The 115,343-nt window shown below is 68.9% G+C and carries 94 protein-coding genes and 1 tRNA gene (2 of these 95 cut by a window edge); 47 read left to right on the forward strand and 48 right to left on the reverse strand.

Annotation, left to right across the window (positions count from 1 at the left end):
* A protein-coding gene (locus MYL53_RS09700) for a metallophosphoesterase family protein (RefSeq protein WP_247853588.1) crosses the window boundary here: on the forward strand, positions 1-275 show its final stretch. 1,696 nt of this gene lie to the left of the window's left edge; only the last 275 of its 1,971 coding nucleotides appear in the window; its start codon lies beyond the left edge, outside the window; its stop codon occupies positions 273-275.
* Here the strand turns inward: MYL53_RS09700 and MYL53_RS09705 are convergent.
* The 3 genes from MYL53_RS09705 to MYL53_RS09715 all read right to left on the reverse strand — a co-directional run bounded on the left by MYL53_RS09705 (position 272) and on the right by MYL53_RS09715 (position 2,688).
* Complete coding sequence (locus MYL53_RS09705) at positions 272-1,645, reverse strand: PepSY-associated TM helix domain-containing protein (RefSeq protein ID WP_247853589.1); 1,374 nt, start codon at positions 1,643-1,645, stop codon at positions 272-274. The two genes, MYL53_RS09700 and MYL53_RS09705, sit on opposite strands and share 4 nt — an antisense overlap.
* Positions 1,646-1,740: 95 nt before the next feature.
* On the reverse strand, positions 1,741-2,151 hold the full coding sequence (locus MYL53_RS09710) for a DUF2946 domain-containing protein (protein ID WP_247853590.1): 411 nt from the start codon (positions 2,149-2,151) through the stop codon (positions 1,741-1,743).
* A gap of 96 nt (positions 2,152-2,247) precedes the next feature.
* On the reverse strand, positions 2,248-2,688 hold the full coding sequence (locus MYL53_RS09715; RefSeq protein WP_247853591.1) for a YtoQ family protein: 441 nt from the start codon (positions 2,686-2,688) through the stop codon (positions 2,248-2,250).
* Between the two features lie 183 nt (positions 2,689-2,871).
* Between MYL53_RS09715 and MYL53_RS09720 the strand changes: the two genes are divergently transcribed.
* The 11 genes from MYL53_RS09720 (at position 2,872) to MYL53_RS09770 (ending at position 11,596) form a co-directional block, all read left to right on the forward strand.
* On the forward strand, positions 2,872-3,444 hold the full coding sequence (locus MYL53_RS09720) for a gamma-glutamylcyclotransferase (protein ID WP_247853592.1): 573 nt from the start codon (positions 2,872-2,874) through the stop codon (positions 3,442-3,444).
* Between the two features lie 139 nt (positions 3,445-3,583).
* The gene (locus MYL53_RS09725) at positions 3,584-5,323 is read left to right on the forward strand and encodes an isocitrate/isopropylmalate family dehydrogenase (RefSeq protein ID WP_247853593.1); all 1,740 of its coding nucleotides are present in this window, start codon (positions 3,584-3,586) and stop codon (positions 5,321-5,323) included.
* A 46-nt stretch (positions 5,324-5,369) separates the two neighbouring features.
* Positions 5,370-5,696 (forward strand): YnfA family protein, encoded by a 327-nt coding sequence (locus MYL53_RS09730; protein WP_247853594.1) that lies wholly within the window; start codon positions 5,370-5,372, stop codon positions 5,694-5,696.
* Between the two features lie 286 nt (positions 5,697-5,982).
* A complete protein-coding gene (locus MYL53_RS09735) occupies positions 5,983-6,204 on the forward strand; it encodes a hypothetical protein (protein ID WP_247853595.1) in 222 nt (73 codons plus the stop codon).
* Positions 6,205-6,506: 302 nt separating this feature from the next.
* On the forward strand, positions 6,507-7,733 hold the full coding sequence (gene sstT, locus MYL53_RS09740; protein ID WP_247853596.1) for a serine/threonine transporter SstT: 1,227 nt from the start codon (positions 6,507-6,509) through the stop codon (positions 7,731-7,733).
* Positions 7,734-8,018: 285 nt separating this feature from the next.
* Positions 8,019-8,546 carry a helix-turn-helix domain-containing protein gene (locus tag MYL53_RS09745; RefSeq protein WP_046079093.1) on the forward strand — a complete coding sequence of 176 codons (528 nt, stop codon included), beginning with the start codon at positions 8,019-8,021 and terminating at the stop codon, positions 8,544-8,546.
* A complete protein-coding gene (locus MYL53_RS09750; RefSeq protein WP_247853597.1) occupies positions 8,543-9,265 on the forward strand; it encodes an AzlC family ABC transporter permease in 723 nt (240 codons plus the stop codon). Before MYL53_RS09745 ends, MYL53_RS09750 begins: the two co-directional genes overlap by 4 nt.
* Positions 9,262-9,606 (forward strand): AzlD domain-containing protein, encoded by a 345-nt coding sequence (locus MYL53_RS09755; RefSeq protein WP_247853598.1) that lies wholly within the window; start codon positions 9,262-9,264, stop codon positions 9,604-9,606. The genes MYL53_RS09750 and MYL53_RS09755 overlap by 4 nt, the downstream gene beginning before the upstream one ends.
* Before the next feature lie 156 nt (positions 9,607-9,762).
* Positions 9,763-10,305, forward strand: coding sequence for a sigma-70 family RNA polymerase sigma factor (locus MYL53_RS09760; RefSeq protein ID WP_247853599.1), 543 nt, complete (start codon positions 9,763-9,765; stop codon positions 10,303-10,305).
* Positions 10,302-11,054 carry an anti-sigma factor gene (locus MYL53_RS09765; protein WP_247853600.1) on the forward strand — a complete coding sequence of 251 codons (753 nt, stop codon included), beginning with the start codon at positions 10,302-10,304 and terminating at the stop codon, positions 11,052-11,054. Before MYL53_RS09760 ends, MYL53_RS09765 begins: the two co-directional genes overlap by 4 nt.
* A 110-nt stretch (positions 11,055-11,164) precedes the next feature.
* Positions 11,165-11,596, forward strand: coding sequence for a DUF7282 domain-containing protein (locus MYL53_RS09770; RefSeq protein WP_247853601.1), 432 nt, complete (start codon positions 11,165-11,167; stop codon positions 11,594-11,596).
* Between the two features lie 84 nt (positions 11,597-11,680).
* Here MYL53_RS09770 and MYL53_RS09775 read toward each other — a convergent pair whose 3' ends face one another.
* The 4 genes from MYL53_RS09775 to MYL53_RS09790 form a co-directional block, all read right to left on the reverse strand.
* Positions 11,681-12,991 carry a carbohydrate porin gene (locus MYL53_RS09775; RefSeq protein WP_247853602.1) on the reverse strand — a complete coding sequence of 437 codons (1,311 nt, stop codon included), beginning with the start codon at positions 12,989-12,991 and terminating at the stop codon, positions 11,681-11,683.
* Between the two features lie 142 nt (positions 12,992-13,133).
* A complete protein-coding gene (locus tag MYL53_RS09780) occupies positions 13,134-15,800 on the reverse strand; it encodes a bifunctional acetate--CoA ligase family protein/GNAT family N-acetyltransferase (RefSeq protein ID WP_247853603.1) in 2,667 nt (888 codons plus the stop codon).
* A 207-nt stretch (positions 15,801-16,007) separates the two neighbouring features.
* A tRNA-Ile gene (locus MYL53_RS09785) sits at positions 16,008-16,084 on the reverse strand.
* 77 nt (positions 16,085-16,161) lie between these two features.
* On the reverse strand, positions 16,162-17,199 hold the full coding sequence (locus MYL53_RS09790; protein ID WP_247853604.1) for a hypothetical protein: 1,038 nt from the start codon (positions 17,197-17,199) through the stop codon (positions 16,162-16,164).
* A gap of 355 nt (positions 17,200-17,554) precedes the next feature.
* Between MYL53_RS09790 and MYL53_RS09795 the strand changes: the two genes are divergently transcribed.
* The 13 genes from MYL53_RS09795 (at position 17,555) to MYL53_RS09860 (ending at position 34,374) form a co-directional block, all read left to right on the forward strand.
* A complete protein-coding gene (locus MYL53_RS09795; protein ID WP_247853605.1) occupies positions 17,555-19,114 on the forward strand; it encodes a pyridoxal phosphate-dependent decarboxylase family protein in 1,560 nt (519 codons plus the stop codon).
* A gap of 18 nt (positions 19,115-19,132) precedes the next feature.
* A complete protein-coding gene (locus tag MYL53_RS09800) occupies positions 19,133-20,461 on the forward strand; it encodes a lysine N(6)-hydroxylase/L-ornithine N(5)-oxygenase family protein (protein ID WP_247853606.1) in 1,329 nt (442 codons plus the stop codon).
* On the forward strand, positions 20,458-21,630 hold the full coding sequence (locus tag MYL53_RS09805) for an MFS transporter (RefSeq protein ID WP_247853607.1): 1,173 nt from the start codon (positions 20,458-20,460) through the stop codon (positions 21,628-21,630). Before MYL53_RS09800 ends, MYL53_RS09805 begins: the two co-directional genes overlap by 4 nt.
* A gap of 3 nt (positions 21,631-21,633) precedes the next feature.
* On the forward strand, positions 21,634-24,108 hold the full coding sequence (locus tag MYL53_RS09815; RefSeq protein WP_282103473.1) for a GNAT family N-acetyltransferase: 2,475 nt from the start codon (positions 21,634-21,636) through the stop codon (positions 24,106-24,108).
* Positions 24,109-24,257: 149 nt separating this feature from the next.
* The gene (locus tag MYL53_RS09820) at positions 24,258-24,809 is read left to right on the forward strand and encodes an RNA polymerase sigma factor (RefSeq protein WP_247853608.1); all 552 of its coding nucleotides are present in this window, start codon (positions 24,258-24,260) and stop codon (positions 24,807-24,809) included.
* 81 nt (positions 24,810-24,890) lie between these two features.
* Positions 24,891-25,658, forward strand: a complete 768-nt coding sequence (gene fhuF / locus MYL53_RS09825; protein ID WP_247853609.1) for a siderophore-iron reductase FhuF — start codon at positions 24,891-24,893, stop codon at positions 25,656-25,658.
* Positions 25,655-26,608, forward strand: coding sequence for a helix-turn-helix transcriptional regulator (locus tag MYL53_RS09830; RefSeq protein WP_247853610.1), 954 nt, complete (start codon positions 25,655-25,657; stop codon positions 26,606-26,608). The genes fhuF and MYL53_RS09830 overlap by 4 nt, the downstream gene beginning before the upstream one ends.
* Before the next feature lie 106 nt (positions 26,609-26,714).
* The gene (locus MYL53_RS09835) at positions 26,715-28,814 is read left to right on the forward strand and encodes a TonB-dependent siderophore receptor (RefSeq protein ID WP_247853611.1); all 2,100 of its coding nucleotides are present in this window, start codon (positions 26,715-26,717) and stop codon (positions 28,812-28,814) included.
* A gap of 197 nt (positions 28,815-29,011) precedes the next feature.
* Entirely contained in the window at positions 29,012-29,779 is a 768-nt protein-coding gene (locus tag MYL53_RS09840; RefSeq protein ID WP_247853612.1) for an ATP-binding cassette domain-containing protein, read from the forward strand.
* 45 nt (positions 29,780-29,824) lie between these two features.
* Positions 29,825-30,727 carry an iron-siderophore ABC transporter substrate-binding protein gene (locus tag MYL53_RS09845; RefSeq protein WP_247853613.1) on the forward strand — a complete coding sequence of 301 codons (903 nt, stop codon included), beginning with the start codon at positions 29,825-29,827 and terminating at the stop codon, positions 30,725-30,727.
* Positions 30,717-32,720, forward strand: coding sequence for a Fe(3+)-hydroxamate ABC transporter permease FhuB (fhuB, locus tag MYL53_RS09850; protein ID WP_247853614.1), 2,004 nt, complete (start codon positions 30,717-30,719; stop codon positions 32,718-32,720). Before MYL53_RS09845 ends, fhuB begins: the two co-directional genes overlap by 11 nt.
* A complete protein-coding gene (locus MYL53_RS09855) occupies positions 32,717-33,415 on the forward strand; it encodes a DUF1007 family protein (RefSeq protein WP_247853615.1) in 699 nt (232 codons plus the stop codon). The genes fhuB and MYL53_RS09855 overlap by 4 nt, the downstream gene beginning before the upstream one ends.
* Positions 33,400-34,374 (forward strand): nickel/cobalt transporter, encoded by a 975-nt coding sequence (locus tag MYL53_RS09860; RefSeq protein ID WP_247853616.1) that lies wholly within the window; start codon positions 33,400-33,402, stop codon positions 34,372-34,374. Before MYL53_RS09855 ends, MYL53_RS09860 begins: the two co-directional genes overlap by 16 nt.
* Before the next feature lie 84 nt (positions 34,375-34,458).
* Here the strand turns inward: MYL53_RS09860 and MYL53_RS09865 are convergent, their stop codons facing one another.
* Positions 34,459-36,558, reverse strand: a complete 2,100-nt coding sequence (locus MYL53_RS09865; protein ID WP_247853617.1) for a TonB-dependent siderophore receptor — start codon at positions 36,556-36,558, stop codon at positions 34,459-34,461.
* Between the two features lie 127 nt (positions 36,559-36,685).
* Positions 36,686-38,356 carry a multidrug ABC transporter permease/ATP-binding protein gene (locus MYL53_RS09870; protein ID WP_247853618.1) on the reverse strand — a complete coding sequence of 557 codons (1,671 nt, stop codon included), beginning with the start codon at positions 38,354-38,356 and terminating at the stop codon, positions 36,686-36,688.
* A gap of 261 nt (positions 38,357-38,617) precedes the next feature.
* Here MYL53_RS09870 and MYL53_RS09875 point away from each other — a divergent pair, with 261 nt between their 5' ends.
* A complete protein-coding gene (locus MYL53_RS09875) occupies positions 38,618-39,166 on the forward strand; it encodes a PRC-barrel domain-containing protein (protein WP_247853619.1) in 549 nt (182 codons plus the stop codon).
* A 62-nt stretch (positions 39,167-39,228) separates the two neighbouring features.
* On the opposite strand, the gene MYL53_RS09880 is transcribed toward MYL53_RS09875, so the two are convergent.
* The 5 genes from MYL53_RS09880 to MYL53_RS09900 all read right to left on the reverse strand — a co-directional run bounded on the left by MYL53_RS09880 (position 39,229) and on the right by MYL53_RS09900 (position 45,213).
* The gene (locus MYL53_RS09880; protein WP_247853620.1) at positions 39,229-40,017 is read right to left on the reverse strand and encodes an ABC transporter ATP-binding protein; all 789 of its coding nucleotides are present in this window, start codon (positions 40,015-40,017) and stop codon (positions 39,229-39,231) included.
* Complete coding sequence (locus MYL53_RS09885; RefSeq protein ID WP_425591750.1) at positions 40,014-41,105, reverse strand: FecCD family ABC transporter permease; 1,092 nt, start codon at positions 41,103-41,105, stop codon at positions 40,014-40,016. Before MYL53_RS09885 ends, MYL53_RS09880 begins: the two co-directional genes overlap by 4 nt.
* Before the next feature lie 31 nt (positions 41,106-41,136).
* A complete protein-coding gene (locus tag MYL53_RS09890) occupies positions 41,137-42,105 on the reverse strand; it encodes a FecCD family ABC transporter permease (RefSeq protein ID WP_247854007.1) in 969 nt (322 codons plus the stop codon).
* Between the two features lie 59 nt (positions 42,106-42,164).
* Positions 42,165-43,103, reverse strand: a complete 939-nt coding sequence (locus MYL53_RS09895; RefSeq protein WP_247853622.1) for an ABC transporter substrate-binding protein — start codon at positions 43,101-43,103, stop codon at positions 42,165-42,167.
* Positions 43,104-43,257: 154 nt separating this feature from the next.
* Complete coding sequence (locus MYL53_RS09900; protein WP_247853623.1) at positions 43,258-45,213, reverse strand: ligand-gated channel protein; 1,956 nt, start codon at positions 45,211-45,213, stop codon at positions 43,258-43,260.
* Between the two features lie 270 nt (positions 45,214-45,483).
* Here MYL53_RS09900 and MYL53_RS09905 point away from each other — a divergent pair, with 270 nt between their 5' ends.
* The 16 genes from MYL53_RS09905 to MYL53_RS09980 all read left to right on the forward strand — a co-directional run bounded on the left by MYL53_RS09905 (position 45,484) and on the right by MYL53_RS09980 (position 66,855).
* The gene (locus MYL53_RS09905) at positions 45,484-46,410 is read left to right on the forward strand and encodes a LysR family transcriptional regulator (RefSeq protein WP_247853624.1); all 927 of its coding nucleotides are present in this window, start codon (positions 45,484-45,486) and stop codon (positions 46,408-46,410) included.
* 94 nt (positions 46,411-46,504) lie between these two features.
* On the forward strand, positions 46,505-46,720 hold the full coding sequence (locus MYL53_RS09910; protein ID WP_247853625.1) for a DUF1656 domain-containing protein: 216 nt from the start codon (positions 46,505-46,507) through the stop codon (positions 46,718-46,720).
* A 2-nt stretch (positions 46,721-46,722) separates the two neighbouring features.
* Positions 46,723-47,595 (forward strand): efflux RND transporter periplasmic adaptor subunit, encoded by an 873-nt coding sequence (locus MYL53_RS09915; RefSeq protein ID WP_247853626.1) that lies wholly within the window; start codon positions 46,723-46,725, stop codon positions 47,593-47,595.
* A 6-nt stretch (positions 47,596-47,601) separates the two neighbouring features.
* Positions 47,602-49,659 (forward strand): FUSC family protein, encoded by a 2,058-nt coding sequence (locus MYL53_RS09920; RefSeq protein WP_247853627.1) that lies wholly within the window; start codon positions 47,602-47,604, stop codon positions 49,657-49,659.
* A 71-nt stretch (positions 49,660-49,730) separates the two neighbouring features.
* Positions 49,731-50,606, forward strand: a complete 876-nt coding sequence (locus tag MYL53_RS09925) for an AEC family transporter (RefSeq protein ID WP_247853628.1) — start codon at positions 49,731-49,733, stop codon at positions 50,604-50,606.
* A gap of 351 nt (positions 50,607-50,957) precedes the next feature.
* On the forward strand, positions 50,958-52,160 hold the full coding sequence (locus tag MYL53_RS09930) for a quaternary amine ABC transporter ATP-binding protein (protein WP_247853629.1): 1,203 nt from the start codon (positions 50,958-50,960) through the stop codon (positions 52,158-52,160).
* Between the two features lie 5 nt (positions 52,161-52,165).
* Positions 52,166-52,999 (forward strand): ABC transporter permease, encoded by an 834-nt coding sequence (locus MYL53_RS09935; protein WP_345740373.1) that lies wholly within the window; start codon positions 52,166-52,168, stop codon positions 52,997-52,999.
* Between the two features lie 84 nt (positions 53,000-53,083).
* Complete coding sequence (locus MYL53_RS09940) at positions 53,084-53,944, forward strand: glycine betaine ABC transporter substrate-binding protein (RefSeq protein WP_247853631.1); 861 nt, start codon at positions 53,084-53,086, stop codon at positions 53,942-53,944.
* Between the two features lie 329 nt (positions 53,945-54,273).
* Entirely contained in the window at positions 54,274-54,696 is a 423-nt protein-coding gene (locus tag MYL53_RS09945) for a universal stress protein (RefSeq protein ID WP_247853632.1), read from the forward strand.
* Between the two features lie 42 nt (positions 54,697-54,738).
* On the forward strand, positions 54,739-56,397 hold the full coding sequence (locus MYL53_RS09950) for a BCCT family transporter (RefSeq protein WP_247853633.1): 1,659 nt from the start codon (positions 54,739-54,741) through the stop codon (positions 56,395-56,397).
* Positions 56,398-56,909: 512 nt separating this feature from the next.
* A complete protein-coding gene (locus MYL53_RS09955) occupies positions 56,910-58,256 on the forward strand; it encodes a UDP-glucose dehydrogenase family protein (RefSeq protein WP_247853634.1) in 1,347 nt (448 codons plus the stop codon).
* A gap of 9 nt (positions 58,257-58,265) precedes the next feature.
* Entirely contained in the window at positions 58,266-60,188 is a 1,923-nt protein-coding gene (locus MYL53_RS09960; protein ID WP_247853635.1) for a glycosyltransferase, read from the forward strand.
* A 46-nt stretch (positions 60,189-60,234) separates the two neighbouring features.
* Positions 60,235-61,812 carry a PilZ domain-containing protein gene (locus MYL53_RS09965; RefSeq protein WP_247853636.1) on the forward strand — a complete coding sequence of 526 codons (1,578 nt, stop codon included), beginning with the start codon at positions 60,235-60,237 and terminating at the stop codon, positions 61,810-61,812.
* 65 nt (positions 61,813-61,877) lie between these two features.
* Positions 61,878-62,762 carry a polysaccharide lyase gene (locus tag MYL53_RS09970; RefSeq protein ID WP_247853637.1) on the forward strand — a complete coding sequence of 295 codons (885 nt, stop codon included), beginning with the start codon at positions 61,878-61,880 and terminating at the stop codon, positions 62,760-62,762.
* A gap of 14 nt (positions 62,763-62,776) precedes the next feature.
* A complete protein-coding gene (locus tag MYL53_RS09975; protein WP_247853638.1) occupies positions 62,777-64,039 on the forward strand; it encodes an alginate lyase family protein in 1,263 nt (420 codons plus the stop codon).
* 47 nt (positions 64,040-64,086) lie between these two features.
* Positions 64,087-66,855, forward strand: a complete 2,769-nt coding sequence (locus tag MYL53_RS09980) for a tetratricopeptide repeat protein (RefSeq protein ID WP_247853639.1) — start codon at positions 64,087-64,089, stop codon at positions 66,853-66,855.
* A gap of 137 nt (positions 66,856-66,992) precedes the next feature.
* Here MYL53_RS09980 and MYL53_RS09985 read toward each other — a convergent pair whose 3' ends face one another.
* The 11 genes from MYL53_RS09985 to MYL53_RS10035 all read right to left on the reverse strand — a co-directional run bounded on the left by MYL53_RS09985 (position 66,993) and on the right by MYL53_RS10035 (position 80,415).
* Entirely contained in the window at positions 66,993-68,288 is a 1,296-nt protein-coding gene (locus MYL53_RS09985) for an adenylosuccinate synthase (RefSeq protein WP_247853640.1), read from the reverse strand.
* Positions 68,289-68,353: 65 nt separating this feature from the next.
* Entirely contained in the window at positions 68,354-69,550 is a 1,197-nt protein-coding gene (locus MYL53_RS09990) for an ATP phosphoribosyltransferase regulatory subunit (protein ID WP_247853641.1), read from the reverse strand.
* Between the two features lie 211 nt (positions 69,551-69,761).
* Positions 69,762-70,646 carry a protease modulator HflC gene (hflC, locus tag MYL53_RS09995; RefSeq protein ID WP_247853642.1) on the reverse strand — a complete coding sequence of 295 codons (885 nt, stop codon included), beginning with the start codon at positions 70,644-70,646 and terminating at the stop codon, positions 69,762-69,764.
* A 2-nt stretch (positions 70,647-70,648) separates the two neighbouring features.
* Positions 70,649-71,878, reverse strand: coding sequence for an FtsH protease activity modulator HflK (gene hflK, locus MYL53_RS10000; protein ID WP_247853643.1), 1,230 nt, complete (start codon positions 71,876-71,878; stop codon positions 70,649-70,651).
* Positions 71,879-72,002: 124 nt separating this feature from the next.
* A complete protein-coding gene (gene hflX, locus MYL53_RS10005; protein WP_247853644.1) occupies positions 72,003-73,319 on the reverse strand; it encodes a ribosome rescue GTPase HflX in 1,317 nt (438 codons plus the stop codon).
* 8 nt (positions 73,320-73,327) lie between these two features.
* Entirely contained in the window at positions 73,328-73,573 is a 246-nt protein-coding gene (hfq, locus tag MYL53_RS10010; RefSeq protein ID WP_016855436.1) for an RNA chaperone Hfq, read from the reverse strand.
* 115 nt (positions 73,574-73,688) lie between these two features.
* On the reverse strand, positions 73,689-74,627 hold the full coding sequence (gene miaA, locus MYL53_RS10015; protein WP_247854009.1) for a tRNA (adenosine(37)-N6)-dimethylallyltransferase MiaA: 939 nt from the start codon (positions 74,625-74,627) through the stop codon (positions 73,689-73,691).
* 170 nt (positions 74,628-74,797) lie between these two features.
* Positions 74,798-76,807, reverse strand: coding sequence for a DNA mismatch repair endonuclease MutL (mutL, locus tag MYL53_RS10020; RefSeq protein WP_247853645.1), 2,010 nt, complete (start codon positions 76,805-76,807; stop codon positions 74,798-74,800).
* 136 nt (positions 76,808-76,943) lie between these two features.
* Positions 76,944-78,395 (reverse strand): N-acetylmuramoyl-L-alanine amidase, encoded by a 1,452-nt coding sequence (locus tag MYL53_RS10025; RefSeq protein ID WP_247853646.1) that lies wholly within the window; start codon positions 78,393-78,395, stop codon positions 76,944-76,946.
* Complete coding sequence (tsaE, locus tag MYL53_RS10030; protein ID WP_247854011.1) at positions 78,392-78,907, reverse strand: tRNA (adenosine(37)-N6)-threonylcarbamoyltransferase complex ATPase subunit type 1 TsaE; 516 nt, start codon at positions 78,905-78,907, stop codon at positions 78,392-78,394. The genes MYL53_RS10025 and tsaE overlap by 4 nt, the downstream gene beginning before the upstream one ends.
* Before the next feature lie 2 nt (positions 78,908-78,909).
* Positions 78,910-80,415, reverse strand: coding sequence for an NAD(P)H-hydrate dehydratase (locus MYL53_RS10035; protein WP_247853647.1), 1,506 nt, complete (start codon positions 80,413-80,415; stop codon positions 78,910-78,912).
* Between the two features lie 115 nt (positions 80,416-80,530).
* On the opposite strand from MYL53_RS10035, the gene queG reads away from it, so the two are divergent.
* Positions 80,531-81,673, forward strand: a complete 1,143-nt coding sequence (gene queG, locus MYL53_RS10040) for a tRNA epoxyqueuosine(34) reductase QueG (RefSeq protein WP_247853648.1) — start codon at positions 80,531-80,533, stop codon at positions 81,671-81,673.
* Positions 81,674-81,776: 103 nt separating this feature from the next.
* Here the strand turns inward: queG and orn are convergent, their stop codons facing one another.
* Entirely contained in the window at positions 81,777-82,370 is a 594-nt protein-coding gene (gene orn / locus MYL53_RS10045; RefSeq protein ID WP_247853649.1) for an oligoribonuclease, read from the reverse strand.
* Between the two features lie 84 nt (positions 82,371-82,454).
* Between orn and rsgA the strand changes: the two genes are divergently transcribed.
* From rsgA to asd, 4 genes are read left to right on the forward strand one after another with little or no spacing between them, the layout of a single operon-like run.
* Positions 82,455-83,489, forward strand: coding sequence for a small ribosomal subunit biogenesis GTPase RsgA (gene rsgA / locus MYL53_RS10050; protein ID WP_247853650.1), 1,035 nt, complete (start codon positions 82,455-82,457; stop codon positions 83,487-83,489).
* 58 nt (positions 83,490-83,547) lie between these two features.
* A complete protein-coding gene (locus MYL53_RS10055) occupies positions 83,548-84,378 on the forward strand; it encodes a sulfurtransferase (RefSeq protein WP_247853651.1) in 831 nt (276 codons plus the stop codon).
* 34 nt (positions 84,379-84,412) lie between these two features.
* A complete protein-coding gene (locus MYL53_RS17265; protein WP_282103474.1) occupies positions 84,413-84,544 on the forward strand; it encodes a hypothetical protein in 132 nt (43 codons plus the stop codon).
* Between the two features lie 16 nt (positions 84,545-84,560).
* Complete coding sequence (gene asd, locus MYL53_RS10060) at positions 84,561-85,397, forward strand: archaetidylserine decarboxylase (protein ID WP_247853652.1); 837 nt, start codon at positions 84,561-84,563, stop codon at positions 85,395-85,397.
* Positions 85,398-85,511: 114 nt separating this feature from the next.
* Here asd and MYL53_RS10065 read toward each other — a convergent pair whose 3' ends face one another.
* The 22 genes from MYL53_RS10065 to MYL53_RS10170 form a co-directional block, all read right to left on the reverse strand.
* Entirely contained in the window at positions 85,512-85,901 is a 390-nt protein-coding gene (locus MYL53_RS10065) for a hypothetical protein (RefSeq protein WP_247853653.1), read from the reverse strand.
* A gap of 96 nt (positions 85,902-85,997) precedes the next feature.
* On the reverse strand, positions 85,998-86,732 hold the full coding sequence (locus MYL53_RS10070) for a hypothetical protein (RefSeq protein WP_247853654.1): 735 nt from the start codon (positions 86,730-86,732) through the stop codon (positions 85,998-86,000).
* Between the two features lie 404 nt (positions 86,733-87,136).
* Positions 87,137-90,610, reverse strand: coding sequence for a toxin VasX (locus tag MYL53_RS10075; RefSeq protein WP_247853655.1), 3,474 nt, complete (start codon positions 90,608-90,610; stop codon positions 87,137-87,139).
* A gap of 12 nt (positions 90,611-90,622) precedes the next feature.
* The gene (locus tag MYL53_RS10080; RefSeq protein ID WP_247853656.1) at positions 90,623-91,540 is read right to left on the reverse strand and encodes a DUF4123 domain-containing protein; all 918 of its coding nucleotides are present in this window, start codon (positions 91,538-91,540) and stop codon (positions 90,623-90,625) included.
* A gap of 15 nt (positions 91,541-91,555) precedes the next feature.
* The gene (locus MYL53_RS10085) at positions 91,556-93,592 is read right to left on the reverse strand and encodes a type VI secretion system Vgr family protein (protein WP_247853657.1); all 2,037 of its coding nucleotides are present in this window, start codon (positions 93,590-93,592) and stop codon (positions 91,556-91,558) included.
* 1 nt (position 93,593) lies between these two features.
* Positions 93,594-93,881 carry a type VI secretion system PAAR protein gene (locus MYL53_RS10090; protein WP_046079160.1) on the reverse strand — a complete coding sequence of 96 codons (288 nt, stop codon included), beginning with the start codon at positions 93,879-93,881 and terminating at the stop codon, positions 93,594-93,596.
* Between the two features lie 28 nt (positions 93,882-93,909).
* Positions 93,910-94,536 (reverse strand): GNAT family N-acetyltransferase, encoded by a 627-nt coding sequence (locus MYL53_RS10095; RefSeq protein WP_247853658.1) that lies wholly within the window; start codon positions 94,534-94,536, stop codon positions 93,910-93,912.
* Positions 94,520-98,173, reverse strand: coding sequence for a type VI secretion system membrane subunit TssM (gene tssM / locus MYL53_RS10100; protein WP_247853659.1), 3,654 nt, complete (start codon positions 98,171-98,173; stop codon positions 94,520-94,522). Before tssM ends, MYL53_RS10095 begins: the two co-directional genes overlap by 17 nt.
* A gap of 46 nt (positions 98,174-98,219) precedes the next feature.
* Positions 98,220-99,659: a type VI secretion system protein TssA gene (gene tssA / locus MYL53_RS10105; RefSeq protein ID WP_247853660.1), complete on the reverse strand. Its 1,440-nt coding sequence runs from the start codon at positions 99,657-99,659 to the stop codon at positions 98,220-98,222.
* 13 nt (positions 99,660-99,672) lie between these two features.
* Complete coding sequence (gene vasI / locus MYL53_RS10110) at positions 99,673-100,365, reverse strand: type VI secretion system-associated protein VasI (protein ID WP_247853661.1); 693 nt, start codon at positions 100,363-100,365, stop codon at positions 99,673-99,675.
* Entirely contained in the window at positions 100,362-101,906 is a 1,545-nt protein-coding gene (locus tag MYL53_RS10115) for a sigma-54 interaction domain-containing protein (protein WP_282103505.1), read from the reverse strand. The genes vasI and MYL53_RS10115 overlap by 4 nt, the downstream gene beginning before the upstream one ends.
* A gap of 58 nt (positions 101,907-101,964) precedes the next feature.
* Positions 101,965-104,625, reverse strand: coding sequence for a type VI secretion system ATPase TssH (gene tssH / locus MYL53_RS10120; protein WP_247853663.1), 2,661 nt, complete (start codon positions 104,623-104,625; stop codon positions 101,965-101,967).
* Between the two features lie 50 nt (positions 104,626-104,675).
* Positions 104,676-105,488, reverse strand: coding sequence for a type IVB secretion system protein IcmH/DotU (icmH, locus tag MYL53_RS10125; RefSeq protein WP_247853664.1), 813 nt, complete (start codon positions 105,486-105,488; stop codon positions 104,676-104,678).
* Positions 105,489-105,491: 3 nt separating this feature from the next.
* Positions 105,492-106,826 carry a type VI secretion system baseplate subunit TssK gene (gene tssK, locus MYL53_RS10130; protein WP_247853665.1) on the reverse strand — a complete coding sequence of 445 codons (1,335 nt, stop codon included), beginning with the start codon at positions 106,824-106,826 and terminating at the stop codon, positions 105,492-105,494.
* A complete protein-coding gene (gene tssJ, locus MYL53_RS10135) occupies positions 106,826-107,380 on the reverse strand; it encodes a type VI secretion system lipoprotein TssJ (RefSeq protein WP_247853666.1) in 555 nt (184 codons plus the stop codon). Before tssJ ends, tssK begins: the two co-directional genes overlap by 1 nt.
* On the reverse strand, positions 107,377-108,699 hold the full coding sequence (gene tagH, locus MYL53_RS10140) for a type VI secretion system-associated FHA domain protein TagH (RefSeq protein WP_247853667.1): 1,323 nt from the start codon (positions 108,697-108,699) through the stop codon (positions 107,377-107,379). The genes tssJ and tagH overlap by 4 nt, the downstream gene beginning before the upstream one ends.
* A 4-nt stretch (positions 108,700-108,703) precedes the next feature.
* Complete coding sequence (gene tssG / locus MYL53_RS10145; protein ID WP_247853668.1) at positions 108,704-109,723, reverse strand: type VI secretion system baseplate subunit TssG; 1,020 nt, start codon at positions 109,721-109,723, stop codon at positions 108,704-108,706.
* Positions 109,687-111,450, reverse strand: a complete 1,764-nt coding sequence (tssF, locus tag MYL53_RS10150; RefSeq protein WP_247853669.1) for a type VI secretion system baseplate subunit TssF — start codon at positions 111,448-111,450, stop codon at positions 109,687-109,689. Before tssF ends, tssG begins: the two co-directional genes overlap by 37 nt.
* A gap of 7 nt (positions 111,451-111,457) precedes the next feature.
* On the reverse strand, positions 111,458-111,892 hold the full coding sequence (gene tssE / locus MYL53_RS10155) for a type VI secretion system baseplate subunit TssE (RefSeq protein ID WP_035594083.1): 435 nt from the start codon (positions 111,890-111,892) through the stop codon (positions 111,458-111,460).
* A gap of 4 nt (positions 111,893-111,896) precedes the next feature.
* A complete protein-coding gene (gene tssC, locus MYL53_RS10160) occupies positions 111,897-113,381 on the reverse strand; it encodes a type VI secretion system contractile sheath large subunit (RefSeq protein WP_035594081.1) in 1,485 nt (494 codons plus the stop codon).
* Positions 113,382-113,409: 28 nt separating this feature from the next.
* Positions 113,410-113,928, reverse strand: a complete 519-nt coding sequence (gene tssB, locus MYL53_RS10165) for a type VI secretion system contractile sheath small subunit (RefSeq protein WP_247853670.1) — start codon at positions 113,926-113,928, stop codon at positions 113,410-113,412.
* A 1,127-nt stretch (positions 113,929-115,055) separates the two neighbouring features.
* Positions 115,056-115,343: the end of a tetratricopeptide repeat protein gene (locus MYL53_RS10170; RefSeq protein WP_247853672.1), read on the reverse strand. It continues 573 nt past the right edge of the window; 288 of the gene's 861 nt are visible here — the last part of the coding sequence; its start codon lies off the right edge, out of view; the stop codon is at positions 115,056-115,058.

Here is a 115,343-nt window from a genome sequence, read left to right on the forward strand (position 1 = left end):
ACACCCTGCTGGACGCCTTCGACCGCGCCAACCGCTGGCTGTACGCGCCACGCTCGCCACTCAACTGGCTGACCCAGCGCCGGCCGATGCGCATCCGCCCCCGAGACCCCGACCGCGCCAAGGCCGGGGAGCGGCTGTGGAACGGCGCCGGCATCGGCCTGGTGGAGCTCGACGACCGGGGACGGCCCAGCGACATCCGCCAGCTCGACGCCCGAGGCTTCGACGTGGTCTTCCCGCCCCCACCGGCCGAGAAGGACTCGCCAGAGAAGGACTAGACCGAGACCGCGCGCCGTGCTGCCCCACGGCGCCGCACCAAGGCATCCACCGCGGCCATCACGATCATCGAGGCGCCGACCAGCGGGAAGATCGCCCCGCCGATGGCCAGCAGCGCCAGCACGCCGCGCAGCCGGCGCGGGTCGGCCGGAACCGGCGGCACGCCGAGCTTCCCGGCCGGGCGGCGTTTCCACCACATCACCGCCGCCGACACGCACAGCAGCACTATGCCGGCGCAGGCCAGGGCCAGGATCAGCTTGTTGGCCAGGCCGTACTGCTGGCCCATGTGCACGTTGATGCCCCACTCCAGACCGCGTCCCAGCGGGCCGTAGTCGGCGTAGGTCATGTCGAGCAGCGCCTCGCCGCGGTACTGATCGAGGTGCACGACGCGCTGCTGGCTCAGGTCATCCGGGTAGGCGGAGCCGGTGTAAACGCCCGTGGGCCCGGCCGGCAGGTTGACCGCATAGCCCGGCGCCAGTCCCTTCTCATCGAAGATCGCCACCGCCCGGTCGAGGCCGATCGGCGCGGCCCCGCCGGTGTCGGCCGAGGCCTCGGAGGTCGGCAGCCGGGCCTGCTCCAACGACCAGGTCGTGGTCTCGCGCTCGGCCAGGCGCTCGTCGGACATCGGCACGTTGACCCGCACGCCGTCCGGATAGCCGAAGTTTTGGCCGTTGGCCAGCTCGTTCACCTTGCTGCCCCACAGCGTCGACCAGGGCATGCCGGTCACGGCCAGAAACAGGATGAAGCCGCCGACGAAGAGCCCGGTCACCGCGTGCAGGTCGCGCCAGAACACTCGCTTGCCCGGCTTGCCGCGCACCGACACCACGCCGCCGCGCCGGCCCCGCGGCCACCACAGGTAGGCGCCGGTCAGCACCAGCAGGATGGTCCAGCCGCCGACGATCTCGATGATCAGGCTGGCGCCGGTGCCGAACAGGCTGAGGCTGTGCAGGTGGCGCACCCACCACATCACGGTGCCTCGGTAGGGCATCTGCCCGGTCACTTCGCCGTCATAGGGATCGACGAACACCGCCGTCCGACTGCCGCCCGGCTGCGTCACGTCGACCTCGGCGGCCCGGGTCGCGTCGGCCGGCGGCACGTAGCGGAACGCCTCGCCGTCGACCGCGGCCAGCGCCGCGTCACGCTGCGCGGACGGGGCGACCGTGTCGGCCTGGCGGGCCTCGACCGTCATCAGGTCGGCGTGCCACCAGCGATCGATGTCGTCATGGAAGAGATAGAGGGCGCCGGTCAGCGCCAGTGAGATCAGAAACGGAAGGACGATCAGACCGGCATAGAAGTGCCAACGCCAGACGGCGCGGTAGATATCCTGCGCCCTATGGCGGAGGGGGGAGCTGCTTATGGAGGAATGGCTCATGGAAATCTCGCTCGGGGAATCATGACGACGCATGCCCTCGCCGCGCGTCCTGTCGACGTCGGCGAGCGAAGGCCATGCGATTCACATCGGGGGGATCACGAGCGATATCGGGGTGGCGCCCGGGTCGGCGCCTGGGGGAAGACCGCGGGCCCGCCGTGGGCCGCGCGGGTCGCCACCACCGGGGCGGTGATGGCATGGGACGGCACCGGGGCGACGCTCGGCAGCAGCGCCGAGAGCACCGGCATCTGCTGGAACAGCGTGCAGTAGCCGCAGGCCACCTGCCAGTGCAGGACCGCTGCGGCAGCGCCGTCGATGGAGGCCGGGGCCTCGGCCATCGACATCGCCGGCCCGAGGCGATGGCCGGCCAGATGCGCGCCACCGTGGTGGGCGTGTCCCGCCGCGCTCAGCTGACCGATCAGCGGCCCGGCCACCACCAGCCACATCGCCAGCAGCGCGAGGCGCGCGGGCGATCGAAAGCGACATGGCGTGGCGAGCTGGCGAATCATGGCGGTGAGGCGATCATGGGCGGACGCCGCAGCATAGCGCAGCCGCCCGCGATACGGCAGCGGGCGGCACGCGACGGCTTGTCGCGGCGGACGGCATCAGCCCTGCAGCACGTAGCGCAGGATCTCCACCACCTCGGCCGGCGTGGTCGCCCAGGCCATGGCGGCGGCATCCACTTCCTTGAGCGGATGCACGATCTCCTCGCCGTGCAGGGTCACGTAGGGCTTGCCCAGCGCCGCGCAGTAGCCGGCGTCGAAGGCCGCGTTCCACTGCTTGTACTTGTCGCCGAAGCGCACCACCACCATGTCGCTCTGCTCGATCAGGGTCTTGGTGCGAATGGCGTTGACCTTGGACGACTTGTGATCGCGCCAGTAGCCCTCGCTCGCCGGGCCCAGATGATCGCCGGCCGCATCGCTGGCGTCGTGGTCGGTGACCGGTGCGGTAAAGGCCACGTCCAGGCCGGCGGCCTCGGCGCCGCGCTGGATTTCCTGGCGCCAGTCGGTGTGGATCTCGCCGGACAGATAGACGGTGAAGCTCATGATGTCGGTTCTCCTCATGGGCCGGCTCGCGCCGGTCTTGTCGGTAGGATCGTCAATCCTACGTCATCACGCTTTGTGCACAAGGCTACGATGAAATGAATACACGACCATGGCTTCGACAAGCCGTGCCTCACCACGCATCATGGGGCGCCCACGACGGCAACGAAGGACGCGACAGGCCCCATGGCGCTCGACACCACCGCGCTCAACCGGCGCATGACCCACTTCGACGACCACGATGATCTGTGGCTGTTCGGCTACGGCTCGCTGATCTGGAAGGCCGACTTCCCCTTCCTCGAACGCCGACCGGCACGCATCCATGGCTGGGTGCGGCGCTTCTGGCAGGGCTCCCACGACCATCGCGGCACGCCCGAGTCCCCGGGCCGCGTCGCGACCCTGATCGCCGAGGAAGGCGCCACCTGCCTGGGCATGGCCTACCGCATCACGCCGGAGACCCTGCGCCCGCTCGACGTGCGCGAGAAGAACGGCTATCTGCGCGAGCTCACGCCGCTGCACTTCGAGGACGGCACCACGGCCATGGGCCTGACCTACCTGGCCACCGCCGACAACGCGGCCTTCCTGGGCGAGGCCCCGCTCGACGACATGGCACGCCAGATCGCCGGGGCCGAGGGCCCGAGCGGTCCCAATCGCGACTACCTGCTGCACCTGGAGACGGCGCTGGCGGAACTGGGTGTGACCGAGGCCCACGTCAGCGAACTGGCGCGACGGGTGCGGGCGATCGCCACACCGGCCTGAGCGACGCCGCCACCGTCCCGAGGGCCGGGCTTTGCGTGTACAATGACACCCTGATCGCATGGCAGCCGACGTCCTTCCGGCCACGACGCCAAGGGACGCGAGGCTGGTGGATTCCACGAGCACGAATACGGGAAGAGTGATGAGCGACAAGATCCAGGTGGCGGCCCCGCTGGTCATACTGCACGGCGATGAAATGGCCCAGGTGGCCTTCGAGAAGATCATCGAGACCTTCGTGACCCGGCCGCTGGCCATCGAGCTGGTCGAGATCGATCTGACCGCCGAGAACCGGCTGGTCACCAACGGCCAGGCCGTGCTCGACGCCATCGACGCGCTCAACCGCCACAAGGTCGGGATCAAGAACGCCGGCATGACGGTCAACCGCGAACAGCGCGATGCCCTGCTGGCCCAGCACCCCGAGCTCGACGCCGCCGCGCTCCACCCGCTGGCCACCAAGTCGCCCAACGGCGCCATCCGCAAGGGCATCGGCGGCAACATCACCCGCGAGGACATCGAGTTCCGCAACCTCCAGGTCGAGCGCCCGGCCTGGATCGGCCGCGACATCGAGGTCGAGACCATGGAGCACGGCGGCACCAAGGACAGCTACAACGCGCTGTCCTCGGCCACCGGCGTGGTCAAGCTGCTGTTCGTCGGCCAGAGCGGCGACCCGGTCGAACTGCACCGCCGCGAGGTCAGCAAGGGCGATCCCTGGCTGCTGGCCACCAACGACCTGGACGACGTCAAGGCCTGGGCCCACCGCTTCTTCCAGCGCGCCCTCGACGAGAAGCGCGATATCTACCTGGGCCTCAAGGACACCGTGATCGCCGGCTACGACGGCGTGATGCGCGCCGCCATCGAGGACATCTACCGCGAACACTATCAGGCCGAGGCCGAGGCGCTGGGGCTGGCCTATCACTACGAGCTGATCGACGCTCAGGCCGCGCGACTGGTCGCCAACCCGCCGGAGCGGGCGCTGTGGGGCGTGCCGGACAACAACACCGGGCGCAAGCTCTACAAGCTGGTCGAGCAGCTCAAGCGCCATGGCATTCCCGAGCGCAAGGCCCAGGTGTCGATCTCGCGGATGAGCGCCGGCGGCGGCGATCAGTACGGCAGCTTCAACGCTCCCGCCGCCGAGGACGGCATCCTCAAGGTGGTGGTCGACGGCGAGGAAAAGCACGCCCGCCACGTCAAGCAGGGCGACCCCATCCTGCTGATGTCCAACGATCGCGCCGCGATCAAGGACTGGGTGCTGCAGGTGTTCCGCGACGCCTCGCGCAAGGACAAGGAGGTCTACTTCGGCCTCAAGCGCGAGTACATGGACTACGACGAGGTGTTCAGCGACGTCATCACCGAGGCGCGGCGCGAGCTGGCCAAGGCCGACACCCCGCCGCCGTCGTTCATGATCATGCGGCCCTCCAGCCAGCTGATCAAGATGATCACCGACCCGCCCCGCAACGCCCTCTACCCGGCGCAGAACCTGGACGGCGACATCTTCTCCGATATCTCCGCCGCGCTCGGCGGCAGCCTGGCCACCGCCAGCTCGATCATCGAGAGCAAGAACGGCACCATGCTGTTCGAGGCGCCCCACGGCACCGCCCACGACCTCTACCTCAAGTACCTGGAGAGCGACGGCAAGGAGGCCTACTTCAACTCCTCGGCGCTGATCTACGCCGTGGGCAACGCCCTGGAGACCCTGGCCGAGCGCGAGGGCAACGCGCGGCTGGCCGACTACGCCACTCGCCTCAAGGCGGCGCTGATCGACACCATCGGCGACGGCATCGTCACCGGCGATCTCAAGGGCAAGACCACCGACCCGGCGAACGAGACCGTGGTCGACATGCACGGCTTCCTCGACGCCGTGGAAGCGCGCCTGAGCGTGTGACCGCCCTTCCCCGCATCATGCTGGCCTCCCCCGTTTCGGCGGCGTCATGCTGACGCTGCCGATCTACCTCGCCGCCGCCCTGGCCGAGATCGCCGGCTGCTTCAGCGTCTGGGCCTGGTGGCGGCAGGGCGCCTCGGCGCTGTGGCTGCTGCCGGGGCTGGCCAGCCTGGCGCTGTTCGCCTGGCTGCTCAGCCTCTCCTCGGCCGACGTCGCCGGCCGCGCCTATGCCGCCTACGGCGGCGTCTATATCGTCGCCTCGCTGGCCTGGCTGTGGGCGGTGGAGCATCGCCTGCCCGACCGCTGGGATCTGCTCGGCGCCGCGCTGTGCCTGGCCGGCGCCGGGATCATCCTGCTGGCCCCGCGGGGCGGCTGAGCCTCCCTGTCGCCCCGCGGGGCGACAGCCACTCGACGTTTGTCGTAGAATCCTCCGGTTTTGCCGGTTTCCGGCTCGAAAGCCCAAGACGGGCGTTTTCTTGACGCCCATCACGGCATACAGCATGCGTTATTGCCTACGATGTCTGAGGTGATGGCCTACGGTCGGCGACGGCCCTCACCTGCTGTCATCGCTCGGCTCGCTGCGTATCGTGCGTGGCGGACATCAGCATGACCGCGGGATAGCGCCGCATGACCCATCGACCTCCACTACGACAGGCACGCTCATGGATGCATCGCCACCCGGCTCGATCCTCTACTCTCCCGGCCCTCACGACACCGACATCCTGCTGTGCGAGTGCGGCAACCTGGAAGTGATTCGCGGCGACGCCACCTGGCAGCGCTTCCAGCCGGATTTCGAGCGGGACGCCTGCCACTGCCTCGACTGCGATACCACCTTGCCCCTGAGCCGAAACGACGATCCCCGCCTGCATTTCCGCCATCCCTGAGTGACGCGGCCGGCGCTCTCGACGGGCCGCTCATCTGGCATGACACCCGGCATTCCACTGGCAACTCGCCCCTTGAACCTTGTTTCTTGCTGCCTTCAACCGAAACGAAGGTCGTAACCCCCATCCTTTTGCCCCGATGGTAGAATGCGCGCGCCTGCCCGGGACGACCCCCGGGCAAGGCATCGACAGGCCCTCGCCCCCTGTTTCTCTTCCACGCGCCAGCCCGCAGCGCCAGCACGTGGAGAGACGGCGGCCTCGGCGCCCGACACGTTCATGCACCCGTGATTCCACAAGAGACACAAATGATCGCTACCCTCAACACTCTGGGCCGTCCGCTGCTGCGGCTGGGGCTGATCCCCCAGATCGCGCTGGGCATCGTCGCCGGCGTCCTGCTCGCCACCCTCGCCCCCGATGCCGCCCAGTCGGTCGCCCTGCTCGGCCAGGTCTTCGTCTCCGCACTGAAGGCGGTGGCGCCGGTGCTGGTCTTCGTGCTGGTGGCGGCGGCGATCGCCAACCACCGCCAGGGCCAGCCGACCCATATCCGCTCGGTGCTGGTGCTCTACCTCGCCGGCACCCTGGTGGCGGCGCTGGTCGCCGTAGTGGCGAGCTTCGCCTTCCCCACCACGCTGGCACTGGACGCCCCTGCGGCCAGCGGCACGCCGCCCGGCAGCGTCAGCGAGATCCTGCGCAACCTGCTGCTCAACGCCGTGGCCAACCCGGTCGAGGCGCTGATGGAGGCCAACTTCATCGCCATCCTGGCCTGGGCCGTGGGCCTCGGGCTGCTACTGCGCCGCGCCGCGGACACCACCCGCACCGCGCTCAAGGACCTCTCCGACGCCGTCTCCGGCATCGTGCAGCTGGTGATCCGCTTCGCTCCGCTGGGCATCTTCGGCCTGGTCGCCAACACCCTGGCCGAGTCCGGCTTCGACGCCCTGCTCGACTACGGCCGCCTGCTGCTGGTGATCGTCGGCTGCATGGCATTCGTGGCGCTGGTCACCAATCCGCTGATCGTGTTCCTGAAGACGCGCCGCAACCCCTATCCGCTGGTGTTCACCTGCCTGCGCGGCAGCGCCATCACCGCCTTCTTCACCCGTAGCTCGGCGGCCAACATCCCGGTCAACATGGAGCTGTGCAAGCGTCTGAAGCTGCACGCCGACACCTACTCGATCTCGATCCCGCTGGGTGCGACGATCAACATGTGTGGCGCCGCCATCACCATCACCGTGACCACCCTGGCCGCTGCCCATACCCTGGGCATCCAGGTAGACTTCGTCACCGCGCTGCTGCTGTGCATCGTCTCGGCGCTGGCCGCCTGCGGCGTGTCCGGCGTGGCCGGCGGCTCGCTGCTGCTGATCCCGATGGCCGCCAGCCTGTTTGGCATCTCCGCCGACGTGGCCATGCAGGTGGTGGCGATCGGCTTCGTGATCAGTGTGGTGCAGGACTCCACCGAGACCGCGCTGAACTCCTCCACCGACGTGCTGTTCACCGCCGCGGCCTGCCGCGCCGACGGCGAGAACGACGTGGCCTGAACCTCGCCTGCCCGGCCGCTGCGGCGGCCGGGTACTCTTTTACTCTTTATCCTCTTCCCCCTTCTCTTTCCTCTCCTCCACTCCACGCTGCCTCTCCTGACTTCGCCTCCTGCCCCTTTTCCTTGACCGCACGCTTACGGCGTTCCCGGGCGCTTCGTTTCCTGCCACGGCTCCACGTACCGCTCTCGCTGGCCGGACAGTCGCTATTGACAGTCGCTCGTTCCTTTTATAGAACGTTCTTTATATCGAACGATTAGTGGACGCCACCTCACGCAGGGAGACACCATGGACCACCTCGCCCTCGGCACCCTGGGCCAGCATCTTCAGCGTCTGCGCCAGGAGCGCGGGCTGTCGCTGTCGCAGCTGGCCGCCGCCGCCGGCATCGCCAAGTCGAACCTGTCGCGCCTCGAGCAGGGCAACGGGAATCCCACGCTGGATACCATCTGGCGGCTGGCGGTGCAGCTGAACGTGCCCTTCGGCACCCTGGTGGCGCCGATCACCGTGCCCCTCGGCGAGGACGGCGTGCAGGTGCGGCTGATCGATCAGGGCCAGGGGAGCCGCCAGGTCGATGCCTACTGGATGCGCTGCGCGCCCCATACCGATCGCCATGCCGAGGGACACACCCCGGGCGCCACGGAATCGCTCACCGTGCTCAGCGGCGAGCTCGATGCCGGCCCCGAGGACGACCTGCGCACGCTGCACGCCGGCGACACCCTCGCCTTCAGCGCCGACCGCCCCCACCGCTATCGCACCGGCGAGCAGTGGGCGACGCTGATCCTGACCATCGTCTACGCCGAGAGGAAGACGTCATGATCGACCAGACGACCTCGGTGTCCTCTCGCCCCTGGCTGTCCGGCGTGCACGAGGCCTTTCCGCTGCTCGGCGGCTACGTGCCGGTGGCGATCTCGTTCGGATTGATCGCCGTTCAGGCCGGCTTCACGCCCTGGGAGGCGACGCTCATCTCGACGCTGGTCTATGCCGGCGCCTCGCAGTTCCTGTTCGTCGGCATGATCGCCGGCGGCGCGCCGCTGTGGCTGGCGGTGGTCATGACGCTACTGATCAACGTGCGCCATGCGGTCTACGGTCCCAATCTCGCGGCCTGGATGAACGCCAGCCGCTGGTGGCCCTGGCTGATGCACGGCCTGACCGACCAGATCTTCGCCCTGGCCCATCACCGCTTCCCGCAGCTGCCCGAAGCGCAGCGCCTGGGCTGGTTCGCCGGCGCCGCGCTGCTGGCCTGGGCCAGCTGGATCCTCGGCACCGTGCTCGGCGCCCTGGCCGGCGACTGGCTGATGGCGCGCTGGCCGCTGCTGGGCGAGATCCTGCCCTTCGCCCTGCCGGCGCTGTTTCTGGTGCTGGTGGCGCCGCGCTTCACCTCGAAGCGCTGGAGCCTGGCGCTGGCCATCAGCATCGGCGTGGCGATGCTCTGCACCCTGACCGACTACACCAACATCGGCATTCCCATCGCCGCCGGCTGCGGAGCACTGTGCTTCACCCTGATCCGCTTCACGCCGCACAAGGAGCCCTCATGAGTAGCGCCATGTGGATCGCCGTGCTGGCCTCGGCCATCGGCACCCTGCTGATTCGCCTGCTGCCGCTGCTGTGGATGCGGCGACGCCTGAAACGCCTCGACGGCGAGGACGGCGTCGAGGCCATGCCCCAGTGGCTCGCCCTGCTCGGCCCGATGATGATCGCCGCCGTGCTCGGCGTGTCGCTGGTGCCCCACCGGCTCGATGCCGTCGGCTGGCTGGCCTCGGCGATCGGCGTACTGGCGACCCTGGCCGTGTGGTATCGGCTGCGCTCGCTGGGCTGGCCGGTAGTGGCCGGCGTCGCCGCCTTCGGCGCGGTGATCCTTATCGCGGGCATGCGCTGACACCCGGCCCGGACGCGTGCAGCACCGAGAGCTCAGATTCGGGGCCGCAGCGTGGAAAGGCCGCGTCTTGACCGCCATGACGACGAGGCGGCAGTCTGCGCTGGCATGATGCCGCTCTCATCGGCCTCGACCATCGACATCAACAGGGAAGGTGGTATGTCCAGTGATCGCCTGCAGGAACTGCTCCAGCGCGTGACCCGACGCGACCGGCTGGCCTTCGCCGAGCTCTATGACGCCACCGCGGCGAAACTCTACGGCACCGTGCTGCGTATCCTGAGAGAGCGCAGCCGGGCCGACGACGTGGTGCAGGAGGTCTACGTGACCATCTGGCAGAAGGCCGAACAGTTCGACGCCGGCCGGGCTTCGGCGATCGCCTGGATGGCGAGCATCGCCCGGCACGCCGCCATCGACGAGCTACGCCGACGGCCCCGGGCGCCCCATGAGTCGGACGACGCCCTGGATCAGACGCCTTCCGACGCGCCCGGCGCCCGGGAGCACGCGGAGCGCGACGAGAACGCCCGCCGTCTGCATGCCTGCCTGGCCGAGCTGGAGGGCAGCCGTCGTGACATGGTGCGCCTGGCCTACCTGGACGGCTGGTCCCGGGCCGACCTGGCCGCCCACTTCGAGCAGCCGGTGAACACCGTCAAGACCTGGCTTCATCGAGCCCTCAAGCAACTCAAGGGGTGTCTGGCGTCATGACAGACCGCGACGACATCGACATGCTGGCCGCCGAGTACGTGCTCGGCACCCTGGACGCCGACGAGCGCGCCGAGGTCATGCAACGCCGCCAGGCCGACTCCGAACTGGACGCCCGCATCCTCGAGTGGGAGGCGCGCCTCGCCCCGCTCGGCGACGAGGTGGAAGCCATTGCACCGGGGCCGGACCTGCTGGCGAGGATCGAGCGGCGCATCGAGGCGATGGAAGTCACCTCGGGCACCGGCGAGCATGAAGGCAAGGTCTCCCAGCTCGATGCCCTGCGCCGCCGGCTGCGCTTCTGGCGCTGGAGCACCGGGCTCGCCTCCGCTGCGGCGGTCGCGCTGGCCGCGGTGCTGATCGCACCCGTCGGTCAGACGCCGAGCGAGGCTCCCTTCGTGGCCGTGTTCTCCCAGGACGACCAGCAGCCCGCCTTCATGCTCTCCGTGGATCTCGACAGCCGCCGCCTCAACGTGCGTCCGGTCACGGCCGAGCCGCTGCCGGACCGCGCCTATCAGCTGTGGATCAAGGACGCCTCGCTGGGGCCGAAGCCGCGCTCGGTGGGCGTTCTCAACGACGACCTGAGCCTGCCGACCGACGCCCTGAGCGACTTCGATCCCGAGCTGCTCAAGCGCGCCACCTTCGGCATCAGCATCGAGCCGCCGGGCGGTTCACCCACCGGCCAGCCCACCGGGCCCGCCATTCACGGCTACCTCTATCCCACCGATCGGGACGCCTCGGGGCAGAGGCTGTAATTTTTTCGCACCGAGGTGAAACCGCCATCGCGCCTCTCCCGTAGCTGTGAGCACGCCCATCCCAAACCCTTTGCTTCGATGGGGCGTGCTCAGCACTCAAGGAGAGAATGATGATGACCAAGTTCATGGCAAGCGCATTCGTATCCACCGCCCTGCTCGCCGGCGCTTCCCTGGCCCAGGCGGACATGCACGGCGACATGCACCCGCAGGTCTGGGCCGATGACCAGTCCGTCGCGAGCGGCTCCGTCACCGCGGAGAAGGTCACGGCGGGCAGCAACGGCTGGCTGGTGGTGCACCGCACCGACGACAGCATGAAGCCCGGCCCGGTCGTCGGCCATGCCCCGCTCAAGGAAGGCGAGAACATGGACGTCACCGCGCTGCTCACCGAAGACGTCAGCGCCGGCGACATGCTGATGCTGATGGTCCACGGCGAGGCAGGCGGCATGGAGCCCGGCGTGTTCGAGTACACCCTCGGCGCCTCGGAAGACGGCCCGATCAAGATGGACGGCAAGCTGGTGACGGCCACCATCACCGCGCAGTAAGCCGCCCGACAGAGCGCCAGAATAGCGAAGGGGCCCCGAGGGGCCCCTTTTTCATGCTTCGTTCTACGCGTTGCGCGCGCCGGCTCAGAAGCTGGCGGAAAGCGTGGTGCCCAGCACCCAGGCGTCGTCGACCGAATCCACCGCCGACGGGTTGGCCACGTACTGCAGGTTGGGGCGCACCGACAGGTAGTTCGTCAGGTTGACGCTGTAGTAGATCTCGGCATCGACTTCGTGGCCCTGGCGCGGCAGCGGCGAAAGCGCGCCGGCGGGCGTGGCGTTGTAGGCGCCGATGTAGTCGTCGACGTCGTCGTTGACGCGCAGATAGGCCAGGCCGATGCCGGCGTCGTCCTGCGGGCGAGCATCGAACGGGCCCTGGTAGGTGGCGCCGACCGACAGGTAGCGATCGATGCGCGCGGTGTCGCCGTGGTTGGCGTTGCCCATGCTGAACAGCGTCAGGCCGCGCTGCGGATCGCCGTCGCGCGCGGTCACCTGCTGCTGCACCACGTAGTAGAGGCCGGTGTTGGTGTCGCTGGTACGGCCGTCGAGATGATCGCCGTAGGCCCGGTTGTCCGCGTCGTGGGTGTAGAAGCCCAGCTTGTAGCTGCCCGGCAAACCGTTCAGGGTCGGCGTATAGCCGAGCTCCACCGGGAACAGCGTGCCCTCGGAATCGCTGGTGCGCAGGTCGAAGCCGTTGTCGTTGTCCAGGTTGCTGTCGTTGATGTCGAACACGCCGATCTGGGCGTACCAGTCGGGGGCGAAGTCGGCGCGGGCCACCGCGGCCCACTGCGCGATCGGCCAGTTGTAGATGTCGTTGCCCCAGTTGCCCGGCTGGGCGCCGCCGAAGGCCAGGTTCTGGAAGTGGCTGTCGATGCCGGCGAAGTCGTCGCCGAAGGGAATCCGCCCGAGCTTGAGCGTCAGGGCGTCGTCGAGCAGGCGCTGGCGATACCAGAACTGAGTCAGGCGGGTGACCGGGCCGCGGCCCTGCACTTCCTGCACCGAGGAGCCGCCGACCACGGCATCGGGATCGCTCAGCTGCTCGTTGACGCTGTGGCCGTTGCGGTTGGTGACGGTGATCTGCACGTCGGCGCCGGGCACGTCGAACAGCCGCTCCAGATCGACGTTGGCGCCCACGGCGAACTGGTCGGCGTACTTGAGGGTATGGCTGTCGCTGTAGCCGCCATCGAGGATCGACGCAGCCTCGCCGGTGTAGTCGAAGCTCAAGGCGACGCCCGCGTCCTCCAGCGCCGTGCGGTGGCCGTTCCAGTCGCCGAACATGTAGGGCGACGTCGGCGAGAAGGCCGGCGCGGCGTTGGCTGCCCCGGCGATCATGAAGCTGCCGATGATGGCGAGCGGGGCTCCGCCGGTCTTGATTCCCTTGAAGGCTTGCGATGGCATGGCGCGCCGATTCCTCTTTTACTTAGCGTGTTATCAATTTCAATGCAATGATATCGCTCGACGGCCGCGGAGGAAAGCCTTTCCTCCGCGCACAGCAAAAGAATCGACCAGAAATCATGCCCTTGGTGACAGAAACGCCCGTTCAAAGTCGCAGCGAGACGGTGACGGTCTCCGCGTCGCCGTCGCGGGCATCGGCGGTGAAGCCCAGCTCCTCGGCCATCTTCCGCATGGCGTGATTGACGCGCAGGATATCGGCGAATAGCTCGCGCACGCCCATCTCGCGGGCGTAGTCGATCAGCCGCTGCATCATCCGGTAGCCGAGCCCGGTGCCCTTCATGTCGCTGCGCACCATGATCGCGAACTCGGCGCGCTCCTTGTCCGGGTCGGCCGACAGCCGCACGACCCCGGCGATCGCCGCCTCCCCTTCCGGGATCGCCACGAAGGCCATCTCACGGTCGTAGTCGATCTGCGTCAGCCGGGCGGCGAAGGCGTGATCGAACTGACGGATGGCGGCGAAGAAGCGAAGCCGCACGTCGTCGGCCGAGGAATGGCGCAGCATCTCGACCAGCGCGGCCTCGTCCTCGGGTCGGATCGGCCGCAGGCAGTAGCGCGTGCCGCTTCGGGTCTCGATGAACTCCTCGAGCTGCTGCGGATAAGGCCGGATCGCTATCGGCGGACGCGCCTCGCCGGCCGGGCGGATCACGATCCGTGCGTCCAGCGCCATCACCCCGTCGGCGTCGGCCAGCAGCGGGTTGATGTCGAGCTCGGCCACGCTGTCCAGATCGCTGACCAGCTGGGAGAGCTTCACCAGCGCCAGCGTCAGCGCCTCGAGGTCCACCGCCGGGCGGTCGCGATAGCCGTGCAGCAGCCGCGAGACCCGGGTCGACTCGATCATGTCGCGGGCCAGCAGTGGGTTGAGCGGCGGCAGGCCGATCACCCGGTCGCCGATCACCTCCACCGCCGTGCCGCCCTGGCCGAACATCAGGATCGGTCCGAACACCGGGTCCTCGGCGATGCCGAGGATCAGCTCGTGGGCGCCGGGGCGGCGGATCATCGGCTGCACGTTGAAGCCGTCCAGCCGCGCCTCCGGGGCCTTTTGGCGGATCGCGGCCAGCATGTCCTCGGCGGCCCGGGTCACCGCCTCCGGCGAGGCCAGGTTCAACTGCACGCCGCCGACGTCGGACTTGTGCGAGATGTCCCGCGAAACGATCTTCAGCGCCACCGGCAGGCCCAGCGCCTTGGCCGCCTCGCCGGCCTCCGCTGGTGTGGCCACCCGGCGCGCGGGCACGGTGGGAATGTCGTAGGCGGCGAGCACCTCCGCCGCCTCGGGCTCGGTCAGCACCCGTCGGCCCTCGGCGCGCACGGTCTCGATGACCGCCTCGGCGCGGGCCCGGTCGGGGCTCACGCGCCTGGTGACCGCCGGCGGCGTGGCCATCAGCGCCTGCTGGCTGCGCCAGTACTGATGCAGGTGCCAGAAGGCACGAATGGCCTGCTCCGGCGTCTCGTAGGTGGGTATCTGGTGCTCGGCGAACAGGCGCCGCGCCGCCGTCGGCGTGGCGTCGCCCAACCAGCAGGTCAGGGTCGGCGGATGGCGCGGGCCGAGCGACTCGACCACCGCGCGGGCCGCGTCCAGGCGGTCGGCCACTGCCGTCGGGCAGTTGATCACCAGCAGCGCGTTGGCGTCGCCTCCGTCGTGCAGCGCCTCGAGGGCCTGGGCGTAGCGCGCCCCCGGCGCGTCGCCGAGGATGTCGAGCGGATTGCCCCGCGACCAGGCCTGGGGCAGCACGGCGTCCAGCCGCGTCAGGGTCGGCTCGGAGAGCTCGGCCAACTGGCCGTGCAGACCCTCCAGCGCGTCCGCCGCCAGCACGCCGATGCCGCCGCCGTTGGTGAGAATGACCAGCCGGTCGCCCTTGATGCGGATGCCGGTGGCCAGGGTTCCCGCGGCCTGGAACAGCTCGTCCAGGGAGTCGACCCGCAGCATGCCCGCACGGCGGAAGGCCGCGTCGTAGACCGCATCGGAGCCGGCCAGCGCGCCGGTGTGCGACAGCGCCGCCTTGGCGCCGGCGGCGCTGCGCCCGGCCTTGACCACCACCACCGGCTTGTTGCGCGAGGCGGTGCGCGCCGCCGAGAGGAACTTGCGCACGTCGGTGATCGCCTCGACGTAGAGCAGGATGGCCCGCGTCTTGGGGTCGAGGGCCAGGTAGTCGAGCATGTCGCCGAAATCGACGTCGCTCATCGCCCCCAGCGAGACCACGTGGGAGAAGCCGATGTTACGGGTCTTGGCCCAGTCGAGAATCGCGGTGGCCACCGCGCCGGACTGGGTGATGAAGGCCAGCTCCCCCGGCGGCGGCGTGAGATGGGCGAAGCTGGCGTTGATGCCGCGGTGCGGCGCCAGGATGCCCAGGCAGTTGGGCCCGACGATGCGCATCAGATAGGGCCGGGCGGCCTCCAGCACCGCCTGCTCCAGCGCCTGGCCCTCGGCGTGGCCGCCCTCGCCGAAGCCCGCCGTGATCACCACCGCCGCGCGGCAGCCGCGCTCGCCCAATTCATGCACCAGGCCCGGCACGCTCTGCGGCGGCGTGGCGATGATCGCCAGGTCCGGCGCCAGCGGCAGTTCGGCGACGCTGTGGTAGTTGAGGCTCGAGCGAATCGCCCGCTCGTGCGGGTTCACAGTCAGGATCGGCCCCTCGAACCCCGACGAATACAGGTTCTCGGCCAGCACCGCGCCCACCGACCCCGGCCGGTTGCTGGCCCCGATCAGGGCGATGGAAGACGGGTGGAACAGCGCATCCAGGTTGCGAATCGACATCGATATCTCCGCTCGGTCGGCGATGGGCCCGGGCGCCGAGTGCACGCCACGGAATGCGCCCGCCGGGCGGCGGGCCATCCCCGAGTATAGGAAGCGCCGACGGCGGCGAGATGACGAAGGTCAAGCGGAGGGTGTAGCGGAGAGACGCCGCAGTAACAACGAGAAGCTTCTAAAGCGCCGGAGTCATGAACCCGAGGACTTCGAGGATGGTGGGCCCAGCTGGACTCGAACCAGCGACCAAGGGATTATGAGTCCCCTGCTCTAACCAACTGAGCTATAGGCCCTTATCAGCGGCTGCGTATGATAGCGAAAGCCGCCGGCCGAGGCCAGCGGCTGCCGGGTCGAATCTGGCGTCGGCGCGTCACACCAGGCCGAGCACGGTGTAGGGCGCTTCGCAGGCATGGCGTTCGTCTCGCTCGTCGACGCTACCGAGCGCGAGGTTGCGGTCGTTGTCGTAGGCGACGAACAGCCGCTCGCGATCGAGCACGGCCAGGCCCTCGGCCTTGTGCTCGAACTCCAGCGGTTCGCCCTCGGGCGTGGTCACCAGCCTCGGCGTCACGCCGTCGCGGAACTCCTCCAGGCTCAGCTCCCACAGATAGCCACCGATGCGCTCCTCGCCGCCCTCTTCGACCTCGAAGCTGGTCAGCAGGTAGAGCCGGGCGTGATAGGGATCGTACTCCAGGCTCGAGAGCCCGCACGCGAAGCGCACGCCGTCCTGCTCGTGGGGCACGAAACGGAAGTGCTCGCGCAGGGCGTCGACGAACTCGATGTTGCCGCTTTCGGTGATCTGGTAGTGAGCACCCACCACGCGGCTGACGTACTCGAAGTCGTCGTGGGCGTTGCCCTGCTCGCGCACGCCGAACAGCAGCAGGCCATCGCCACGCTCGCCGGGCACCGTGGCCAGCCCCTCGAGCTTGTAGTAGGGAAAGCCGATGGCGAGATTGAGCTTGCGGCGCAGCTCCAGCGAGCCCTCCACCCCGTCGCGCGGATCGGGGTCCACCACCTGCACCGCCTCGGGGTGGCCGAGCGGCCAGATCAGCAGGTGGTTGTAGTCGTTCAGCCCGTGGCCCCGTTCCTCGATGCGGTCGAAGCCGGTCACCGCCAGCACGTGGCGGCCGTCGGTGGTCAGCGCGAAGTCCTCGTACTTCACCGCCTGCTGCAGCCGCGCGGCGGTGAGATATTCCAGCCGCGTGTCGTCGGGGCCCTCGGGCGTCAGCGGCAGGGCGAACACCGCGGAGCGCTCGTCGCCGGGCACCGGCTTGTCGCTGGCCATCAACAGCCGCTCGCCGTCGTACAGCACGGCGGAGATCTCGGTGTTGACGAGCTCGCCGGCCTCGTCGCGCAGGCCGGCGGGGAAGCAGTGGATCGTGCCTTGCTGAAGAATCCGGGCGTGGGCCATGGGTCGATCTCCGTCGGAAAATGTCGAGCCCGCTCAGACTAGTACGCCCGGCGGGCCGCACGCGATACGACACCGCCCACGCCGGGCCGTCTCCTTCTTCGCTGCGCATTTGCCTGCCCTCTCGCTCCTCTCTCCTCGCCCCTCTCTCCTCGCCCCTTTCTCCTCTCTCCTTTCTCTTCACCTTATACAAAAAATTCTCATTCGCGGTTCAGTTCTGCGCCTCGCCTGCGTCATCACTCCTGCACATGCCAATAATGATAAAGATTTTTATTCGCAAGGGAGCATCGTCTCGTGCTCGCGAGGCATCAGGCGCCGGGCCATGTGGGCCCGGCCAGGCAGACAGAACGAGGTGCCCATGACATCACGGATAGAAGCGCCCGGGCCGCGGCTCGGTACCGAGCCCGCCCCGCTGGCATCCCATCAGCTGTTCAACGCCCATCACGCCGAGGCCTACTGGCAGCAAGCGACCCGCTGCATCGACCTGGTGCGGCGCAAGGTCGCCGAGGTCGAGCGGCCCTTCACCGGCGCCCGGCCCGAGGAGCTGCGCGGCCGCTTCGAGGCCATCGACCTCGACGCGCCGCTCGGCGAGCTGCGACCGGCCCTGGAGGAGCTGGAGCACGTCTATCTGGACGACGCCGTTTATTTCCATCATCCGCGCTACGTGGCCCACCTGAACTGCCCCGTGGTGCTGCCGGGCGTGCTCGCCGAGGCGATCCTGGCGCCGATCAATTCCTCGCTGGACACCTGGGACCAGAGCGCCGGCGGCACCTTCATCGAGCAATCGCTGATCGACTGGACGGCGGAGCGCATCGGCCTCGGCGAGGACGCCGACGGCGTGTTCACCAGCGGCGGCACCCAGTCGAACCTGATGGCGCTGATGATCGCCCGCGACCATCATGGTGCCCGCCAGGACCGCCCCGGCGGAAACAAGCAGCAGGGCCTGCCGGCGGACCATCGGCGGCTGCGCATCCTCGGCTCCGAGCTCAGCCACTTCAGCCTGCAGAAGTCGGCGGCGATCCTCGGGCTCGGCTACCAGGCGGTGATGCCGGTGGCCACCGACGCGGACTACCGCATGGACCCGCAGGCGCTCAAGGCACGCCTCGAGGAGTGCATCGCCCTCGAGCTGATCCCGATCGCGGTGGTGGCCACCGCCGGCACCACCGACTTCGGCAGCATCGACCCGCTCGAGGAGATCGCCGCGCTGTGCCGCGAGCACGGCATCTGGCTGCACGTCGACGCCGCCTACGGCGGGGGGCTGCTGTGCTCGCGCCGCGAGCGCCACCGCCTGGCCGGCATCGAGCACGCCGACTCGGTCACCGTCGACTACCACAAGACCTTCTTCCAGCCGGTGAGCTGCAGCGCCTTCCTGGTGCGCCGCGGCAGCGACCTGCGCCACGTCACCCATCACGCCGACTACCTGAATCCCGAGAGCCAGGCGCTGGCCGGCACCCCGGACCAGGTCAACAAGAGCCTGCAGACCACCAAGCGCTTCGACGCCCTGAAGCTGTGGATGACGCTGCGCATCATGGGCGCCGACGCCCTGGGCGAGATGCTCGAGCGGGTCATGGACCTGGCCGGCGAGGCCCACGCGCGGCTGTCCGCCCGGCCGGACATCGAGGTGCTGCTCGAGCCGCCGCTCAGCACCCTGATCTTCCGCTACCGGCCCGTGGACCTCGACCTGGACGACGCGTCGCTGGACGCCCTCAACGCCCACGCGCGCGCCGCCCTCTCGCGCCACGGCGAGGGGGTGGTCGCCGCCACCCGGGTGAATGGCCATCGCTACCTGAAGTTCACCCTGCTCAACCCGGAGACCCGCGTCGACGACCTCACCGCCATCGTCGAGCGCATCGTCGCCCACGGCCGCGCCTGGTGCGACGGCGCCGCCTCCTCCCCGGCGCACGCCGTCGCCTCCTGACACTCGCGAGATTTCCCCATGACCCAGCACGTTCACGACTTCATCGCCATCGGCCTCGGGCCCTTCAACCTGGGGCTGGCCTGCCTGACCGACCCCGTCGAGGAGCTCGACGGGCTGTTCCTCGAACGCCGCGACGGCTTCGACTGGCACCCCGGCATGCTGCTGGAGGACGCCACCCTGCAGACGCCCTTCCTCGCCGACCTAGTGACCATGGCCGACCCCACCAGCCGCTTCAGCGTGCTCAACTACCTGAAGCAGCAGGGCCGGCTCTACCACTTCTACATCCGCGAGAGCTTCTTCCTGCTGCGCAACGAGTACAACCGCTACTGCCAGTGGGCGGTGGCACAGCTCGACAGCGTGCGCTTTTCCACCGAGGTGGAGCGGGTCGAGTTCGATGACGCCAGCGGCCTCTACCGCGTGAGCTGCCGCGACACCAAGAGCGGTGAGGCCCGCGAGTATCTGGCCCGCCACCTGGTGCTCGGCACCGGCACCGCGCCCTGGCTGCCCGAGGGCTGCCGCGACGTCGAACCGCGTCCGCTGCACTCCAGCGAGTACCTCGCGCACAAGGCCGAACTGCAGCGCCAGCCGGCGATCACCGTGGTCGGCAGCGGCCAGAGCGCGGCCGAGATCTACCGCGACCTGCTCGCCGACATCGACCGCTTCGGCTACCGGCTCGACTGGATCACCCGCTCGCCGCGCTTCTTCCCGCTGGAGTACACCAAGCTGACCCTGGAGATGACCTCGCCGGACTACATCGACTACTTCCACGCCCTGCCGGAGGCGACGCGCAACGCCCTGACGCAGGAGCAGAAGGGCCTCTACAAGGGCATCAACGAGGACCTGATCAACGACATCTACGACCTGCGCTATGCCAAGGAGCTGGTCGGCGAGGTGCGCTCGGAGCTGTTCACCAACGCCCGTCTCGAGACCTGCCGTTTCGATGCCGAGCGCGGCGAGTACGACCTGACCCTGTGGCACACCGAGCAGCAGCGCCACTATCGCCATCGCACGACGGCGCTGGTCATGGCCACCGGCTATCGCTACCACATGCCGGACTTCCTGGCGCCGATCGCCTCGCGCATCGCCTTCGACGAGGCCGGGCGCTTCGCGGTGGGTCGCTTCTACGACATCGACGGCGGCAAGGGCCAGCTGTTCGTGCAGAACGCCGAGCTGCACACCCACAGCCTGGCGGCGCCGGATCTCGGCATGGGCGCCTACCGCAACGCCTGCCTGATCCGGGCCATGACCGGGAAGGAGATCTACCCGGTGGAGCGACGCATCGCCTACCAGCGCTTCGGCGCGCCCGACGAGGCGGTGTTCGAACCCGAACGCGCGGAGCCCGCATGACCCCGACGCCCTGGCTGGTGGCGGTGACCGCGGTGGCGGTGATCAGCGATGCCATGCTGCTGCCCTTCTACCCGCAGTTCTTCGCCGCGCGCTTCGGCGTGACGGACCCGTCCCACGTCGGCGCCTACCTGGCGATGAGCTGCCTGGTGGTGCTGGTGGCGCTGCCCGGCTGGGCGCGCCTAGCGCGCCGGGTCGGCACGCTGCGGCTGCTGCTGGTCACCCAGCTGGTGGCAGGGCTGCTCAGCCTCTCCTGCGCCGTGGTGACCTCGCTGCCGTGGTTCTGGGGCCTGTCGCTGGCGATGCTGGTGGCCAAGGCCAGCTACCTGCTGGTCTACCCCTACCTGATGCACTTCGAGCCCCAGGATCGCCACGCGACCCTGATCGGCACCCTCTCGGTGGTGGTGCACGCCGGCGGCATCCTCGGCGCCGTGGTCGGCGGCCTGGTGCTGGAGCACTGGGCCGCGGCCCAGGTGTTCCGCGTGATGGCGGTGGGCGACGCCCTGCAGGTCGCAGTCTGCGCCTGGCTGATCCGCCGCGGCCGCGCGCCGCATGCGGCCCCCGCCACCGAGCGGGCGCCGGCCTCCAGCGGCGCCATCCTGCGCCTGGGCCTGGTGATGCTGCTGTTCTACTTCAGCGCCACCCTGGCACGGCCGTTCTTCGCCCGCTACTGGGAGCTGGCCTCCGGACTCTCCGGCGAGGTGCTGGCGGGCGCGGTGTTCGCCATCCCCGGCGCCGTGGCGGTGGTCCTGCTGGCGCTCGACCTGCTCGCGCGCCGCTCCGCCGGACAGGCCATCCTGCTGCCGCTGGCCGTCGGCCTCGCCGGCCTGCTGCTGCAGGCCAGCGGCGAGGTCGCCGCCATCCTGGCCGGCCGGGTGCTGTTCGGCTGGGCGCTGTTCCGCATCACCGTACGCCTGGAGCTGCGCCTGTTCCGGCTCAGCACGCCCGACCGCTACGCCAGCGACTTCAGCAAGGTCCACGTCTTCCAGGGCCTCGGCGTGCTCGTGGCCTCCTGGGGCGCCGGCCGCCTGGTCGAGGCCTTCGGGCTGACCGCTCCCTTCCTCGTCGCCGCGACCGGCCTGGTGCTGTGCGCCCTGGCCTACCGGCGGCTGCTGGCCGGCGCCGAGTCGCGCCCGGCCGTCGCATCCGATTCCGTTTCTGCAAGGACCTGATCCATGACCCTGTTCCAACCGACGCCGACCACCCAGCCCCTCTACTCGCGCCATGCCCAGGGGCTCGGTACCTTCTCGCTGCGCCCGCTGCACCTGCCCGAGGACCTGGCGCTGATCCACGAGTGGGTCACCGCCCCGCGCGCCCACTTCTGGGGCATGCAGGGCCACACGCCGGAGCGCGTGCAGGCCTTCTATCGCGAGCTTCAGGAGAGCGAGCACGCCCAGGGCTACCTGGGGCTGCTCGACGGCAAGCCGGCCTTCCTGGTCGAGTGCTACGACCCGCGCCACGACCCCATCGGCCGGCACTACGACGTCGCCGAGGGCGACCGCGGGATGCACTTCCTGGTAGCCCCGGCCGAGACGCCGCTGCCCGGCTTCAGCACCCAGGTGATCACCGCCATCCTGGCCTTTATGTTCGACGATGTGGGCACCCAAAGGGTGGTCGTGGAACCGGACGTCAATAATCGCCAGATCCATCCGCTCAACCGCCGGGTCGGCTTCGTCTACGACCGCGAGGTCGAGCTCGAGGACAAGACCGCCCACCTGGCCTTCTGCGACCGCCAGGGCTTCGCCGCGGCGGTGAGCCGGCAGAGCCCGCGCCTGGCTCCGGCCCTCGCCGCCGATCCGGCCCGCGCCGCCGGCCACCTGCGCCCCGAGCTCTGGGCCCGCGCCAACCGCTGGCTGATCCGCAAGGCGATCGCCGAGTTCACCCATGAGAAGCTGCTGGCGCCCGAGGCGCTGTCCGTCGACGCGGGCGGCCATGGCGACTACCGCCTGACCGCCCCGGACGAGGGCGGCATCGAGTACCGCTTCCGCGCCCGTCGCCGGGCGCTGGATCACTGGGCGATCGCGCTAGACTCGCTGGAGAAGCGCGTCGACGGCGCCCCCGCCGAGCTCGACGCCCAGCAGTTCATCCTCGAGTTCCGCGGCCCGCTCGGCATCGGCGAGGCGATGCTGCCGCTCTACCTGGAGGAGGTGGCGAGCACCCTGTTCGGCGGCGCCTACAAGCTCGACGGCACCCGCCCGGACGCCGCGGGCCTGGTCGACGCCGACTTCCAGACCCTGGAGGCCGCCATGACCGAGGGCCATCCGGTGTTCGTGGCCAACAACGGCCGCATGGGCTTCGACGCCGTGGACTATCACGCCTACGCGCCGGAGGCCGCCGCGCCGATCACCCTGGTGTGGCTCGCCGTGCACCGCGAGGACGCCCACTACAGCGCCATCGAGGGGCTCGACTACGAGGCCCTGCTGATCGAGGAGCTCGGCGAGGCGACGCTGGCCGACTTCCACCGCCGTCTAGAGGCCCGCGGGCTCGACCCCGCCGACTACCTGCTGATGCCGGCGCATCCGTGGCAGTGGTTCCACAAGCTGGCCATCACCTTCGCCGGCGAGGTGGCACGAAACCGCATCGTCTGCCTGGGCTACGGCAGTGACCAGTATCGCGCCCAGCAGTCGATCCGCACCTGGTTCAACGTCAGCCAGCCGAGCCGACGCTACGTGAAGACCGCGCTGTCGATCCTCAACATGGGCTTCATGCGCGGCCTGTCGCCGAGCTACATGCGCGCCACGCCGGCGATCAACGACTGGATCAAGGCCCTGGTCGACGGCGACCCGGAACTGCGCGCCCAGGGCTTCACGGTGCTGCGCGAGGAGGCCGCCATCGGCTTTCGCCGCGACGCCGTCGAGCCGGCCTTCGACACCTACAGCGCCTACAAGAAGATGCTCGCCTGCCTGTGGCGCGAGAGCCCGGTGCACTATCAGCAGGACGGCCAGCGGCTGATGACCATGGCCGCGCTGCTCCACGTCGACGGCGACGAGCGGGCGCTGCTGCCGAGGCTGATCGCGCGCTCGGGCCTCGCCACCGAGGACTGGCTGTCGCGCTACCTGCGGGCCTACTTCCGCCCGCTGCTGCACTGCTTCTTCGCCTATGACCTGGTGTTCATGCCCCACGGCGAGAACCTGATCCTGCAGCTCGAGGACGGCGTGCCGACCCGCGCGATCATGAAGGACATCGCCGAGGAGATCGGCATCATGAACGTCGACGCCGAGCTGCCCGAGGCCATCGCCCGCATCGCCGTGGAGGTGCCGGAGCCGCTCAAGGTGCTGTCGATCTTCACCGACGTCTTCGACTGCTTCCTGCGCTTCATGTCGGCGATCCTCGTCGAACAGGGCGACATCGGCGAAGCCGGCTTCTGGCAGCAGGTCGCGAACTGCGTGATCGACTACCAGCGGGATCATCCCGAGTTCGCCGACAAGTTCGCCCGTCACGACCTGTTCGCTCCGGAGTTCACCCGCTCCTGCCTGAACCGGCTTCAGCTCAACGACCACCAGCAGATGATCGACCTGGCCGATCCGGCCAAGAACCTGCAGTTCGCCGGCACCCTCGACAACCCGATCGCCGCCTACCGCCCCGCCGACTCGGCGCGCGAGGAAGATCATGAGCCAGCTCGTGAGGAGGTCGAGGCCACGTCGAGCTGATGCAACGTCTCGCTAGACGGCATGCTCGACTCGACGTCAGCGAGCGCACGCTTCGCCCAGGAATATCGTTCCTGGGCGATCTAATTTGGTAATGAGAATTATTATTAAATATAATCGTCGTTCCGGCACACTTTCGGAGCGCTTCACGAATGGACTCCCCGACCCTCGATACCCTGTTCCGCGCCCACGCCCGGGACATCACCGCCTTCCTCAGGCACCAGCTGCCCCGCCCCGACCTGGCCGAGGACCTGTGCCAGGAGGTCTTCCTGCGCCTCGGCCGACAGCGGACCGATCAAACGCACTCCGGCCGAGACGCTTCCGGCACGCTGCTGGAACAGCCCCGCGCCTACCTGTTCCGCATCGCCCGCAATCTGCTGATCGACCATCACCGCCGCGGCCAGTCCCGACCCGGCGACCGGCCGCTGGAGGACGACGACGTTCCCTGCCTGGCCTGCCCCTACGCCGCCAGCTACTCGGACCCCGAGGCCGCCACCGAGCGCCGGCTGTGCCGCCGCGGCCTCGAGCAAGCCATGGCGGGCCTGCCTCCGCGCCTGCGCCAGGCGCTGGTCTGGCACCGCCTGGAAGGCCTTTCCCAGGCCGAGATCGGCCGCCGGCTGGGCGTCTCGGAGCGCATGGCGGGGCGCTACGTGGCCCAGGCGATCGGCCGCTGTCGCGAGCAGCTGATCGGCACGGCGTCCTGATGACGACCACGCAGACGACACCTTTGATAACGATTCCCATTTGATTTACGATGCACCGACGCTTCTTCCGGTGAATGCGCCATGACCCTCGCGCTGTCGCAGTTCTATCTCGGTCCCCTCGATTTCCTGACGCCGCCTCGCGTCGAGGCCACCCCCGGCGCGGACACCCTCCCCGCACATCGCCTTCTCGACCCAGCCAGGCTGGATGCGCTGTTCACGCGTTTCGGCGCCCAGTACGGCCACGGCGACCGCCGGGCCGTGGCCTCGCTGTGGTCCAAGTGGCACTTCTCTGCCCTGGCGGCTCACGGCCTGGCGGCCAACCTGCTGCTCGAGCGCGACCTGCCGCTGGCGCTGGACGATCTGCATCTGATCCAGACGGACGAAGGCCAGACCGCCGGCTTCAGCCTGCGCCACGCCGGTCGGCCGCTCGCCGAGCTCGACGGCCTCGGCCGCTTCGCTACCCTGATCGACACCCATCTGACGCCGCTGATCGAGGCCCTGGCCGCGGCTTCCGGCGCCTCGCCCAAGGTGTTCTGGAGCAACGCCGGCAACTATGTCGAGCACTTCACCAACGCCCTCGCCGACCATCCCATGGCCTCGGCGAACACGGTCGAGCCCGCCCGGGCGCTGATGGCCAGCCGTCACCTGCCCGACGGGCGCCGCAACCCGCTCCATCAGCCGGTGCGCTACGTGGAGCCCGCCACTCCCGAGGCCCCGAGCCGCATCCGCCGCCTGTGCTGCATCCGCTACCTGCTCGACGATCTCGGCTACTGCGCCAACTGCCCGCTGGAGTGCCGGCAGAAGGCCAAGATCGAGCGTGCCTCGGCACAGGAACGCCAGGCGTCATGAGCGCCGCGTCCGGCGTGCGCCAGCATACCGCCCGCGATTTGCAGGCCTACGGACGACGCTACGGCATCGACTATTGGGTGCCGGATCTCGGCGCCCGCGACGAGGACCCTGTGGTACGCGGCAAGGTCCACGAGCTGTCGCTGGGCCAGGGCATGGAGCTGGTGGCCTCCGATGTGGAGGTGCTGCACCGCTACGATTCCCGCTCCCGCGCGGCCTCGCCGCTGTCGATCGTGGTCATGCTGGAGGGCCGCGCCGACGTCAGCCTCGAGGACCGCACCCTGACGCTGACGCCCGGCATGGCACTGAGCCTGCGCCTCGACGGGCACCACGGCCTGCAGGCGACCCAGCCCGCCGGCCAGCGCCTGCGCGCCCTGACCCTGGGGCTCGGCGAGGATCGGCTGGCCGAGCTGGGCACGACGCTGCCGAGCGCGAGCGGCTCGCGGATGCATGCCTGGCGACCGCCGAGCGCGCTGCTGCAGGGGCTCGAACAGGCACTGGCCACGCCGCTTCCCGCGCCAGCCCAGACGCTGCTGCTCGAGGGTCTGGGGCTTCAGCTGCTGGCCCACGGCCTGCCCCAGGCGACGCACGACGCGGCGAGCTCCGATGCCACTCCCCCAACACGCCTGCCCCCACGGGAGCGCCAGCGCCTCGAGCGGGTGCGCGCCGCCCTGGAAGACGATCCCGCGGCCGAGCATCGCCTGGAATCGCTGGCCAAGCTCGCCGCCATGAGCCCCGCCAGCCTGCGCCGCAAGTTCCGCGCGGCCTTCGGCACAAGCGTCTTCGACTACCTGCGCGACTGCCGGCTGCGCCTGGCCCACGACTACCTGAGCCGCGGCTCCAGCGTGCAGCAGGCCGCCCACTTCTGCGGCTATCGCCATGCCAGCAACTTCGCCACCGCCTTCCGCCGCCGCTACGGCATCTCGCCGAGTTCCCTGACGATGGCCTCCTGATCACCGCGCATAGACGAGAGAGCGTTGCGCATACCTCGCCACGGCCTTCAAAAAGCAATAATTCTCATTACTTAACAACACCTCTTCTCGTCACAGGAACTCTTGCATGCCGACCCCACGCCCCCTGGCGCTGGCCATCGCCCTCGCCGCCGCCGGTATCACCGTTGCCGCCCAGGCCCAGGAACACGATCAGGACGCCGAAAGCCTCTCCATCGTGACCGTCACCGCCCAGGCGGCGACCAAGACCGAGACCCCCTTCAACGAGACGCCGCAGGCCACCTCGCGGGTCGAACGGGAGGAATGGGAAGAACGCGGCGCCGAGTCGGTACAGCGAGCCCTGAACTACACGCCGGGGGTCTATTCCAACCAGGTCGGCGCCTCCAACCGCTACGACTACATCGTGCTGCGCGGCTTCTCCGACGGCAGCCTGAGCAACACCTTCCTCGACGGCCTCAAGCTGATGGGGGACGCCAACTCCTACAGCTCGCTGGTCATCGATCCGTACTTCCTCGAGAGCATCGAGGTGGTCAAGGGGCCGGCCTCGGTGCTCTACGGCCGCGCCTCCCCCGGCGGCCTGGTATCGCTGACCAGCAAGCGCCCCGAGTTCGAGCGCTCGGGCCAGATCCAGCTCGGCGTCGGCAACAACGCTCAGCGCAGTGCCGCCTTCGACCTCACCGGCCCGCTGGACGACGAGCGCCGGGTCGCCTATCGCGTGACCGGCCTGGCCGAGAGCGCCGACACCCAGTTCGACCATGTGGAAGAAGAGCGCTATGCCATCGCACCCCAGCTGACCTGGGACATCACCGACGACACCAGCCTGACCCTGCATGCCTATCTGCAGAAGGATCCGGAGGGCGGCTACCATTCCGGCGTGCCCTATGAGGGCGCCGTCGACAGCCGCAACGGCCGCCACATCGACAACACCTTCTTCGATGGCGAGGAAGACTTCGACAAGTTCGAGCGCACCCAGCGGCTGTTCGGCTACGACCTGGAACACCGCTTCAACGACGACTGGACGGGGCGCCAGAAGCTGCTCTACCTCAATACCGACGTGACCATGAACCAGGTCTACGGCTACGGCTGGGCCAGCGACACCGAACTCAACCGCTACTACGCCGGTGGCGAGGAGTCCATGGAAGCCTGGACCCTCGACAACCAGCTCGAGGCGCGGCTGAGCAGCGGGCCCGTGGACCATACCCTGCTGGTCGGCGCCGACTATCAGCATCGCGAGACCGACGTGACGTGGACCTCGGGCGCCTTCCCCAGCCTCGACGCCTTCCACCCCGAGTACGGCGCCGAGCCGGTCGGCGACATCGCGACCGTCAGCGACGAACGCCACGAGCTGAGCCAGACCGGCTTCTACCTGCAGGACCAGATGGCCTACGATCGCTGGCGCCTGACCCTGGGCGGGCGCTACGACAGCGTCTCGATCACCAACGAGCAGAAGCTGGCCGGCAACGACGATACCCTCGACGAGACCTACTTCAGCGGCCGCGCCGGCCTGCTCTACCTGTTCGACAACGGCGTGGCGCCCTACATCAGCTACAACACCGCCTTCACGCCGACCAGCTTCGTCGATGCCAATGGTGACGTGCTCGAACCGATGGAAGGCGAACAGCTCGAGGCCGGCCTGAAGTACCAGCCCAACGGGACGCAGGACCAGTACAGCGTGTCGCTGTTCCACATCGAGCAGGACAACGTCGCCACCAAGGAGCAGCCCACCGACCCTTACCGCTCCATCGGCGAGATCGAATCCCAGGGCGTCGAGCTCGAGGCCCGCACCCAGCTGACCGACAGCTTCCGCCTCCAGGCCAGCTACAGCTACACCGACATCACCTACGCCAAGAGCGACGACGACAGCGAGGAAGGCAGTCACGCCATCTACGCGCCGCGCCACATCGCTTCCGTGTGGGGCTCCTACGCGGTCCAGGACGGCACCCTCGAGGGCCTCGGTGCCGGCCTCGGCGTGCGCTACCACGCCGACATCCAGGCCGACCGGGCCAACACCGAGCAGGTGCCGGACTACACCCTGGTCGACGCCGCCCTCAGCTACGACCTCGGCCAGCTCGGCCTGGACGGCGTCAACGCCCGCCTCAACGTCAACAACCTGCTGGACAAGGACTACGTGGCTTCCTGCAACTCCCTGCAGTACTGCTACTTCGGCGCCGAGCGCAGCGTGAAGGCGACCGTCAGCTACGACTTCTGACCGCGTCGACACGACAGCCAGCATGACCACCGGCGGCCCTCGGGCCGCCGGTGTCGTCTGCACCGCACGTCGTTGCCGCACCTTGCCCAGCGGCATAAACATTGATAACCATTCTTATTGCGAGTACTCTCACGCGGGTGTGCGGCGCCGCTCCTCCATTCGACGGCACCGTGCCGAGACGACCCACGGAGCCCACCATGTTCGACGTCCAGGCCGCGACCTTCGAGGTCAACGGCAAACGCCTGTTGTACCCCACCGACCTGCGCTTCGAGGAAGGCCGGGTTCATGGCCTGATCGGTCACAACGGCTCCGGCAAGTCGACGCTGCTCAAGCTGCTGGCCCAGCAGCAACCCGCCAGCCAGGGCGTCATCCGCTTCGACGATCGCCCCCTCGGCGACTGGGGCCACCGCGAGTTCGCCCGCCAGGTGGCCTACCTGCCCCAGCACCTGCCCAGCGCCGAGACCCTGACCTGCCGCGAGCTGATCGCCTTCGGCCGCTATCCGTGGCGCGGCCTGCTGGGCCGCCATACCCGCGAGGACCGCGAGCAGGTCGAACGCGCCATCGCCCTGACCCATACCGAGGCCTTCGCCGACCGCCTGGTGGATACCCTCTCCGGCGGCGAGCGCCAGCGCGTTTGGCTGGCCATGCTGCTGGCCCAGGGCAGTCGTTTCCTGCTGCTCGACGAGCCGCTGGCGGCGCTGGACATCGCCCATCAGGTCGAGGTGCTGGCCCTGACCCGCCGGCTCTCCCAGGAGCTGGGCCTCGGCGTGATCATCGTGCTGCACGACATCAACATGGCCTCGCGCTACTGCGACCGCCTGGTGGCACTGCACGGCGGGCGAGTGCTGGCCCAGGGCACGCCGGCAGAGATGATGACCGACGACACCCTGGAAGCGATCTATGGCATCCCCATGCACGTGATGCGTCATCCCGTCGGCGAGCATCGGGTCGCCATCGCCCACTGATTCCGTCGCCTACGCGTCGCCCGCCACTCGATCATGGAGTTCCGCTTGCCCCCCCAGCGTTGCCTTCGTCGTCGGGCCAGCCATTGGCTCGCCGGCCCGCTCGTCTTGCTGCTGCTCGCCGCCCTGCCGGCGCTGGCCGACTCACCGCCCCTGAAGACGCCACGCCTGGCGACCCTCGACTGGACCCTGGCCGAGACCCTGACCGCCCTCGGCACACCGCCCGCAGCCGTCGGCCAGACCGACGCCTACCGCGCCTGGGTGGGCGAACCCACGCTGCCGGATTCGGTGGTCGACCTCGGCCTGCGCACCCAGCCCAACCTGGAGCTGCTGGCCGACCTCGCCCCGGATCGCATCCTGGTCACACCGATGTTCGCCAACCTCGCCCCGCGGCTCGAGGCGATCGCCCCGGTGGACGATCTGACGCTCTATACCCCTGGCCGCGACACCTGGGCCGAGATGCGCGAGCTGACGCGCCGCGTCGCCGACATCGTCGACCGGCCCGAGGCCGCCACGCGGCTGATCGAGGACACCGAGTCGCGTCTCGACGACCTGAAGGCGCGTCTCGGCGCCGACGCGCCGCCGCTGCTGATCGTGCAGTTCATGGACGCCCGCCATGTGCGGGTATTCGGCGACAACGGTCTCTACCAGGCGGTGATCGACCGCCTGGGGCTACAGAACGCCTGGAGCGGCAGGACCAACGCCTGGGGCTTCTCGCTGGTCGGCCTCGAGGCCCTGGCCGACCTCGACGCCCGGCTGGTGGTGGTCGAGCCCTATCCGGCCGGCGTGCGCGAGGCGCTGGCCGACAGCGGCCTGTGGCAGCGGCTGGTCGAGCGCAGCCGAGGCGAGCCGCTGATCCTGCCCCCGGTGTGGAGCTTCGGCGCCCTGCCCTCCGCACGGCGCTTCGCCGAGCAGCTGGTGACCGCTCTGGAGAACGACGATGTCCGCTGATGCGCTTGGCACCGCCCTCCCGACACGCCGGCTGACGCCGGGCCGCGTCTGCCTGCTGCTGAGCCTTTTGACCGCGAGCCTGGCCCTCGCCCATCTTCATGACGGCCTGGGCCTCGCGGCCGGGCTGTCGTCGCTGGTGGCGATTCCGGATGCCTCCGCCGACGCCCTGGTGCTGCACTTCGCCTGGTGGCCGCGGCTGGCCATGGCGCTGATGGCCGGCGGCGGCCTGGCGCTGGCCGGGGTGCTGATGCAGCAGGTGCTGCGCAATCCGCTGGCGGCGCCGACCACCCTGGGCGTGGCCAGCGGCGCCAACCTGGCGCTGATGGCCGCCAGCCTGCTGGCCCCGGGGCTGCTCGCCCTGGGCCGCGAATGGGTGGCGCTGACCGGCGGCGGCCTGGCCATGGGGCTGGTGTTCGCCCTGGCCTGGCGGCGAGGCCTGTCGCCGGTGGTGGTGGTGCTCGGCGGGCTGGTGGTCAACCTCTACTTCGGCGCCCTGTCGATGGTGCTGCTGCTGTTCCACCAGGAGGCGCTCAAGGGTCTGCTGATCTGGGGCGCCGGCTCGCTGGCCCAGAACGGCTGGAGCGATGCCGCCTTCCTGGCGCCGCGCCTGGCGCTGGGCGCCCTCGGCGCCGTCTGGCTGCTGCGCCCGCTGGCGGTGCTGGAGCTGGACGAGGCCGGCGCCCGCAGCCTCGGCGTGTCGCTCAAGTGGCTGCGCCTGGGCGGGCTGGGCCTGGCGGTGTTCCTCACCGGCTGCGTGGTCAGCACGGTCGGCATCGTCGGCTTCATCGGCCTCGCCGCACCCAACATCGTGCGCCTGGCCGGCGCCCGGCGGCTGGGCACGCGGCTGCTGTGGTCGACGCTGCTCGGCGCCCTGCTGCTGGCCACCACCGACCAGCTGCTGCAGCGCTACGCCGGCACCCTGCCGACGCTGATTCCCACCGGCGCCACCACCGCCGCCCTGGGCGCGCCGCTGCTGCTGTGGCTGATTCCTCGCCTGCGCCTCAACGGCTCGGCGCCGCCGAGCCACGCCGGCACCCCCGCCCCGCGTCATCCCGCCCCGCGGCGACGGATCGCCGGGCTGGCCCTCGCCCTGGTGGCGATGACCGTGTTGGCCGCGCTGGCCGGCCAGGGTGCCGACGGCTGGCAGTGGGCCTCGCCCCTCGACACCAACCTGCTCGAGTGGCGCTGGCCGCGGCTGCTCGCCGCCGCCGGCTGCGGGCTGATGCTCGCCATCGCCGGCACCCTGATCCAGCGCCTCACCGCCAACCCCATGGCCAGCCCCGAGATCCTAGGCATCAGCGGCGGCAGCGCCATCGCCCTGATGGGGGCGATCTTCCTGCTGCCGTCGCCGGGCAACCTGACGCTGGTCGGCGCCGGCGTGCTGGGCGCCCTGGCCTCGCTGGCGGTGCTGGTGGCGGTCAACCGCAGGAGCGGCTTCCAGCCCGAGCGACTGCTGCTCACCGGGGTCGCGATCACGGCGCTGTTCGAGGCGATCAAGGCGGTGGTGCTGGCCGGCGGCGATCCACGCGGCCAGCAGATCATCGCCTGGCTCTCCGGCTCCACCTACTACGTCGATGCCACCAGCGCCGCGATCGTGGCCGGCGCGGCGGCGCTGCTGGCGCTCGTCGTCGCGCCGCTCGCCCGCTGGCTGGACATCCTGCCGCTGGGCGGCGCCACCGCCGCCGCGCTCGGCATCGACCTGCGTCGGGCGCGGCTCGCCCTGCTGCTGCTGGTCGCCTTGCTGACCGCCACGGCCACGCTGGTGGTCGGGCCGCTGTCCTTCGTCGGCCTGCTGGCGCCGCACATGGCGCGGCTGATGGGCTTCACCCGCGCCCGGGCGCACCTCGCCGGGGCCGCCCTGACTGGCGCGCTGCTGATGGTGCTGGCCGACTGGCTGGGCCGCCAGGTACTGTTCCCGCAGGAGATTCCCGCCGGCCTGGTCGCTTCGCTGCTGGGCGGCGCTTACTTCATGTGGGGGCTGAGACGACTTTGAACGATCGACACGGCAAGACCGGGCGGCCGCGACACGCCGGGTACCGACGGCTGGCGACGGGGGTCGCCTGCGCCCTGAGCCTGTTTCCGCTGGTGGGCGAGGCGCATCCCCACGGCTGGGTGGACGTCTCGGTACGGGTGATGCTGGATGACCAAGGCCGCGCCGAGGCGCTGCAGCAGCGCTGGCGCCTGGATCCCTTCTACAGCCAGCTGCTGCTGGAAGAGCTGCGCGCCGAAGCCGGCGAGGCGTCGATGGAGGCGGCCCTAGACCGGCTCGGCACGGATATCCAGCACAGCCTCGCGCCGCAGCACTATTTCACCCACGTCACCCACGACGACGACCCCGTGGCGCTGGGCGAGGTCGAGGCCGTCGCTGCCCTGATCCGTGACGATCGCGTCGAGGTCATGTTCCGGCTGCCGCTGGCCGCGCCTCTGGCCCTGGACCGGGCCCCGATGCACTATCGCCTCTACGACCCGAGCTACTATCTCGAGGTGCTGCACGAGACGGACGGCGACACGCCCAGGCCGGACGCGCTGACGATCGCCGATGCCGACTGCACCACCCGCATCATTGCCGCCGATCCCGATCCGGCGAAGGTCGCCGAGGCGGCCAGCCTGGATCGCGGCGAGCAGGCCGAGGACGGGCTGGGCCGCTTCTTCGCCGAAACCGGAGAAGTGCAATGTCTGCGCTCCTGAGTGCCGCCCGTCGGCACTGGCCCTGGTGGGTCGCCCTCGGCGCACTGCTGGCGGTGCTGTTCACGGTGGCTGGCAGCGGCGTCGCCCAGGGCCTCGGCCTGCAGCTCATTACCTGGCAGCGCGATTTTCACCGCGCTCTGACCGAGGCGATCGCCCATCTCGGCGCCAGCCCGAGCCCGGGCGTCTGGGCCGGCCTGATCGGCCTCAGCTTCGGCTACGGGATCTTTCATGCCGCCGGGCCCGGCCATGGCAAGGCGGTGCTCGCCACCTACCTGCTGAGCCAGGGCGGCGCCTTGCGCCGCGCCCTGTGGCTGTCGTGCCTGGCATCGCTGCTGCAGGCCCTGGTCGCCATCGGCCTGGTGACGGTGCTGGTCCATGGCCTGGGCTGGCTGACGCGCCAGGCCATGGGTTCGGTCTACTGGCTGGAGCAGGCCAGCTTCCTGCTGGTGGCCGGCCTCGGGCTCTGGCTGTGCTGGCGCGCGGCGACACGCCGGCGTCCTCACTCACCGGCAACCTCCCACGACCATGACCATCATCACGATTGCGACTGCGCCCATCACCTGGCGCCGGGTCAGGCCGAGGACTGGCGCAGCGCCCTGGCGGTGGTCGCCTCGATCGGCATGCGCCCCTGCAGCGGCAGCCTGCTGGTGGTCGGCGCCGCTTCGCTGCTGGGGCACTACTGGAGCGGCGTGCTGGCGGTGCTGGCCATGGCCGTGGGCACCGCCCTGACGGTCTCGGCGCTGGCCCTGGCCAGCGTCATGGCGCGGGGCTGGGCCGAGCGTCGACTCCGCCACTCGGTGCGCGGGCCGGGGCTCGAACGCGGCCTGCAGGCGGCCGGCATGGTCGGTGGCCTGCTGATCCTGCTGCTGGGCCTCTCGCTGTTCATCGCGGGCGCCCAGACGCCCGCCGAGATCCCGCTGCTCGACGCCGCCCCTTCACCCAATCCCTTCGGCGGTTAATTAAGCCTCCGTCCTTCGATACAAACGCACCGCGCCCGGCCAACTGGCCGGGCGCGGTGCGTTTGGCGTAGTGAAAGGCGAGACTCAGAAGCGGTAGCTGAGGCTGCCGATCACGCTGCGCGATTCACCGTAGTAGCACCAGGAGTCGCAGCCGCTGATATATTCCTTATCCGTCAGGTTGGTGACGTTGAGCTGGGCCTGCCAATCGGCATTGATGTCATAGCTCGCCATCGCGTCATAGACGGTATAGGACGACACCTCATCGTTACTGTCGGCCGCAGCGTTGACGCTTTCGCCGACGAAGCGGGCTCCGGCGCCGAACTCCAGACCGTGCAAGGCCCCCTCGAAGCCATAGTCGAGCCACAGAGAGGCCTGATGACGCGGTGTCAGACCGGCACGGAACTCACCGCGGTCGGGATCCTCGACGGTGGTATCCAGATAGGTATAGGCCGCCGTGAGTTGCAGCTGATCGGTCAGATAGCCCACGCCTTCGAGCTCGAAGCCCTGTGAATGACGTTCGCCCCCCTGCGACTGGACGAACTGGGCGTCCGTGTACAGCGTATGGGTTTCCTTGAGGTCGAAGACGGAAGCGGTCATGTAACCGTCCAGCCAGTCGGGCGCGTACTTGACCCCGGCCTCCCACTGCTCGCCCTCACTGGGCTCATAGGCTTGGCCATCAGGGCCACGCCCACCGTTCGGGGTGAAGGATTCGCTATAGCTGAGGTAGGGCGAGATGCCGTAGTCGCCCAGATACATCACGCCGCCGCTGAACGACAGCTGATGATCGGTCTGGTCATACTGATTCGCGTTAGGGTCATTGCTATAGCTTTCTACGGTGGCGGTGTCGTGGCGCACGCCCCCGAGCAGGATCCAGCGGTCGTTCAGCCGCAGCTGATCCTGCACATAGACGCCGATCTGCTCCTTCTTGTCCTCGGCATCGTAACGCAGCGAGCCGGCAGCATAGTCGCCGTACTCGGGATCGAAGACATCGAACACGGAGAAGTCACCGGTGCCATCGCCAGTGCGATAATCGACGTCCAGGTTCTGATAATCGACGCCGAACAGCAGCGTGTTCTCGGTGCTGTCGGTAAACCATTTGCCAATCAGACGATTGTCCGCGGTAAAGGCGTCGTAGTGGCCATCGCGATAGGTCAGATAGCGCCCCACCGTGCGGTGATCGTCATTGAGCGTGGTGTAAGGCGACAGCGTACGCAGCATCAGATCCATGCGGCTATAGCGCAGGTTCTGCTGGAACTGCCAGGTATCGTCGATATCATGCTCGAGCTCGTAGCCGACGGACACCTGCTCACGTTCCTGGCGCTCGTAGTCCGGCTCGCCGAGGTTGGTGTCGCGGTCGATACGCCCGAACTCGGTGCTCTCCAGCGAGCCCTCGACCGGCCGGAAGCCCTTGCTCGGGGTGCCGTGATCCTTCATGTAGCTGGCCAGGAAGGTCACGGTGGTGTCATCGGAGAGATCCACCGCCAGGCTCGGCGCCAGATACACCCGCTCGTTGTCGGTGTGGTCCAGCTCGCCGTCGCCCTCGCGGAACAGGCCGATCATGCGATAGCGCATGTTGTCGGTGCCGGCGACCGGCCCGGAGCTGTCGATGCCGATCTGACGATGGCCCTTGTTACCCATCTGCAGCTCGAGCTCGCCCTGTGGCTCGTAGGTGGGACGCTTGCTGATGGCATTGACCACGCCGCCGGGAGGCGCCTCGCCGTAGAGGATCGAGGCCGGCCCCTTGAGCAGGTCGACGCGCTCCAGGCCATAGGGCTCGGTCACCCACCAGAAGTAGCCGCTCTCGCGGAACAGGCGCAGGCCGTCCTGGTAGGTCGAGTTCTCGCCGCTGAAGCCGCGGATGTTGAACCAGTCGACGCCGTTGTCGCTGCCATAGGGCGTGGCCTGCACGCCGCTGCGATAGCGGAAGGTCTCGTCGAAGCTGTTGACCGCGCGCTTGTCCAGCTCGTCGCGGCCGACCTCGGACACGGCCCGTGGGGTCTCGATGGTCGGCGTCGCGACCTTCAGCGCGGTGGCGCTGACGACGACGGTGTCGGTGTCGATATCGGTGGTGTCGTCCTGGGCCAGCGCCAGGGAAGCGGCGCCGATCAGCGAGAGACCCAGGCCGTAGCGGACGGCGGCAGCCAGGGGAGACAGCCGCCACGAGCGGCGGGATACGCCTGTCATGTTGTGTGCCTTACGATTCGGGGACAAGGGAGCCAAGGCGGAACGCCACGTTCGCGTTGACCGAAACAAATAGTAATGGCTTTTATTTGCATAAACAAATGTTAACCATCCCTTTTCCCCGATCGTGCTAGCTCCCCGCCTCGTCGAGGCGTGCCACCGCATCCCGGCTGACCCGCTGGCGCTGCTCGCCGGTGAGTTCGCTCAGCCGGCCGCCGTGCATCTCCAGCAGCCGGTCCGCGCGGTCGAAGTAGTGATCGTCGTGGCTGATGGCGAACACCGTCTTGCCCATCGCCTGCAGCCGCGGCAGCAGATCGCGATAGAAGACGCGGCGGAACTGCGGGTCCTGGTCGGCGGCCCACTCGTCGAGCAGCAGCAGGTCACGCTCCTCGGCCACCGCCATCAGCAGCGCCAGCCGCTTGCGCTGCCCCTGGGAGAGTTCGGGATTGGTCACGCTCTGGCCGTCGAAGGCCAGCTTGTCGCGCATCGCCAACTCCTCCAGCCAGGCCTCGACCAATGCCGGGTCGGCCTGGGCGCCCTCGGGGCCGACCAGATCCGTGAACTGGTGAAAATCGGTGAATACCGCGGAGAAACGCTGACGATAGGCCGACCAGCCGGCCTCCTTCAGCGGCTCGCCGTCCAGCAGCAGCTCGCCCTGCTGGGGCCGATAGAGGCCGGTGAGCAGCTTGGCCAGGGTCGACTTGCCGCTGCCGTTGCCGCCGATCAGGAACACCATCTCGCCGCGCCGCAGCGTCAGGTCCAGCGGGCCGACCCGGAAGCCCTCGCCGCCGTCCGCGCCGGTGTAGGCGAAGCTCACGTCGCGAAGGGCGAGGGTCTGCCAGTCGCCCGGCTCGGCCTCGGCCACCGCGAAGTCGCGCTGCGGCTCGGCCAGCTCCAGCGCGGCGATCTTGTCGAAGGCGACCTGGGCGCTGATCAGCGTCGGCAGCGCCCCCACCGCCTGGATCAGCGGCGTGCGCAGGAACAGCAGCGTCAGCGAGTAGGTCGCCGCCACCGAGGTGCTGGCCCAGCCCAGGCCGTTGGCGAGGAAGAACACCACCCCGATGGCGCCGAGCATCATGATGTTCGACCAGTTGACCGCGCTCAGGTGGTAGGTGTCGGCGCGGATGATCTGGCCGCGGTATTCGCGCGCGTCGGTCTCGTAGCGCTCCTCGAACAGGCGCCGCGCCCGCCCACGGTTGAGCGCCAGCTCCTTGCGGCCGTGGATGATCGCCTCGTAGTCGCGGTAGAGCCGGTCCTCGCTCTCGCGCACCCGCGCCAGGTGCCGGTAGACCCGCCCCACCAGCCAGGAGCCGCCGGCGATGGTGACCGCCAGCCACACCGCCGTCACCGCCAGCAGCCCCGGCGACAGCCAACCCAGATAGAGCGCCGAGCCGAGCGTCAGGATTACGCCCTGCACCAGCTCCGGCAGGCGCACGAAGGCGATAGTGACATTGCGGATGTCACTCGACAGGCTGGCCAGCAACTCGGCGCTGCCGAGCCGTTCGATGCGTTCGATATCGGTATCGAGGATCTGCTTGACCAGCCGCCCGCGCAGGCCGTAGACGAAGTGGTGACCCAGGGTCGTCAGCGCCAGCTGCGAGCCCAGGGTCACCACCAGCAGCGCGGCGACCACGCCGAGAAAGGCCGGCAGCACGCCGGTCGGGTCGCCGACCGTGTCGATCAGCCGCCGGTTGATGAAGGCGATGGCGCCGATGCCGAGCCCGGCGCTGGCCAGGCTGAGCAGCATCACGCCGAGGAAGGGCCAGCGATAGTGACGAAAGACGACGCGCAGCAGTTCCACGGAGAATCCTTGGGGTGTTGGGCAATGGAAAGAGGAGAACACGAGGCGATGGAAAGATGACGAGCCCCCCGGATCGGCGACCGCGAGGCGGGCAAACCTTACTGCCTACGCCGCCATAATGCACCCGCCGGGACCCCGACCGGCCATGGCCGGCGATAACACTTCGTCACGCGATGACTTGAAACTCACTGATCTGCCACGACACTAAGGGGTGTCGTCATGCATGACGGCGCGATGGACACCGACTCAAGGAGAGATGCCATGACCCGCGATTCCCTGCGTCTGCCGAGCCTCACCGCCGCCCTGCTGGCCGCCGGCCTGGCCGTCAGCGCCACCGCCCAGGCGGCGCCCCAGGGCCTGTATTCCGCCGATGAACTGCTCGACGCCGACGTCTATGCCAAGGCCAACCCCGATCAATCGATCGGCGAGGTGGAAGACGTGCTGCTCGACGACGACATGCGCCTGAGGGCGCTGGTGATCGACACCGGCAGCCTGCTCGACCTGGGCGGCAAGCAGTACGTGGTCGAGGCCGGCCAGTTCAAGGTCGAGACCCGCCACGGCGAGCGCATCGAGGATATCGAATATCGCGTCACCCTGAGCCTCGACGCCACCAGCCTGCGCGACCAGCCCGAATACACCGACGGCTGGTGGAACCAGGCCCGCGAGAGCATGCGCAACGCCTGGAGCGAGACCCAGGAGGGCGCTGCCAGCGCCTGGGAGACCACCCAGGAAGGCGCGTCCAAGGCGCTGGATCGCATCGGCCAGGCCCTGCAGAGCGCCGGCGAGAGCGCCCAGAAGGCCGCCGAATAACCCAGCTCGACCACTGACTGCCACTCCTTCACGCGCCCCGGCCCTGCCGGGGCGCGCTGCGTTCAGGCGCGGCGCAGGTCGGTCAGGATCGGCGTGCCGGTGGCCGGATCGGGTACCAGGGTGCAGCGCACGCCGTAGAGCTCGTGCACCAGCGCCTCGGTGACCACCTCGGCGGGCGCGCCCTGGGCAACGATGCGCCCATCGCGCATGGCCACCAGGTGATCGGCATAGCGGCAGGCGCTGGCCAGATCGTGCAGCACCAGCGCCAAGGTGCGACCGTCGGCGGCCAGGCGCTTGACCAGCTCGAAGACCTCCAGCTGGTGGCCCATGTCCAGCGCCGAGGTCGGCTCGTCGAGCAGCAGCAGCGGCGTCTGCTGGGCGATGGTCATGGCGATCCAGGCGCGCTGGCGCTGGCCGCCGGAGAGCGCCTCCAGCGGCCGGTCGGCCAGCGCCTCCAGCCCCGCCGCGGCCACCGCCTCCTCCACCGCGCGCTGATCGTCGCCGGACCACTGGCGCAGCCAGCCCTGGTGGGGCTGGCGGCCGAAGCGGATCAGGTCGCCCACGGTCAGCCCCTCCGGCGCCGTGGCCTCCTGGGGCAGCAGCGCCAGGCGCCGGGCCAGCTCCCGGGCCGGCAGGCGCTGGATGTCCTGGCCGTCGAGCAGCACCGCGCCCGAATCCGGCGCATGCAGCCGCGCCAGCCCGGCCAGCAGGGTCGACTTGCCGCAGCCGTTGGGGCCGACGATGGCGGTCACCCGGCCCGGCGGCAGCTCGACGGCCAGGTCCTCGATGATCGCGGTGCGGCCGTGGCTCAGGCTCAGTGCCTCGGCCTGCAGGCGTTGCGGGGCGTTCATGACACTCTCCTATTGGCGGGACGCATCAGAATCCACAGCAGCCAGGGGCCGCCGACCACGGCGGTGACGATGCCCACCGGCAGTTCAATGGGGGCCAGCAGCAGCCGGCCGGCCAGGTCGGCCAGCACCATCACCAGGGCGCCGGCCAAGGCCGAGGCGGTCAGCGGCACGCCCCGCGACGAGGACAGCGAGCGGGCGATCTCCGGGCCGATCAGCCCGACCATGCCCACCGGCCCGGCCACCGCCACCGCCAGCGCGGTGAGCAGCACCGAGAGCCCGAGCGTCTGGGCGCGCCGCCGGCGCAGCCCGACACCGAGCCCGCGGGCCACGGCGTCGCTGAAGCGCATCAGCGACAGCGAGCGGGCCAGCGCCATGGCCAGCGGCCAGCCGAGTGCCAGGCCCACCGCCAGCACCGCAACGGCGTCGCCCGGGCGCGCATTCAGGGTGCCCACCGTCCAGGGATAGGCCTGGTTGGCGGTATCGATGTCCACCCGGGCGAGCAGCAGCTGGGTGACGGCGCCGAACACCGCGCCGACGCCGATGCCGGCAACGATGAAGCGATAGCCGCGGGTATCGCCGCCGCTGGCCACGCCGAAGGTGATGGCCGCCGCGGTGGCCGCGCCGACCAGCGCCAAGGCCGGCGGGGCCAGCGACACGCCGAGCCCCACTATGGATGCCACGGCGAAGGCGGTGGCGCCGTTGTCGATGCCGATGATGCCGGGGGTGGCCAGGCGGTTGCGGGCCAGGGTCTGCATCAGGCAGCCGGCCAGCGCCAGCGCCGCGCCGGTCAGCCAGGCCGCCAGCAGCCGCGGGAAGCGCAGCTCCTGCACCAAGAAGCCGGACAGCGGGTCGCCCTCGCCCTGCAGCGCCGCCCAGGCGTCGGCGGGCGACAGCACCTGCTGGCCCAGGCACAGGTAGGCCAGCGAGGCGGCCGCCAGCAGTCCCAGCAGCAATAGACTGACGATCAGCGCGCGGCGCTCGATCAGCAGATGGCGCTCACCGCGGGCCAGGCGCCAGTAGCCCGGCGGCGGCGCGACGCGCTCGGCGGCGCCCGCATCGAGGCCCCGGGCGGCGGCGCGGGAAGGCATCAGCAGGGTATCGGACATGACGGTCTCCGGCTCACAGGGTCGGCAATCGACGAGCGCGCACCACGGCGACCAGCACCGGGGCACCGACCAGGGCGGTGAGCACGCCCAGCGGCAGCTCCGACGGCGCCACCACCAGCCGCGAGACCACGTCGGCGGCGAGCACCATCAGCGGGCCCAGCGGCAGGCACAGCCACAGGGTACGGCGAATATCGGGGCCGGCCAGGGCGCGCGCCGCGAAGGGCACCACCAGGCCGACGAAGGCGATCGGCCCGGCGATGGCGGTGGCGGCGCCGACCAGCAGCGCCACCGCGATCACCACCAGGGCGCGCACCCGGCCGGGGCGATGGCCGAGGCCCGAGGCGACCCGTTCGCCCAGCGCCAACGCCGCCAGGGGCCGAGCGATCAGCGCGGTGACGGCCAGCGCCAGCCCCAGGCTCGGCAGCACGGCGACGAGATCGTCGAGGCGACGCCCGGCCAGGCTGCCCACCACCCAGAAACGGATCTCGTCGGCGGTGCGCTGATCGAACAGCAGCAGCAGCGACGTCAGCGAGGCCAGCAGCGCCGAGAAGGCGGCCCCGGCCAGCACCAGACGCACCGGGTCATCGCCCAGGCGGCGCAGGCGCACCACGCTCATCACCGCGAGGCAGCCGACCAGGGCGCCGACCTGGGCCACGGCGACGCGCAGGGTCGCGGCACTGGCGCCCAGCCACAGCGCCACGGCCACGGCGAAGGCGGCCCCAGCGCTGACGCCGAGCAGCCCGGGCTCGGCCAGCGGGTTGCGCGACACCGCCTGCAGCAGCGCGCCGGCCACGCCTAGGGAGAGCCCCACGGCGACGCCGATCAGGGTGCGCGGCAGGCGCAGGGTCTCGACCACGAACCGCGCCTCGCTATCGCCGTGCCCGGCGAGTACCGCCAGGGCGCGGGCCGGGCCGACGTCACCGGCGCCCCACAGCAGGCTGGCCAAGGCCGCCAGCGCCAGCAGGCCGAACAGCATCAGCATGGCACGGGAAAGCCCCGCCGCTGGGCGGGGCTCGATCTTGACGGAGGCAGCCTTCGACATCAGGGCACGAGCGCCGCTTCGATGTCGTCGAGGATGGCCTCGGCGGCCAGCGGACCGTTGGCGCTGGTCCACAGCTGGCCGTCCACCGGCACCACCTGGCCGTTCTCGACCACCGGCAGGCGAGCGAAGGCCGGGGAATCCTTGGCCGCGGCCAGGGCGTCGTCGCCCTCCTCGTTGAGGGTGGCCAGGAACAGCCAGTCGCCCTGCAGCTTTGACAGGTTCTCCAGGCTCAGCGGATCGCTGTGCACGCCGCGGCCGTTGACCAGATCGTCGGAGGCCACGTCCAGACCGACGGCCTCGAGCAGGCCGCTGGAGAACAGCTGGTCGGACATCACCAGCGGGCCCTGGGGCATCCAGCGCACCAGGTTGGCCGTGGCGCCGACGTCGCCCGCCTGCACGCGCTCGGCCAGCTCGGCGGCGCGGCCCTCGACATCGTCGATGGCCGAGTCGATCTCGTCCTCGCGGCCCAGTGCCTCGCCGAACTGGCGCGCCTCGACCTTCCAAGCGTCGGGGGTGATGCCCGGGCTCGTCGGCACCACGGTGGGCGCGATGCGCGACAGCAGCCGGTACTGCTCATCGGACAGCCGCGGGCCGGCCAGGATCAGGTCCGGGCGCTCGCCGACCACCGCCTCCATGTTGATCTCGCGCACCACGCCGACGATCGCCGGACGCTGATCGCCGAGGTGCGGCTCGATGTAGCGGGCCACGTCGCCGCCGCCGCGGGTGGTGACCGCGCCCACCGGCATCACGCCGGCCGCCAGGGCGGCGTCCAGGGCGCCCTCGTAGAGCGTGACCACGCGCTCGGGGGCATCCGGCACCTCGATTTCGCCGTGGGCGGTATCCAGGGTGCGGGCCTGGGCCGGGGTGACCGCGGCGGCGAGTGCCGCCAGCAGGCTGGCGCCGATCAGGGTCTTGGTCTTGGGCAGGGAAACGGGCATGAAGGCTCCTCGGCTCGCCGGGCGACGGTGCGCCCGGCCATGCATTTGGCTATGAATGATAATGAATCGCAATAGAGGTCTCAGCCCTGCGCCTGGCAACGTCGCGTTCGATGCTTCGCAACGCCGCCGGCGTAACGGACGCGCGGCCGACGCCTCAGAACTCGACGCTGACGCCCAGCCACAGGCGGCGGCCGTCCTCGACGTAGCCGTACTCGTCCTCGGTGATGTCCTCGTCGAACAGGTTGTAGAGGCCGGCGTTGAGCGTGGTCTGCGGCGTCAGCCGATAGCCGAGGCCGGTATCCACGAAGGTGTAGGACGGCGCGACGATGGCATCATCTGACGGGCCGGTGGTGGGCTGGCTCTCCTCGCCGCGATAGGTCAGGCGGGTCCACTGGCTCAGGCGCTCGGTGGCCTGCCAGTCTAACGAGGCGGTGACCTGATGCTTGGGCAGCTGCGTCAGCGGCTCGCCCTTGTACTCACCGCTCTTCTGCTCCGAGTCGGTGTAGGTGTAGCTCGCGCTCAGGTCCAGATCGTCGGCCAGCGGCGTGGACAGGGAGAACTCGACGCCCTGGGTGACCGCCTCGTCGACGTTGACGCGGTAGGTCGGGGCGGCGCCGAACTGGTTGGCGCCCTCGGTGCACACGGACGCAGGGCAGTCGATCCGGGTGATCTTGTCGTCGAAGTCGGTGTGGAAGACGGTCAGGCCGGCCATCAGGCCGCTGTCGCCGGCATAGTGCAGGCCCAGCTCACGGCTGACCGAGGTCTCCGCCTCCAGGTCCGGGTTGCCGTAGACGTTGCCGCCGCGGCTGACCTGAACCCAGCCGGGGCTGGTGTAGCGCAGGTCGGGGGCGCGGAAGCCGGAGGAGACGCCGCCCTTCAGGGTCCAGCGCTCGTCCAGATGCCAGACGCCGTAGAGGCGCGGCGACCAGTGGCTGCCGTAGTCCTCGTCCTCGTTGAAGCGCACGCCGCCGGTCAGCGAGACATCCTCGGCGAGCAGCCATTCGTCCTCGGCGTACAGCGCCCAGCGGTAGCGCGTCAGCTCGCTCAGGTCGGAGGTCTCGGACTGGTTGCCGCCGTCCCGCAGGCGCTGATCCTCGTACTGGCCGCCCAGGGTCAGGATATGGGCGCCCAGCGGCAGCACCGCCTTGGTGTCGGCCACGGTGCTCTGATAGTTGTTGTCGCGGGAGGGATTGTCGATCTCCTCGTGCTGCACGTAGCTGGAGGTGCTGCCGACGCCGAAATGGCCGTCATGGCTCAACGCGAAGTGGCGGCGGTCATACGTCTGCTCGGAGCGCTCGTTGGGCTGCCCGCGGGAAATCAGGGCCGCGGACTCGCCGGGGTTGGTGATCCGGCGCTGTTCGCTGTAGCCCGCCTCCAGGCCGATCTCGTTGATGTCGTCGGGGGTCCAGGTCAGCTTCGCGGTACCGCTGGCCAGGCGCTGGTCGGCGTAGCCGCCGAGGATGGCGTCCTCGTCGCGTCGGTCGTACTGGCCGTAGACCTGCAGGCCGAGCCGGTCGCCGATCAGCGGGCCGGCCACGTGAAAACGGCTGTTATGCTCGTCGCCGGAGGCGGAGTCTTCCTGCAGCGTCATGCCGGTCGAGACCTCACCGCCCCATGTCTGCGGCACCTTGCGGGTGATCACGTTGATCACGCCGCCCAGGGCATCGGAGCCGTACAGCGACGACATCGGGCCGCGGATCACCTCGATGCGCTCGATGGCCGACAGCGGCGGCAGCCAGCCCTGCTCGATGCCCGGGCCATCGCTGTTGGGGCGGGTCTCGCGCGAGCCCTGGCGGCGGCCGTCGACCAGGATCAGGGTGTACTTGGCGCCCATGCCCCGGATGCTGATGTCCTGGGACGAGCCGCCGCCGGTGACGGTCACGCCCGGCACGTTGCGCAGCGCATCGGTGATATCGCGATAGGCGCGGCCTTCCAGGTCCTCGCGGGTGATCACGCTGATCGACGCCGGGGCATCCTGAACCTGCTGTTCGTAGCCGGTGGCGGTGACCACGACATCGTCGAGCTCGGTCGTTTCCTGGCCCATGGCGGAAGAGGCCGCCAGGCCGGCGACCAGCGAGGCGAGGACGGTGCGGGAAGAGGGGAACGACATCTGTTGCAACTCCTGAAGATCCCGCCGGCCTCGTTGGGCCGGCTTTATATTGAATAAGAATTTTTATCATTAAGATTCTTCCACACTCTCCCGCTCAGATCACCGCACGTCGCGTTGCGCGATCCGCAACGCCGCCCTTCCCCCTTCCATCACGGCTCTCTCCATCACGACGCTCCCGCCCAGCCTCAAAAAATCCAAATATCAACGATAATGATTTTCAACCACACAGTTGCTAGGATGGCCGCTCCGTCCGCACCCACGCTTCATGCCATGCACAATGCCGATGAACTGCTCGCCTTCGCCGACGTCATGGAAAGCGGCAGCCTGACCCTCAGCGCCCGTCGCCTGGGCGTGGCGAAGTCGACCCTCAGCCGCCGCCTCCAGCAGCTCGAGACCCGGCTCGGCCAGCCGCTGATGCGGCGCCAGTCGAACCGCCTGGAGCCCACCGAGGCGGGCCGCGTCTACCATGACTACTGCCTGCGGCTGATTGCCCTGGCCGACAAGGGCCGCCAGGCCCTGGACGAGCTGCGCGAGGAGATCAGCGGCGAGCTGACGCTGGAGGTCCACGAGGCACTGGCACGCAGCTGGGTGGGGCCCGCCCTCGACGAATTCATGGCGCGCCATCCCGGGCTCACGCTGAACCTGGCCACTCGCGAGCGGCTGCCACATGGCGCCGCCGGTACCTCGGTGGTGGTGTGGTACGGCGAGGTCGGCGAGACCGCCCTGCGCCATGAGCCGGTGGCCCGGCTGTCCCGCGGGCTCTACGCCCATCCCGACTACCTGGCCCGCCACGGCACGCCGCAACATCCGCGCGACCTCGACGACCATGCCTGGATCGACCTGCTCGGCGAGGCCACGCGCGGCCTGGTGCTGCGCCATGCGCGGCAGGGGGAATACGACGTCTGCCCGCCCGGCTCGCGGCTGCGCGTCGACCGCCTGCTGCTGCACGCCGACGCCATCGCCCGCGGCCAAGGCCTGGGCATCCTGCCGGAGTGGATGGCCGAACGCCGCCGCTCGGCCCATCCCGACCAGCTGGTGCGCTGCCTGCCCGAGTGGCAGGCCCCGGCGATGCCGGTGTCGCTGCTCTATCCCCACGGGCATCGGCCGCGCAAGGTCTCGGCGCTGCTCGAGTTCCTGCGCCAGAGCCGCCCCAGCGGCTGGCCGACCTCGCTCGATGCCTGCCCGGCCGACGCCTGAGCCGCTCGCCACTCTGGCGGCGAGCGCCCGTCATCGTGCCTCCAACGGCCGCGATTGCTAGAATGGAGACCTTAACGACGCTCAAGGAGCGAGCATGGGACTTCGCGAAATCGCCGTCGGCGGCCTCTACCTCTCTCCCCTGCTGCTGTATGCCCTGCTCGGCTTCGGCGCCACGCTGCTGATCCGCGCGGCGCTCTATCGGCTGCTGGGCGCGAACCGGCTGTGGTTCGAGGCCTGGTTCGACACCTCGCTGTTCGTGATCTGCACCGCCGTCATCGCCTACCTCTCTTCCGCCACCGGGAACGTCTGAACATGCGCACCCTGCTACGCAGCCTCGTCACCCTGGTCGTCGTCGCCCTGGCCATCGCCGCCGGCCTGTGGCTGTGGCACTACTACCTCTATACCCCCTGGACCCGCGACGGCCGCGTCCGCGCCGAAGTGATCACCGTCGCCCCCGACGTCTCCGGCCGCGTGGTGTCGCTGCCGGTCGGCGACAACCAGCACGTGGACGCCGGCGAGACGCTGTTCCAGATCGATCAGGCGCGCTACCGCACGGCGGTGGAAAAGGCCCAGGCGGTGGTCGCCCAGCGCCAGGCCGAGCTCAAGCAGAGCCAGGACGAGGCCTCGCGGCGCAGCCGCCTGAGCCGGCAGGCGATCAGCGCCGAGGGCCAGGAGACGGCCCGCATCAACCGCCAGGTGGCCAGCGCCACCCTCGACCAGGCCAAGAGCGAGCTCGCCAGCGCGCAACTCGACCTGGAACGCACCACGGTCAAGGCGCCGGCGGCGGGCCATGTGCTCAACCTGCAGTTCACCGAAGGCAACTACGTCAGCGCCGGCGAGGACGCGATGGCGCTGATCAAGGACGGCTCCTACTTCGTCACCGGCTACTTCGAGGAAACCAAGACGCCGCACTTCTCGGTCGGCGACCCGGCCAAGGTGATCCTGATGAGCGGCGACACCGAGCTCGAGGGCCACGTCGAGAGCATCGGTCGCGCCATCGCCGACGACAACACCACGCCCAACAGCCAGCTGCTGCCCCAGGTGCAGCCGACCTTCAGCTGGGTGCGTCTGGCCCAGCGCATCCCGGTGCGCATCGCCCTGGACGACATCCCCGAGGGCACGATTCTGAGCGCCGGGATGACCGCGTCGGTTTATGTAGAGCCGAACGCCGAACCGGCGGAGTAACGGCGCATGTCGCCCTGGCTACAGGCTTATCTGACCCCCAGCGCCGAGTCGGTGAAGTTCGCCGTGAAGGCGACACTGGCGATGCTGCTGGCGCTCTACGCGGCGCTGTGGTGCGACCTGGATCGGCCCTACTGGGCGTTGATCTCGGCGGCTTTCCTGCAGGTCCGCCCGATGAGCGGCATGGTGATCGAGAAGGGGCTCAGCCAGATCAGCGGCACCCTCGTCGGCTGCGGCGCCGGCATCACCATCATGGCCCTGTTCGCCCAGGCACCGATTCCGGCGCTGGCCACCCTGACGGTGTGGATCATGACCTGCACCTATGGCAGCTCGCTGCTGCGCAACAACGCCTCCTACGGCTGCATCATGGGGGCCGTCACGGCCATGCTGATCGTGGTGATCGGCGCCAGCCGGCCCGACGGCATCTTCGCCATCGCCGTGGCGCGGCTCTCCGAGCTATCGCTGGGCGCGGTGTGCGCCACCCTGGTCAGCGCGCTGCTGTGGCCGATCAAGGTCGGCGATCATCTTGGCCGGCAGGCCGACGAGGTGGTCAACCAGGCCTTTCAGCATGCCGCCCTGCGACTGACCGATTCGAACGATCTGAACGCGCTCCAGGACACCCTGACCCAGAGCCTGGAGCCGCTCACCCAGCTCGAGACCGACAGCCAGGCCGCCCGCTACGAGGGCCCTGAGGGGCCGGGGCGGATTCGCGCCAGCCACGTGCTGACCCGCCGCAGCCTGCGACTGATGGCGACCCTGCACGCCCTGCAGCAGATCCTGCATCACTACGGCGAGCGCATCTCCCCGGCGATCCATCGGCTGGCCCGCGAGCTCGCCGAAGGCTTCCGCGAGTCGGCGGAGGTCAGTGGCGTCGCCCCCGCCCAGCGCCGCCTGCATGCCCTGCGTCACCGGGTGAAGGACTGCCCCGACGAGAACTGGACGCCCCTCGAGCAGCGCTGCCTGCTGGGCATGCGCGAGGCGCTGGGCCACGCCGTGGTGATGCTCGATGCGCGAGATGCCATCACCCATCCGGGGCGCGTCAAGCTGCGCGCGGTGGCGCTGGCCTGGCATCGCGACCATCTGGTCGCTGCCTTCAACGCCCTGCGAGCGGGGCTGATCTTCTCGCTGCTCGCCAGCTTCTGGATGGCCACCGCCTGGAACAACGGCCAGGTGGCGATGCTGCTCGGCACCCTGTTCTCGGCCTTCTTCGCCAGCCGCGACAATCCGGTGGTGATCTGCATGATGTTCGCCAAGGGCATGCTGGCGGCGATCCCCAGCGCCTTCCTGTTCGGCCACGTGCTGCTGGCCCAGGCCAGCGGTTTCCCGATGCTGGCGGCCACCTTCCTGCCGCCGCTGTTCCTCGGCCTGCTGGGCGCGGCCACGCCCCGCCTGATGGGCTACTGCCTGGCCTTCACCATCGGCAACATCCTGCTGACCATGCCCGGCAACGGCATGGACTTCTCGTTCGACAGCTTCATCAACCGCGCCATCGCGGTGATGATCGGATTGTCCGCGGTGGTCACCGGCTTCCGCCTGCTGCCCGGCTTCGGCTCAAGGCTGCGCAAACGCCGGCTGGTGGGCGCCATCGTCGGCGATCTGCGCCGGCTGACCGCACCGCCGATCCACGAGGCGGAGGCCCGTTTCGTCGGCGGCATGGCCGACCGCCTGCTGCACCTGGCCAAGCATGACGACGTCCTGCCAGAGGACCAGCGCCACCTGTTCACCCTCGGCCTGACCGGGCTCGATATCGGCTATGCCTGCCTGCAGCTGCGACGCCGCCTGGATGATCTGCCGGACGACACCCTTCACCGCGCCAAGCGGGGCTTCTTCGATGCCCTGGCCCGGGCCTATGCCGACAGCGCCAAGGGACGCTCTCCCAGCGAGGTGAAGCCGGCCGGCGAGGCGCTGACCGAGGCCGCGCGCCACCAGGCCTCGCTGAGCGAGCGCCAGCGCGCGCTGATCGCCGGCCTGGTGGAACGCCTGAACCTGTCGCTGGAGCGCCAGGCCCAGCGAGCCCTGGCCTCGCGCGACAGCGCGGCCTCGGCCGCCGCTGCCGAGCTGGCCTGATCCCCTCGGGGGCGCCTGGGGCGCCCTCGATGGGTCGCCACGTTGCTTTCACTGATTCAAGGAGACAGCGCATGTTCGCCGAACTGTTCGCCGTGATGGCGCCCGTCATCGCCGGCGCCGCCCTGGGCTTCGGCTGGGTTCGGCTCGGTCACGAATATCCGGTGGCCTTCGTCACCCGCCTGGTATTCAACATCGGTACCCCGTCGCTGGTGCTCGCTTCGCTGGCCGGCGCCGACATCGACGCCAACAGCTTCGGCCGCACCATGCTGGCCACCGCCCTGGTACTGATCGCCATGGGCGCGGCCACGCTCGTCTCCGCCCGTCTGCTGCGGCGCGACTGGCGCGTGCTGCTGGCGCCGATGATGTATCCCAACACCGGCAACATGGGCCTGCCGGTGGTGCTCTACGCCTTCGGCGAGGCCGGCTTCGCCTTCGGCATCACGGTGATGGTCACGGTCTCGCTGTTCCAGTTCACGCTGGGCACGATGATGAGCAGCCGCGGCAATCCGCTGAAGTCCCTGGCCAAGACGCCCACCGTCTACGCCATCCTGATCGCCCTGTCGCTGCTGCTCACCGATACCGCCCTGCCACCGTGGATCGCCAACAGCGTGGACCTGATCTCGGGCTTCACGGTGCCGCTGATGCTGATCACCCTCGGGGTGTCGCTGGCCAATATCCAGGTCAGGAATCTGCGCTCGGGCCTCGGCTTCTGCCTGCTGCGCCTGCCGCTGGCCGCGGGGCTGGCCTGGGGCATCGGCGCACTGCTGGGCCTGCCGCCCATGGCCCACGCCATCCTGGTGCTGCAGATGAGCATGCCGGTGGCGGTGTTCAATTATCTTTTCGCCCAGAAGGCCCGCCGCGAACCGGAATACGTGGCCAGCCTGGTGTTCTGCTCGACCCTGCTGTCGCTGCTTTATTTACCGCTGCTGCTCGCGTGGCTGATGTAGCCCTTCTGCCGCCAGGCCCCAGGGCCTGGCGCTACGCCTTTCCCTTTTCCTCATTACGCCCCGCCCCCGCCCTCGGCTTCTCGCGCACGCGTTTATCCGATGGCTTCGTTGACAACAACCATCCGCCCCCTTTGCCGGCCGACTATACGCGCACGCAGGCCACGTGGGGCCTCGTTTCCCCCCGTTTCTAAGACATTCGGCGAATTTGAAACGTGTGTATCATCAACGGTAGGGTATTGCGCTTTATTTCGCGTCAACGCAGGCGACTGGCATCCTTGCGCCACGTTTGATCCCATTCTTCGCCCGACCCTGCGATCCGTCGCAGCCGCGGGCGCACAACAAGGCTCGCCCATGAGTGACAACCGAAACGTCAAGATTCGGGTGCGCAACCTCAGCAAGGTCTTCGGCGCTCAGCCGAAGAAGGCGCTGGAGCTGCGTGACCAGGGACTGAAGCGTCCCGAAATCCTCGACAAGACCGGCCAGACCCTCGGCCTGTCGAACATCGACTTCGATGTCTACGAGGGGGAACTGCTGGTGATCATGGGGCTGTCCGGTTCCGGCAAGTCGACCCTGATCCGCTGCCTCAACCGCCTGATCGATCCCACCGAGGGCGAAATCGTCATCGACGGGCAGAACATCCCGAGCCTCAAGGAGAAGGAGCTGCTGGAATGCCGCCGCCGCCACTTCTCCATGGTGTTCCAGAACTTTGCCCTGTTCCCCCACCGCACCGTGCAGCAGAACGCCGAGTTCGGCCTCGAGATCCGCGGCATCGATGCCAAGGAGCGCACCGAGACCGCGCGCAATGCGCTCAAGCAGGTCGGCCTGGAGGGCTGGGAAGACGCCTATCCCCGTCAGCTCTCCGGCGGCATGCAGCAGCGCGTCGGCCTGGCCCGCGCCCTGGCCAACGACGCCAGCGTACTGCTGATGGACGAGGCCTTCTCGGCGCTCGATCCGCTGATTCGCGGTGACATGCAGCAGGAGCTGCTGCAGCTCCAGCACCGCATGAAGAAGACCACCGTCTTCATCACCCATGACCTCGACGAGGCGCTGAGCATCGGCGACCGCATCGTGCTGCTCAAGGACGGCGAGGTGGTGCAGATCGGCACCCCCGAGGAGATCCTCACCAAGCCCGCCGACGACTACGTGCGCCGCTTCATCGAGGGCGTCGACAAGTCGCGCATCCTCAGCGCCGAGAGCGCCATGCGCAAGGTCCGCTCCACGGTGCGTGACACCGACGGCCCGCGCACCGCACTGCGCAAGATGCGCGACCACAGCCTCGATTCCATCTACATCCTCGACCGCGATCGCCGCCTGATCGGCCTGATCGACGCCGACGCCGCCAGCCAGGCGCTGGAAGACGGCAAGCAGACCGTCACCGAGGTGATGACCCAGGACTTCCGCAAGGTCACCCGCGACGAACCGCTGCACAACCTGTTCGCCATGTTCAGCGAGAACCGCTTCCCCATCGCCGTGGTGGATGACGACCAGGTGCTTCAAGGCGTGGTGGTGAAAGGCGCCGTCCTCGACGAACTCGCACAGGCAGGAGATCACTGATGGCTATCGAATTTCCGCGCATCCCGCTGGGCGACTGGATCGAGAATGGCCTGAACTGGCTGACCAGCGAATACTCGGGCGTGACCCGCGGCATCTCCGGTATCACCCAGACCGGCATCGACGGCCTCAACGATGCCCTGATGTGGCTGCCCGACTGGTCGCTGCTGGTGATCATCGCCGGCCTGTGCTGGTGGCTGGCCAACATCCGCCTGGCCATCGGTGCCGTGGCCGGCCTGGCGCTGATCATGGACCTGGGCCTGTGGGATCCGATGATCGAAACCCTGACCCTGGTGGTGATCGCCACCCTGGTAGCGGTGGTCATCGCGCTGCCGGTGGGCATCGCCGCGGCACTCTCCGAGCGGCTCTACAAGACGATCATGCCAGTGCTGGACTTCATGCAGACCATGCCGGCCTTCGTCTACCTGATCCCGGCGATTCCGTTCTTCGGCATCGGCTCGGTCTCGGCGATCTTCGCCACCGTGATCTTCTCCATGCCGCCGGCGATCCGCTTCACCACTCTGGGCATCCGCCAGGTGCCCACCGAGCTGGTGGAAGCCGCCGACGCCTACGGCGCCACCCGCGGCCAGAAGCTGTTCAAGGTGCAGCTGCCGCTGTCGCTGCCCACGGTGATGGCCGGCATCAACCAGACCATCATGCTGGCACTGTCGATGGTGGTCATCGCCGCCATGATCGGCGCCGACGGCCTGGGCAGCGAGGTCTGGCGCGCCATTCAACGGCTGCGCCCGGGCGACGGCTTCGAGGCCGGCATCGCCGTGGTGATTCTGGCCATGCTGCTGGACCGCCTGACCCAGTCGCTGCGCAAGCAGGGCAAGGGCTGACGCCAAGCCGTTGACGGCCGCCGGTTGAATCCGGCGGCCTGACTAAGCAAGCTCATCAATGCATTCCTAAGGGAGATAACGACAATGCTGAAGCAACCGATGCGCCTCGCCGGCCTGGCCCTGATCGCCGGTGCCAACCTGACCGCCGCCACGGCCCAGGCCCAGGACAAGGGCACCGTTCACCTGTCCTACGTCGAATGGTCGTCCACCGTCGCCTCCACCAACGTGATGCGCGCGGTGCTGGAGCAGGCCGGCTATGACGTCGAGATGTCCTCGCTGTCCGCCGCCGCCATGTGGCAGTCCGTCGCCACCGGCGATACCGACGCCTTCCTCGCCGGCTGGCTGCCGACCACCCACGAGGACTACTACGCGCGCCTCAAGGACCAGCTGGTCGACACCGGCGTGAACCTGGACGGCACCAAGCTCGGCCTGGTGGTCCCGGCCTACAGCGAGGCCAACTCCATCGCCGATCTCAACCAGTACGCCGACGACTTCGACGGCAAGCTAACCGGCATCGATCCGGGCGCCGGCATCATGCGCCTGACCGAGGAAGCCGTCGATGCCTACGACCTCGACCTGGACCTGCAGAGCGGCAGCGGCGCCACCATGGCCGCGGCCCTGAAGAGCGCCATCGACAACCACGAAGAGATCGCGGTGACCGGCTGGACGCCGCACTGGATGTTCGCACGCTGGGACCTCAAGTATCTCGAGGATCCCAAGAACGTCTACGGCGGCGCCGAGCAGATCCACACCATCGTGCGCCAGGGCCTCGAGGAAGACATGCCGGAGGCCTATGCCATCCTGGATGCCTTCCACTGGACCGCCGAAGACATGGGCGAAGTCATGCTCATGAACCAGGAAGAAGACTCCGATCCCTACGAGAACGCCAAGCAGTGGGTCGAGGAGCACCAGGACCTGGTCCAGGAGTGGCTGCCGCAGAGCTGATCCTGGTCCACCGGGAAGGGCTTTGCCATTGGGGGAGATGCCGGCGCGGCATCTCCCCCGTGCGTATGCGATGCACTCTTTCCACGTCGAGTACGCTGCCGGAACCGAATGCGTCGCAAATCGACGGTTATCAGTCCTTTCCCATTTGATTAGAATCGCTTATCCGATCGGGCCGCGGCCCCTCGGAACATAAGGAAAACAAGGGAAAGCGTGCCCCCTGACGACACCGATAGCGAGCCCGCCGCCGTTGAAAGCGCGGCTCCCACAAACGTCGACCAGCGGCCACACTGAGCGTGTGAGCGCGGACGCAACCCACAAGGAGCGCAGGCATGTTCAAGAAGATACTGGTGCCGGTGGACCTGGCACACCCCGACGTGTTCGAACCATCGCTGCAGGTCGTCGCCGATCAGGCCAGGCACTACGATGCCGAGGTCTGCTACGTGGCGGTCATCGCCAATACCCCGGGCAGCGTGGCCCGTACCCCGGACGAGTACCAGCAGAAGCTGGAGGCCTTCGCCCAGGAACGCGCCCAGGTGCACGGCCAGCCGGTCAACGCCAAGGCGATCGTCTGCCCCGACCCCATCGCCGACCTGGATGATGTCCTGGTCGAGGCGATCGACGATCTGGGCGCCGATCTGGTGATCATGCAGACGCATCCCCCGAAGCACCTGGATGTCGTGCTTCCTTCTCATGGCGGCAAGATCGCCACCCATACGCGGGCATCGGTGTTCCTGGTTCGCCCCCAGGGCTGATGCCCTCCCACTCGTTCTTCGACGTCCACAAGGAGAGATCCCGTGACGAACGACAACAAAGCCCCGGAGTCGGCGGCCGGCGAGGGCATCCCCGCCCCCGAAGGCCCGGCTAACCTGATCGATACCGATTACGTCATCGGTCAGGACAATATCACCACCAACAAGTTCGGCCTCGATGTCGATCTGCACGGCAAGGTCTTCACCGTATCGTCGCTAGTGATCCTGATCTTCGTGATCCTGACGCTGGCCCTGCAGGCCGAGATCGAGCCGATCTTCGACGCCATCTTCAGCTTCCTGACCGGCAATCTGAGCTGGGTCTTCCTGCTCGGCGGCAACATCTTCGTGCTGGTCAGCCTGGGGATCGTGGTATCGCCGCTGGGCAAGGTGCGCATCGGCGGTGCCCATGCCACGCCGGACTTCAGCTATGCGGGCTGGTTCGCGATGCTGTTCGCCGCCGGCATGGGCATCGGCCTGATGTTCTACGGCGTGTCCGAGCCGCTGACCCACTTCGGCACCTCGATGGCCGGCACCACCGTGGAGAACGGCGTACGCACCGACTGGGCACCGCTGGGCGCCGCCGCCGGTGATGCGGCCGCCGCTCAGCGCCTGGGCATGGCCGCCACCATCTTCCACTGGGGCCTGCATCCTTGGGGCGCCTACGCCATCGTCGGCCTGGCCCTGGCGATCTTCGCCTTCAACAAGGGCCTGCCGCTGACCATCCGCTCGATCTTCTATCCGATCCTGGGCGAGCGCGTGTGGGGCTGGCCGGGACACCTGATCGACATCCTGGCGGTGTTCGCTACCCTGTTCGGCCTGGCCACCTCGCTCGGCCTCGGGGCCTCCCAGGCGGCCGCCGGCCTCAACTACCTGTTCGACGTGCCCAACAGCAACGTCACCATGGTGCTGTTGATCATGGGCATCACGGCCATCGCGCTGTGCTCGATCCTGCTGGGCGTCGACAAGGGCGTGCAGCGCCTGTCGCAGCTCAACATGGTGCTGGCCTTCCTGCTGCTGGCCTTCGTGATCGTCGTCGGCCCGACCCTGCTGATCGCCACCGGCTTCTTCAAGAACCTGGTCGCCTACGTGTCCGAACTGCCGGCACTGTCGATGCCATTCGGCCGCGACGACGCCAACTTCAGCCAGGGCTGGACCGCCTTCTACTGGGCCTGGTGGATCTCCTGGTCACCGTTCGTCGGCATGTTCATCGCCCGCGTCAGCCGCGGCCGCACCGTGCGCGAGTTCCTGATCGCCGTGCTGCTGGTGCCGACCCTGGTCTCGGTGCTGTGGATGACCGCCTTCGGCGGCACCGCCATCCACCAGGTGGTCGCCGACGGCTTCCAGGGCGTGCAGGACGCCGCGCTGGAGCTCAAGCTGTTCGTGATGCTCGGCCAGCTGCCGCTGACCGCCATCACCTCCTTCGTCGGCATCATCCTGGTGATCGTGTTCTTCGTGACCTCCTCCGACTCCGGTTCGCTGGTCATCGACTCGATCACCGCCGGCGGCAAGGTCGATGCGCCCAAGCCGCAGCGCATCTTCTGGGCCATCATCGAAGGCGCCATTGCCATCGCCCTGCTGCTGGGCGGCGGCCTGACGGCGCTGCAGACGGCGGCGGTCTCCACCGGCCTGCCCTTCACTCTCGTGCTGCTGGTCGGCTGCTACGCGCTGATCAAGGCGCTGAGAAGCGAGCCCAAGGGGACCTGATCCGTTCCTCGAGCGAGAAAAAGGCGGCCTGCGGGCCGCCTTTTTCGTTGGACGTCGGTCCCGGGCGTCACGGAATGGCGCCGATCCGGGGCGGATGTCGATACGATGCAACACCTGTACATCGGCATTGATTAATATAACATCGCTCGCCCGTCGGCCAATGACGCGCAGGCCGCGCCCGATGGGCCTTTGCGCCATTTCCCGACGGTGATGCCTGAGGGCGACAGGCCACGCCGACGGCACCCCGTACACCGCCTTTACCACCGCACCACACGGTATGTTGTCGTTTTATCGCGACGCTTTTCCCCGCCCGACACGCCGCAGACGGGTCGCCACACCCCCACACCCCGCCACCGACAAGCCTAATAAACTGACATAGAAGGTTTTTTTTCATTTCGGCCCGGCGCTTGCTGTTCCCCCTGGCAGATCCACGATCGTCCGTGACTCTTGCTCCCCGCCGGGGGCCTGGGACAGGACGTTCGTTTCCGACCACGACCAGGAGCAAGACGCCCATGAAGATCACCATCTTTGGTTCCGGATACGTAGGACTCGTCACCGGCGCCTGCCTCGCCGAAGTCGGCCATGAAGTGATGTGTGTCGATGTGGACGCCGACAAGGTGGCCCGCCTCAGCCAGGGCGAGGTGCCGATCTACGAGCCGGGCCTCGAGAGCCTGATCCACCAGAACCTGGACGCCGGCCGCCTGCATTTCACCAACGATGCCAAGGCCGCGGTCGAGTTCGGCCTGCTGCAGTTCATCGCCGTGGGCACGCCCTCCGACGAGGACGGCAGCGCCGACCTGCGCCACGTGCTCAAGGTCGCCGAGACCATCGCCACTCACATGACCGAATACCGCATTATCGTCGACAAGTCGACGGTACCGGTCGGCACCGCCGGCAAGGTGGCGGACACCGTGGCCGCGACCCTCGAAGCGCGCGGCGCGAGCCTCGACTTCGACGTCTGCTCCAACCCCGAATTCCTCAAGGAAGGCGCCGCCATCGAGGACTTCTCCCGCGGTTCGCGCATCGTGGTGGGCACCGAGTCCGAGCGCGTGCGCCAGGTCATGCGCGAGTGCTACGGGCCCTACAACCGTCAGCGCGACAAGCTGATGTTCATGGGCGTACGCAGCGCCGAACTGACCAAGTACGCCGCCAACGCCATGCTGGCCACCAAGATCAGCTTCATCAACGAGATGGCCAACCTGGCCGAGCGCCTGGGCGCCGACATCGAGGAAGTGCGCCACGGCATCGGCAGCGATCCGCGCATCGGCTACCACTTCATCTATCCGGGCTGCGGCTACGGCGGCTCCTGCTTCCCCAAGGACGTCAAGGCGCTGGCCCATACCGCCGAGGCCGCCGGCCACCCGGCGCACCTGATCAACGCCGTCGAGCAGGTCAACGCGCGCCAGAAGAGCCGCCTGTTCGAGATGCTCAGCGACGCCTTCGACGGCGACCTGGCCGGCAAGACCATCGCCCTGTGGGGTCTGGCCTTCAAGCCCAACACCGACGACATGCGCGAAGCGCCCAGCCGCGCGCTGATGGAAGCCCTGTGGCAGGCCGGCGCCCGCGTCCAGGCCTACGACCCCGAAGCCGCCGAGGAGTGCCTGCGGATCTACGGCAACCGCGAGGACCTGGACCTCACCGAGAATCGCGACGAGACCCTCGAGGGCGCTCACGCGCTGGTCATCTGCACCGAGTGGAAGGCCTTCCGCACCGTCGACTTCGCCAGGCTGCGCGAGCGCCTGATCGCTCCGGTGGTGGTCGACGGCCGCAATCTCTTCTCGCCCCAGAGCGCCCAGCAGGCCGGGCTCACCTACTACGCCATCGGTCGAGGCGCTTCCGTCCGTCCCGTCGCGTCCTGAGGCCTCGCCATGTCGAAGCTCCCTGACCACACCTCCGTCGCCAGCAAGGTGACGGAGCTCACCGCCCTGCTGCTGCTGCTGGCCCTGCTGGTGGTGCTGCTCACCGAGCTGCCGCCCGAGGTCTTCTCGCCGGCGTCGAAGAGCTTCTTCTTCGCCATCGGGGCCATCGGCGCCTGGCGCTACTCCTGGTGGTTCGTCCAGGCGTTGCGCTCGGTGTGGTACAACCGGCGCGTCTTCCCGCGGCTGCGCGCCGCGGCGGACGCCGCCGGCGAGGCCGGCAAGCCCAGCGAGCTGTACGTGCTGTGCACCTCGTTCCGCATCGACGCCGACGTCAGCTACCGGGTCTACGAGGCGCTGGTGCGCGAGGTGCGCGACTACGGCGTTCCGACCACCATCTTCGCCTCGCTGTCCGACCGCACCGACGTCGACATCATCACCCACGTGATGGACGACATGGGCTGGCCCGCCAACGTCGAGCTGCGCTACATGTTCCAGAAGGGCGATGGCAAGCGCTCGGCCATGGCCGAGGTGCTGCGCGCCATCTCGCGCCGCGCCCCGGCCCCGGACGCGCTGCTGGTCTCGATGGACGGCGACATCCTGCTCGAGCCCGACACCCTCGAGCGCTCGCTGTCGTTCTTTCGCACCAACGAGGACCTGGGCGCGCTGACCACCAACAACAGCGCCATCGTCACCGGCGGCGACGCCACCAAGGAGTGGTACGACCTGCGCTACGCCCAGCGTCACCTGGTGATGAGCTCCGGCTCGGTGTCGCGCCGGCTGCTGGTGCTGACCGGCCGCTACAGCGCCTTCCGCCTCGACCTCGCCACCCAGCCGAGCTTCATCGAGCTGGTGGAGAACGACCGCGTCGACCACTGGCGCTTCGGCAACTTCAAGTTCCTCTCGGGTGACGACAAGTCGACCTGGTACTGGCTGCTCAAGAACGGCTGGCGGATGCTCTACCTGCCGGACGTCTACGTCACCGGGTTCGAGGAGCTGCCGGACCGCCGCCGCTTCTTCAAGTCGACCACCGATCTGATGCGCCGCTGGTACGGCAACATGCTGCGCACCAGCGGCCGGGCGATCGCCCTGGGGCCGCGCCCGATGGGCATGTTCACCTGGTGGAGCCTGGTCGACCAGCGCCTCTCCATGTGGACGACCCTGATCGGCCCCACGGTGGCGATCCTGGTGACCCTGTTCGTGCGGCCCTCGTTCATCTTCGCCTACGCGCTGTGGATCCTGTTCACGCGCAGCATCTCGACGCTGATCCTGGCCTGGCAGCGCGGCCGCTTCAGCCTGCTGTGGATCCCGCTGATCTACTACAACCAGGTGTTCGGCGCCCTGCTCAAGACCTACGTCAGCTTCCGCTTCAACCGCCAGAAGTGGTCGCGTCAGGGCATCTCCGCCGGCGAGCCGAACGACCCGGTCGCGGTCCGCCGCCAGCGGCGCATGGGCCACGTGCTGCACGGCGCCTTCATCGCGGTGATGCTCTACGTGCTGGTGCTGGCCACCGGCGTGATGCAGCCGCCGGACCGCACTGCCATGGCCATCCTCGAAGGCCCCGCCGAGGCCCAGGCTGACACCGGCACCGCCAATCGCTGGCTGGCGATGATCCTCGCCGACGGCTCCGACAGCGGTGACGTCACGCTGCCGCCGGAACGCCTGGCGCTGGACGAAGGCCTGCTGGACGTCGCCGCCACCACAGAGCGCATGCGCACCGAGCGCCTCAGCGGCGCCGCCGGCGACGAGCCGACCACGCTCGAGGTCAGCCCCGGCCTGGCCCGCCACCTCCACGATGCCGACGGCCGCGCCCTGGCCCTCGACGCCGGCGAGACCGTGAGCTGCGACCCGACGCGGGGCTGCGCCCTCGAACTCGACGACCGCTCGGTTGGCCTCGTCGACCTGAACATCCGCATGCAACCCGGCCGCTCCTGACCTCGCAGGCAGCCGCCGGGGGGCACCTCCAGGAGAGAGATTCCCCATGACCGACTACTACGCCGACAACCACGATCGAAGCGAGCCCACCCTGGGCGATCAGCGCAGCGAGAATTCACGCGACATCCCCCGCGATCACGGTCGGGCCGAGCGGCGCGGTGCCGGCACCGGCCAGGCGCCCGGGGCCGGCATCGCCCACGAGCGCCGCGACGAACGCCGCTACATCCGCGTGACCCGCGCCTTCCAGGTGCAGATGGACGACGGCCAGGTGTTCGACGGCCTCGACCTCTCCCAGGGCGGTTTCGCCCTGCACAGCCGACGCCCGATCCGCGTGGGCGCCCGGGTCAAGGCCTCGCTGCTGCTGCTGGCCGGCGGCGCCGAGATGATCGTGCCCGTATCCGCCGAATGTCGTCACTGCACGGCCACCGAACAAGGCCACACCGCCGGCTTCGAGATCACCGACATCAGCCCCGGCCACCTGGAACTGCTGCGGCGCATGGTCCGCGCCAGCCTCAGCGGCCGCGAGCTCGACCTGGAAGGCCTGATGACCGGCGAGGACCCGCAGACGCCGCGCAAGCGCGGCAGCGCCGGCCAGCCGCAGCCGGCCCAGCGTCCACCCAAGCCGCTGGGCCGCTACGTGGCGTTGTTCATGGCCCTCGGCGTGCTGGGGGTGGTGGCGGCCGCCACGGCCTATCGCAACTTCATGCTGATCGAGCCGAGCTTCGCCGCCGTGACCGCGCCGCGCATCGATATCCGCGCGCCGGGGCCGGGCATCCTCCAGGCCCACGATCTCCAGGCCGGCGACCGGGTCGAGCGCGACGAGAAGCTGACCAGCGTCAAGAACGTCGACCTCGAGTCGGACCTGATCCTGGCCCAGGCCGCCCAGAGCTATAACAGCCAGCTGATCGACAACCTCCAGGAGAACCTCGACGCCGGCAACGGCCAGGTCAGCCTGGCCAACTCCGCCAAGCCGACCAACGGCGAGTCGGTGAGCTTCGAGACGGTATCGCCGGAGATCGCCCGGGCGCGCATCGACCAGTTCGAGACCGCACGCGACTTCCAGAACTCGCGGATCACCGCGCTGGAGGCCCGCCAGTCGCAGAACGAGGTCTATAGCCCCTGCGATTGCCTGGTCGCCTGGGCGCTGAGCAGCTCCGACGGCACCTACATCAACGAGAGCGAGCGCATCATGACGCTCATCCGCACCGGCGATAACGACATCATGGTCGAGGCCCTGGTGCACATGGACGACATCGACCGCATCGGCCCGGACCAGAAGGCCTACATCTCGCTGCCCAACACCGCCGGCCCGATCAGCGCCCGGGTGCGCAGCGTGGCGCTGGACATCGAACGCCAGCCGCGCGCCGGCTTCCCCAGCTGGGTACGCCAGCAGCAGAACGTGGCCAGCGTGCTGCTGGTGCCCGAGGAGCCGCTGCCGGCCGACAGCGTCGGCACCCCGGTCGACGTGCGCTTCACCGAGACCCCGCTGATCGGCACTGCCTCCGAATGGGTCTGGCAGGGCGCCCGCTCCGTCGGCCAGCTGTTCGGCGGCCTGGTCGAGCGCTTCACCGACGCCGACAACGACGAGGCACCGCTCGCCGGCGAGGAACGCCAGGCCAGCTGAGCCCAGGCATCGCTTCCCGAGAACATTCCGGCCGCCCGCGCGGCGGCCTCCGACAGGAGCCCGATATGTCAGCCGAACACGTCACCCCGAGCAAGCGCCCCCTGGCCCTGCTGATGCTGGCCCTGCTGCCCGGCCTCGGCACGCCGGCCCTGGCCGAGGGCAAGGGCCCCGCACTCACCACGCCCAGCGTGGCGGCATGCTCGACCCGCTATCCGCTGGTCGCCTCGCCTTCCCCCGCCCTGCGGGCCGAGGACGCCCAGGCCGCCATCCGCGACGGCTTCGGCACCCACCGCGACTGGGGCACCGACAACGCCGAGCGGCTCGACGCCGGCGAGACCGGCCTCGACGAGGCCGGCCTGCGCATCCACTACCCCGAGGGCACCTCGTCGCCGGGTGACACCCAGAAGGGCGGCGCAGGCTTCTACGCCGCACCGCCGGGCCTGGCCGGGGCCGAACGCGCCTGCCTGCAGTACCGGGTGCGCTTCGAGCCGGGCTTCGACTTCGTCAAGGGCGGCAAGCTGCCCGGCCTCTACGGCGGCGAGGCACCCAGCGGCGGCGAGGAGGCCGACGGCGAGAACGGCTTCTCGATGCGCTACATGTGGCGAGCCAACGGCCAGGGCGAGCTCTACGAGTATGCCGTCGACCAGCACGAGGACTACGGCAAGTCGGTCGGCCGCGGCCGCTGGCGCTTCCCCACCGGCCAGTGGGTGACCCTGGAGCAGGAGATCGTGCTCAACGATCCCGGCCAGGACAACGGCGTGGCCCGGGTGTGGGTGGACGGCCATCCGATCCTCGAGCAGCACGGCCTCACCTATCGCACCAGCGAGGCGGTGACCATCGACGGCCTGATGTTCTCGACCTTCTTCGGCGGCCACGGCAAGGACTGGCGCACGCCCCGCGATCAGTACGCCGACTTCGCCGGCTTCCGTTTCTACGCCCCCCGATCCTGATGCCGAGGAGCCCCATGTCTCTTCCTACCAGCGGCCCACGCCGCGGCGCCCTGCCCCAGCGCCTGCTCGCCGGCCTGTCCCTGGCCCTGTGCGGGCTGGGCGCGGGCGGGCTGCCCACGGCTCAGGCCATGACCCTCGAGGCGCGCGCCAAGCTCGACCTCTCGGACTACGAGGTCACGGCCCCCGACGCCTCCTACTTCGACGTCGAGCAGCGCATGGCGCTGCTCGAGGACACCGATAACCCGATCCTGCTTCAGGAGATCGACCGGCTGTCGACGGGCACCAGCTGCGAGCAGCTGCTGCAGTACAAGCCGATCGACACCCGCATGCGGATTCCCGGCTACTATCCCAGCCCCAAGGAGTGGGAGCTGGCCTCGGAGCCGCTGTTCCAGTTCGAGGACAACGTCTCTCACCTGGCCGGCAGCTACGTCGCCACCGGTGACGACTACTACGCCGAGTGCCTGGTGCGCTTTCTCGACAAGTGGTCCCAGGACGAGGCACTGACCAACTTCTACTACGACTCCATGGAGCCCCAGGCCTGGTTCGCCACCGAGTCGATGATCTTCGCCGCGGCCCTGGCCTACTCGGTGGTGCGCCCCGAGATCGAGGGCATGCAGGAGGAGCGCGAACGCATCGAGACCTGGCTCAACGAGCTGGCCCACCAGCATTCCGATATCCAGGGCCAGCCCGGCAACAGCTGCTGCAACAACCACTTCTACCGCCGGGCGCTCTACGCCAGCATGGTCGGCGTGCTGACCGAGGATAACGACCTGTTCCGCTTCGGCGTCAGCGCCATCTACTCCGCCCTGCACGACATCACCCAGGAAGGCGCGCTGCCGATGGAGATCGCCCGCGGCCGGCGTGCGACCCACTACCAGAACTACGCGCTGCTCTACCTGATCACCAACATGCGGGTCATCGAGCGCCAGGGCTACGACATCTTCAACCTGGAGGTCGACGGCCACACCATCCGCGACGCCGTCAACTTCGCCCTGAGGGCCTTCGAGAGCCCCGAGGCGCTGGGCGACATGGCGCCCCATGAGCAGTACACCGGCTTTCTCAAGGACAGCCAGTACTTCTCGTGGATGGAGATCTACCAGGACCGCTATCACGATCCGCGGATCGCCGACTTCATCCGCCGGCAGCGTCCCATCTACAACCGCAGCGCCGGTGGCTACATGACGCTCTACGTCATGGACCCCGACGCCCAGCAGAACATCGTCATGGATGAGAAGCAGCGCGAGGACGCCGCCTTCAAGGGCCTGAGCGAGCAGTAAGCGCTCGCCCGCCGACGTTCATCCATTACCCCGAGGCAACCAACATCATGATCCAGATTCCACGCGATACCTCATCCACCCGCCAGCCCGCGGGGCTGAAGCTGGCCGTCTCGGCCACCCTCGTGGCCTGGCTGGGCGGCTGCGCCAGCACCCCGCAGCCCGACGCCCATGTCACCGCGCCCGTACCGCCGCAGTACGCGGACTGGTTCGACGGCGGTCAGCCGCGCACCCTGGAATGGATGCACAAGAACACCGTGGAAAAGGCCCACCAGCTGCTGGAGCAAGGCCGCAGTCAGGACGCCATCGCCGAGCTCGAGACACTGATGCAGAAGGGGCTGCCCAAGGGCTACTACGAGATGGCCAAGGTCTTCGACCAGGGCAAGGGCGTGCCGCCCGACCCCGAACGCGCGGCGCGCCTCTACTCCGAGGCGATCAAGACGCCCTCCTACATCACCGGCAACGCCTCGCTGAACCTGGCCAAGCTCTATCGCGAGGGGCGCGGCGTCGAGCGCAACGACGTCCTCGCCTACTACCTGATCCAGCAGGCCATCGAGGAAGAGGTCGGCCCCCGCGCCCAGGCCGCCATGGCCGAACTGCTCGCCCAGGGCGGTGAAGGCGTCAATGCCGATCCCGAGCAGGCCGCGGCGCTCTATCGCCGCGCCGCCGAAGCCGACAACGAGGCCGCCCTCGAGGCCCTCGCCAGGGCGCACGGCCCCGGCGGCTGGCTGGCCGAGGACCGCGGCCTGGCGAGCCAGTACGCCCAGCGCTTCGCCAGCCGGCTGGAGCAGGATGCCAACGCCGGCGATGTCGGCGCCATGACCCAGCTGGCCGGCCTCTATGACGAGGACGGCCTGCTCGGCAACCAGCCCCAGCGCCACATGCACTGGCTGAACAAGGCCGCCGAGGCCGGCGACGCCGGCGCCCTGAGCCGGGCCGGCCGCTCGCTGGTGGATGGCAACGCCCCGCAGCGCGGCCTGGCCATGCTGGAGCAGGCGGCCATGGACGGCGACGTCTCGGCGATGGAAACGCTGGGCAAGCTGATGCTGGAAGGCAACGCCAACGTGTCGCCCAGCCCACAGCAGGCCCAGCACTGGCTGAGCGCGGCCATCGCCCAGGGCTCGGTGGACGCCAAGGTCACCCTCGGCCGCGCCCTGCTCCACGGCGAGGGCCTGCCCGCCAACCCGCGCCGCGGCCTCGAGCTGCTCAAGCAGGCCGCCGACCAGGACGACGCCCTGGCACTGGCGCTGCTCGGCGCCTACTACCTCGACGACGAGGGACACCCCAGCCAGCCGATGCAGGCGCTCGACTACCTGGAACGCGCGAACGAACTGGGCCATCCCTATGCGACCCAGCAGCTGGGGCAGATGTACCTGGAAGGCCGCGGCGTGCCGGCCGACGGCCAGCGCGCCGAGACCCTGCTGAAGAAAGCCGCCGATCAGGGCCAGACCGCCGCCCTGCGCATGCTCGGCGAGGCCTATCTGGAAGGCGAAACGCTGCCCTACTACCCCTCGAAGGCCGAGGCGCTGCTGAAACAGGCCGCCGACGCCGGCGACGCCTCCGCCAAGACGGCGCTGGGCGCCGGCTATCTCGAGGGCACCCTTCAGCAGCGCCAGCCGGCCCGCGGCGTTGCGCTGCTGGAAGAGGCCGCCCGCGAAGGCGACGCCTACGCGATGGTGGTGCTGGGTCGCGCCTACCGCAAGGGCGAAGGCGTGCCACGCGATCTCGGCAAGGCCAACGAATGGCTGACGCGAGCCCGGGACGCCGGCCACGACTCGGCCGAGGATGCCCTGGCACAGCTCCGCTATGACCAGGGCAAGGCCGGCAACATCCAGGCCCTGGTGGAAGCCGCCAAGGACGGCCATCCCGGCTCCATGGCACAGCTCGGCGAGGCCTTTCTCAACGGCCACGGCGTGCAGCAGGACCTGAACGCGGCCCGGGCGTGGCTGCAGCGCGCCGCCGATCAGGGCCATCCCGGCGCCAGCGCCGACCTGGGGCGGATGTATCTCGAGGGCAAGGGCGTGTCGCGAGATCCGGCCAAGGGCGCCCGCTACCTGCAGCGCGCCGTCGCCGGCGGCCACGTCGGCGCCCGCGGCGACCTCGGCGAGCTGCTGCTGACCGGTGAAGGCGTGCCCGCCGATCCCGAGCGCGGCATCCGCCTGCTCGAACAGGCCACCGCCCGCGGCAACAGCGGCGCCCGGCTGGCGCTGGCCGACGCCCTGCTCGAAGGCAAGCACGTCGCCCAGGACACCCAGCGCGGCATCTCGCTGCTGCGCGAGTCCGCCGAGGCCGGCGACGACTACGCCGCCCAGCGCCTCGGCGCCGCCTATCTCGACGGCAAGGGCGTCGAAGCCGACCCGCAGCAGGCTGAGCGCTGGCTCAGCCAGGCCAGCGAGGCCGGCAGCCTCTCTGCGCGCACCCTGCTGGGCACCGCCCTGCTGCGCGGCGAAGGCGGCATGAGCGTCGACGCCGCGCGCGGCCGCCGCCTGCTCGAGCAGGCCGCCGAGCAGGGCCACGCCGGCGCCCAGGCGACCCTGGGCCGTGAGCTGCTGCGCGGCGAGGTCCTCGACCAGGACCCGCGTCGGGGCGCCGATTACCTGCTCGAGGCCGCCCGCCAGGGCCACGAGACCGCGCGCCTGGCGCTGGCCAAGGCCTATCTCACTGCCAACGGGCTCGAAAACGCCAACCGCGAGCAGGCCATGCTGTGGCTCGACAAGGTGATGGACGGCAACGGCGAGATGGCCGCCCAGACGCTGCACGACCTGCTGTCCGATGAGGACGCCATCCAGGCGCTGCAGATGGCCTCGGCCAAGCGCTGACGCCACAGGGCCAGCACGCAAGGCCGAAAACGACGACGGGCCGGCAGTTACCTGCCGGCCCGTCGTCGTTCGAGGGAAGGCCCGTAGGCCTGCCCGCCGCGGCGCTTATTCCCCGAAGGGCTTACTCACCGAAAGGCTTATTCACCGAAAGGATTGCGCAGCACGATGGTCTCGTTGCGATCCGGACCGGTGGAGATGATGTCGATGGAGGTGCCCACCTGCTCCTCGAGGAAGCTGATGTAGGCGCGGGCATTGGCCGGCAGTTCATCGACGCTCTTGATGCCCAGGGTCGACTCGCTCCAGCCCGGCAGGTCCTGGTAGACCGGCTCGATGGCCTCGTAGCCTTCGGAGTCCACCGGGTTATCGAGCAGCTCGCCGTCCTTGCTGCGATAGCCGACGCAGACGCGGATATTCTCCAGGCCGTCGAGCACGTCGAGCTTGGTCAGGCAGATGCCGGACACGGAGTTGATCTGCACGGCGTGGCGCAGGGCCACGGCGTCGAACCAGCCGCAGCGGCGCGCTCGGCCGGTGGTGGCACCGAACTCGTGGCCCTTCTCGGCCAGATGACGGCCGTGCTCGTCGAACAGCTCGGTCGGGAACGGGCCGGAGCCGACGCGGGTGGTGTAGGCCTTGGTGATGCCCAGCACGTAGTCCAGGTACAGCGGGCCAACGCCGGAACCGGTGGCGGTGCCGCCGGCGGTGGTGTTGGAGCTGGTCACGAACGGGTAGGTGCCGTGGTCGATGTCCAGCAGCGAGCCCTGGGCGCCCTCGAACAGGATGTTGTCGCCGGCCTTGCGCACGTTGTGCACCAGGCTCACGGTGTCGCACACCATGGAGCGCAGCTCGTCGGCCATGCGCATGGCGTCGTCGAGCACCTGCTGGAAGTCCACCGGCTCTTCGCCGTGGAACTTGGTCAGCACGAAGTTGTGGTAGTCCAGCACCTCGCCGAGCTTGGAGGCGAAGCGCTCACGGTGCAGCATGTCGCCCAGGCGCAGGCCGCGGCGAGCGACCTTGTCCTCGTAGGCCGGGCCGATGCCGCGACCGGTGGTGCCGATCTTGGCCACGCCGCGGGCCTTCTCGCGCGCCTGGTCGAGGCGCTCGTGGTACGGCAGGATCAGCGGGCAGGCCGGCGACAGGCGCAGGCGCTCGCGCACCGGCACGCCCTTGTCCTCCAGCTCGCGAATCTCCTTGAGCAGCGCCTCCGGCGACAGCACCACGCCGTTGCCGATCACGCAGGTCTTGTCGTCACGCAGGATGCCGGAGGGGATCAGGTGCAGGACGGTCTTCTCGCCATCGATGACCAGGGTGTGACCGGCGTTGTGCCCGCCCTGGAAGCGCACCACCGCGCCGGCGGACTCGGTAAGCAGGTCGACGACCTTGCCCTTGCCTTCGTCACCCCACTGGGTGCCCAGTACGACTACGTTCTTGCCCATTTGCCTCGTCTCTCTTTGCTGCGCCGCCAGCGTCGGGCGGTGCCGATATCGTGTCTGCCTGAGCGTCAGGCCTGATCGCTGGCCGCGGCCAGCGGCGCGACCTGCCAGCCACCGTCGGCCGGGATCAGGTGCCGCCGGCAGCGGTGTTCCTGCGGACCGGTGCGCTGCCCGGGCAGCGCCTGCACGACCCGCTCGCCCTGCTCGCGCAGGGCCTTGATGGCCTCGGCCAGCCCCTCGCCCTCGGCCGGCGCCCAGATGCCGTCGTGGGGCGGCTCGCTGGGCACCAGGTTGGCCAGCAGCTTGAGCTCCAGGGAGAAGCCGGTGGCCGGGCGGGCGCGACCGAAGGCGCGGCCGGTGTCATCGTAACGACCGCCCTTGGCCAGCGCCTGGCCGTAACCGGGCACGTGGGCGGCGAACATCATGCCGGTGTGGTACTGGTAGCCGCGTAGCTCGGCCAGGTCGAAGTAGAGCGCCACGTCGGGGTGCTCGGCAACCACGCCGGCGTGCAGGGCACGCAGCTGGTCCAGCGCCGCGCCCACCGCCTGGGGCGCTTCGGCGAAGGCCTCGCGGGCCTGCTCGAGCACCTCGGGGCCACCGTGCAGCTCGCCCAGCGCACACAGCATGGATGCCATGGCCGGGTCGCTGACGCTCTCCTCGACGCGCGCGGCCAGCTCGCCGGGCGACTTCAGCTCGAGGGCCTCGAACACCGCCTTCTCCTGCTCGGCCGTCAGCTCGGCGGCCTCCACCAGGCTACGGTAGATGCCGATGTGGCCCAGCGCCAGGTGGATCTCGCCGGCACCGGCGACCTGCAGGCTGGTCAGCGCCAGACGCAGGATCTCCAGGTCGGCCTCCAGGCCGGCATGGCCGAACAGCTCGAGGCCGACCTGTACCGGGCTGCGACCGCCCTGATGCTGGTCGGCCTTGGCCCGCAGCACCGTGGTGCAGTAGCACAGCCGCACCGGCCCCTGGCGCTTCAGGGAGTGGGCGTCCATGCGCGCCACCTGGGGGGTGACGTCGGCGCTGACGCCCATCATCCGGCCGGTCATCTGGTCGGTGAGCTTGAAGGTCTGCAGATCGAGTTCGGTGCCGGTACCGGTGAGCAGGGAGTCCAGGAACTCCACGGGGGGCGGCATCACCTGATCGTAGCCCCAGCGGTGATAGAGATCGAGCAACGCCCGGCGCAGCTCCTCCATACGGCTGGCCTGAGGAGGCAGCACCTCGTCCATGCCGTCGGGCAGCAGCCAGCGGTCAGCGATGGTCATGTCGTTCTTCCTGCAAGACGGTGATTGGCCTTCGGCAAGCCTCGCGGCAACGTACAGCGTCAGCATGGCGGGGTGCCGGAGGGAATTGCCGGGCAGTGGTGAGGCCACAAAAAAACCGGGCCACGCCCGGTTACAGGAGTCTATCACGTTTGGCCGCGGGAGGAACCCCGCCGGAGGGCGAGCGGGGGCGGCGAGCGCCGCCCCCTGGGCGTCACTCGCCGCTTTGGGCGTCCGGACTCTTGAGGTACTGGAAGAAGTCGCTGGACGGGTCCAGCACCAGCATGTTGCCGTCGCCCTGGAAGCTCGAGCGGTAGCCCTCGAGGCTGCGCCAGAAGGAGAAGAACTCCTCGTCCTTGCCGTAGGCCTCGGAGAAGATGGCCGCCGCCTCGGCATCGCCCTCGCCGCGCAGGGTCTGGGAGCGCTCATTGGCCTGGGCCAGCAGCACCTGGCGACGACGGTCGGCGTTGGCGCGGATGCGCTCGGCCTCCTCCTGCCCCTGGGCGCGCCATTCGCGGGCCTCGCGCTCGCGCTCCGAGCGCATGCGGTCGTACACCGCCGCGGACACGTCCTCGGGCAGGTCGATGCGCTTGACACGGATATCGAGGATCGCCACCCCGAGCTCTTCGCGCATCAGTTCATTGAGTTCCTCGGTGGGCCCGGTCATCAGCTCGTCTCGCTGCTCGGAGATGATCTGCTGCAGGTTCAGCCGACCGAACTCGTTACGCAGGCTCTCGTCGACCCGCGGCTGGATCAGCCGCACGGCCTGCAGCTCGTCGCCGGCGGTGGCCTCGTAGTAGCGGGTGGGATTGATCACCTGCCACTTGACGTAGGAGTCCACGATCACCGCCTTCTGCTCGAGGGTCAGGTAGCGGCTGGCATCGGTGTCCAGCGTCAGCACCCGGGTGTCGAACTTGCGGATGGTCTGGGTGATCGGGATCTTGAAGTGCAGCCCCGGCTGGATGTTCTCCTCGACCACCTCGCCGAAGCGCAACTTCACGGCGCGCTCGGTCTCGTCGATCACGTAGAGGCTGTTGCTGGCCAGCCAGGCCACGGCGGCCAGGCCGCCGACGATGAGCAGGGAACGGTTATTGATCATCGTTAACGGCCCTCCCGGCGGATTCCGTTGCTGCCGGCGTTGCGGCTGTCACTGCTGCCGTCGGCCTGGCTGGCGCTCAGGCGCTCGAGCAGCTGGGGGTCCATCGACACGGTGTCGTCACCCTGGCTGGCGGCACCGGTGGTCCCGCTGCTCAGGCGATCCATCGGCAGCACCATCAGCGGCGCGTCGTCGTTGACGTCCACCATGACCTTGGAGGTCTCGCCGTAGACCTCGGAAATGGTATCGAGGTAGAGGCGCTCGCGCATGATCGCCGGTGCCTCCTGGTACTGGGTCAGCAGCGCATTGAAGCGGTTGGCCTGACCGCGGGCCTCGGCGACCACGGACTCGCGATAGCCCTGACCCTGCTCGACGATGCGCTGGGCCTGGCCCTGGGCGGCCGGGATCACGGCGTTGGCGTAGGCCATGGCCTGGTTGATGGTGCGCTGGCGGTCCTCGCGGGCACGGATGACGTCGTCGAAGGCGTCCTGCACCGGATCGGGCGGCGCGGTGGACTCGACGTTCAGCGTCTGGATGCGGATACCGGTGCCGTAGCTGTCCAGGTAGGACTGCAGGCGGCTGGCCACCGCGGTGCCGAGGATCTCACGGCCGGAGGTGAGGATGTCGATCATGTCGGTGCCGCCGACCACGTGACGCAGCGCGCTGTCCAGGGCGTTCTCGAGCGACAGCTCCGGATTGCGCACGTTGAGCACGTAGCCGCGCGGATCGGCGACCTGGTACTGCACCGACATCTCCACGGAGACGATGTTCTCGTCCTGGGTCAGCATCGACTGGGTCTGGCTGACCGAGCGCACCCGGGTCACGTTGACCATGCGCACGTCGTCGATCAGCGGCGGGTTCCACTGCAGGCCGGGGGTAACCACTTCCTGGAACTTGCCGAAGCGCAGCACCACGCCACGCTCGGACTGGTCGACCAGGTAGAAGCCGGAGGCGGCCCAGATGGCCAGCGCCACGATCAGCAGCAGTCCGGGCAGGGCGAAGGCGTTGCGCGGCTTGCCGCCACCGCTGCCTCCGCCGCCCTTGCCGCCACGCTTGCCGCGGCCGCCCAGCATGCCGTTGAGCTTGTCCTGAAACTTCTTCAGGGCTTCGTCGAGGTCGGGCGGCCCCTGATTGCCGCCGCCGCGGTTGCCACCGCCGCCGTTACCGCCGCGGCGCCCTCCCCCGCTCCAGGGGTCGTGCTGGTTGCCGCCGCCACCGGGCTCATTCCAGGCCATACGTCGTCTCCACTCTGCGTTGCGTTCCGCCGCGCTCCGGCGCGACGGGCATCGGTTGCGATCCTTGTGGTGCCGGCGCCACTACTCCCCCGGCACCCGAAGGCGACTCCTTTTCCCCCACGCCTCACTGCTCCCACAGGGGGCGTTCCTGCAGGGCTTCCGGCAGATAGTCGTCGGCGCGTTCGCCGAGCCGCGCCATCAGCTGCAGGAAATCGCGCCGCGGCAGGCGCACTTCCAGCAGGGTGCGGCCCATGTCATCGAAGCGCTCCCCGCGCACCGCCCCCAGCTCGTGGAGACCGGCGCGCAGCTTGCCCTGCTGCGGCTCCAGGGTGACATCGAAGTCGATGATGTCGTCGGCCAGGCACTCGGAGAGCGCCTGCTCGAACAGCTCCAGCCCCTTGCCGTCGCGGGCCGACAACCACACCGTCTCGGGCATGCCGTCGGCGCCGCGCTCGATGCGCGGGGCGCTGTCGAACATGTCGATCTTGTTCATCACCTTGAGCGTCGGCACCTCCAGGGCGCCGATCTCGTCGAGCACCTCTTCCACCTGGCTCACGTTGAGATCGCGGTCGGCGTCCGCCGCGTCGATCACGTGCACCAGCAGGCTGGCCTCGGCGGCCTCCTGCAGGGTGGCCTGGAAGGCCTCGACCAGCTTGTGCGGCAGATGGCGGATGAAGCCCACGGTATCGGCCAGCACCACCGGCCCCACGTCCTCGATCTCCAGGCGCCGCAGCGTCGGGTCGAGAGTAGCGAACAGCTGGTCGGCCGCATAGACCTGCGACGAGGTCACAGCGTTGAACAGCGTCGACTTGCCGGCGTTGGTGTAGCCGACCAGCGAGACGCTCGGCACCTCGGCCCGTGAGCGCGCGCGACGGTTCTGGTGACGCTGGCTGCGTACCTTGTCGAGGCGCTTGTGGATCGCCTTGATGCGGCCACGCAGCAGTCGGCGGTCGGTCTCGAGCTGGGTCTCGCCCGGACCACGCAGGCCGATGCCGCCCTTCTGACGCTCAAGGTGGGTCCAGCCGCGCACCAGGCGCGTCGACATGTACTCGAGCTGGGCCAGCTCGACCTGCAGCTTGCCCTCGTGGGTCCGCGCCCGCTGGGCGAAGATGTCGAGGATCAGGCCGGTACGGTCGAGCACGCGACACTGGAGCGACTGCTCGAGGTTGCGCTGCTGGGAGGGGCTCAAGGCATGGTTGAAGATCACCAGCTCGGCCTTGTGGACCTGCAGCGCCTCGCGCAGCTCCTCGGCCTTGCCCGAGCCGATGAAGGAACGCGGGTCAGGCCGGCTACGCGAACCGGTCAGCAGGGTGGCCGGCTCCGCGCCGGCCGAGCGCACGAGCTCGAGAAACTCACCCGGATCCTCGCGCTCCTGCTCGTCCTGGAAGTCGACATGGACGAGTACCGCCGTCTCACCGGCGTCGGGACGTTCAAAAAACAATCAATACCTCACGCATTGCTTTCCGACGGCGCATCGGGGGCCGGCAGCCGCACGTTGCGCGACGGCACAACGGTGGAGATGGCGTGCTTGTAGACCATCTGGCTGACGGTGTTGCGCAGCAGAATCACGAACTGGTCGAAGGATTCGATCTGGCCCTGCAGCTTGATGCCGTTGACCAGGAAGATCGATACCGGAATGCGCTCCTTGCGCAGGATGTTCAGGTACGGATCTTGAAGGGACTGCCCTTTGGACATGTTGCTCTCCCTGAATTGTTTCTGGAGTTGATCATTCAGTGCTCGCCCCGTCCGGGGGCGACACAGGGTAACCGATGAGCCCGGTCGTACGGCCGCTCGAAGCGACCATCTTACGCTAAGTCCCGAATTCGCGCACCAGTTTCAGGAGTTCCGCAAGCGGGTCGGGGCCCAGGCTATCCACCCAGTGCAGCGCCGGCCAGCGGCGCATCCAGGTCAGCTGACGCTTGGCCAGCTGACGGGTGGCGACGATGCCCCGGTGACGAAAGGTCGCATGGTCGACCCCGCCCTCGAGGTATTCCCACCCCTGACGATAGCCCACGCTCTTCATCGATGGCAGCTCCGGCGTCAGATCACCGCGCGCCTTGAGCGCGGCCATCTCGTCGAGGAAGCCGGCCTCGAGCATGGCGTCGAAGCGCCGCGCGATGCGCGCGTGCAGCACGGCGCGGTCGGCAGGCGCGAGGCCTATCGACAGCGGCCGCCAGGCAAAGGTTTCCGGACGCTGCTCGCGCCACAGCTCGGTGAGCGAGCGGCCGCTGACGCGATACACCTCCAGCGCCCGCATCAGCCGCTGGGGATCGTTGGGATGAATGCGCTCGGCCGCCGCCGGATCGACCCGCGTCAGCTCCTGGTGAAGGCCGGCCAGGCCCAGGCGCTCGGCGTCGCGTTCCAGCTCGGCGCGTACCCCGGCGTCCGCCGACGGCAGGTTGGCCACGCCCTCGACCAGGCGCTTGAAGTACATCATGGTGCCGCCGACCAGCAGCGGCACCTTGCCGGCCGCGGTGATCCCGGCCATCTCGCGCAGCGCGTCCTCGCGGAACTCCGCCGCCGAATAGGGCTCGGCCGGGTCGCGGATGTCGATCAGCCGATGCGGCGCGCGGGCAAGCTCGTCGGCGGAGGGCTTGGCGCTGCCGATGTCGAGGCCGCGATAGACCATCGCCGAGTCGACGCTGACCAGCTCGCAGTCCAGCCGCTCGTGCAGCTCGATGGCCAGGTCGGTCTTGCCGGCGGCGGTGGGGCCCATCAGGAAGATGGCGGGTGGGCGGGTATCGGGCATCGGCTGTTCGGGCATTCTCTTGTCTTGTCGGTGAGAAGCTGAACCGGCGGCAGACCTGCGAGGAGGCGCTGTGAACCCATCCCTGGGCGCTACCGACGCCATCCCTGGCGTAGGACCTCCTCTTCGGTCTGCCCCCGGCGCTTCTGGCCGCTCGAGTGGCAGTTTGCCGCTTATTGTCCTCTAAGGAATAAGCGATCCAGTTCCTTCATGCTCAGCTCGGTCCAGGTCGGCCGGCCGTGGTTGCACTGGCCGCTGCGCTCGGTGATCTCCATGTCGCGTAGCAGGGCGTTCATCTCCTCGACCGTCAGCTGACGGTTGGCGCGCACGCTGCCGTGGCAGGCCATGGTCGAGAGCAGCTCGTTGATGTGCGCCTCGAGGCGGTCCGAGCGGCCGTAGCGCTCGAGGTCGCCGAGCATGTCGCGGATCAGCGGCTCGACATCGGCATCGACCAGCAGCGTCGGCACCTGGCGCACCAGCAGCGTCTCGGGGCCAGCCACGTCGAGCTCCACGCCGAGCCGGGCGAAGGCCTCGTGCTCGGCCTCGGCGGTGGCCACCTGCGCGGCGCTGGCGGCCAGCGAGACCGGCACCAGCAGCGGCTGCGCTTCAAGCGCGCCACCGTGCACCTGGGTCTTCATGCGTTCGTAGACGATGCGCTCGTGGGCGGCGTGCATGTCGACGATCACCATCCCGCGCTCGGTCTGGGACAGGATATAGACGCCGTGCAGCTGAGCCACGGCGTAGCCCAGCGGCGGCGCCTTGGTGGCATCCGCTTCCGGCATCGCCGGGCGAGGCGCGGCCTGAGGCGTCGACTCGGCAGGCGCCGCCACCGTGGCCCCGAACGGCGCGCGCGCCTGGCGCTCGGCCAGCGCCATGTCGGCGGCGGCCCCGCCGGCTCCCGGCGCGGCGGGCTGGGGCGTCAGCAGGCTCTCCTCGTGCTCGGGATGCAGCGCCCGATAGCCCTCCATGAAGGCGCGCACGCGATCCGGCGAGACCTTCCTCTCGCCGTCCTCTGCGCGGCCGTGCAGCGCCATGGGCTGCTGCTGCCAGGCGGGCTGGGGCGCGGCCTCGCGCACCTCGCCGGGGGACGACGGAGCCGTCTCGGCCGGCGCGGTCACGCCCGCGCTCTCCTCATCGCCTTCGGCCTCGCCGCCGACGCTAGCGCCGGCGCGGGCCTCGCCCAGCGCCCGGTGCAGACTCGAGAACAGGAAGTCGTGGACCATGCGCCCGTCGCGGAAGCGCACCTCATGCTTGGTCGGGTGCACGTTGACGTCGACCACCGTCGGGTCGACCTCGAGATACAGCACGAACACCGGATGGCGGCCGTGGAACAGCACGTCGCGGTAGGCCTGGCGGATGGCATGGGCCACCAGCCGGTCGCGCACCACCCGGCCGTTGACGAAGAAGTACTGCTGGTCGGCCTGGGCCCGGGAGTGCGTCGGCAGACCCACCCAGCCCCACAGGCGCAACCCGCCGGTCTCCAGGTCCAGGTGCAGGGCGTTCTCCAGGAAGCCCTTGCCGAGCAGCGCCTGCAGGCGCCGCTCGTGGCCCACCAGATCGCCGCCGGGACGCAGCTGATGGATGGTCTTCTGGTTGTGGCGCAGCACCCAGCCGACGTCGAGCCGCGACAGCGCCTGGCGACGGAAGGCCTCCTCGACGTGGCCGAACTCGGTCTTCTCGGTGCGCAGGAACTTGCGCCGCGCCGGGGTGTTGAAGAACAGGTCGCGCACCGTCACCGAGGTACCGCGCGGGTGCGGCGATGGCGTAACCCGCGGCTCCATGCGCCGGCCCTCGACCACCACCCGCCAGCCGCCGGTGGGATCGTCCTGGGTATTGGAGACCAGTTCGAGCCGCGACACCGAGCTGATCGAGGCCAGCGCCTCGCCGCGGAAGCCGAGGCTGGCCACGCCCTCGAGGTCCTCCAGCGAGGCGATCTTGCTGGTGGCATGGCGCGACAGCGCCAGCGGCAGATCTTCCTCGTCGATGCCGCCGCCGTCGTCGCGCACCCGGATCAGCCGGGCGCCGCCGGACTCGAGCTCCACCTCGACGCGGCTCGCGCCGGCGTCGATGGCGTTCTCGACCAGCTCCTTGACCACCGAGGACGGTCGTTCGACCACCTCACCGGCAGCGATCTGGTTGGCCAGCCGGGGATCGAGAATCCGGATATGTTGGCTGTCTGTCATATCACTCCTCAAGGACGCTACGGGCTACGAGCCATGAGCTGCGAGCGGTGGCCAGCCAGCCCGATACGACGGAGACGGCCCGAAGCCCCATGCTTCCCGCTTCCAGGCGCGCAGCGCCGCTCTTCAGGCTTCCGGCTTATGAACGAGGTATCCGCAGCACCTGCCCGACGCGGATCACGTCGCCGTTCAACTCGTTGGCCTGGCGCAGCTGCGCCACCGGCACGCCGTGACGGGCGGCGATCTCGGACAGGGTATCGCCGGGCTGGATGCGGTATTCGTCGCCGCCGGTGCTGCGGTCGTGATCGCGCTGCCAGGCCAGCAGGCTAGCCGGCGGCGGGTTGCGCTGGAAGTGCGCCCGAATACCGCCGAACACCGCGTCCATCATGCGGTTCTGGAAGCTCGAATCCTGCAGCCGGCGCTCCTCGTCGGGATTGGAGATGAAGCCGGTCTCGACCAGCAGCGACGGAATGTCCGGCGACTTGAGCACCACGAAGCCGGCCTGCTCGACCCGGCCCTTGTGCAGGTCGTTGACCCGGCCGACGCGATCGAGCACCTGGCCGCCGATGGTCAACGAGTCGTTGAGGGTCGCGGTCATGGTCAGGTCGAGCAGCACGCCGCGCAGCACCTCGTCCTTGTCGTCCAGCGACAGGTTGCCGTCGACGCCGCCGATCAGGTCGGAGCGGTTCTCGCTGGCGGCCAGCCACTGGGCGGTCTCGGAGGTCGCGCCGCTCTGGGACAGCGCGAACACCGAGCTGCCGTGGGGCCGCGGGCTGCGGAAGGCGTCGGCGTGCAGCGAGACGAAGAAGTCGGCCTTCTGCTCGCGGGCGATATGGGTGCGCTGACGCAGGCCCACGTAGTAGTCGCCGTCGCGGATCAGCACCGCCTTGAAGCCCTCGGCGGCATTGATCTTGCGCGCCAGGCGCCGTGCCATCTCCAGCACCACGTCCTTCTCGCGGATGCCGTGGGGGCCGGTGGCGCCGGGGTCCTCGCCGCCGTGACCGGCATCCACCGCGATGATGATGTCGCGCTTCGGGTGAGGTTTGGCCGTCGCCTGAGCCGGCGTCACTGCCGCCTGATCCTGGCCCTGCACCCGGGCCTGGGTCTGGGCGCGGTCGGCGGCGATCTCCTGATCGCGGATCATCGCCTCGATGGGATCGATCGGGTCTTCCACCGCGCTTTCGCCGGGATACTCGAGATCGACCACCAGGCGATTGCCGTACTGTTCGTTGGGCGCCAGGCTGAAGTGGCGCGGCTCGACCTCGCGGTTGAGCTCCAGCACCACCCGCAGGTCGTCGCCGTGGCGCACGCCGGTGCGCACGTCACGGATGGCGCTGCCCTCGAGATCGAGCCGGTCGACGTCGGCCTCAAGCCGCGTATCGGCGAGATCGATGACCAGCCGGCGCGGATCGTCGAGGCTGAAGACGTTGGCCTGGGCCGCCGACGACAGGTCGAACACCAGGCGCGCGTGATCGGGCGCCGCCCACAGGCGCAGGTTATCGACGGTCGCCGCCAGCGCCCAGGAAGGGGCCAATGCCGCCAGCGTCAACAGGCCGCCGAGCAGGCGACGGGGCAAGGTTCCCTGGCTCATGAGATGCGCTCGCCCTCTGCGCCCGGCGCCTCGCGCTGGACGACATCGGCCAGCGCCGGATCGGCGGCCAGGCGCTCGAGCACCCGGCGGCCGCGGTGACTGCCGGCGGAAAGCGTCGCCCGACGGCCCTCGCCGTCCAGGCTCAGGGTCACCGTCAGGTCCGGCGTCGGCAGCCAGCCTTCACCGCGGGCCGGCCACTCGATCACGCACAGCGCGTCGTCGGCCAGCAGGTCTCGGCCACCGATGAACTCGAGCTCCTCGGGATCGCCCAGGCGATAGAGGTCGAAGTGATGCACCCGCACCGTCTCGAGCTCGTAGGGCTCGACCAGGGTATAAGTGGGGCTCTTGACCGCGCCGTGATGCCCGTAGGCGCGCAGGATGCCGCGAGTCAGGGTCGTCTTGCCCGCGCCCAGCTCGCCCTCCAGAAAGAGCAGGCCATGGCCGTCGAGGGCCCGGCCGAGGGATTCGCCGAAGGCCACCTGACGGTCTTCGTTCTCGAGTCGCAGCTGCATCGTCATTCGCCCATCGTCGGGTTGACCAGAATTCGCGCACAGGATGCCAGATCGCCGGCCAGCAGGCCACGCTGGCCGCCCGCCGCCGCGGCCTCATCGGCAGCCAGGGCGTGCACCATCACGCCGACCCGGGCGGCGGTTTCCAGAGGCAGTCCCTGGGCCAGCAGCGCACCGAGGATGCCGGACAGCGCATCGCCCATGCCGCCGCTGGCCATGCCCGGGTTGCCGTAGGGGCACACGGCGAGCCCCGAGGGCCCCGTGATCAGGCTGCCGGCGCCCTTGAGCACCACCGTGCCGCCGTAGCGGCGCTGCAGCTCGCTCACCGCCGCCGGGCGATCGGCCTCCACCTCGGCCGCGCTCGTGCCGAGCAGGCGGCCGGCCTCGCCGGGATGCGGCGTCAGCAGCCAGTCGTCCCGGGTCAGGCCGCCTAAGCGGCCGGCCAGCAGGTTGAGGGCATCGGCATCGACCACCAACGGCCGGCCGGCGTCGAGGGCGGCCTGCAGCATCGCCTGCCCCCAGCTGCCCTGCCCCAGCCCGGGGCCGACGACGAGCACATCGGCCTGGCCCGGCAGCTCGCCGAGATCGGCGGCGCCGCGCACGCCGTGGACCATCACCTCGGGGCGGCGCACCAGGCTCGCGGTGACATGCTCCGGCGCGGTGGCCAGGCTGACCTTGCCGGCCCCCAGCCGGGCGGCGTGCTCGGCGGCCAGCAGCGCCGCGCCGCCGAAGCCCGGCGCCCCGCCGAGCACCAGCGCATGGCCGGCATCGCCCTTGTGGGCATCCCGCGGGCGCGGCGGTAGCGCCGCGGCGATGGCATCGCGATGCAGCAGCTCGGCCACGGGGGCCATGTCGGCCGCGGCCGAGCCGGGGGCGTCGAGCCCGCGGAAGATCACCTCGCCGGTCAGCGCCGGGGCGCGGCCGGTGTGCAGCCCCAGCTTGTCGCCGATGAAGGTGACCGTGCGCGTGGCCTTGACCGCCACGCCGAGCTCGTCGCCGGTGTCGGCGTGCACGCCGGAGGGAATGTCGATGGCCAGCACCGGGCGCCCGGCCGCGTTGATCGCGGCGATGGCCTCGCGGAAGTCGCCGCGCACCTCGCCGGCAAGCCCGGTGCCGAGCAGTGCGTCGACCACCACCTCGCCGGCAAGCGTGAGTCCCGGCCGCCAGGGCTCGAGCGCCACGCCCGCCGCGGTGGCCATGTCGGCGGCCAGGCGGGCATCGCCCGTCAGCGCCTCCACCGGCTTGAGCGCCACGCGCTGCACCGTCCAGCCCTCGGCGGCGGCCAGCGCCGCCAGCACGTGGCCGTCGCCGCCGTTGTTGCCGGCGCCGCACAGCACGCTGAGCGAGCGGGCCTGGGGCCAGGCCTCGCGCAGCACCTGCCAGGCCGCCGCCGCGGCGCGCTGCATCAGCGCGAAGCCCGCGATACCGGCGGCGATGGTGCGTCGATCCAGCTCGCGGACCTGTTCGGCGCGATACAGCGCCCGGCCGCGCGTCTCGGTCGATGTCGTCATTCCCTGTCTCCCTTACAGGCGATGCTTTACCATGTGGGGGCTCTCAAGAAGTGTGTCCTGTCTCCTGCCGCTCGCCAAGCGTCGCGGCGCCTTTCCGAACGGTGTTTCCTCAATCATGTCCCAGCCGTCTCCCCCGGGCGACGCCCACGATCGTCTCACTCAGCAGACCGACTTGGCTCAGCAGACCGAACTGGCCGAGCTGGCCGAGCGCATCAAGACCTGGGGGCGCGATCTCGGCTTCCAGCAGGTGGGCATCGCCGACGTCGACCTGGCCGAGGACGAGGCGCGCCTGCAGCGCTGGCTCGACGCCGGCCATCACGGCGAGATGGGCTTCATGGCCAAGCACGGCACCAAGCGCACCCGCCCCGCGGAGCTCGAGCCCGGCACGGTGCGGGTGATCAGCGTGCGCCTGGACTACCTGCCGCCGGAGGTGGAAACCACCAGGATGCTGGCGCGGCCGGAGAAGGCCTACGTCTCCCGCTATGCGGTCGGGCGCGACTACCACAAGCTGATGCGCAAGCGCCTGGCGAGCCTGGCGAAGCGGATCCAGGCCGAGATCGGCCCCTTCGGCTATCGCGCCTTCGTCGATTCCGCCCCGGTGATGGAGCGTGGCCTGGCGCGCAAGGCCGGGCTCGGCTGGTTCGGCAAGAACGCCATGCTGCTCAATCCCAAGGCCGGCTCGCTGTTCTTCCTCGGCGAGCTCTACACCGACCTGCCGCTGCCGGTGGACGCGCCCTTCGAGGCGGAGCACTGCGGCAGCTGCAGCGCCTGCCGCACGGCCTGCCCCACCGACGCCATCGTCGAGGACAAGGTGGTCGACGCACGACGCTGCATTTCCTACCACACCATCGAGCTGCACGGCGCCATTCCCGAGGAATTCCGCGCCGCCATGGGCAACCGGGTGTTCGGCTGCGACGACTGCCAGCTGGTGTGCCCCTTCACCCGCTTCACCCGGGCCAGCCAGGAGGCCGACTTCGCACCGCGCCACGACCTGGATCGCGCCGATCTGGTCGCGCTGTTCGCCTGGGGCGAGGAGGAGTTCCTGGACAAGACCGCCGGCAGCCCGATCCGCCGGATCGGCTACGAGCGCTGGCTGCGCAACCTGGCGGTGGGGCTCGGCAACGCGCCCTGGAGCGAGACGGTGGAAGCCGCGCTGCGCGCCCGGCTGGCGTATCCCTCGGACCTGGTCCGCGAGCACGTGCGCTGGGCGCTGGCGAGGCAGCAGGATAAACGGCAGCGGGTGATTGCCGCCGGCTGAAAGCGGCACAGCAACCGTCACGGGGTCAGACCCTTAAGTGCCCTTAGGCACTCTGTGCCTAAGGGCACTTAAGGGTCTGACCCCACATCCTCCTGAAGCGGGCTTACTCCTCCTCGTCGCCTTCCTCGTCCTCGAGGCGCAGGAAGGTCTGGCGATAGTGCGCCAGCTCGGCGATCGATTCCTTGATGTCGTCCATCGCCAGGTGGACGTTGCGCTTGCTGAAGCCGACCAGCGCGCCCGGGTTCCAGCGCTTGGCCAGCTCCTTGACGGTCGAGACGTCCAGATTTCGATAGTGGAAGAAGGCCAGCAGCTCGGGCATCTCGCGCTCGAGGAAGCGGCGGTCCTGGTGGATGCTGTTGCCGCACATCGGCGAGCTGCCCGGGGCCACGTGTGCCTTCAGGAACGCCAGCGTCTCCTGCTCGGCCTTGGCGGTGTCGACGGTGCTGGCCTTGACCCGCGAGACCAGCCCCGAGGCGCCGTGGGTCTTCTGGTTCCAGTCGTCCATGCCCTCGAGCAGGGCGTCCGGCTGATGGACGGCGATCACCGGCCCCTCGGCGACCACGTTGAGCTCGGCGTCGGTGACCAGGGTGGCCACCTCGATGATGCGTTCGCGGTTCGGGTCGAGCCCGGTCATTTCCAGGTCGATCCACACCAGGCGCTGGGTGCGCGGATCCTGGGCATCTTGGTTCGCGGCCATGGGACGTTCCTTGGTCGTGCGGCCGGCGACAGCCGGCCCCGTTGATGAGTACAATGCCGCCATTGTACCGACCTTCGGGCCCTCATGAGCAAACGCAAGTTGACCCGCCAGCAGCGCTGGCGCATCGAGAAGATCCAGGCCGAACGCGCCAAGCGCGCCGACAAGCGCGGCCAGCAGGATGCCGACAAGCTCGACGCCGGCGAATACGGCGCCGAACAGCCCGGACGAGTGATCGCCCACTTCGGCCGCACCCTGGACGTGCGCCCGGAGGGCGACGGCGACCCGGTGCGCTGCCACCTGCGCGCCAACCTGGAGGGGCTGGTCACCGGCGACCGGGTGATCTGGCGCGCCGGCGAGGACGGCAGCGGCGTGGTGGTGGCCCGCGGCGAGCGCGACAGCGTGCTCGAGCGACCCGATCCCCGGGGCCAGCTCAAGCCGGTGGCGGCCAACATCGACCAGATCCTGATCGTGTTCGCCGTGGAGCCCGAGCCCCACGCCAACCTCATCGACCGCTACCTGGTGGCCGCCGAGGCCACCGGCATCGCGCCGGTGCTGGTGCTCAACAAGGCCGACCTGCTACCCGAGGACGGCGGCGAGCTCGGCGCGCTGCTGGAACGCTACGCGGCGCTGGGCTATCCGGTGGTGACCACCACCACCGCCCACGACGGCGGCCTGGACGCCCTCCATCGGCGGCTGGCCGGCCGCACCTCGGTGTTCGTCGGCCAGAGCGGGGTCGGCAAGTCCTCACTCATCGACCGCCTGCTGCCGGACGAGGAGCTGCGCATCGGCGCGCTGTCCGAGGACTCGCGCAAGGGGCGCCACACCACCACCACCGCCCGGCTCTACCGCTTCGCCTCCAGCGAGCGGGACGACGCCGGGGCCGGCGAGCTGATCGACTCCCCGGGCATCCGCGAGTTCGGCCTGATCCATCTGGACGAGGATCAGGTCGCCGAGGGCTTCATCGAGTTCCGCGAGCACATCGGCCGCTGCCGCTTCCGCGACTGTCGTCACCGCAAGGAGCCGGGCTGCGCGCTGCTGGCCGCCGTCGAGAGCGGCGAGATTCACGCCGACCGCTTTGCCAGCTACCGCCGTATCGTCGATAGTCTCGAAGAGAGCTGAAAGAACAACGGCATGCCCGAGCCAGGACGTTAAGGCCAGAAAGATCAAGGAGAGCCCCATGAGTTCAGAAGACAACCTGCTGCCGCTGATCGTCGAGCCCGAGCAGCTCGAAGCGCGGCTGGACGCCCCTTCGCTGCTGATCATCGACGTGCCGCTGAAGGCCGAGAGCCATGAACAGGGCCACGTGCCCGGCGCCGTCTATCTGGACCCCAAGCGGCTGCTGCGCGGCGAGGGCGACGTGCCCAACGAGGCGCCGGACGCCGAGGCGCTGTCGGCGCTGTTCTCGTCGCTGGGGCTGACCCGGGATACCCACGTGGTGGCCTACGACGACGAGGGCGGCGGCTGGGCCGGCCGGCTGCTGTGGACCCTGGAGCTGATCGGCCACACCCGCTACTCCTACCTCAACGGCGGCATCCACGCCTGGCGCGCCGCCAAGCTGCCGACCTCCACCGAGACGACCTCCCCCGCGCCCAGCGACTATCAGGCCGAGATCCTCCATCCCGAGGTGGCCATCGACCGCGTCGAGCTGACCGAGCGCCTGGGCGAGAAGGGCTTCGCGATCTGGGACGCCCGCACCCGCGCCGAATACGACGGCGAGAAGGGCGACAACAAGCGGCTCGGCCACATCCCCGGCGCGGTGAACCTGGACTGGCTCGACGCCATGGACAAGGCGCGCGACCTGCGCATCCGCGACTACGCGGAGCTCATCACCGAGCTCGAGACGCTGGGCCTGACGCCGGACATGGAAGTGGTCACTCACTGCCAGACCCATCACCGCAGCGGCCTCACCTGGCTGGTGGGCAAGGCGCTGGGCTTCGAGAAGATGCGCGCCTATCCCGGCTCCTGGAAGGAATGGGGCAACCGCGACGACACGCCGATCGAGAAATAGGCTGGAAGCTGGAAGCTGGAAGCTGGAAAACAGCATGAACCCGGCCATCAAGCGGCCAAAGGTGTTCTTCCAGCTTCCAGACGCGAAGCGCCGTTCTTCCAGCTTCAAGCTAACCGAACATATCACTGATCTCATCGACATCACCGAACTCCGATTCACCGCATAACTGGAACGCCTCTCTCGTGACCCCAGCCAAGCTGTTCGCCCTGATCCAGTATCCCCTGCCCCACCACCTGCTCTCGCGGCTGATCGGCCGGCTCGCCGACTGCCGCCTGACGTGGCTGAAGGACGTTCTGATCCGTGCCTTCATCCGCCAGTTCAAGGTGGACATGGGCGAGGCCCACCAGCCGGACCCGAGCGCCTATCCGAGCTTCAACGCGTTCTTCACCCGGCCGCTGAAGGACGGCGCCCGCCCCATCGGCGAGGGGCTGGTCTCGCCGGCCGACGGCACTCTCTCGCAGTTCGGGCGCCTCGAGCACGGCCGGCTGATCCAGGCCAAGGGCCACGACTTCACCGCCGCCGACCTGCTGGGCGGCGACCTGGAAGCCGCCGGGCGCTATCGCGACGGCAGCTTCGCCACCGTCTATCTCTCGCCCAGCGACTACCATCGCGTGCACATGCCGGTGGCCGGCACGCTCAAGGAGATGGTCTACGTGCCGGGCCGGCTGTTCTCGGTCAACGCCGCCACCACCCACCACGTGCCCAACCTCTTCGCCCGCAACGAGCGCCTGGTGTGCCACTTCGACACCGAACACGGCCCCATGGCGCTGGTGCTGGTCGGCGCCATGATCGTCGCCGCCATCGAGACGGTGTGGGCCGGGCAGATCACGCCCCTGCCCCGCGGCGACGTGCAGCGCATCCGCTTCGACACCCCGGTGCATCTCGAGAAGGGCGAGGAGATGGGCCGCTTCAAGCTCGGCTCCACCGTGGTGATGACCTTCGCCGAGCCGGTCGATTTCGACGGCCTGGGCGCGGAACAGACGGTCAGGATGGGCCAGCGGCTCGGCGAGTTCGACTGACACCAGCCGCCCGGCTACCTGCTTCACCATCGAGCCACCAACGAACAGGGCCCACTCGGATGAGTGGGCCCTGTCGTGTCCGGCCGATCATGTCACATCACGATCGCCAGAGGCTCATTTCGAGCGCTCCAGCGCGATCTCGACCGGCGAGCGCACGGCCTTCTTCGGCTTGCCCACCAGCTGCACGCCCATGGCGACGATGAAGATCCCCGCAAAGACCGGCGTCGGGATCTTGCCGAAGAAGTGCAGCGCCAGGGTGGCCAGGATGATCGGCACCGTCACCAGCACGATACGAGAATACTTCTTCGCCGCCTCTTCCATCTGGCGGAGATGGCTGGACAGCGTCTCGCGCGACGCCCCCGCCACGAGATCGTCGGCCCCGCACTTGGGGCACTCGGCCGTCTCGTTGCGCAGCAGGCGCAGCGCATGGCGATGCCGCAGGCCGACCCGTTCCTTGCATGCCGGGCAGACATAGGTGGCGACCTTGATACCCGAATCTTTCATGATGCGCTTTCCAAGAAATGAATGTGGGCGCCATTGTAACGGCCTTCCGGCATCGATCGTGCAGATCGCTGCATCCGGCAATGCCGATCGCTCCCCTCAGGCCGGGAGCGTCGTCTCCTCGGCGTAGACCTCGGCGAAGATGGCGGTGATCGGCCGGTTGGGCTGCTGGGCGTGACGCCGGCGCACTTCCGCCGAGAGGCGCTCGAGTGCTTCGCTGGGCCGGGCCCACTGCTCCCTGGGAATCGGCTGCGACCATTCCTCGAGGCTCGCCGGCAGGGTCTTGCGCCCGGCCTTCTGGATGGCGCGGATTTCCCACTCGGCGAGATGGAAGGGAATCGTCCACAGGTCGATGATGTGCCACAGGTACCACATGGACACCTTGAACAGGCCGATCTCGCCGTCGCGATGGCGGCGATGCAGCCGGCGGCGGGCATGATGGAAGGTATGCACGCCCTCGTAGGGCGGATCATCGGGGCGATGCAGGCCGTTCGGATCCTGAATCTCCTCGCGGGTATGCACCTCGTATTCCATGTAGGCCCGCACCGACTCCCACAGCCCCATCGCCAGCGGCCGGCCCGGCTGCTGGAGCTCGACAAAATGCTGCTTCCCCGTCTCGGGATCGATAAAGCCGAGCCCCAAGCCATACTGGCGCTGCACGCCGTACTGGGTCGCGCCCTGGGCTTCGGTCACCCAGGCCGCTACGCTTTCCCACGGCACGACGATCGGCGGCTTGCCACCGCCCGGCGCGAAGGCCACCTCGCGGCGCTGGCGATGAAAGCGAGTGGGGACGTCGTTGCGGAACTTGAAGTGGTATTGGGCTTTGATAAACAAGGCCAAGGCAAGGGTAAGCCCCCCCCCCCATGCCCCCCACTCGAAAAAAAAAGGAAAGAAGACCTTAAGCTCACTTAAAAAAGGATACTCTGAAGTCGCAGTCATCAATGCAGAGAATACAGGAAACCATAACGCCGTCATCAAAAAACCTATGAAAGGTATCCCTAGAGTAAACTGCCAGGTAAAGGGCGTTGGCAGGCTCCCCCCGAAATCCAGATAGGCATCGTTCACCTCACCGATAGCCTGATTGAAATCCACTGGTGCTTCGCCCGTGGGCAAGGGAACCGGCGACAGGTAGCTGACCTTACCACCAGGAAAGGTCGCAATATCCCCGGCCCGATGAGACTGGGCCATATCGGGGCGGGGCGTCTGGGGTTTGTTGGATGCCATGATTATGCCTTGAATCAAGTCAGAAGAAGCGGGTCTATGCGCTGCCAGGTGGCCGGTTCGCCACGCACGGCCACTTCCGATGGCGTGTAGACGCCCTCTCCACCGGCGGGGGAGACGCGAATATGGTAATCGGTGGATCGATATTGGCCGTCGTTATCCAGGGTCTCGACCCGAATCGCCACGACGGTATCATAGGAGCGCCAGTCTCCCGAGCCCTCCGACTCAGGTTTGGGGAAGCGGAGCGTCAGCGGCTGCCCATTCTCCAGTTCGAGTTGGCCATCGAGTCGATCGCTTATTGGATCCCAAAATTCCCGTGGGCCAGGCCCAGCATTCGAACGCACCCGATAGCAGGACAGCGAGAGAATTGATGACGGCTTACCCCCGAAGGGTGCGATAATATCTTGCAAGCTAATGGATAGTATACTGAGGTCAAAGTCCACCGACTTTGGGCCTTCGAGCCGATTCTTCCACCAGCTCTCGAATTCCTCGATGCTGACGTTGATCCTTGGCGCTTGCGCGATAGCCTGGAGCCGGGATTGGTACTCGTCGAGGGAGGCATCGCTGATCCGTTCGGGCTCCTGACTCCAGGGCGTGGTGAGCAGCCAGTCATCGTGGCGGCTGGTGCTGTAACGGTTATACAGCCAGCTGCCTCCCAACTCGAGCACGGTAAACAGCGCCCCGACGAGGTTGAAGCGCCAGAACACCGATCCAAGGCGGGCTCCGGCGGCGGCCCAAGAGACACCGCGGAAAGCTACGGAAAAGCCTGTATGAAGGGTATGGGTCAAGCCATAGACATTGGCACCCAGCATGCCTCCGGCACCTGCCATGCTGGCCATGGCAGCATTCTGAGCACTTTGGTCACCACTACGAACAGCCTCCTGCCAAGTTCCATAACGGCTAGAAAGGCTGGAATACGAGGCGAGAATACCTGTGAAGTAAGCCAAACCACCAAGCAAGACATGTAGTTTTCCAAGAGCAGCATTTACGCTTTGAGCAGCAGTGGCATTTAGGGCGTTTGCAAGCGCTTTCGACCTGACTCCCAGAGCGGTATCCATAATACCCTGGGCAGCAAGAAACCCTGCAGAGCTTGTTGCCGCAATAACCTTACCCAAATCAAGAAGTGTCAGAGCTTGATCAGTACCTCGAAGTACCCGGTACTGACTAAACGTTTCAACTAACGTCGATAGCTGAGCCGCAAATACTACTAAGCCAAGCCCATCCCCGACCAGGCTCGCCTTGGGCGCCGCCGCAACGCCTTGTCGAATGTTACGGATCAACCCGCCCATCTCGGCCTGCTGGGCCGCCGGCAGTACCAGCGTCAGGCCGGCACGTCCCGGCGCCGCACCGGCGATACGTACGCTATCGTCGGGAAGTTCCTCGATGGGGCTTAGCGCAAGCGCGAGTTTCGGTTCATGAACCGTCTGCAGCTCCTGTCGCAGACGCTTGAATTCCTCGAGCAGGCTCTGCGCCTCGGGGGAGCGGTGCCCGGCGGTCGCCTTGACGGTATTGCGACGCTTGCGAATCTCGTCGAGCTCTTCCCGCAGCGCCAGTACGCGCTGCATGGTGCGCTGGAAGCTCTCCAGCTCCTCGCGTGACGCCACGACGAAGCTGGCCCCCGTACGATGAGCGGCATCGAGGATTCGCGCGGGCAGCGCCTTGGGCAGGCGACGGAACAGATCCTCCAGGTCGGGGACCGTGTCACGGTTGATGCCCTGGAGGAACTCGTCCATGACCTGGGCAATGCCCCTTGAAATTGCCGGCGCCATGGGCTGATGGGCGCTCTCGGCGATGACCCGGGTATCCTCGGGTAGCTGATCGACCGCCGGCAGTTGCCCGGACTCGATCGAGTTGAGCTCATCCCACAGGTCCTTGGCCTTGAGCACGGCCCCGTAACCTGCATTGGCAATCGTCGAATACTGGCCGATGAAGTCGCTCTGGTCGGCCAGCGGCAGGGTATGGAACAACGGCCGATCATAGTGCGGGACCTCTTCCAGCCAGTTGGCGACCTGCTCGGTCGCCTCGTCGTTGCGGCAGATATCCTTCAGGCATCCGTATTGGGCCTTGAATCCTTCATGGACCTGATCCGCATCCTGCGCATCAAAATACCAAGCGGCGGTGTGGAAGCGGTTGCTGCACAGCATATCGGCTCGATCATCGGACAACTTGTCGAGCGAGGCATTCCAGCGCTGCAACCGCGGGCGTTGCTCGTCGAGAAAGGCGTCCATCCGCTCGCGATCGATCAGATCGTTGATGCCCCGCTCACCGATCTGGCTACCTTCCAATAGCGCCCTGAGTCGCTCGTTATGCTGCTGTTTCATGGCGAGCAGAGCATCGTCATGCTGCTCCACGAAGTCCCGCCCCAGACTCTCGCTGAGGCTTTCCTCGATATAGTAGCGCCGCACCTCGCCCTGCAAACGGGCGGCTATTCCATAGGCATTGCTGCGATTCGCCTCGTCGCGTATTTCCTGCAGGCGCGCCTTGAGGTCTTCTGGCAGGTCCGGATCGTAAGGCTGCGGTAGCTCACCGGTACTGCTGTCCTGATTGAGGAAGTCGAGCAGAGTCTGTCGCACCTGGCTCTGACGAGGCTCCTCCATCGCAGCAACATCATCCCACATGGCCTGGACGGCCGGGTCCTCGGACACCTTGCGCAGGTCCTCCAACGAGGCGTCCTGCAACTGGGACAGTGACTCGATATAGCAACCCAGCAGGTAATCCCGCTCGGTTCGGCCCTCATTTCCCGTGGCCCACTCCTCCACCCAACCCACGACCTCGTCCTGGAAGTGGGCCAGGTCTCGCATCACGCCGATATCGTCGCGCACGATCAGGCACAGGGCCTCGTCACGATCCTCGACGTCATGCTGCTTGAGCAGCTTGCCCAACCGTGACTTGTGATAGTAAGGCTCGTTTTCCCAGAAATAAGGCTGGGCCTCACGTTCATAGCCTTGTTCCGGCACCTCGAGCTGAGCATCCTCGGCAAACTCCGCCACCCACTCCTCGGCTTGAGCGGTAGTGATCAGGTGCTGGCCTCCACCGCTGACGGGGCTAGCGCCTGAGAGGTCGATCGCCTGCATGAAGGTATCCCGATCCTCTTCACTCTCCGTCACCTGGGCGCGCTTGGCCGCCGTCCACTCGACTTCGGAGAAGCAAACGTAGAGTGTGCGGTCGGTCTCATACTCCAGCTTGCCACCGGTGATGGTGCCTCCGAAGTCGCGAAACTCGTACTCGTCTAGCTGACGGGTTTCATCATCGAGGACATAGAGGTAGCCGTTGCGCAGCAGCCGGATGCCCAGCGGTCGCGCCGTCAGCGAATAGGGCATCGCCACTCCTGGCTCCAGCTCCTCGACTAGCCCATAGCGAAGGGGCAGAAGCTGTACCTTGCCCGCCAGCAGTGGACACGTCGCGCCTTCCTCGCTATCACGGCACGACATTTCATACGCCGCCAGCGAGGCGTCATTGCGGTCATCGGCGGGTCGCTCGAAAGCTGCCATGAGACATTCTCCCTATGTCGTAACGTCAGTCCGTGATGGTGAGGTAGCCGCCGCCAGGGCGGACTCGAGCCGTGCCATACCGCTCCCTTGGCCTGGATCGCACAGCAGATTCATCCACGCTTCCGAGTCCTCGGACTCTCGCCAGGAAGTGATCCCGAGGCGCTGCATCAGTGTGCAGAACAGGCCCAATTCCCGAGGAGCGGAAAACCCGAACTCACGCGCCTCCTGCACGATGCCGGCCAACTGCACGTAACGCTGGGGACGATCGGTGACCGTCAACCAGCCTTCGCAGTGCTGATCGACAAAAACCATCAACCGACGGGTGTCCCGCCGCCGGTCGCATGCTTGCATGCGCTCCAACTGCGACTCCGAGAGCCGATAATCCGATGCGCCGATGGCTCGAACATGCTCTCTGCTCGCCTGGGGTGCACTTTCCTGCCAGGTTTCCTGCACTGCATCCGGCAATATCAACCGCTCGATGGGCCCCCAGGGTATCTGCTCCGGTAAGCTGCCATCCGTGAACAGCGCCGAGATGACCGCCGGGTCGGCCAGGCGCAGCAGCATGGGAATGCCCACGGGATGCCGTACCTGAATCAGTTCGCGCAGATGATCGGCCACCTCGAGCAGCTCGGATGAGGAAAGGATCAGATAGCCCCATTCCGCCTCGGCACCCTGGCTGAGAAACCGCTCGAGTATCGGGTCTTCGGGGCCCCTGAGCTGCACCAGCCACGGCGACACCTCGACCACCTCGGACCATGGCGTGCCAGCGTACAGCAGGTCCGCCTCCAGATCGCCTTCCGACCACTCGTAGAGGCGCCGGGCCAGTTCCTTCACTCGAACACCATCGAGCAGCAGGAACACCTTCCCGGCTTCGGGCCAATCGAATCCGCTTTCCCATGACGGCCAGTCTTGGGGCCAGCGCTCGCTCATAACCGCTTATCCATTTTATCCATTGCTGCCGGATTCGCAGACCGGACACAGCGCCTGCTGCTGCAACAGGGCGGCGTGCTGCGGTGCCTTGACCGGTGTGAACTGCGGAGCGGGCTCGACCTCCCCCGGCAAGATCGGCGCCTGGGCACTCTGCCCGGTGCCGCTGCCGGGGCTGCCGCCGGAGTTGATCTTCACGCTGGGGCCGACGATGGTCACCCCGCTGGGGTCGAGCTTCACGAAGCTGCCGCCGGCCTTCAAGGTGATCTCGGCGCCGGCCTCGACCACCACCTTCATGCCGGCCTTGTGGTGCACCTCGCTGCCGGCCTCGACGAGCTGGGAACGGCCGATCTTCTCGTGGCGGGTCTGGCCCACGCTGAGGTGGTCGTCGCCGTCGATCCGGGTGCGCCGCTCGCCGTGCACGGTGTGGTGGTCGTCGCGGTCGATCTCGCCGATGCGATCCCGCTTCACGGCCAGGTGACTGTCGCGGCGGATCTCCTCGGTGCGGTCGTTCTCGGTCAGCAGTTCCAGGTCCTTCTGGGCGTGCAGCCAGATCTGTTCCTGGTCGTGCTGGTCCTCGAAGCGCAGCTCGTTGAAGCCCTCGCCCTGGTGGGTCTGGGTACGCAGCACGGTGCGCGTCTTGTACTCCGGCAGCGAATACGGCGGCGTATTGACCGCGTGGTAGGTGCGTCCGGTGACCAGCGGCTGATCCGGGTCGCCCTCGAGGAAGGAGACGATCACCTCGTGGCCGATGCGCGGAATCGCCATCATGCCGTAGCCGCCGCCGGCCCAGCCCTGGCTCACGCGCAGCCAGGCGCTGGCCGTCTCGTTGGGCTCGGCGTAGCGATCCCAGGGGAACTGGCAGCGCACCCGGCCGTGCTCGTCGCAGTGGATCTCCTCGCCCTCGGGGCCGACCACGAAGGCCACCTGGGGGCCGTCGACCCGAGGCTTGGGCCGGGGTTCGGGGCGCCAGGCGGCATCGTCCGGGGTCAGGCTCAGGGTGTTGTAGTAGCGGGTCATGCCGTCGGCCTGCACGGCGTCCTCGCCCAGCGCCTGGGGCTGATCGCCCTGGTGGACCACCCTGATGACCTGCCAGCCGCGATTGAACTCGCCGACGTCATGATCGGCCAGGGTGAAGCGCGCGCCCGGGGCAAGCTCCGGCAGGTCGCTCTCGCCATCGAGGGTCAGGGCGTCGTGGCGCAGGTGCTCGAGGCGATGGCGGGTGAAGGCCTGGCCGGAGGCGTCGGCCTTGTAGCGGCCCGGGTAGTCGTAGTGCTCGTAGTCTTCCCGCTGGCTGTGCTGTTCCAGCCGCTGGCCCTGTTGGTCATGCAGCTGCGCATAGGCCGGCTGCTTGAACGAATAGTCCTTGAGCTGGGCCCGGGCCGGGCGCACCCGGGCGGTCTGGGTCAGCCGCCGCAGGTGGCGCTGGGGCGGCGTGCCGCCGGCGCGGTGGTGATAGCTGCGCTCGCCGAGGCCGGTGAGCACCTGGGGATCGTCGGCGAACACCAGCCGGTGGGCGCCGAGGTCGGCGTCCTCGAATTCATGGAAATAGAACAGCCCCTCCTCGGCGGCCAGGCGCTCGAGGAATTCGAGGTCGGTCTCGCGATACTGTACGCAGTATTCGCGCTCGGCGGGCTCGCGGGTCACCGCGAAGGCCACGTCGGTCAGGCCGCGCTCCTCGCACAGGGTGTTTAGGATGGTCAGCGGCGAGACGCGCTGGAAGATGCGCGAGTTCTGGCGCAGCGAGAGCCGCCACAGCGAGGGGCGGATCACCGCCTCGTAGAAGCTGCGGCGATGGCCGCGGTCGCCGCGGCCGAACTCGGCCACGATGCCGTGGACCCGGCGCTGGGCCACGCCGTCCTGCCACACGGTCAGGCTCGCCGGGCGGTCGAGCAGCGCCTCCGGCGAGAGGTCGGCGGCCCGGCTGGCGAAGCTCACCCGCAGGTGGAAGGGCGACGAGAGCGCCTCTTCATGGGTGAAGTCGACGACGGCCAGGTCGGCGTCCTCGGCCCCCGTGAGGCTCAGGGTGAACTGCAGTCCGCTACGGTCGGCCATGTCAGCTGCCCTCCCCGCTGGCGGTGCCGATCACCACGCCGCCGCAGTCCACGGCGTGGTCGGTGAGCGCCACCGGCTTGCCGTCGACCAGGATGCTGCCCGAGCCGGCGGCGATGGCGCGCGGGTGGGGGCCGTGGTTGGGCTTGTCGTGGGGCTCCAGTGGATCGCCCAGGCGTGCCACCGGCTTGCCGTCGATCATCGTCGTCGGGCTGCCGGCGATCACCGGCGTGGGCGGAAAGCCCTCGTGGTCGGTGCCGAGATCCCCCAGCAATACGAACTTGCGTCCCATGCGTCCTCCTTGCGAAGCGCGCCGCCGCTCAGGCGCCGCGCGTGCGTTCGCGTTGATCGTTCCACTCTACCGGGGCCTCGAAGCTGGCCACGCCGCCGGCGTCCACATGCATGCGCCGGAACCCTGCCGCCGCCAGGCTGGCCGGGGCGGCACCCTGCAGTGGCAGTCGGGTCTGCAGCGGCGTGCCCATCAGCTCGCGCCGGGCGGCCAGCAGCAGCCGGGCGCCATGGCCGCGGCCCTGCCACTCCGAAGCGATGAAGAAGAAGCGCAGCTGCCAGGCCGACTCGTCGTCGCGCCGGCACACCAGCAGCATGCCGAGCACCGGACCGTCGCCGTGGCGAAGCGCCAGCAGCCGGCCCTGCCAGTGCGCGACCCGGTCGGCCTCGCGCTGCAGCCAGAGGCCGCGATGGACCACGAACTCCAGCGAGCGGCGCAGGGTCTCGAGGCGGCTCTCGTCGCGCAGCACCCAGGGGGACAGCCCCTCCTCCTCGGCGCGACGCGCGGCCTCGAGCAGCAGCGGGATGTCCTCCACCTTGGCCTCCACCAGCCCCGGGGCCGCCTCAGGCGGCTCGGGGTCGACGGCGGGGTCGACGGCGGGGACCACGGCGGGCCGGCTCGGCGACGCGCCCAGCCAGCGCTTAAGCGTCGTCAGCATCGTCCTGCCCTCCGTCGGCGTAGAGCGCCCTGGGCAGGCGGAAGCCTGCCACCAGCGACCGGGTGAAGGGATTGCGCGGCCCGTCGGCGACCAGGCGATAGCGCATGCTGCCGCCGTCGACCTGGAAGCTCAGCTCGAGTTCGCGCTCGCCGGCGCCGGTCAGCTGGGCCTCGTCGAGCAGGCGGAACCAGGCCCAGGGGCCATCGCGGCGCAGCGTGCGCGGCGAGCGGTTGACCTGGCTCGGCACCAGGGTGACGCGGCTCTCGTTGCTGTCGCGCAGGCCGTTGGGCCAGATCATCGGCACCCGGCGGCTGGCGCCGTGAGCGTAGTCGATCAGCTGGCCGTCGACGCTGATCACGCCGCGGCGCTTGTCGGCGCTGAGGCTCAGCGGCTCCAGGCTGAAGGGCACGTCGAGCACGCCGTCGCGGTTGAGGTAGGCCTCGCGGATGCGCTCGGCGCGCTGCACGGCGTCGAGCACGCCCTGGCGCAGCAGCGAGTCGCCCTCGGCGTTGCGCAGGGCCTCCGGCGCGCCCTCGATGAACGGCTTGAGGTTCTGCTGGTAGAAGGCGTCCAGGGTGCCGTCCGGGGCGAAGAACTCCTCGAAGTCGGCCAGCGACACCTCGCGGGCGGCCTGGGGCGCCAGCGGATAGCGGCCGGCCAGGCGCTGCTGGAAGGGCACCACGACCTCGTCCATCCACTGGCTTTCCAGATGGCGGATCGCGCTTTCCATCAGCAGCTGCCAGCTCTGGTCGGCCAGGCTCTCGAGCATGCCGCCCACCGGCGCCGGGGTGTCCTCGGCGATGCGCTGCAGCGCCGCGATCGAATCGCCGCCCTGCAGCGAGAGGCGGTCACGGGCCAGCAGGAAGGCCTGCTGACCACGGTCGCCGGCCTCGTCGACCTGGCGCAGGTAGTCACGCAGGTCGCCGACGGCGTCCTTGATCTCGTCGAGATTGGAGGGATTGTCACCGCGCGACTCGCTGAGCGCATTGAGGTCGGCGAAGTGGCGCGCGATCTCGCTGGCCAGGCGATAGCGCGGCGACTGCTGCAGGGCCTGGCGCGCGGCCTCGTCGTCCGCCGGCAGCTCCGGATAGAGGCGGGTCTGCTCAGAGACCTCGCCCAGCAGGCGGTCCAGCGGACGGCTGGCCCCGAGCAGGCCATCCGCCACTACCACCGCCTGGTGGATATCGGGCAACGGCACCAGGCGGATATCGGCCAGAGCCTCGCGCCAGGTGACGTGATAGTCACTAGCGTAGCGCTCGCGCAGCGCCTCCTGCAGGCGCCGGCGGTCGGCCTCGCTGACGTCGATGTCGTCGCGCTGGCCGAGCACCCAGGTATCGATCAGCGCCAGCTCGGTGGCCTGATCCAGCCGCTCGAGGAAGTAGCCCTCGAAGCCGTTGCGGGTCAGCAGGCCGGGGATGCGCATCCGCTCGGCCTCGTCGTTGCGGGCCATGAACACCAGGCTGAAGGCCGAGCCGACGCTCGAGCGCAGGTCCAGCGGCGCGGCGCTGCCGTGCGAGAAGCCGGCCTTGAGCGAGGCGTACACGCGCTCGGCCATGGGCTGGCGGGCGAGCTCCTGCTGGGCCGCCTCGATGCTGCCCTCGAGCGGCGCCATGGCCTCGCGGGCGCCGAGCGTGCCGGCCTCGGCGTGGCCAGCCAGATCGGTGTAGGCCAGGGCGTAGTCGAGGTGCGCCAGCAGGCGGCGCTGGACATCGCCCTGCCCGGGGAAGGCCGCCTGCCAGCGGTCGGCCATGAAGTCGTGCACGCGCTGGGGCTGACGGCCGCTGGCGTCGGACATCATGCGCAGGATGCGCAGCAGCGCCAGCTTGTCGTTGCTGCCGTCCGGCGCGCGGTTCATGTCGTCCATGATGCCGATCATCAGCGCCGGCAGGAACTGCTGCTCGAGCAGACGCAGATAGGCATTGTCGACCTCGACGCCCAGCGCGTGCCCCTGGTAGAGGCCCATGTCGGCCAGCAGCCAGGGCCGCGAACGGTAGTCGCCGAACTCCTGAGTGGCGCCGAGCAGGCGATCCAGCGGCTCGAGCAGCGCCCGGCCGGTGGGATCGTCGCTCTGCCAGTGGCTCGGTCGCACGGCGAGGAAGGCCTCGGCCTTGTCCTCCACCGCGGCCAGTGCCTGATGGTTCTTGTCGTAGAAGTGGTACCAGCCGCCGACCAGGGCCGCGCCGCCGAACAGGCAGGCCAGCGCGCTGGCGCGGCGGAGACGATGGCGGCGGCGTGCCGCCCGGGCGTTGTCGCCGGCGAGCCCCGACTCCGGATAGATGATGCGCTCGAACAGCTCCTCGGTGAAGAACAGCGCCGAGCTGGTCGCCCGGTGGGCCGGCTGCACGCCGTCGCTCATGCCGTAGCGCCGCGCGGCGGCGTCGACGAAGGGGTCCTCCGGCACCCCCTGCTGGTAGACCGAGGTGAAGTAGGCGCCGCGCACCATGGCCGCGGTGGAGAAGCGGTCGCTGGACAGCGCCTCGCCGATGAAGCCGAGCAGCACGTCGCGCAGGCCGGCCAGCTGGCGCACGAAGCGGAACACCGCCTCGCGCTCGTCGCGATCGCGGCATTCGGCCAGCAGGGTCGGCAGCGTCTGGTTCAGCCGCTCGAGCATGCCGTCATAGGCCTCGGCGAACTCCTCCTCCCAGCGGCCGGGCTTGTCGAGGGACGCGGCGGAGAAGGTGAAGCCCAGCGGGGCGCGACGCGCGGCCCGGGAGTAGTGACGGAAGAAGTCGTCGAAGCCGTGCAGCAGGTCCATCTTGCTGAAGGTGACGTAGACCGGCAGGCGGCTGCCGTGGCGCTCCATCAGCTCGCGCAACCGGGCGCGCAGCAGCGAGGCGTAGGCCTTGCGAACCGCTACCTCGGCGTCGCTGAGCCGCGCCAGGTCGAGCACCAGCACCACGCCGTCCAGCGGGCGCCGCGAGCGATGGCGCTCCAGCCAGTCGACGAAGTGATCCCACAGCCGGCTCTCGAGCTCGGCCGGCTCGCCGCCCTGCAGCGCGCCCTGGGTCAGCAGTTCGCCGTCCGGGTCGATCAGCACCGCCTTGTCGCCGATCCACCAGTCGAAGCCCAGCCGGCTGCGCTTGCCCTGGCCGGACGCCTTCATCACGTGGGTCAGGGCGAAGTTCTGGCCCGAGCGATTGATCAGGCTGGTCTTGCCGGCGTTCTCGACGCCCATCACCAGGTACCAGGGCAGCTTGTAGCGAGCGTTGGCGCCGCCGCCGAGGCTGTCGGTGAGCTCATGCAGGGTGGCGTCCAGGCTCTCTTCCTGGCGCTCGATCTGGCCGAGTACCGGGTCCTGCTGACGCTGCGACTCTTGGCGGCGCTCCTCGTCGAGGGCGCGCAGGCGCCGCGCCAGGCGGATGCCCCACACCACCGCCACCACGCCCAGCAGCGCCAGGCTGGCCAGCAGGCGGTTGAGCCAAGGGCCCAGCGGGCGGCTGTCGAACGCCTCCCACTGCGGCCCCAGCCACCAGATCGCCACCAGCAGCGCGACCACCAGCAGCCCCCACAGCCAGGAACCCAGCCGCTTCAGGCCCTTGGCCTTGTTGGCATGTCCCCGCGCCTGGTTGAGCTGGCTGTCTGCCTGGGACATGCCCGGCATCCAGCGGCTCAGCCCCGCCTTCAGTTGTTTCCACATGAGCCTTGCTCCCTCGTCCCTGTCGATTCCGTCGGATCGCCGCGTGTCATGCCTCGAGTGCCGCCGCCAGGCGGGCCGGCAGCGCCGGCTCCCAGCCTTCCAGCGCGAGGTTCGCCACGGCGTCCTGCAATGCCTGATAGTGCTGCCGGGCCAGCGCGGCGAGGCCGGCCTCGTGCAACAGGTCGGCGCTGGCCAGGCGCCAGTAGACGCCCTCGCGGGGCGATGCCGCCGCCGCCAGGCCTTCGTCGAGCACCGCCAGCGCCTCCGCCAGCCCCTCCTCGGCGAGCCGCTCGCGGGCCGTCTCGAGGCCGGCCTGCCAGGGATCGCCGCCGCCCATGGCCGCCGCCGGCGCCCCGGGCCCGGCCACGTCCGTCAGCCAGGTCTGCGTCTCGCCGTCGAGGAAGGCGGTGCCGTCGCTGAAGGTCAGCGCCTCGATGCCCGGCAGGCGGTCGACGAAGCGCGCCGTCTCGTCGCGGATCGCCTCGGCGCAGCGCGGCTGCTCGAGCCGCCGTGCCACCTCGGCGCTCAGCCGATGGCCCTCGAGCCAGTAGGGGCTGAGCGCCAGGCTGTTCTCGATGCGCCGCCAGTCCTCCGCCGTCGGCCGACCCGCGGCGGCCTCGCGGTACTCGGCGACCCGGTCGGCGGAGACCGGCGCCAGCTCGGTGCGGCGGCCGTCGCGTGTCATCGGCAGGCCCTGGATGGCGTGCCATACCGCGTGGCGGCGCAGCCGATAGCCGAGCGCCTCGCCCGGCGACTGCTCGTTGAGAAAGTCGGCCATCTTGAGCAGCGCCTGTCGGTTGCCGCGATCGTTGCCGGATTCGAGCCGCGCCTCCGGGGCCTTCGGCGCCGCGGGCTCGGCCTCGGCGGCCGGCGCCGCCGAGCGGCTCGCCTCGCCACCGCCCGCGGGCGCCGGCGAGTCGCCGGCTGCCGACGGCGACTCGGCGCTGGGCGTGGCCTGATCGAGCGTTCGCGAGAGGTCCGCCAGCGCCTCGTCCGGCAGCTCATGGCCGGCGGCCTGCTCGCGCAGCCGCTCCAGCGCCTCACGACAGGCGGCGTGATCCTCGGCGGCGCCGAGGAACTCCAGGCCGCCGGCCAGCGACAGTGCGCGCTGGGTGAACTGCTGGAACAGCTTGGGCCGGGCCCGCTTGCCGCGCGGGCCGGCGAAGGGATAGGCGGCCTCCCACCAGGCGTCCAGCGCGCCGGCCAGCAGCTCCAGCGACAGCGCGAAGCGCGCCGGATCGCCGTCGTGCTGCAGGCAGTGCAGCAGGTGGCCGAGCACCTTGAGGTCCTTGCCGGTCTCGGCGAGCAGCCGCGCGGCGCGGGTCTCCGCGCCGCTCCAGTCGACCTCGCCGTGCTGCAGCGAGCCGACCTTCATCATCTGCTCGTCGAGCCAGTCGTAGTCCTCGTGATCGGCCACCGGTGCGCCGACGCCCTCGGCGAAAGGCGCGAGCAGCGGCTCGAGCTGATGGGGCTGGGTAATGCGCATGTCGTCTCTCCCCTTACCAGCGGCACATGGCGCGCAGCGGCGCGATCGCCGTGCGCCAGCCGTCGAGATCGAAGCGCAGCCCGTCGACGACCGCCGTGTCGCTCGACAGCCGCAGGCGGTCGCCGCCCAGCAGGCGCTTCAGGGTGCCGATGGCCGGCAGCCCGCGCCCGCCGCTGATCACGTGGCCGCCGTCGAGCACCCGCCAGGTCTGGTCGAGGGCGACACCCTCGCCCTCCAGCCTGAGCGACACCCGCGAGCCCTCGAGCGGCTCGTGGAGGTGCAGCTGGAAGCGGGTGATGGCGTCATCGCAGCTGATCACCAGCAGCGGGCGCGGCGGCACCGTGCCCAGCGCCGGGGCGCTCATCAGCACGGTGTCGGCGGTCTCGCGGGTCATCACGCCGACGTCATCGGCGTCACGCGCCGCCTCCTGGGCGGCCACGGCGCGCCACAGCGGCGAGCGCGTCTCGTCCGTCACCGTCTCGGGGCGGTCGCGGAACAGGCCGTCGTAGCATTCGAGCCGGCCCAGCCGCGAGGGCTGCTCGGCGCAGGCCTCGGCGGCCTGCAGGCGCGACGCCGGGGTGCTGTCCTCGACATCGCTCCGGGCCTGGCTCGCGGCCGGCGCCAGCCCGGCGGCCAGCAGCAGGGCCAGGCCGGCCAGCCGGTGCCACAAGGAGGGCCGAGCGAGGAATCGATCGTTCACGTTCATGGGCTATCCAGTTGCAGCTGTCGGCACTTGTGCGCCAGGGTCCGCTTGGGCAGGCCCAGGCTCTCGGCGGCCAGGGTGCGGTTGCCGTCGAAGCGCGCCAGGCGCTGGCGGATCAGCGTCGCCTCGTAATCGCGCAGCGCCCGACGCAGGTCGAAGACGTCGTCCTGCTCGGCCGCCGGCGTCGGCGTGACGTCGTCGTTGACCTTGACCTCGCTCTCGGCCGCCGCCTCCGCAGGCGCCTCGTCGGGCAGCGCCTCGGGGGCGATGTCCTCGCCGTCGCGGGTCATGGCGCAGGCGTAGTCGATCAGGTTCCTGAGCTCTCGCACGTTGCCGGGGAAGTCCCGCGCCTCGAGGGCGCGCAGCACCGCGCGCCCCAGGCCGATGTCCTCGCGGCCCTCGCGCCGGCAGAAGTCGTCGACGAAGGCCTGGGCCAGGCCGGGAATGTCCTCGCGGCGCTCGCGCAGCGCAGGCAGCGTGAGCGGGAACTGGCCGAGGCGGTAGTAGAGGTCGGCGCGGAAGGCGCCCTCGCGGATGCGACGGTGCAACGGCTGATGTGTCGCCGCCACCAGGCGCAGGTCGACCCGCCGCTCGCTGTCGCCGCCGAGGGGACGATAGCGCCCCGACTCGAGCACGCGCAGCAGCTTGGCCTGCAGCGCCAGCGGCATGTCGCCGATCTCGTCGAGGAACAGGGTGCCGCCGTCGGCCTGGCCGAACAGCCCTTCTCGGCTGCGCTCGGCGCCCGAGAAGGCGCCCTTCACGTGGCCGAACAGCTCGGCCTCCAGCAGGCTCTCGGGAATCGCCGCGCAGTTGATCGCCATGAAGGGCCCGTCGCTGCGCGCCGAAACCTCGTGGATGCCGCGCGCCACCAGCTCCTTGCCGGTGCCGGTCTCGCCCTGCAGCAGCACCGCCAGGTGGGTCTCGGCGGCGCGTACCAGCTGGTCGCGCAGCGCGCCGATGGCCGGCGAGTCGCCGAGAATCCGCTGGGCGAGGCGCTCGCTGAGGGTACGGCGCCGGGCGCCGTCGTTGGCCTCGGCCAGCGAGTCGCGCAGCCGCGCCTGGTGGCGACGCTCGTCGCGCTGGCGAGCCAGCCAGGCCCACAGGCGGCACAGCAGCGCCTCGAAGGCCAGGAAGTCGTCGCACTCGGCCAGCGGCGCGAGCCGCTCGGCGGGGCCCGCCAGGGCCAGCACCCCGAGCCACTCGCGCTTGCCGTCCCGCGCCCGCAGTGGACGCACCGACAGCCGCCAGGCCGCCGGCAGCCCCTCGGTGGCCGCCTGGAAAGCGGGATGATCGAGCCGCAGCCGCGCTTCGCCGAGCCCCAGGTTCATCGCCTCGCCGCGGCGGATGGCATGGGCATAGGGATGGCGGAAGTCGTCGCAGGCCAGCCAGGCGTCATCGCCGTCCTCGCCCAGCCAGCGGCCGCTGGCGTCGAGGAACAGGCAGCGTGCCCAGGCCAGCCCCAGCCGCTCGCGCAGCAGCGCGAGCCCGCGCCGGCGCAGCTCTTCGGGCGAATGGCCCTCGACCAGCCGCAGCGCCTCGGCCATGCCGGCCAGCGCCGGGGCCTCGCCGTGGGCCGCATCGAGCACGCCGTGATCACTCACCTCAGCCGACCTCCGCGGTGAAACCGTGCTCGTCGACGCCTAGCGCGACGCGGCTCACCGGCTCGCGACGCGCCATGCGCTCGAGCAGCGCCCGGGACACCGGCGGCAACAGCTCGCCGTCGATCACGGACTCGAGCATCCGCGCGCCGTTCTCGCTGCGCGTGGCGCGCTCGCAGATGGCCTCGGCCAGCGCCGGTGCCAGCACCACCTCGGCCTGGCGATGGCGGTCGCGGATGCGGCCGGCCAGGGTCTCGAGCTTGGCGCCGACGATGTCGTGAAGGATGTCCCGCGACAGCGGCAGGTAAGGCACCACCTCCATGCGCGCCAGCAGCGCCGGCTTGAAGAAGTCGGCCAGCACCGGGTAGAGCGCCTCGTCCATCGCCGCGCGGTCGTCGGCGTGGCGCACGATGGCGTCATAGCCGAGGTTCGAGGTCATGAAGAACAGCACGTTGCGGCAGTCGATGGCGCGCCCTTCCCCGTCGGCCAGCTCGCCCTTGTCGAAGGCCTGGTAGAACAGGTTGAGCACGTCCGGGTGGGCCTTCTCGACCTCGTCGAGCAGCACCACCGAGTAGGGCCGCTGGCGGATCGCCTCGGTCAGCAGGCCGCCCTCGCCGAAGCCCACGTAGCCGGGCGGCGAGCCGATCAGCCGCGAGACGGTGTGCTTCTCCTGATACTCGGACATGTTGATGGTGGTCAGGAACTGGCGACCGCCGTAGAGGCTCTCGGCAATCTGCACCACGGTCTCGGTCTTGCCCACGCCGCTGGGGCCGACCAGCAGGAAGGCGCCCAGCGGACGCCCGGGGCGACGCAGGTCGGCGCGGGCGGTAAGCAGGTGGCGATGCAGGCGCTCGACGGCCAGGTCCTGGCCCTTGATCAGCCGGCCCAGCTCCTCGGGCAGCTCGGTGAGGCGAGACAGCTCGTCGCGGGTCATGCGCTCCACCGGCACCCCGGTCCAGTCGCCGATCACCTGGGCGATCTGGGCCTCCTCGACGCTGGGGTTGACCAGCGAGAACTCGCGCTGCAGCTCGGCGAGGCGAGCCTCGTGCTCGGCCAGCGCGGCGGTGCGGCGAGCGCGCGCCTGGTCGGCGCTCTCGTTCTCGCCTTCCGTCTCGTGACTCTCTCCATCGCTGGCGTCGTCTTCCGCGCCGTCGAGCAGCTCGCGATGCAGGGTCAGGATGGCGTCGACGCACTCGCGCTGTTCGCGCCAGGCGGCCTCCAGGGTCTCGCGCTCCTCGTCCAGCCGCGCCAGCCGCTCGGCCAGGGCGTCGCGATGGGCGGCGTCGGGATGACGGCCCAGCAGCGCCTCGCGCTCGAGCTGGTCGTGCTCGCGACGGGCGGCCAGCTGCTCGCTCATCAGATGGCTGAGGCGGCGCGGCGGCGTGTCCAGGGCCTGGGCCAGCCGGGTGCCGGCGGTGTCGAGCACGTCGATGGCCTTGTCGGGCAGCTGGCGGCCGGCCAGGTAGCGGGCCGAGAGCTCGGCGGCGGCGCGCAGGCCGCTGTCGCCGATCAGCACGCCGTGGGTCGACTCGTAGACGTCGCGCAGGCCACGCAGGATCATCAGCGCCTGCTCCACGTCCGGCTCGCCCAGGGCCACCGGCTGGAAGCGCCGCGACAGCGCCGGATCCTTCTCGATGTGCTTCTTGTACTCGCGCCAGGTGGTGGCGGCGATGGTGCGCAGCTCGCCGCGGGCCAGCGCCGGCTTGAGCAGATTGGCGGCGTCGGCGCCGCCCTCGGCGTTGCCGGCGCCGATCAGGGTGTGGGCCTCGTCGATGAACAGCAGCGTCGGCACGGCCGCGTCCTTGACCTCCTCGATCACCGCCTTCAAGCGCTTCTCGAACTCGCCCTTGACCGAGGCCCCGGCCTGCAGCGCACCGAGGTCCAGCGACATCAGCTCCACGCCGGCCAGCGCCGCGGGCACGCGGCCCTCGACGATGCGCGCCGCCAGGCCCTCCACCACGGCGCTCTTGCCGACCCCGGCGTCGCCCACCACGATCGGGTTGTTCTTGCGCCGGCGGCCGAGGATGTCGAGCATCTGGTCGATCTCGGGGTCGCGGCACAGCACCGGGTCGAGCTCGCCGCGGCGCGCCTGCTCGGTGAGCGAGGTGGCGAAGCGCGCCAGCGCGCTGTCGTCGCCCGCGCTTCGGGCCGGGGCCGGCCGCTGGCTCTCGTCTTCGGCGGCATTGGCCGCCTCGGCGGACTCGCGGGTCAGGCGGGCGAAGTCGCGCCGCAGCCGTTCGCGGTTGATGCCGGCCAGCAGCCGCTCGCCGCGGGGGCCCAGATAGCGCTCGGCGTGGTGCAGCAGGGCGGTGAAGATCACCCCGGTCCGCAGCTCGCGATGCCCGAACTCGGTGCTGGCCAGCAGCCAGGCGTCCTGCAGCACCTCGATCAGCAGCGGCGAGAAGCTCGGCGTGGTCACCTCCAGGTCACGCGGCGGGCGGGCGTCCTCGGTGAGGGCGCGACGCAGCGCCTCGGGCTCGATGTCCTCGGCCTCGAGCAGCACACGCAGGTCGCACAGCGGCTGGTCGAGGCCGGCCAGCAGCAGGTGGGACACGCCCACCTCCGGCGCCTGCTGTTCGGCGCACAGCGACGCGGCCCCTTCCAGGGCCTGGCGGGCGATGGCGTTGAGTCGGCCGATCAGTGCCGGTAGCTCTACCCTGAGCATGGTGTCTCCCTCGATATCGTAAGCAAGCGGTGGTTCGACCCGCCCGGCGGCTAGTCGATGATGCGTTCCAGCAGCAGGCCAACCTGGTCGGCCTGCTCGCCCAGCGTCCACGAGAAGCCGACGTAGACCAGCGCCATGGCCAGCGCGAAGAGCGCGAAGATGCCCCACAGCGGCAGGCCATCGCCCTGGCGGCGCGCCGCGGCGAGCACGTTGTCCAGCGGGCGGGTCAGTTCGTCCTCGCCGGGCTCCTCGAGCGCCACCAGCTGGTCGCCCAGCTCGCGCAGGATCTGCTCGTATTCCTCGCGGCCGTGGGGCATGACCTTGTAGCGCCCCTCGAAGCCGAGACACAGGCACAGGTAGATGAAGGCCAGCAGGTCGCGATAGCGGCGCGGCTCCTGGCGCAGCCGCGAGAGGATCGAGAAGACCTTCTCGCCGCCCCAGGTCTCGTTGTGGAAGCGTGCCAGCAGCGAGTGGCCGGCCCACTGGCTCTGCTGGCCCCAGCCGGTGCTCATCACCGCCTCGTCGATGAACGAACACAGCACGTAGCGGTAGGCCAACAAGGTCGGCCGATCGTAGCCCTGCTCGGTGAGCTCGACCTCGATGGCGGCGATCTCGTCGACGACCTGGCGGTAGAGGCGATCGATGTCATCGAGCCGGTCGAGCTGGCGAACCCGCACCACCATGCCCAGCAGCGAGCTGGCGGCGTCCACCAGCGGGTTGAGGCTGTGGCCGCGCAGCCGGAACCAGTAGTCCTCGTCGGCATCCAGGTGGTTGGCGTGGCTGTGGATCAGCCGCTCCAGGCCCTGGACGTCGATGCTGTCTTCATGGCGACGCGCGTCGTCGCGAGTGGCGAGATCGTTCATGACTTAGCTCCTGATCGCCCAGAACTGCATTTCCAGCCCCGGGAAGTCGCCGGCGACATGGAAAGCGAAGCCGCTGGCGCCGTTGAGCATGCTCCAGGCCTCGCTCTGACGGTCGAGACGGAAGTAGGTATAGCCGGCATGGAACGGCAGCTGGCGCGGCGCCACCGGCAGCGGCTCGAGCGGAATGCCCGGCAGCTGCAGGCTGATGAGGTCGCGGATGCGCTCGACGCTAGCGACCTTGGTCTGCTGCACGAACAGCTTGCGCAGGCGCTCCGGCGGCAGATCCGCACGCACCGCCAGGATGAAGTCGGCGTCCTCGAGCAGGCTGCGGTCGGCCACGGTGGCGACCTTGAGCCCGTAGCGGCGCGACTGCAGCTGGATCGCCATGGCGCGCGGTTCGAGCACCGTGGACAGCGACTGGCGCAGGCTCTGCATCAGCGGCCGGAAGGCGGCCTCCGGGCGGTCATGGTCGTAGGCCGGAAACTCCGGCGGCAGCCGCGACTCGGCGGTGAAGGTGGTCAGCTCGCAGCAGGTCTCGTGCATGTCGGCGTAGAGCCGCTCGGGATGCAGATGGCCGAGCCGGGCCAGGTGCTGGAAGCGCGGCTGGGCACGGTTGAGCGACTGCAGCAGCATGAAGTCCGAGACGTCGGCGACCCCGGACTGGTTCGGCGTCGACAGACGCTGGGCCAGGTTGCGGGCCCGTTCACGCATCAGCCCGGCCATTTCGCCGACGAAACGCTGCAGCACCGGCGCCGCCTGCACGTTGAGCAGGGTCGGCAGGAAGTGCTCGTCGAGCACCAGGCTGCCGTCGGGGCGCCGTTCGAGGATGCGCGCCACCGCCAGGCAGGCGTAGGCGCTGCGATCTTCCTGCTCCAGCAGCAGCCGCGGCGCCACTCGCGCCAGGTCCAGGTCGGCGATATCGCCGACCCGCGAGTGCAGGTCGCGCACGCCGCGCGTCTCGGCGCGATAGCGCGAGGCCAGCGACGAGGCTTCCCAGCTCACCTCGGCCACGCCGTCGGTGGCCAGCGGCACGCCCAGATAGACCACCTGGTTGGCCACCGAGGCGTCGTCGATCTCCAGCGCCGGCGGTTCCAGGTCGTCGTCGGGCAGGTGGAAGGGCGTGCCGTCCGGCATCACGCCGCTGGCACGGCTCAGGGCGATGCGCCCGAAGCTCAGGTACTCGGCGTTGAGCTCGAGCGTCAGGAAGCCGTGCAGATAGCCACCGACGCCGCGCAGGCGGGTGTCGACCAGCCCCTGAAGGCTGCGCTGCTGCTGCTGGAAATGCTGGGGCTTGATGAACAGCCCCTCGCTCCAGACCACGGGGTTACGACTGGCCATCAGGTCTCCTTCCTCAGCGCGGCCTCGCGCTCCATCAAGTGCACCAGCAGGTGATAGTCGTGGCCCTGAGCCTCGATCTTCACGACCTTCTTCCACTGCGCCTGGTTGGGGTCGGCGTAGAAGGCAATGATGCCGATGTAGCGCGTGTCTTCCTCGACCTCGAAGGGCTCGTAGAACTTGAACTGGCCGGGCAGCAGGGTGAAGTCGTCATGGGCCAGATAGTTGGTGCCGAGCGCCTCCTCCAGGTCCTCCTGCAGCTGGCGATGGTCGGCCGACATCAGCATCGAGTCGTCCTTGAGCTGCAGGATCTGGAAGCGCAGCGGCGTGCCCTCGCCCTCGACGTTGGGATTCATGTCGTCGGCCGCCAGCATGCTCAGGTCGACCCGCGACGGGCGATCCTCCGGGTAGCCGACCGGGATCGAGGGATCCTTGATGACCTGATAGGTCTTGCCGGCGGCCTCGAAGGTGGAGGCACAGCCGGACAGCATCACCAGCGCACCGACCAGCATCAGGCCTCGCGCCAACGACGCGATGCCGGCCGTACGGGCGATCATGCGCCCTCCCGCTGCTGGCGGCGCACCGACTGATCGTAGGCCTGCTCGAAGACCTCCCAGAACAGCTTCTCGAAGCCCTGCTGGCGGCCGGAGTTGAGCTCCTGGTAATAGTGGCGATACATCTCCCAGGCCCAGCCGTCCTCGTCCTCGCTCTGGCGGCCGGCGCCGCGATAGGCCTGGAAGCGCTTGAGCAGGGCATCCGGCGAGAAGGCGTCGAGGATCGAGCGCAGCGCGGTGCCGATGGCCTCTTCCACCGCCACCTGGTGCTGCTGCTGATGCTCGAGACACTCGGCCACCGCCGCCGGTGCGGAGAGATGCACCGGGCTGCGCTGGGCGGCGAACAGGGTGGTCAGGGTCTGCTCATAGGACTGACCGAGGCGCAGCGGGTTGTCCTCGATCGGCTGCAGGCGACGGTCGCGCAGCGGATAGCGGCTGCCGTCGTGGGCCTGATGCAGGGTCAGCAGGCCATCCACTGTGGCCTTGAGCGTGCGTCCGGCCTCCTCGAGGAAGGCGTGCTGCTCGGCGCTGTCGCGGAAACGCAGCTCGCCGCCGAGGGTCTGCAGCAGCGGCGAGGCGCCGACGTGGCCGACCTCCCCTGCCGCCGGTTCCTGCCAGCGATCCTCGAGCTGCTCGCCGACCGAGCGTTCCAGATCGTTCAACAGCCGTTCATCCATGTCGGGGTCCTCGTAGCGTCGGTTCCTCGGCGCGGCCGGCAGGCCGGCCGCTCCGCCCTGCCCGTCCAGGGCATCGAGCAGTTGGTGATGATCGTCCGCGCCGACCATCGGGTCATCGGACAGCGCGGCCATGGGGTCCTGGTGGCGCTGGGTGGGAGAGGCCTCGCCCAGCGCCTCGAGCGGATCGTGCTGGGCCCGCGGCGCAGCGGCCTCGGCGGGCAGGATCTCGGTGGCCTCGAGCATGTCGTGCTCTTCGTCGACCAGGGTCGCCAGCGGCTGCACGCCGGCGGCTTCGGCCTGACGATCGCCCAGGTGCACGCGCAGGCGATACTCGCCGACCTGCAGCTCGTCGCCGTCGCGAAGCGCCACCCGTCGCTCGCGGCCGATCGGCAGCGTGGCGCGATTGACGAAGGTCTGACCGCTGCGATCGATCAGGCAGAAGCGCCCATCGAGGCGCTGGATCTCGGCGTGACCGGGCCGCACCCGGCCGGCGTGGTCCTGAAGCAGCCAGTCGTCGACCGCCGCGCTGCCCAGGGTGCCGCCGGCCGACGGGAAGACGTGGCTGCTGGTGGAGCGGCCCTCGAGCCGTTCGCTGTTGATGACCACCAGGGTGATGGCCTGCTGCTGAGGGAGCGTCGCGTTCATGGGTTCACCGTGTCATCTGAATGCGTACCCGACGTCGCCGGGCCGTGGCGTGGGCCTCGGGCTGGACGAAGGTGGTCCAGCCCAGCTGACAGCTGCCGCCCTCCCCCAGGCGCATGGGGCTCACTTCGCTTTCCAGGAGCTCGAGCTCCAGGTCGTAGGCCAGGGGCTCACGCAGCACGAACTCCATCAGGGTGCGCAGCGCCTGGTGATCGCGGCCGTCGGGCAGGAAGTCGCGAAAGCGGGCCAGGTCGAGCCCGTGCAGGCGCAGCGCGAACTTGCCGCTGATGTCGTCGACCCGGCTGCCGGCGATCATGTCCTGGCCCAGAGTCGAGGCTCCCAGGCCGGTGCGAGTGCGCTGGTCGGGCGGAATCTCGACCCGCCGATGCACCCAGCTCTCGACCTCGACGCCGTCGAGATCGAAGCAATGACCGACGATGCCGGCGACCACGTCCGGCGAGCGCGATCGGCCGGCCAGCAGGCCGGCGTAGGCCAGCATCTTGCTCCAGTTGATCGGCGTCTCGCCGCGCAGGCGGTCGTCGGCCAGGCCGACCAGGGCGAAGATCGCCGCCGAGAAGCCGTCCGCCGCGCCGTCCTGGTAACGCACGTGCTGGCGATACTTGCGCCAGCCGCGATGCAGCAGCGACAGCACCCGATGGTTGAACAGATTCAGGAAGTCACCGGCCGCGCCCTCGCGATGGGCCTCCGCGTGGGCCATCGCCTCGAGGTAGTAGCCCGGCAGCGGCGACTGGGCGCCCTGCAGCCCCAGGAAGCTGACGCGCATGTCGTAATGGCCGGCCGGACTCGGCGTCAGCGAGAGGATGTCGCTGCCCGGAAAACCCAGCGAGGCCGAGGCCTGGAAGCGCACGCGTTCGCCGGCCGGGTCGGCCTCGCGGTCGCCCTCGAGATCGTCGCCGTGATGCCGGTGGAGCAGCTCCACCAGCTGATAGAAGTCGTAGCGCCGGGCCCCGTCGACCAGGGGAGCGAGCGCTACATCAGGGGCTGCTGGCCCGGCTGCAAGGTCCATGCGTAGCGCTCGCGGTTATGAAGGTTGGTGACGTGCAGCTCGTGGAACGAGTTGATGCTGGCGTACAGCGAGAAGAAGCGGGCCAGCACGCTGGCGAACAGGAACAGGCTGCCCTCGTCGCCGAAGGCCTCCTGATCCAGGGTCATCTCGGAGCGCAGCCCGCGCACCGGCAGGCCGCGATGCAACCGATCCACCGGCTGGGTCTGGATATCGACGATGCCGGCCAGGCGCTTCTGGGCGATACGCTCGGCCTGGCGGTCGACCAGGGCGCGGAAGTCGTAGACGCGCAGCACCGAACACAGGGCGTCGCGATCGAGCAGCGACAGGTAGTTCAGCGACAGGTTGGAGATCAGCGTCCACAGCAGGCTGCCGTCCAGCGTCGGGCGCATGGCTGGGGTCGGCCGGGTGATGTTGCGAAACTCGGCGAAGGCCGGGCTGTCCTCGGTGGGCACGCAGACATCGCCTACGGTCAGCCGCTCGGGCAGCTCGCGATTGCTGCAGGTCAGGCTCAGCGAGATGGTCTCGCGCAGCCCCAGACAGGCCTGCTCGTCGCCGCGAACGAAGGAAATGTCGTGATCGAAGCCATCGCCGCGCAGGCTGTCGCGAACGCGCACCCGGTAGTAGCGGGCCTCGCGGCCGCGGTCGCGCTCGATCTGGTGCTCGAAGCTCTCGAACGGCACGTAGCGGCGCGGCTCGCCGCGGATGCGGCCGGTCTCGCTCTCCAGCCAGCCGTCCACCGCATCGACGCTGAACACCTCGTAGTGGGCGGGGAAACGGCTGCTGGGGCGAATCCGGTACTCGCTGCGCTCACCGCCGAGATCGACCGGATCGGCGTCGTGCTCGAACAGGTTGATCGCCGGGGTGCAGTACAGCGCCAGGTTCTCGTCGCCGATCCGGGCATCCGCCGGCAAGGTCCGTGAGAAGGTGAAACGCAGCCTGAGGCGCTCGGCCGGGCGCGACGGCAGGACATCGCCCAGCCGCTGCAGGTCGAAGAACTGGAAGGCCTCGGGGAAGCACAGGTATTCCTGCAGGATCCGGTAGCCCTGGTAGACGTTGCGCGGGTACGGCAGCAGCGCGTCCTCGGCGGCGAAGCCCACTGGCGCCATCAAGCGCGTGGGCAGCGCCATCGGCTGGCCGTCGACCTCGAGCTCGATGCCGGCCAGGTAGTGGCTCAGCCACAGGTAGAGAGTGCGCGCTGTGTAGCCGCTGCCGCCGAGGTGCAGCCGCAGATCGCCCACGCCCAGAGCGTCGAGGGGCTGGTCGCTGTGCACCGCCAGGTCCAGCTCGACCACCGAGGCCTCACGGGAGTGACGCGCCGCGACACCGTCGTGGGCCAGCGGATAGAGCGTCAGCTCGTGGCAGGTGCGAAAGCCGCAGGCGGTGCCCTCGACCTCGCGACTGGACAGGCTGGTGCCACGAGGCACCGGCTGGGCGGCGCTCAGACCGTGCCAGTGCGGGGTGAACTGTACCATCGTCATGCTCGGCACCGGGCGCAGATAGTTGGGCCACAGCATGCCGATCAGCGAGTGGGTCAGCTCGGGAAACTCATCGTCGACCTTCTCGCGCAGCCGACCGGACAGGAAGGCGAAGCCCTCGAGCAGGCGTTCGACGTCGGGGTCGGTGCTCTGCTCGGACAGGAAGCGGCTGAGGCCAGGATTGCCTTCGGCGAATTCCCGTCCCTGGCGCTTCAGGAAGTCCAGTTCGTCCCGGTAGTAGCGGTTCAGCATGTCGGCCTCAGTTCAGGCACTGGTAGCGCTTGTCGTTGAGCAGCAGGTCGATGGTGGTCTGGGTCGTGTCGCGCCCCAGATCGAGGATGGCCAGGACCTGGAAGCGCAACTGCAGCGGATTGCCCTCGTTGGGCAGGGTCTCGACCTGGACGCGGCGGACGCGCGGCTCGTAGCGCTCGATGCACTCGCGGATGGCGCGCTCGACCTTGAGTTCGAGGTCGAGCACGCCGAGCGTGGCGTCGTTGAAGTCGAGCAGGCCCAGATCCGGGGCACATTCGCTGTGCCCCGGATGGCTGTTGAGCAGGTCGACCAGATGGCGCTTGATCGAGGCCAGGGTGGCCTCGACCGCCGCGTCGCCCTCAGGCACGGGGCGCGCCGGGGTCGACAGGCGCTCGAACAGCCGGGCGCCGAGCGGTCCGCTTCGATCCCTGAAGGCGGTCATGACGTCAGTCCTTGTCGAGGCGTCCCACCAGCGACAGCTCGAAGTTGGCGCCCATGTACTTGAAGTGCGGACGCACCGCCAGCGACACCTGATACCAGCCCGGATCGCCCTCGACGTCGGAGACCTGTACCGAGGCGGCCCGCAGCGGACGGCGGCTGCGCACATCGGCCGGCGGATTCTCCTGGTCGGCGACGTACTGGCGGATCCAGGTGTTGAGCTCGCGCTCGAGATCCTGGCGCTCCTTCCAGGAGCCGATCTGCTCGCGCTGCAGCACCTTGATGTAGTGGGCCAGGCGATTGACGATGAACACGTAGGGCAGCTGGGTGCCGAGCTTGTAGTTGGTCTCGGCCTCGCGTCCTTCCGGGGTGTTGGGGAAGGTCTTGGGCTTCTGCACCGAGTTGGCGGAGAAGAAGGCGGCGTTGTCGCTGCCCTTGCGCATGGTCAGCGAGATGAAGCCTTCCTCGGCCATCTCGAACTCGCGCCGGTCGGTGACCAGCACCTCGGTGGGAATCTTGCTCTGCACCTGGCCCATGGCCTCGAAGGTGTGCACCGGCAGGTTCTCCACCGCGCCGCCGCTCTGCGGGCCGATGATGTTCGGCGCCCAGCGGTACTTGGCGAAGCTGTCGTTCAGGCGCTCGGCGAGCAGATAGGCGGTGTTGCCCCACAGGTAGTGGTCGTGGCTCTCGCTGACCGACTCCTCGTAGTGGAACGACTTGACCGGATTCTCCACCGGATCGTAGGGCGTGCGCAGCAGGAAGCGCGGTGCGGTGAGACCCAGGTAGCGGGAATCCTCGGATTCGCGCAGGCTGCGCCAGCGGGCGTACTTGGGCCCCTCGAAGATCGCCTTGAAGTCCTTGATGTTGGGCAGCTCCTCGAAGCTGTCGATGCCGAAGAAGCTCGGCGCCACCGAGGACAGGAAGGGGGCGTGGGACATGGCGCCGACCGAGGCGGTGTACTGCAGCAGCTTGATGTCCGGGGTGGAAGGCGTGAAGTCGTAGTGACCGATCATCGCCGCCACCGGCTCGCCGCCGAACTGACCGTATTCGGCCGCATAGACGTGCTGGTAGAGCCCGCTCTGGCTGATCTCCGGGGCGAACTCGAAGTCGTCGAGCAGCTCTTCCTTGGTGGCATGCAGCACGTTGAGCTTGATGTTCTCGCGGAAGTCGGTGCGATCGACCAGCAGCTTGAGGCCGCGCCAGGCCGACTCCAGGTGCTGGAACTGCTGATCGTGCAGGATCTCGTCCACCTGATGGCCGATCTTGCGGTCCAGCTCGACGATCATCCGATCGACGACCGACTTGTTGACCTGCTGGTCATCGTCGCTCTTGAGCAGTTCGCCGATGAAGGCGGCCACGCCCTGCTTGGCCACGTCGTAGCCTTCGTCGGCCGGCGCCATGCGGGTCTGCGCCATCACCTGGTCGAGCAGGGAGACGTCTTCGGTGCTCTCGGCGGACTGAGTCTGGGCCTGGGTCTGGGTCGATTCGGTCATGGTGCGTACCTCGCCTCCGTGCGGGGAATCAGGAATCTTTCGAGGGGGCGTCGTCGTCGAGCAGCTGGAGCTCGCTCAACAGCTGATCCCGGGCTTCCGGGTTCTCGATCAGCGCCTGCAGGCGCTCGCGGAACGCCGGCACGTTACCCAGCGGACCTTTCAGCGCCACCAGCGCCTCGCGCAGCTCGACCAGCTTGCGCAACTCGGGCACCTGGCGCGCCACGCTGTCCGGCGAGAAGTCCTGCAGGGAGTTGAACTCGAGCTCGACGCCCAGCTCGCGACCGTCGTCCGCGGCGCCTTCCTCGAGGCGATTCGGCACGCTGGTCTGCAGGCCGAGGCCTGCCTCGCGCATCACGGACTGGAAGTTGTTCTTGTCCACCGAGACGGCATCCCGCTCCTCGATGGGGGTTTCCTCGGCGCCGCCCTTGAAATCGCCGACCACCAGCAGCTTCTGGGGCAGCTCGGTCTCGGCCTGCTGATCCCCGGTGGCAGGAACGTACTTGATGTTGATGCGCTCTTTGGGCGCAACGGAGCCTTCCTTGGACATGGAGAACCTCTCCCTGCGAATGACGACACTTGTTGGACCAGCAACGACCCGGTTGTTCGTCATGGCATGAACCATGTCGGCGTGACCGAACCGCAACAGTAGTAGTTTCCCGCCGGATGGAGAGCATGAACGCTCGGCGGGTGAAGAAAACGAGCGCGAGGCTACCACCCTTCACATGACTGTCGAGGGCTTCCACAGTGGCGCCGCTCTCCCTGCGCCAAGCCCCGCCCTTTCCCTCATTGCACAAAAATGCGCCATTTATCGCGATCTCCAGCCAAACCGGAGGAAAAGATGTTTCTTTTTGTAACTTAAAAACCCCATGTAAGATATTTCCTACATCACGCGTCTTGAAAGGAGTACGTTAGCAACTCTTTATGTAAGACGTATTCTCACTCTCACCACGCAGCGGGTTCCTGAAAGCCTCGTGACGGAAAGCGAACAGATGCACGAAACGGCACATGACGGCCTCCCTTACGGATCGTCATCCTGGGAGTCAGGGGCTGCCCGCAACGCAATGAAGACAAGGAATCGTGGCGGAGAGCGGAGAGTGGGGTAAGTCAGCGAAAGACAAGGCGGCAGGTCAGGCGCGGCCGACGCCGAGCATGGCTCGCTGAGGCAGATGGGACCGGTGGGATGTATCGGTCTTCGGGAGCCGGCGATAGCGCAGATCGAGCGCACTCACGCACTCATGGCGCCTCGGGATGCTTGCGTTGCCTGCCGATCGCCATTGAGAAGGAGGGACGACTATCCCTGGCGGAGCAATCGATTGAGTCGCGGTGCGAAAAAACTCTCATCGGATACGACGAGTGCCGTTCACAGCTTGTGGAACTTTACCTTTCAACAAGCCTACGCTTTGCCCTACTCGGCGGTTCAGCACCTCAAGGAACAGGTCACATTCTGCTGGGTGATTCATTCGGCCCGAGTCACCCATGCCCTGGCTAGAGCTAGCTTCGGCGGCCTGCTCCAGCTCCACTCGGAGGGGGAAGTATCTCGATCCATTCATGCTGCCCCCGGAGGCGCATGCCCTCATCCTTGGCGACCTGAACCTCGAGCTCGAGGGACCATACCGGTAGCGATAGAAACATCAGACCACAAAGCAACCCACCTAATACATTCTCCCTCACAATCTAGAAGCCATATCTCGCCGGAAATTTCGACAGGGGCGGGCCATGATTCAACCATTTTTCTTCGGCTAGCGCTTCAGCTTCCTGGCGCTGCTCATATGTCAAGAGATCCCGATTTCTTTCCATAAGGCTTTTAGGGTAATGATCACCTGCCTCTTCACGCATTGCATAAAGAATTGCCCATCCCTTCACAGGATTCCTCTCCACCCCGCACTGACTGCCCCCAAACTCTTGAAAGGTATCGGGATTAAGGTAACACCACGCAACTCCAAATCTAGCATCCAACATCCC

The sequence above is a fragment of the Halomonas getboli genome, assembly GCF_023094245.1.
Lineage (GTDB): Bacteria > Pseudomonadota > Gammaproteobacteria > Pseudomonadales > Halomonadaceae > Halomonas > Halomonas getboli.

Excerpts from the sequence above, each read along its gene's own strand:
- MYL53_RS09705 (WP_247853589.1), bottom strand. The coding sequence starts at position 1,645 with ATGAGCCATTCCTCCATAAGCAGCTCCCCCCTCCGCCATAGGGCGCAG.
- MYL53_RS09710 (WP_247853590.1), bottom strand. The coding sequence starts at position 2,151 with ATGATTCGCCAGCTCGCCACGCCATGTCGCTTTCGATCGCCCGCGCGC.
- MYL53_RS09715 (WP_247853591.1), bottom strand. The coding sequence starts at position 2,688 with ATGAGCTTCACCGTCTATCTGTCCGGCGAGATCCACACCGACTGGCGC.
- MYL53_RS09720 (WP_247853592.1), top strand. The coding sequence starts at position 2,872 with ATGGCGCTCGACACCACCGCGCTCAACCGGCGCATGACCCACTTCGAC.
- MYL53_RS09725 (WP_247853593.1), top strand. The coding sequence starts at position 3,584 with ATGAGCGACAAGATCCAGGTGGCGGCCCCGCTGGTCATACTGCACGGC.
- MYL53_RS09730 (WP_247853594.1), top strand. The coding sequence starts at position 5,370 with ATGCTGACGCTGCCGATCTACCTCGCCGCCGCCCTGGCCGAGATCGCC.
- MYL53_RS09735 (WP_247853595.1), top strand. The coding sequence starts at position 5,983 with ATGGATGCATCGCCACCCGGCTCGATCCTCTACTCTCCCGGCCCTCAC.
- sstT (WP_247853596.1), top strand. The coding sequence starts at position 6,507 with ATGATCGCTACCCTCAACACTCTGGGCCGTCCGCTGCTGCGGCTGGGG.
- MYL53_RS09745 (WP_046079093.1), top strand. The coding sequence starts at position 8,019 with ATGGACCACCTCGCCCTCGGCACCCTGGGCCAGCATCTTCAGCGTCTG.
- MYL53_RS09750 (WP_247853597.1), top strand. The coding sequence starts at position 8,543 with ATGATCGACCAGACGACCTCGGTGTCCTCTCGCCCCTGGCTGTCCGGC.
- MYL53_RS09755 (WP_247853598.1), top strand. The coding sequence starts at position 9,262 with ATGAGTAGCGCCATGTGGATCGCCGTGCTGGCCTCGGCCATCGGCACC.
- MYL53_RS09760 (WP_247853599.1), top strand. The coding sequence starts at position 9,763 with ATGTCCAGTGATCGCCTGCAGGAACTGCTCCAGCGCGTGACCCGACGC.
- MYL53_RS09765 (WP_247853600.1), top strand. The coding sequence starts at position 10,302 with ATGACAGACCGCGACGACATCGACATGCTGGCCGCCGAGTACGTGCTC.
- MYL53_RS09770 (WP_247853601.1), top strand. The coding sequence starts at position 11,165 with ATGATGACCAAGTTCATGGCAAGCGCATTCGTATCCACCGCCCTGCTC.
- MYL53_RS09775 (WP_247853602.1), bottom strand. The coding sequence starts at position 12,991 with ATGCCATCGCAAGCCTTCAAGGGAATCAAGACCGGCGGAGCCCCGCTC.
- MYL53_RS09780 (WP_247853603.1), bottom strand. The coding sequence starts at position 15,800 with ATGTCGATTCGCAACCTGGATGCGCTGTTCCACCCGTCTTCCATCGCC.
- MYL53_RS09790 (WP_247853604.1), bottom strand. The coding sequence starts at position 17,199 with ATGGCCCACGCCCGGATTCTTCAGCAAGGCACGATCCACTGCTTCCCC.
- MYL53_RS09795 (WP_247853605.1), top strand. The coding sequence starts at position 17,555 with ATGACATCACGGATAGAAGCGCCCGGGCCGCGGCTCGGTACCGAGCCC.
- MYL53_RS09800 (WP_247853606.1), top strand. The coding sequence starts at position 19,133 with ATGACCCAGCACGTTCACGACTTCATCGCCATCGGCCTCGGGCCCTTC.
- MYL53_RS09805 (WP_247853607.1), top strand. The coding sequence starts at position 20,458 with ATGACCCCGACGCCCTGGCTGGTGGCGGTGACCGCGGTGGCGGTGATC.
- MYL53_RS09815 (WP_282103473.1), top strand. The coding sequence starts at position 21,634 with ATGACCCTGTTCCAACCGACGCCGACCACCCAGCCCCTCTACTCGCGC.
- MYL53_RS09820 (WP_247853608.1), top strand. The coding sequence starts at position 24,258 with ATGGACTCCCCGACCCTCGATACCCTGTTCCGCGCCCACGCCCGGGAC.
- fhuF (WP_247853609.1), top strand. The coding sequence starts at position 24,891 with ATGACCCTCGCGCTGTCGCAGTTCTATCTCGGTCCCCTCGATTTCCTG.
- MYL53_RS09830 (WP_247853610.1), top strand. The coding sequence starts at position 25,655 with ATGAGCGCCGCGTCCGGCGTGCGCCAGCATACCGCCCGCGATTTGCAG.
- MYL53_RS09835 (WP_247853611.1), top strand. The coding sequence starts at position 26,715 with ATGCCGACCCCACGCCCCCTGGCGCTGGCCATCGCCCTCGCCGCCGCC.
- MYL53_RS09840 (WP_247853612.1), top strand. The coding sequence starts at position 29,012 with ATGTTCGACGTCCAGGCCGCGACCTTCGAGGTCAACGGCAAACGCCTG.
- fhuB (WP_247853614.1), top strand. The coding sequence starts at position 30,717 with ATGTCCGCTGATGCGCTTGGCACCGCCCTCCCGACACGCCGGCTGACG.
- MYL53_RS09860 (WP_247853616.1), top strand. The coding sequence starts at position 33,400 with ATGTCTGCGCTCCTGAGTGCCGCCCGTCGGCACTGGCCCTGGTGGGTC.
- MYL53_RS09865 (WP_247853617.1), bottom strand. The coding sequence starts at position 36,558 with ATGACAGGCGTATCCCGCCGCTCGTGGCGGCTGTCTCCCCTGGCTGCC.
- MYL53_RS09875 (WP_247853619.1), top strand. The coding sequence starts at position 38,618 with ATGACCCGCGATTCCCTGCGTCTGCCGAGCCTCACCGCCGCCCTGCTG.
- MYL53_RS09880 (WP_247853620.1), bottom strand. The coding sequence starts at position 40,017 with ATGAACGCCCCGCAACGCCTGCAGGCCGAGGCACTGAGCCTGAGCCAC.
- MYL53_RS09885 (WP_425591750.1), bottom strand. The coding sequence starts at position 41,105 with ATGCCTTCCCGCGCCGCCGCCCGGGGCCTCGATGCGGGCGCCGCCGAG.
- MYL53_RS09890 (WP_247854007.1), bottom strand. The coding sequence starts at position 42,105 with ATGCTGATGCTGTTCGGCCTGCTGGCGCTGGCGGCCTTGGCCAGCCTG.
- MYL53_RS09895 (WP_247853622.1), bottom strand. The coding sequence starts at position 43,103 with ATGCCCGTTTCCCTGCCCAAGACCAAGACCCTGATCGGCGCCAGCCTG.
- MYL53_RS09900 (WP_247853623.1), bottom strand. The coding sequence starts at position 45,213 with ATGTCGTTCCCCTCTTCCCGCACCGTCCTCGCCTCGCTGGTCGCCGGC.
- MYL53_RS09905 (WP_247853624.1), top strand. The coding sequence starts at position 45,484 with ATGCACAATGCCGATGAACTGCTCGCCTTCGCCGACGTCATGGAAAGC.
- MYL53_RS09910 (WP_247853625.1), top strand. The coding sequence starts at position 46,505 with ATGGGACTTCGCGAAATCGCCGTCGGCGGCCTCTACCTCTCTCCCCTG.
- MYL53_RS09915 (WP_247853626.1), top strand. The coding sequence starts at position 46,723 with ATGCGCACCCTGCTACGCAGCCTCGTCACCCTGGTCGTCGTCGCCCTG.
- MYL53_RS09920 (WP_247853627.1), top strand. The coding sequence starts at position 47,602 with ATGTCGCCCTGGCTACAGGCTTATCTGACCCCCAGCGCCGAGTCGGTG.
- MYL53_RS09925 (WP_247853628.1), top strand. The coding sequence starts at position 49,731 with ATGTTCGCCGAACTGTTCGCCGTGATGGCGCCCGTCATCGCCGGCGCC.
- MYL53_RS09930 (WP_247853629.1), top strand. The coding sequence starts at position 50,958 with ATGAGTGACAACCGAAACGTCAAGATTCGGGTGCGCAACCTCAGCAAG.
- MYL53_RS09940 (WP_247853631.1), top strand. The coding sequence starts at position 53,084 with ATGCTGAAGCAACCGATGCGCCTCGCCGGCCTGGCCCTGATCGCCGGT.
- MYL53_RS09945 (WP_247853632.1), top strand. The coding sequence starts at position 54,274 with ATGTTCAAGAAGATACTGGTGCCGGTGGACCTGGCACACCCCGACGTG.
- MYL53_RS09955 (WP_247853634.1), top strand. The coding sequence starts at position 56,910 with ATGAAGATCACCATCTTTGGTTCCGGATACGTAGGACTCGTCACCGGC.
- MYL53_RS09960 (WP_247853635.1), top strand. The coding sequence starts at position 58,266 with ATGTCGAAGCTCCCTGACCACACCTCCGTCGCCAGCAAGGTGACGGAG.
- MYL53_RS09965 (WP_247853636.1), top strand. The coding sequence starts at position 60,235 with ATGACCGACTACTACGCCGACAACCACGATCGAAGCGAGCCCACCCTG.
- MYL53_RS09970 (WP_247853637.1), top strand. The coding sequence starts at position 61,878 with ATGTCAGCCGAACACGTCACCCCGAGCAAGCGCCCCCTGGCCCTGCTG.
- MYL53_RS09975 (WP_247853638.1), top strand. The coding sequence starts at position 62,777 with ATGTCTCTTCCTACCAGCGGCCCACGCCGCGGCGCCCTGCCCCAGCGC.
- MYL53_RS09980 (WP_247853639.1), top strand. The coding sequence starts at position 64,087 with ATGATCCAGATTCCACGCGATACCTCATCCACCCGCCAGCCCGCGGGG.
- MYL53_RS09985 (WP_247853640.1), bottom strand. The coding sequence starts at position 68,288 with ATGGGCAAGAACGTAGTCGTACTGGGCACCCAGTGGGGTGACGAAGGC.
- MYL53_RS09990 (WP_247853641.1), bottom strand. The coding sequence starts at position 69,550 with ATGACCATCGCTGACCGCTGGCTGCTGCCCGACGGCATGGACGAGGTG.
- hflC (WP_247853642.1), bottom strand. The coding sequence starts at position 70,646 with ATGATCAATAACCGTTCCCTGCTCATCGTCGGCGGCCTGGCCGCCGTG.
- hflK (WP_247853643.1), bottom strand. The coding sequence starts at position 71,878 with ATGGCCTGGAATGAGCCCGGTGGCGGCGGCAACCAGCACGACCCCTGG.
- hfq (WP_016855436.1), bottom strand. The coding sequence starts at position 73,573 with ATGTCCAAAGGGCAGTCCCTTCAAGATCCGTACCTGAACATCCTGCGC.
- miaA (WP_247854009.1), bottom strand. The coding sequence starts at position 74,627 with ATGCCCGATACCCGCCCACCCGCCATCTTCCTGATGGGCCCCACCGCC.
- mutL (WP_247853645.1), bottom strand. The coding sequence starts at position 76,807 with ATGACAGACAGCCAACATATCCGGATTCTCGATCCCCGGCTGGCCAAC.
- MYL53_RS10025 (WP_247853646.1), bottom strand. The coding sequence starts at position 78,395 with ATGAGCCAGGGAACCTTGCCCCGTCGCCTGCTCGGCGGCCTGTTGACG.
- tsaE (WP_247854011.1), bottom strand. The coding sequence starts at position 78,907 with ATGCAGCTGCGACTCGAGAACGAAGACCGTCAGGTGGCCTTCGGCGAA.
- MYL53_RS10035 (WP_247853647.1), bottom strand. The coding sequence starts at position 80,415 with ATGACGACATCGACCGAGACGCGCGGCCGGGCGCTGTATCGCGCCGAA.
- queG (WP_247853648.1), top strand. The coding sequence starts at position 80,531 with ATGTCCCAGCCGTCTCCCCCGGGCGACGCCCACGATCGTCTCACTCAG.
- orn (WP_247853649.1), bottom strand. The coding sequence starts at position 82,370 with ATGGCCGCGAACCAAGATGCCCAGGATCCGCGCACCCAGCGCCTGGTG.
- rsgA (WP_247853650.1), top strand. The coding sequence starts at position 82,455 with ATGAGCAAACGCAAGTTGACCCGCCAGCAGCGCTGGCGCATCGAGAAG.
- MYL53_RS10055 (WP_247853651.1), top strand. The coding sequence starts at position 83,548 with ATGAGTTCAGAAGACAACCTGCTGCCGCTGATCGTCGAGCCCGAGCAG.
- MYL53_RS17265 (WP_282103474.1), top strand. The coding sequence starts at position 84,413 with ATGAACCCGGCCATCAAGCGGCCAAAGGTGTTCTTCCAGCTTCCAGAC.
- MYL53_RS10065 (WP_247853653.1), bottom strand. The coding sequence starts at position 85,901 with ATGAAAGATTCGGGTATCAAGGTCGCCACCTATGTCTGCCCGGCATGC.
- MYL53_RS10075 (WP_247853655.1), bottom strand. The coding sequence starts at position 90,610 with ATGGCAGCTTTCGAGCGACCCGCCGATGACCGCAATGACGCCTCGCTG.
- MYL53_RS10080 (WP_247853656.1), bottom strand. The coding sequence starts at position 91,540 with ATGAGCGAGCGCTGGCCCCAAGACTGGCCGTCATGGGAAAGCGGATTC.
- MYL53_RS10085 (WP_247853657.1), bottom strand. The coding sequence starts at position 93,592 with ATGGCCGACCGTAGCGGACTGCAGTTCACCCTGAGCCTCACGGGGGCC.
- MYL53_RS10090 (WP_046079160.1), bottom strand. The coding sequence starts at position 93,881 with ATGGGACGCAAGTTCGTATTGCTGGGGGATCTCGGCACCGACCACGAG.
- MYL53_RS10095 (WP_247853658.1), bottom strand. The coding sequence starts at position 94,536 with ATGCTGACGACGCTTAAGCGCTGGCTGGGCGCGTCGCCGAGCCGGCCC.
- tssM (WP_247853659.1), bottom strand. The coding sequence starts at position 98,173 with ATGTGGAAACAACTGAAGGCGGGGCTGAGCCGCTGGATGCCGGGCATG.
- tssA (WP_247853660.1), bottom strand. The coding sequence starts at position 99,659 with ATGCGCATTACCCAGCCCCATCAGCTCGAGCCGCTGCTCGCGCCTTTC.
- vasI (WP_247853661.1), bottom strand. The coding sequence starts at position 100,365 with ATGAACGTGAACGATCGATTCCTCGCTCGGCCCTCCTTGTGGCACCGG.
- MYL53_RS10115 (WP_282103505.1), bottom strand. The coding sequence starts at position 101,906 with ATGGCCGAGGCGCTGCGGCTGGTCGAGGGCCATTCGCCCGAAGAGCTG.
- tssH (WP_247853663.1), bottom strand. The coding sequence starts at position 104,625 with ATGCTCAGGGTAGAGCTACCGGCACTGATCGGCCGACTCAACGCCATC.
- icmH (WP_247853664.1), bottom strand. The coding sequence starts at position 105,488 with ATGAACGATCTCGCCACTCGCGACGACGCGCGTCGCCATGAAGACAGC.
- tssK (WP_247853665.1), bottom strand. The coding sequence starts at position 106,826 with ATGGCCAGTCGTAACCCCGTGGTCTGGAGCGAGGGGCTGTTCATCAAG.
- tssJ (WP_247853666.1), bottom strand. The coding sequence starts at position 107,380 with ATGATCGCCCGTACGGCCGGCATCGCGTCGTTGGCGCGAGGCCTGATG.
- tagH (WP_247853667.1), bottom strand. The coding sequence starts at position 108,699 with ATGAACGCGACGCTCCCTCAGCAGCAGGCCATCACCCTGGTGGTCATC.
- tssG (WP_247853668.1), bottom strand. The coding sequence starts at position 109,723 with ATGGACCTTGCAGCCGGGCCAGCAGCCCCTGATGTAGCGCTCGCTCCC.
- tssF (WP_247853669.1), bottom strand. The coding sequence starts at position 111,450 with ATGCTGAACCGCTACTACCGGGACGAACTGGACTTCCTGAAGCGCCAG.
- tssE (WP_035594083.1), bottom strand. The coding sequence starts at position 111,892 with ATGACCGCCTTCAGGGATCGAAGCGGACCGCTCGGCGCCCGGCTGTTC.
- tssC (WP_035594081.1), bottom strand. The coding sequence starts at position 113,381 with ATGACCGAATCGACCCAGACCCAGGCCCAGACTCAGTCCGCCGAGAGC.
- tssB (WP_247853670.1), bottom strand. The coding sequence starts at position 113,928 with ATGTCCAAGGAAGGCTCCGTTGCGCCCAAAGAGCGCATCAACATCAAG.